Consider the following 115,343-nt stretch of genomic DNA (forward strand, 5'->3'; position numbering starts at 1 on the left):
CCAGTCTATACCCTATAATCGCACCCAGTAGCTCTAATTAAATCTCTAAAATTTAAATAATGCTACTCGTAACATTTGCCTTGAGGTGGGAGGCGGTATTCTAGCAAAAAGCATCTCCCCTGCCAAGTAGGATTTAATTAATTTGAATAACTGCTTGATTGTGTGGACTAAATAAATAATGATGAATTTACTGTTAACGTTTTTTAATCAGCGCGCAAATTCGATGAATTATGCTATGATTTTATGAAATATTGACTATAAAACAATTACTGAGAATAAAATAAGCTGTTGATCAAACGTTGTATTTAGGACCTTTCAATGGCAATTACTGGGTGTAAAGGAGGTTAGGTTGTCCAATCAAGAACTTGATTTTGATGATGGGGTGTTCGTTTTTGAGACCGTTATTCGGGTTCGCAGCACTGAGATTGATGTCGGACAGTATATGACGATAGAGGCCATGACCTCAGCAATCTCTGAAGTAAGAGCGCGGTTCTTTTACTCCAAGGGAATCAAAGAGATTAATGCCGACTATCAAGGCTTAGTCGTCGATAATTTTTGCTTGAATATGCTTAGCCGAGTGCGCGCGCGTGAAGAGCTATTATTCGAAGTCGGTATTAGCAGTCTTTCTCAGGATGATGGGGTGATTGCCATAAAGGTGACACGAATGTTTGATGGCTCTCTTGTGGCCAAGGCCGCCTTGAATTTTGTCAACTACGACTACCGCTTGAATCAAGTGATTGCCCTGTCGCCATCGGTCAGAGAGGCTTTGGATCAGACGCCTTTTAGCTTATAAGCACTAAATATACTGATAAATCGTTTTTTAAATATCTGCTATGGTCCAGATAGCTTAAGTCTTGAGTAAGTCATTGCTGTAAACTGGTTAACGACTGACAGTGGTTAGCGACTGGTAGTTAGAGCTTATTAGCTAAGGCCGTTAAAGCTAGTAGCTTAATAGCAATATTACACGGCCAGTCAAAGCTTACCACCGTTGCCTTTGGCTTACATATTTGATTTAGATGTCAGCTCAGAGGCTGGTATACCGATTAAATATTGCGTGATAAGCGTAGTAGCTGAAGCCAGCTGCCCGTCTTACTATTTTGTCTATTATCCAACTGTCTACTTTTTATTTATTGACTGCTTTATTTAAGTCAGCTCCTCTTTTGGTTTGTGCTTTTTTAAGCGTTACTTTTTTGCTCATTACTTTCCCGCCTTTATTTACTCTTGAGTCCTCTTCTATTAATTTGTCTCTTTTCAACCCGTTACTCATAGCAGAGCAGTTTCCTATCAACTGAGATACTAGCAAGCGTTGCCTTATGCGCTGACACGCTTTATCATGACAACACAAACTTTAAAGCAGTTATTTGACTTAAGAGATAAAGGCTAATGTCCTTGAGTGAGGCTGCAAAACGCTAGGTTAATTGGACGTTAATGCTTCAGAGTCTCTTAGCCGCTCTACTATCAACCATTCGGTAACATTTGAAAATATGACAACTCAGACTTGGCTCGATACCATTCAGTTCAATCAAGATGGCCTACTGCCTGCTATCGCTCAGGATCATGATAGTGGCGAGATTCTTATGATGGCATGGATGAATGCCGAAGCGCTATCATTGACCGCACAGACCAAAACCGCGGTATATTTTTCGCGCTCCCGTCAAAAGCTATGGCATAAAGGCGAAACCTCAGGTCACGTCCAGCAAGTACATGATATCTATCTGGACTGTGATGCCGATGCTATTGTGCTGTCTGTCACTCAGATTGGCGATATTGCGTGCCATACAGGGCGTAAGTCCTGCTTTTATCGGCGTTTAAATTTGTCACAATCTGAGCCGACTTGGCAAATAGAAGCCCCGGTAATCAAAGACCCTAAGGCCATCTACGGTCACACACTACCCACCACTGCTGCTAGCACAGCAGCGACCAACGAGACATTGTATGCATCTACACCTAGGCCTGCGGTAGATAAGGCGCAGATCAGCGACGGGGCAAACATCTTGCGGCAACTCGATGCGGTATTGAGAGAGCGCAAGTCAGCCAATCCTGATAGCTCCTATGTCGCCAGCTTATATCATAAAGGCTTGAATAAAATCTTAGAAAAAGTGGGTGAGGAAGCTACCGAAACGATTATCGCGGCCAAGGACTTAGCGAGCGAATCTACTGAAGATAGCAGCGACTCAGCCTCTACGCAGCAGCAATCAGCACAGCACGAGCTAATTTATGAAATTGCTGATGTCTGGTTTCACACTTTAGTCACATTAGCGTGGTTTAATATCGGCTCTGAGCAGATATTGGCTGAACTTGCCAGAAGATTTGGCTTGTCTGGTATCGAAGAAAAGGCTTCGCGATAGTCTAGGCTTGCTCTAGCTGCTAATCAGCATAGCCGTGGGGCTTGCTTTGCTGCTCGATCATTTTACTCAAAATTGTTGCGAGCGATTAGCAGCTGTAGTCAATTCACAATAACATTGGTACAAGGAAGCCGAGCGCAGGCTATACAGTAGTATGGCTAGTGAGGATGACACCGTAACCGTTTTATTGTGCGCTGACTATAAGGTTAGCCTGGTTTAGTACTCTTGGTTATTGTATCTACCTATTGACTGTAGTCATTGGCATGGGATAGATTTGAGCAATCGGCTAATGCTCGTTGATTTAGGCTTGTTGATTAAGCTTAATTGACTGCAGTTAACTGATAGATAGCTTACCGGCATAAAAGGTACACTTAACTCTCACGTACTGTCCGCGTAACATAACGCGGAGCAAATACTCTGGCACACTTCGTAAAATGCTATTATAAAAGCACCAACCACTACGCCTTAAGGATATTATCATGGGCAGTTTCTCTATTACTCATTGGCTTATTTTACTCGTTGTCGTCGTCGTTATATTCGGCACTTCCAAGCTCAAAAATGCGGGCAAGGACTTAGGCGGCGCGGTAAAAGGCTTTAAAGACGCGGTGAAAGATGAAAATACCGAACATGCAAACAAACACCGAGTGCTAGATCATGACGCTCGCAGCCCCTCTGTCGATGACATCCAAGTGAGCAAACCTGTCGTAGATGAGAAGCATAACGTCTAAATTGAATGCTTTGATTGCTAATTTAAGTATGGCATTATTTGCCATCATTGCTACGCCATTGCCTAATGTAGACGACTATGTTTGATATTGGATTTTCTGAGTTATTGCTGTTCGGCGTCATTGCGCTGGTCGTTTTGGGACCAGAAAAACTGCCTCAAGCAGCGCGAACCGCAGGTCACTGGTATGCCAAATTTCGCCGGACTGTATCAACTTTGCAGTCCGAGATCGAAGCTGAGCTTGATCTGGCGGAGACTCGGCAAAAAATGCAGGAAGAGCTGGCTAAAATCAAACAGGCCGAAGCCGAGATGAAGCGTGAGATGGCAGAGCTGCGTGGCAGCATGCAAGAGTTTGAAAACGCGCAAAATCAAAGTCTGACGACGGCCCATACCTCCCAAGCTACCTCTGGCAATCTGGCGAAACCAAGCCCAGTAAAGGGAGCAAATACCGAAGCTCCGTTATCAAGCACTTCACAAAAGCAAGACGTCAATGACAACAATGATACCACTGACGCTACCGCGCAAAGTCCTTCAGCTACACTTCTGACTAAGCCATGGGAGCATATGTGGTTTCGCTTAGGGGAATATGACAAAGTGCGCAGATTGCCTGCCGCTCCAAGACTACCCAACTACCACGCTGACGCCTTGCTTTATCACTCTCAGACAAGTCAATCTAGCGCCAGTCAATCAAACTCCAATCAAGCGTCAGCTGCTGCCACGCTCTTGCCCAATTCAGACTCTGAGATTAAGTTATGACGCTGATTAAGACTAAAAAGCCTGAGCCTACAAAGCATAAAGACGGCGCTACTAGGACTGACATCGAAGACACTACCTCAGTTATTGATAACTTGGCTGACATGCCCATTACTGAGCACCTGATAGAGCTGCGAAGCCATTTAATCAAAATCTGTATCGGCGTTTTGGTAATATTTATAGGGCTGGTCGGCTTTTCGCGTCAACTTTATGACTTTTTATCCCAGCCATTAGTCGCGCAGCTACCACCAAATGCGACTATGATCGCCACTGACATCACGTCAAACTTCATGGCTCCCATTCGCCTGACGTTATTCGTAGCCGCCTTTGTTGCCATGCCCTACATCTTGTATCAAATCTGGTCTTTTGTCGCGCCAGGCCTGTATAAAAAAGAAAAGAGAATCGCTATCCCCGTACTACTGTCCTCAATAGTACTATTTTATGCTGGTGTGGCTTTTGCCTACTTTATTGTCCTTAAAGGGGTTTTGAAGTTTTTTATTACCTTTGCGCCGCAGAATGTGTTACCAATGACCGATATCGCCAGCTATTTAAGCTTTGCGATGAAGCTATTTATGGTATTTGGCTTAACCTTTGAGATCCCTGTCGTCACCTTACTGCTTATTTTAATCGGACTGGTTTCTGTTGAGACCTTAGCAGACAAGCGCCGCTATATTATTGTGGGCTGCTTTGCGATAGCGGCCGTCGTTACTCCGCCCGATGGGGTATCTATGCTAATGCTGGCTATCCCTATGTGGCTACTGTTCGAGCTGGGATTACTTCTTGCTAGAGTGTTAATTAAGCAAAAGGTCCATTAAATATCATTGTATTTCAATAGCATCTCCTTCAGCTTATAGCAGTAGAGGATTAGGAATAAGGCCCAAGATAGGTAAATAATTTGCTATACTGACTGATAAGATGGGTGTCTTTTATGGTATAGATTTTACCCCTACCCACCACTCTATGACGCTTTTATCACTATCTAGCTAGCCATTGACTTAATAAGATTCAGTGGCTTTTTTTAGCCGCGCTATTTACTACAGCTGTGCTCAATCACTTCTTCTCTTCATAAATTTTAGTTATAGAGTAAGAACTTAAGTCGTCAGAGCGTCAAACCAAGTTTGGGCATCGGCCTGAACCTATCTCAGCGGATTTAGCTGGTTTGCTAAGTTGGACAGATAGCGTAGACGCAATAAGTTTTTCTCGACAGGTGCCAAGCTATGTCCATGCCTACATATATGAGTAATCCGACCGAAGAGCAGCTTGCTGCGCTCAATATGGCGATGGATGGTAAGTCATTTAAGGTAGTAGCCTACGCGGGAGCGGGTAAGACCACCACCCTCAAGCTTATCGGTGAGCGCCTTCGCGGTCGCGGCTTGTATCTGGCTTTTAATAAAGGCATAGCCACTGAGGCCAAGCAGAAGTTCCCGCCGCATGTCGACTGTCGCACTTTTCACTCCTTAGCCTATCGTCATGTGCCACGTGATATCACTGCTAAGTTGTCCCTGCCGAGATTTTCACCCAAGCGCTTGGGAGATGATTTGGGCCTACAGACCATCCAAGTTCGGCGGCAGGTCGAGGGCAAGAGTAAATACATTAACCTGACTCCTGCTCGTCAGGCGCGCTTTGTCAGTGATGCAGTAGGTCACTTCTGTAGTACACATGCCAGCTACCCTGCGCCAAGGCACTTGCAGTTTCCAAGTTGGCTTAGTGAATCTGACGCCGAGCAGCTACGTGAAATGCTCTATCCGGCAGTGGAAAAACGTTGGTTACAGTCTATCGATCCACGTCACCCCTCTGGTATTGGTCATGACATCTATCTAAAGCTTTGGGCACTGTCTAAACCGACCATTCCAGCGGACTTTATCTTATTTGATGAGGCGCAAGATGCTGATCCTCTCATGATGGGAATCTTGACTCAGCAGGCGCGGCAAGTCATCTACGTGGGCGACGCGCATCAGCAGATTTATGAGTGGCGCGGCGCGGTCAATGCTATGAAGAAGCTGCCACTACCGCAGACACTATTGACTCAATCCTTTCGCTTTGGCGAACCCATCGCTGAAGTGGCCAACTTACTGCTTAAAGCGCTTCAAGAAGACATTCCACTTAAAGGCAATCCTGAGAAAAAGTCAGGACTGGCTAAGTCGCTGGTACATGGCAAAAAAGATGCCATTCTTTGCCGGACCAATGCTGCTGCGATGACGCAGCTGTTAATGGGACTCAAACTCGGTCATAAAGTCGCGCTACAAGCCGACACCGAACGCATGCTTCGCTTTTGTCAGGCCGCAGAAAACCTGAAAAACGGCAAGCCCGCTTATGGCGTTCCAGAGTTGGCTTATTTTTATAATTGGTCAGATGTGCAGGATTATTCGGAAACCAATGAAGGTAGCGACCTTAAGACTTTGGTCAAGCTGGTAGACGATCATGGTACTGATATCTTGACTAAGGCGGTGAATAGCCTAACCACTGTCAAAGATGCCGACTATGTCATCTCCACCGCCCATAAGGCGAAAGGCCTTGAGTGGTCTCGGGTGCAGCTCGATGATGACTTTTATTATGATGTGACGACCAGTGGTATCAAGATTAGTCCCGAAGAGTTACGACTACTGTATGTCGCCTGTACTCGAGCACAGAGCAACTTGGACATTCACAACATCGTTGACCTAATATCAGGGCTTAAATCTGACAAAAAAGTCATTTATGGGTCGTAATCCATGAGCAGTTTAATGATGCCTACAGCAGACTTAACTATCAAACAACCAGTATCTATGGACAATTGGTTCGCTCATCCCGTACGCCTTTTGGCCCCCATGGAAGGCCTAACCGACCCTCTCATGCGCCAAGTCTTAACGCAGATTGCCTGCGACTTAGGACGCCCTTACGATTGGTCCGTGAGCGAGTTTATTAGGGTTAATGCCCATGTCTTGCCCGACCATGTGTTTTACCGCTTCGTGCCTGAGCTCAAGACCGGCAATAAGACAGCAGCAGGCACAGCCATTCACGTGCAACTGCTCGGCTCTGACCCACAGCTGATGGCTGAAAACGCCCTAGCCGTTTGTGAGCTTGGCGGCGCAGCAGTTGATCTCAACTTCGGTTGTCCTGCCAAGACAGTAAATAACCATCGCGGCGGCTCAGTACTACTGGATGAGCCAGTACTGATGCGCGATATTATCTCAGCTGTTCGCAACGCTGTACCCGCTCACATTCCCGTTTCAGCCAAGATTCGCTTGGGTTATTCCGACACCAGTAATATGGATGATATTCGTCAGGCCATTGCCGATAGTGGCGCAAACTGGTTGACCATCCATGCACGCACCAAAACTCAAGGCTATAAGCCGCCCGCTTATTGGGACAAAATTGCCAGCTTTACCCGGCTGCCTATTCCCATTATTGCCAACGGCGAGATTTGGAGTACTGAGCAAGCACACGACTGTATGGAGCAAGCGCAAACGCCACATCTTATGCTAGGTCGCGGCGCGGTGACTCGACCTGACCTTATTGCCAAAGTGGAAAACCCGACTGTCGAAATGACTTGGCAACAGCTCATCCCTTATCAGATTGCTTTTTTGCAAGGCGATGCCAAAAATGACAAGGTGTTAGTAGGCCGCTATAAGCAGTGGATTGGTATGCTCAGCAAAGGCTACGAGGAAGCGAGAGTAATGTGGGATAGTGTTAAGAAGGAAAAGGATAAAGCGGTTATTATTCAAATCTTACGTCAATATGAAGCCGTTAATAAATCGTCAATATCTCAGTCTTAAGACACAAATGAAGATAAAAATTAAGCCAAAAGAACTTCTAGATAAAGCCCTTTTGACTCCTATGTAAACGTCGGCCCGCAATAAATCTATTGCCGATTGAAGAGTACAGCTGATAAACCTTTGCTAAAAAAGTAGGATGCTGAGGCCATCCAAAAAGTACAAAAAGCCCCTCAGCTGTACTGTATCAATTTTTAGAGGTGTCACTGTAGCTTTACCGTTTCAGTAGAGTCTTCATGACTAGCCTCTCACGCTTAAAGCACTAAGCTTAAAGGCTCAATCGAATCGCTAAATAAAACAGTAGTAAACAACAGGCGAGTGATAGCATCCACAGTGTCGAGCGAAAAGTTGGAAGATTTACGATATAGGCAATACCGTAAGCAATGCGAATAATGACATACAGACAAGCCAAATTATTGACAATAGACTGCGGCACAAAGAACAGCATGGCGACTAAGACCGCAGCCAAAAATACTGGCAGCGTCTCGTAGCTATTTTGCTGAGCCGCATTGGCACGAGCTGCTGCTCCTGTTGTGTTGCTTAAAAACTCGCGTGGATGCGTGTTATCAGCTAAAGCAAATCCACCTAATAGCTTGGCTAAAGCAGCAAATCCTAGTGGCAACAGACTCGCAATAACCATGGCCCAAATAGCGACACTCGCCGACTTAGGCACCATATCAAATAGCGCATTCATTCCCCCTCTCCCTTTAAGCGGCTACTATCTCGTAGTCGTGGGTGATCGTCACACCGCCAGCCGCCAGCATCTGACTGGCAGAGCAATATTTTTCTGCAGATAACGCTACCGCTTTAGCGACTTGTTTGTCTTTAACATCGTTGCCTGTCACGACAAAGTGCAGGTGAATCTCAGTATAGACGGCAGGTACGCTATCGGCGCGATTGGCAGACAGCTCACAGCGAACGTCGGTAATATCCTGCCGCGATTTTTGCAAGATTGTGACCACATCGTAGCTTGCGCAGCCGCCAAGACCAAGTAATATCAACTCCATTGGGCTGGCCCCTTCCGCCTTATCGGCGTCAATAGCAACTTTATGACCTGAAGGTGCAGTACCGATAAAGTTGACTTTGTCTTGCCAAGCGACCGAAGCTTGAAGGGCGAATTGCTTATCTGTCATTGGTTATATCCTTGTTTATTACCGTATTTATGCTTGATACTAATAACTAGCCTCGACAGCTAAAGCTAAGCACCACCACTGAATTTGAGCAATGATGATTAGGTATCTAGAATGCACTATTTTAACTGCTAGCTCACGTTGTCAGTGTCATTTAGTTTACCATACCTAAGATATTGTCATAACGGGCTTATCGCCTAAATATCTTGCGCTGCTACTATCTCTATTGTCATGACACTGAGCGAGTTTATTCCCCATGAACTCTACGGTGTCATTATTTGTGCTGACAATGAGCCTTATCAGATACCAAACTAAATTTTGCTACAAAAGGTTTCATAGGTAAAAATCACCTCAATAAGTTATTGAAATTATTATAAAAATTTTGTGAAACATTTTTATAGCAAAATAGCGTTACACATTTCCCAGTTTTCTTGGTTTAATAAGGGCAACTGTTTCTTTCTTAGTACTTTAGCCGATATCAGTTGCTTATTAAGCCTTCTAATAATGATGGCAAGTTAAGCTACTGTGCTCAGCTGAATTATTGAGTTAAGAATTTTATAACTACTTTATTCAAATATTACAAGGTTATCGTCATGATTGATGCAGACGGCTTTCGAGCCAACGTCGGTATCATCTTGGCAAATACAAGAGGACAAGTCCTGTGGGCAAAACGTGTTGGTCACGACGCCTGGCAGTTCCCACAAGGGGGCATCGATGCCGGCGAGACTCCGATGGATGCGATGTACCGCGAGCTTTGGGAGGAGGTGGGGTTATACCCACGTCATGTCGAAGTCTTAGCAGTCACCCAAGATTGGCTCAGATATCGCCTCCCCAAACGCTATGTGCGTCATGGGCAGTACCCTTTATGTATTGGGCAAAAACAGAAGTGGTTTTTGCTGCGCCTAGATGAACCAAACACTCAGCATATTCGCTTTGATTCGGTCAAGCCAGAGTTTGACCATTGGGAGTGGGTTAGCTACTGGTACCCTCTCGGTCAGGTCGTCCATTTTAAACGCGGCGTGTATCGAAGGGCGCTACAAGAGCTTGCTCGTGAGCTGCCTTTAAAACAAGAGCTCATTATCCCGCAGCAAGACAACCATCTCATTGCATAGTGCTTTATCGCATAGTTGGCTGTGGCATAGCATCTCAAGCCTTTACTTAGGAGATTAGCGAGCATAGCGAATATCATTAACCGTTAACAATAAGCCCCTGCTTTGGCACTCAAAGCAGGGGCTTTAACTTTATATTTCAACTAACCTTATACTTCAACTAACTTTATACCTCAATGAGAGGCTTTTAGTTCGACACTAACCAGTTAACTATTTTAGCTATCTGGCTGACAGTCGCATCAAAAATAAGCTCAGCGATTAAGGTTTAATGGCGATTTTCAATACACCATCTCGTTGATTCATAAATAGATCATAGGCCTCAATAATATCATCAAGGGCATAAGTATGGGTGACCATCTCCGATAGGTCCACACGCTGCGTTTCGATGACATTCAGTAAGCGGCGCATGCGCTCTTTACCACCAGGGCATAGGGCAGTACGAATGGTATGATCACCAAGACCAGCGGCAAATTGGCTCATGGGGATACTCAAGTCTTCTGAATACACCCCTAGGCTTGATAGCGTACCGCCGGGTTTTAAGATTTTTAGTGCCTGCTCAAAAGTAGCCTGCAATCCTAACGCCTCTATACTGCTATCGACACCGCGGCCGCCGGTGAGCTTTAATATCTCGTCGACCACATCCACTTCTTTGAAGTTTAAAGTGATGTCAGCGCCCATTTTCTTCGCCATAGCCAGACGCTCATTATTACCATCAATCGCGATAATGGTTGACGCCCCTTTGAGCTTAGCACCCGCAGTGGCACAAAGGCCAATAGGACCTTGAGCAAATACGGCAACAATATCGCCGATATTGATATTGGCGTTCTCTGCGCCTTTAAAGCCGGTCGACATAATGTCAGGACACATGAGCACCTGCTCATCGGTTAAGCCATCGGGAACGGGGGCTAAATTGGCCTGAGCATCGGGAACTAGGACATACTCAGCTTGCGTCCCATCAATGATATTACCAAAGCGCCAGCCGCCGGTCGCTTTATAACCATGACAAGCACAAGTGCCATCGGGCTGGATATAACCACCATCTTGTGACGGGAAGCCGTCTTGACAGGCATAGGAGCTAAAACTTGGGCAAATCGCGCCGGCGATGACACGCTGGCCTTCTTCATAGCCCTGAACGGCTGAGCCTAATTTTTCGATAACACCCACTGGCTCATGACCAATAGTCAAACCTGGAGCGACAGGATACTCGCCTTTATAGATATGAATATCTGTACCACAGATAGTGGTGGTAGTGATTTTAATCAGAGCGTCATTTGGCCCAACATCTGGAATCTTTTTTTCAGCGATCTCAATCTTGCCGGGTTCGACGAATATCAAGGATTTCATCATACTCATACGGTTCTCCTTTCTCAATTTATAATATTCTATATATTGCTACTACAGAAGTAGTATCAGGGCTAGCACACTATGTAAGTCAGCAAATTTTAGATTGCACTGCGCTAAAAAAAGCAACTAATGCGTTAACCTCTAACTTTATTGTACGCCTAATCGATGACAAAATTAAGAAAGAAAATCAGACTTTTTTTGGCTAACTTTACCGAGGAAAATTAGTTATTTAGATAAGATGGCGTATAGTTTTCCAGAAGTTTGACGAGATTAATCATAGCTTAGAATGGGAAGCTAGCCTTCAATTGTCGAATCATTGACTAGCGAATTATTTATTGTTGAATGAATTGAGGATTCTACGCTTCAATCTTTGTCTCATGATCATAAAGTATAGGCGAATGAAGGCGAGTGTCATGAATAACAGCCACCTTAAAAGTACCTTATCATTGATGATCTGGTGCAAATTCGCGACTGATAAGCTGCGCGATGACTGCCCCATTAGCTAAATCACCTTTAGTCGGCTCATTATCGGTAGCCCGACTCCTTAAGGTCAGCACGCTTTGGCTACGTGTTCCATATCCTGCCAGAGCTGCGCTTTCGATATACACAGAGGACAGAGCCTTTTCAACCTCAGTCGCCATTCCGGTATGCGGCAGTTGATCATCCGGCGCTTTTACCGAGTCTGTCAGCACCTCATAAGCAGCAGCAAGCCAGTAAGCCGACTCGTTGTTTTCAGCAATCAGCGGCAGCACCTCTTGTCGCACTCGAGCGCGCAGCCGCTCGCATTTAAACCACTCACTATCAGGTGGACCGTTCGAGACGATATGCAGTCCAGTATGCAGCGGCGTTGGTGGATAGCCGCGATTATTTACCAAGACCGCTTGCTTAGTGTCCCCTACGATAAGATTAAAACCGGCATAAGCTTGCAAGTCTAGCTGCCGAGCAAAGACCATAGGCGACACCTCCCCCGTCAAGTAGTCAGTGACAAGCTGACCGCGTGAGCACTGATCGGGAGTGGCCTGCACCCCATCACGAAAGTTTAATACTGCCGCCCAACGGCCATTGTGCACGCCTGCTGCTGACTGATGGATACCCAACCAAGTGCCGCCGCTTTTTATATCACGGCCAGCATAGATCGGTTGATCTGACCATTGATGCACCGACTTAGTGGGCCGATCAAGAAACTCATCTCGGTTAGACAATAGTACGAGCGGCATCTCATTAAATAGTTGCCAAGCTATGGCCACAATACACATACATCCTCTCTTTATTCACTGCTTTTAGTGTTCGCTCAGCTCTTTACTCGCCGGGTAGCTGAACTGATAGGTCGATTGCACCACTTTTGATTGATTGGGCTGCAAATCAAACCGCCAAGCAACCACCCCCTTATTATCATGCCAATCCTGTTGAGCCACAGGGGGATTGTGGGTGATGCTTATTTTGATATTGTCATCTAAGCTAAGTGGCTCACTACCGAGTACCTCTAGCTCGACACTTCGATTGTGAGTATTGGTGAACTGATAGGTCTGCTTTCTCGTTAAGGTTTTGTTGCGGTTAAAAATGCCGCTATCTCCTTGCTTGCCATCATCACTAAGCTGCTTCACTAGGATGTTAGGGTCTTCGCCAAAGCCAATACCTTGATCTTTAAGTAATTGGTAACTATAAAGCGCCTGACCAACATAATTATCATCACGATACAGCTGTAGTGAACCATCTACCCAATCTGGGGTCAAAAACGGCGCTGAGGCATACCAATACGCCTTAGTATCGCGAGCTGGCGTGCTACGTAGCCACAGCTCACTTTTTCCTGATTGCTCATCAATGATAGTGCGTACCCGTCTACCATCACTAGGGATACTAACGCGCTGCGATAAATGGTATTCGCTAATGCCATTTTTATGATTACTATCGACGCTAAAGCTGGGCAGCGGTTGTCTAGATTGGCCAGCTACTCTACCTGCTGCGTCCTCATAATAGTCGGTGGTGGGTTCAACGACGACGACAGGCGTGCTGGCCATCATAGGCGGTTCAGCCATCTCAGGCCGATACGATTCCTTATCAAGTAAATGTAGACGGCTGACATAAGGTACGACGCTTCTGGTCTGCTGGTTTGGATTGACGGTACTTAGTACCAGTGGCACGTTTATCCAATTCTCGCCAGTATGCTGCGCAATAACAGCAGAGGCGGTAATGCTTAGCTGCTTGCTAGCGGTATCTAATCGTGCTTGATAAGTCGGTGCCCAGCTTGCACCATGAACTTGATAATGCAGCTTGACCGAGCTAGCGTTCCGGCTGGCCACGCGCACACTGACTTGTGTCACCCGCTGCTGCACAAAGCCTGTACCCCCTGCCATAACATGACTAAGAGCATCTTGTGCGGTAGCTTGCTTGCGTTGCAGCTCAATAATACGCTTATTTACTGCGCCAGCTTGAGCCTCTAGGTCGTTGACATTTTCACTGACGCTACCATTGACATGAATTTGCGCTGCTTTGGTTAAGTTTTGTAGGTAGCTTTTGGCCAGTTTAGCGGCGTCTAATTCTGCTTCAATCTCTGTCAGCGACTCTTGCTGCACTCGAACCTTAGCATCGTTTTGATATTGGCACTGCGAGGCCTGCTCATCTGATAAAGTCTCAATGCTGACCTCACCGATATTAACGCCTCTAGGGGCTTGCACGCTGATACTATCGGCGTCAATATTCGGGGACAAACATGAAAACACTAGGACCTGCTCGCCTACAGCACTACTATTACTCATATTAATAGGCAAACTACGAGTGACACTGGCAAGTCCCTGATAGATTGTCACCTGGTCGATGTTGCTGACAGCAGCTTGAGCAGATACGCAGGCTAATAATGCGCTACTCAGTAATGACCATGCTGTGACGGGCTTGAAAGAGTAGGATAAAGTTAATAAAAATATTTTTGGGAGGAGGGGCGTTGGTGAAGCAGACGTGGATAAGCGATGAGTCATAACAGACACCTTTTAAAGAAGAGACCCACTAAGCAGCAGGTGCAGTAATAGTTATTATTATTGCCTCTTATCTTACCCTTATTTTTAATAAAATAGCAGCCAATCAATCGCCTTGATGTTCATTGACAATTGACAAGCTATTCATGCTCGTTACTGACGCTATTGCTCTAGATACGTCAGCCACTTATTTAAGTGTTAGTTTGCAAGACAGCAGTATTGATTACAAATGCTACGGTACAGTAAAGGGTTATGCTTTTGCTTGTGTCGGTAAAGGGCATTTTTTGCTATTATGAGCAGCATTCTATTGCGGATTTCGATAACCTCATGATGATACACCCTCAGTTTGATCCTGTTGCGCTTAGCGCAGGCCCAGTGCAAGTGCATTGGTATGGCCTTATGTATTTGCTTGCCTTTGCTGCTGCTTATGGTTTGGCCTGGTATCGTAGTACCAAGCGTCCTGGCTGGACGACAGAGATGGTCTCCGACTTAGTATTTTTTGGTGCCTTAGGGGTGATACTAGGGGGGCGAATTGGCTATGTTTTGTTTTATCAGTTTGGCCAATTGCTTGAGAACCCCGCCTATCTGTTTAAAGTATGGGAAGGCGGCATGTCTTTTCACGGCGGCTTCATTGGTGTCGCCTTAGCCATGCTCTACTTCGCCCGTAAGTACAAGAAGAATGCCTTTACGGTATTAGATTTTGTTGTTCCTTGTGTGCCCACAGGATTACTATTTGGCCGTATTGGCAACTATATTAATGGTGAGCTGTGGGGCCGAGTATCAGATGGTGGCTATAATTGGCTGACCTACTTCCCTCAAGCGGCAGGCTTTGATATGCAGCTGCTGAAGTCTAATCCTGCGCTGCAAGAGCTGATGCTAGAAGTTAACGGTCAATATCTACTGCCTCGCCACCCCTCCCAGTTGTATGAAGCCTTTGCCGAAGGGTTGTTGTTGTTTATTGTGGTATGGTGGTTCTCATCCAAGCCGCGACCGCGAATGGCTACCTCAGCTTTGTTTGTATTAGGCTACGGGATAAGCCGCTTTATTATTGAGTTCTTCCGTCAGCCTGATGCGGATCAAGGATTTATCCTATTTGGCTGGATGACCAAAGGGCAGATTCTAACTGCACCCATGATTGTCATTGGCTTACTGGTATTTATTTACGCCTACAAGCGCAGCGTCTATGATTGGGGTCCCAAAGCGACAACATCACTTTAAATACCGAGCAACATTGAAAGGCTTACCACTATGATGACCAGCAAAAACGAAGCCGCTTATCTTGAGCTGCTTCGCTATGTTCTAAACAATGGCACCAAAAAAGGGGACCGAACCGGTACGGGGACCTTCAGTCACTTCGGCGCGCAGATGCGCTTTGATTTAACTGATGGCTTTCCGCTACTTACCACCAAAAAGGTCCATCTCAAATCTATCATCTATGAGCTATTTTGGTTCTTGAAGGGCGATACCCATGTCGCCTACCTACAAGAGCATGGCGTCCGCATTTGGAATGACTGGGCTACCGCTGAGCAGACGGCGCGCTTTGGTCGACCTGAGGGTGAGCTTGGACCGATTTACGGTCATCAATGGCGAAACTATGGGGCCAGTAAAGACGAGTCTGGTCGTTACAATCAAGATGGTGTCGACCAGATTTCTGAGGTCATTGAGCAGATTAAGAACAATCCTAATTCGCGGCGACTCATTGTCTCTGGTTGGAACCCCGCTGAGGCCAATCAAGTGGCTCTGCCCCCGTGCCATACCCTATTTCAGTTCTTTGTGGCGGACGGCAAGCTATCTTGTCAGTTGTATCAGCGCTCAGCAGATTTATTTTTGGGTGTGCCCTTTAACATCGCCAGTTACGCGCTGCTTACCCATATGATCGCTCAGGTCTGCAGCTTAGATGTTGGTGAGTTTATTTGGACTGGAGGCGATTGCCACATTTATCAAAATCATGTTGAACAGGTCAACACGCAGCTGTCTCGCGATCCTTATGAGCCACCTGTTTTGTCACTAAATCCAAGCATTACTGATATCTTTGACTTTACATTTACCGATATTCAAATCGACAATTATCAATCGCATCCTGCTATCAAGGCACCTGTCGCTGTATAGCCTGGCACCTTTTTAAAAAATTATAAGGAAGTTTTATGAGCTACGCCCATACCGAAGTCGCCCAGATTGCTGCTATCAGCAATGATCGCTGTATCGGTAAAGACAACCAATTACCGTGGCATATCTCTGATGACCTTAAACATTTTAAGGCCCTTACCACTGATGAGACTGACGCCTATGTCGACTCTGGGTTTAAAGGCATTGTGATAATGGGTCGTAAGACTTTTGAATCCATGGACAGTAAGCCTTTGCCGCAGCGTGTCAATTTTGTGATTACCACCCAGATGGACTACGCAGAAACTCATGGTCTAAGTGGTAGAGAAGATGTTCATGTGGTACATAACCTAGATGATGCCCTAACTCATGCGACCAATCTCGCTCACGGCCTGAAATTTAAGACTATTTGGGTTATCGGCGGCGAAAAAGTGTTCAAAAACGCGCTGATGTTTACTGATCGTATTGAGTTGACCTTGGTCGATACCAATATTGACAATGGTGATGCGTTTTATCCAAAAATACCGAATGACTTTGAACAAGTGGCCGAATCTGACTCAATGATTGATGCAAAGAGCGGCCTTAGCTACCGCTTTGTGACTTATAAGAAAAAATCAAAATAATAGACTAGGGGCTACTGCCACCTCGCCTATATGTAAATAAAAACTGGCTGCGAATGTTCGTAGCCAGTTTTTTATGGGCGTCTTAAAATAAGTTCTTTGTCTGTGCGCAGCTGCCCTTCTCATTTGTGCACAACCATAGGCATTGCTCCCTCATTTTTCAAAGAAAAGACTGATAGCTCTCTTACTCATGCAGTACTTTATAAATGGTCTTCGCCAGTACCGGTCCGATACCCGGCACGCCGCCAAGCTCCTGCTGTGAGGCACCAAGTAATTGCTGAAGTCCACCGAAGTGATTTAGCAGGTCGCGGCGGCGCTTCTCTCCCAGACCAGGGATAGCCTCAAGCACAGACGATGAGCGGCGTTTATCGCGTTTTTTACGATGCGCGGTAATGGCGAAGCGGTGCGCCTCATCGCGAATGTGCATGATAAGATGAAGGGCCTTACTGTCCATCGGTAGATCTAGCGGCTCATGCTCAATAAAATGCAGCACCTCAAGTCCGGCCTTGCGCCCTTCACCCTTTGCCACGCCAATCAGTAAGGTCTCATCCAAGATACCAAGCTCAGTAAGAACCTCTTTGGCCATATTTAGCTGACCTTTACCACCATCAATAAGTAGCAAATCTGGTAAGGGTTGTTTTTTATAGCGCCTTGTTAACGCTTGCTTCATCGCTGCGTAATCGTCACCGCCTTGAATATCATGAATGGCATATTGACGATAGTCTCGCTTGCGCGCGCCGCCTTGGTCAAACACCACGCAGCTAGCAATCGTCGCCTCCCCCATCGTATGCGAGATATCAAAGCACTCAATACGATCGATGGTCTTGTCCGTCACTGCGGCCAAGGTATCTTTTAACGCTTTAAAGCGGCTCATGAGCTCTAGATAATCACCAAGCTTGGTCTTTAGTGCGTTTTTTGCATTAAGCTTGGCTAGGTCTAGCCATTCTGAGCGATGCTCGCGCACATTGGTCTTTATCAGCACTTTACTAGCAAAATGTGTGCTCAGAGCCTCGCTTACTGCTTGCTGATCCGCCAGCTCATGACTAAGGATAATCTCTGTAGGCAGATCGTCGGTGACCTGAAAATAAAATGACATGATAAACGACGATAAATTCTCTGAGATTGGCTCGCTACTATCAACATCAGGGAAGTAGTTTTTGCCGCCGAGCACACGCCCCCCGCGCACTGTCAGTACATTGACACAAGTCATACCTGCCTGACTGCTAATGGCAATGACATCGGCCTCACCCTTAACAGTATAGACGGCTTGACGCGCCTGAACTTCACGCAGCATCGATAGCTGGTCGCGATAAAAGACGGCTTGCTCAAAGTCGAGATTATCAGCGGCAGACTCCATCTTTTCGATAAGAGCATTATGAATGTCGCCTGAATCGCCCTTCAAAAAGCGAATGGTATTGTTGACGTCTTCGGCGTACTCTTCAGGACTGACCAGACCGACACAAGGCGCGCGGCAACGCTTAATTTGATATTCAAGACAAGGTCGCTTGCGTTGACGAAAAAAGGTATTGGTGCATTGGCGCATTTGAAACATCTTTTGCATCATGACTAAAGTCTCTTTGGCCGCATGTGCCGATGGGAATGGCCCAAAGAACTTGCCCTTTTGATGGTTGCCCTTCCCCCGTCCGTAGGCCAAACGAGGATAAGGTTGATCTGCCGAAATAAAGACGTATAGGTACGACTTATCATCTCGCAGTAGGACGTTATAAGGCGGTCGGTGCTCTTTGATTAGGTTTTGTTCGAGCAGTAGCGCTTCGGTCTCACTGCGGGTGATGATGGTCTCTATATTGTGAATTCGCGCTACCAAAGCTCGCGTCTTTGGATGGTCAATCGTCTTGGCAAAGTAGCTATTAACACGACTTTTCAGCGACTTTGCCTTGCCCACATAGAGGATATCACCATTTTTACCCAGCATCTTGTAGACACCGGGTAGATTGGGCAATCGTTTAATTAAATGATTAAGTCGGGCTTTTTTGTCGTCAGCGGGGACGGGGGCAGAGTCATTGACCATAAAATAAATGTCAGCAAAAATACAGGAATACCCTTATTTATGGGGCAAGACTGGACAAATTACAAGCGTGAAAAAGCCAGCTCGACGCTGGCTTTAATCTTACTTTAAGCAGTTTAGATTGATTATTTATTTGAGTTAAAAGTCTATAGTATCGTTACTTTACCGCCATACTACTATCTCAATATTGACTTAAAGCTTTCACTGATACTCAACAAGCTACAGCCATCATAAATAAAGGCAAAAACTAATGACGGAAGTGAGGTAATAGCGCTGGGATACCAGGCAACATACCCACCATAGCCATTACGCCAGTTAAAACGATAAACATCACACCCGGAATAATCCAGCGGCTCATATTACTTAAGCTAGCACTACGCTCTTTGGAGCCAATCAAGCCTAAATTGTCTAACAATAAGGTGATTGACCAGCCAAAAGCCGGGTTCACTAATGCTGAGGCAAAGACTACAATCGCAGCGGACTGAGTGGTCTTGCCTTCGCGAGTCATCTCCATGCCAGCCTCTAGTAGCGGGATAAATACGCCGACTATCAAAGCCACACACATGACTGGCTGCCAAATCGCTAAGTCCATCGGATAACCCCAAATACCAGCAATGATACAGAATAGTGCCGTTAGAAGAGCACCTGCTGGAATAGGACGCTTAGCAATCGCTGCGGGGACGATGTAAGTACCCCACGATGAGGTAAAGTTGGCGCCGCCTAGTAAGGAACCTGCCACTTGTCGAAATGAGGCACTGACCATGGTATCGTCAATGTCCATCAAGACGCGGTCGGTACGCTTAGGATAGCTAATCTTCTGAAATACTTGATGCCCTAAGAAGTCCGGTGACCACATCGCGACGGCTAAGATAGCAAACGGTAACACGACGATAAAGCTATCAATCGTCGGAAACCCGAGCATCCAGCCGGTATTCTCACCCCACCAATACATAGGGCTTAAATGCGGCATACCAGGGTCCGTCTTAAACGCAAATGGAGCGCCCATTAAAAATGCAGTTCCACCGCCCACTAAGCAGCTTAGTGGGACAGCAAGCCAGCGCTTTTGGAAGTGCTCGAGTAGCGCATACAATATAATGGTCAGCAAAATCACGACAAAGGCAATGTGCGCCATACCTATCCCCTCGGCCCAAGCAAACAGGTTTTTGACTTGTGAGGTGGTACCAATAAAGCCCAAATACAGCAGTAGCCCCCCGCACACGCCCTTACTGGTCAGATTCGCCAGTAAACTGCCTCCTTTACTTATCGCCAATAGTAGACCGAAAGCACCGATTAATAGACCGAACGCCATCGGGTGGCCGCCAGCGGCTACGACGATCGGGATCAAAGGAATAAGTGGACCATGGGTGCCAGCTAGGTTAGCCGTAGGCAATATAAAGCCAGAGAATAGAATAATAAAAATTGATACAATTAATAGCTCGTAACGCACGTTCTCTAAAATAAAGGCATCGCCTAAGCCAAGTGGACCTGCGAAGGTAGCGGCAATTGCGCCAACCATAACGACCTTACCGATAGTGGCGGCCATTGCTGGGATGGTGTCTTCAAACTCAAACCGATAATCACGAAAGGGCAGATTTGGCCGCCAGCGTTTGGGCTGCATAATCTGTAATTCGTGATTTAGATAATCATTACGGTTATCAAAGCTAGAGCTTGGTCTATGTAGCTGCTCATAGCTGCCTGATAGTATGGCGTCTTCACTAGAGGGGATTGGATGCTGCGGATTAGACCCTGAAGCGGGGATCTGGTGGTTACTCATTTCACTTCCTTATGACCTCAAGCGTTAAACAACTGAGTGCTTAACATGTCCTTAAAAGATAGTTTGTCGTATTAATTTTTAATAAAAATAAGGCGATAACTATAAATTGGTAGTTATTGTATGACATTAAAAATAAGAAAGCGAGAGCTAATCCAACATAGCCGCTAATAAGCTAGACAGAAGTCTGTCAGTGTCTGACGCGAATTTTTAGGCCAGCAGGGCGTTTTTTTATCCAATTGATAAATTTTGCCATCTCGCTATGGTCTTTTAAACGCTCGATGCTATGGTAATAACTCGCCAGCTCATGGTTGGCAAATAAGCGGTGGATCTGGCTATGACAAGGACGACATAGCATAGCGATTTCACCCACCATCTGCTCACGGCTAAAATAGCGCCGCGTTCGCGGTTTATTGTGCCTTGAGCGTGGAATGAGATGATGCCGAGTTAGCTTGATCCCCTCTCTACCACACATCTCGCAAGTACCCTCCATACTGGGCATATCGTCTGAATAGTTATCCATAATTGGGCCCATTCAATCCGTTGGCTTTTGATCAATCTATTATTATCACTACATTGGCTTGTAGACTGCTATTCTTAGTAATGTATAGCGCCATAATAGGACGTTAGCATAATTCCAAAAGCAATTTTATCAACCACACAGCCAGCTATTTAATGATTTTCTTTTAGTTTATTTAAATTTGCTCAGACGATTGTTAGGTCAATATCTTCTAGCGTGTTAGATTATAGTGGTCACTATTATTGGCTTACCTCTATGTCATTACTCAATAAAACACTTACAGCGCTACAAGAGCACTTGAAAAATCAAGTCAAGAGTACCCTACTGCCTCCCCTATTACCCAAGCTTATCAAATGGCGAATCAATACTTATGCGCCCTACCTCGGAGCAGGGGTTAAGATGGTCGAGTTCGATTTGGAGCGAGGACGCTGCAGCGTCGCTATGCCACTAACAGCGCTGAATAAAAATGTCGTGGGTACGCAATTTGGTGGCAGCCTTTATTCGATGGTCGACCCCTTTTATATGCTGCTACTGATGCAGATGCTTGGCGATGACTATGTGGTTTGGGACAAAGCCGCGCACATTAATTTCGTCGCTCCAGGCAAGAGCACAGTCACCGCTAGCATGCATCTGTCTAAGCAGGAGCTTGCGACTGTCAAGGAGTTGGCTAAAAATGGCGATGCCGTATTTCGAGATTATGAGATTGATATCGTCGATAGTCAAAGCAAGATAGTGGCGACAGTCACAAAAACGGTATATATTCGGCGGCGGCAGTTTAGCGGCTCTAAAGCTCAGGGCAGTAGAATAAGTAAGCGGTTTAAAGACGTTTAGCTAGGTTGGCTCAAGAAAGGTTGGCTCAAGAAAATGCTGGTTGAATAAAATAAAGACCAGCTTGCAAAAGTACTGATACCTAAAAGCTATTTTAGCTTAATCGACCACCTCGCTCCCTCTGCTTGTAGAGCTATGCGGTAGCAAGCAGCGGTTCAAAGAGCCTCTTTCTAACGCTAAAGTTAGCCTATGATTGTTAACAGCATTAGTTGATAGCTGGCGCGGCTTCACTTGTTTCTACTAAATTCCTTTCCACAAATTTTCTCTCCACCAACAAAAACCCCAGCTTGACAATCTCAAGCTGGGGTTTTGTCTTTTTGGTATACCCAATTAATAATCTATAAAAGGATATTACTGCAAAATCTAGTCAGTCGACTTAGATTCCTGGAGCAGTTTCTACGGCTTCTGGAACGCCTGCATCAGTTTTGCTCTGAACACCTTCACGGCGCGCAGATAACTTTTCACGGATACGAGCAGAACGACCAGAACGCTCACGCAAGTAGTAAAGCTTAGCACGGCGTACATCACCACGACGTTTCACTTCGATGCTATCGATAAGTGGTGAATGCAACTGGAATGCACGCTCGACACCGATACCGCTTGAGATTTTACGGACGGTGAACGCTGAGTTTAGACCACGATTACGCTTAGCGATTACTACACCTTCAAAAGCCTGAAGACGCTCACGGTCACCTTCACGAACTTTTACTTGAACGACGACAGTATCACCAGCGGCGAAGCTTGGGTGCTCACGTAGCTGAGAGTTTTCGACGGCTTGAACCAATGGATGTTTGTTGCTCATGAGAGTTGCTCCTCACATTAGATGAAAGAGGCTTGACGCTTATCACCTGTTTATAATTAAGTAACCGTCACACGTCTTAAGATGTCACGGTAGTCGATTGGGTTGAGGGGCCATTAATACAATGACTAACTCAGTAAAATTAAAAAAACTAATTTATCTAACTTCAGTATTTATAACTATCAACATATCGCTTAACGATTACTGTCTATTCCGGCACTTTGCAGCCATTTTAATTGCTGCTTAGTAGGCGTAAAGGCTTGCCACAAATCAGGCCGACGTACCATGGTTCGCTCAACTTGCTGCACGAATCGCCATTGGGCAATATTGGCATGATGTCCAGATAACAAAACCTCTGGCACTGACATCTCTGCAAATGAATGCGGCTTGGTATAATGTGGGCAGTCAAGCAAGCCATCAACAAATGAATCTTGCTCAGCGGATTGATCATCACCCATAACATTAGGGAGACGCCTTATCACACTGTCCATAAGTACCATCGCTGGTAGCTCACCGCCAGTTAGTACATAGTCACCGATTGATATTTCAATATCGACATACTTGGCTAGCAGACGCTCATCAATGCCTTCGTAACGACCACACAATAAAATCATGCCATCGTAATCTGCTAGTGCCACCACCTTGGCTTCACTCAATGTCTCACCTTGCGGCGATAAGTAAACGACAGGGCAATGAGCTGCATCAATCTGACAACCATGAGCGCTAGCTCGGCTTTTGGCATCTTCAATAGCTTTCGCTAAAGGCTCTGCCATCATTACCATCCCAGGACCACCACCATAAGGCCGCTCATCGACACGTCGATAATTATCCGTAGTGTAGTCCCGAGGGTTAATAAGCTCTAAAGTCGCTTGGGCTTGAGTCAACGCTCGGCCAGTAATACCAAACTCGCGAACCGCCGCAAACATCTCAGGAAAGATACTAATGACGGCAAAATACATTAATGCTACCTATATCACCACTAGCTATCAGTGAGGTACGATTAATAATCGCGGGCCCAGTCTACTAAGACAGTTTTTGTCGTCAAATCCACGGTCAGTACTGTTTGCTTATGCCATGGAATAAGACGCTCTTCATCATCGATACTATCGTCAGTGGCAGCAACACGCATAATATCGTGCGCTCCCGTCTCAAACAGCTCGCTGATGTCACCCAAATAGTCATCTTGCTCATTAACAACCTTTAAACCGAGCAAATCTGACCAGTAGTACTCATCTTCATCGGGTGGCGGCAAGGCATCCTTTGCAGTCCAGATAGGGACGCCATTCATGGTTTCAGCAACGTTACGATCTGGTACTTGCTCAAACTGAGCTACCAGACCCGATCCTTGCTGACGCCAATTAGTGACCGTCAATGGCTTGATACCTGTCGCGGTCTTTATCCACCACGGCTGCATCTCAAAGATAGCATCGCGCTCATCCGTCTCACTAAACACCCAAAGCCAGCCTTTAATACCATAAGGCTTTTTTAGCTGGCCGATTTTTACTAACTCGTCTGGGCTTGGTGTAGAGGACATAATGATAAAGACACTTTAAGACAGTAATAAATAATCAAGTGACACGCGTAGTCATCACTTAGATTAATACAATATGCTAATAAATTGATCTAAGCGCTTGCTTCTTCAGCGGCTTTTGACTTATAAGTCTTAACCAATGAAGCAACGCGATCAGAAGGCTGAGCGCCTTTTTCTATCCAAGCTTGATAAGCTTCTAAATTTAGGCGAACTGCCTCTTCAGAACCTTTAGCTAGTGGGTTAAAAAAGCCGATGTTTTCGATGTAGCGACCATCACGCGAACGGCGTTGATCTGCGACTACAACTTGATAAAATGGGCGTTTCTTGGCACCGCCCCGGGCTAAACGAATAACAACCATATGAACTCTCTCTTTCGCAGGTATACCAAAAAGGGCATAATTATATCATAGTAGATGAACTCTGAAAACCTAAATAATGTTTTTATTACTGGCGTTTCAAGCCTATCTAGTGATAGTCCTTACTCATATTTTAACCACTAGTATTTTTACGCTAAATCATGAGGTTTAGTCCATAACGCCCTGAACAATCTACATCATTGATTTGGGATTTATATAGCTTGCCACCGTGATTAACCACTAAACTTTTGCTATGCTCCTTAACTACTGTAGTTTGAAATATTATTTTTTAGTACTGTCATGTTTTTTGAGAATTATTGACTGTTTGTCCTACGTTTGATCAATCGCTGCGAGTAAATTTACTATGGCCAACTCTTTTGCCCGACTCAGCCGCCTCCGCCTGAAGTCTCGTGCCTACTCTACTACCTGGCAGACGACATTGATGGTCATGTCAATCGTCATCATTAGCGTCGGGCTAACCCTTTGGTTTTTTTGGCGCAGTCTCTATTTGCCAGAGCTAAAAAACCACGCCCGCTATCTAACCAGCGAGCTGCGGCTGATCAAAAGCACGCGGCAAGACTGGCAAAGCCAGCCAGAGTTCCAGCAGTGGATATATAATCACAGTCATGTGATAGTAGTCGATGACCCTAGTGAGTTTCCTGAGGTTGCAGATAAGGCATTTGTGGGCATATTCACCCAAGAGTTAGAACGTGAAATCGCCAAACAGCTGGGGCGACCTGTGGAAGTCTACTTTAAATTTAAGCCCACTCCTCAGCTCTGGGTACAAGATAGCGGCGATACTAGATTTTGGCTACGCGAGCCAGTGATTTATTATTCTCAGTATAGCCCGACACTACTGGTGTTATTCTTACTCGGGCTACCAATCCTAACCTTACTCACTATCGCTTTGCTGGCGCGTCAGCTCAACCGGCCACTGCGTCATCTACAACGCGCCGCGACCAATTATATTCGCTTGGGCCATGCGACTACCCTACCTACGCGAACAGGTCCAACTGAGATTCGCCAAGTTAACACTGCTTTTAATCGGCTATTCACTACCTTAAACCAAGCGCAAAAAGAGCGCACCATCATGCTCGCTGGTATCTCTCACGACTTAAGGACGCCATTAACTCGCATGCGATTGACAGCTGAGATGCTGCCCGATGAGTTTTTTAGAGAAGGCTTGATCTATGATATTGAGGATATGGACGCTATCTTGGAGCAGTTTATCTCATTCATGAAAGATGGCTCAGATGAGCCGGTACGCTTGACCGATCTGGACAGTATCTTTAAAGAAGTGATGGTGCAGTTTGCACCGCTAGAGTTTGTCTACGAGTCACAGCAGCTCCCTGAAATACCGCTACGCCCGCTGTCGATTAAGCGCTTAATTATTAATCTTGTTAATAATGCCACTCGCTACGGAAAGCCACCGATTTACTTGTCAGCGATCGTAGTTCCAACTTTTTCAGAAACCCTAGTACAAGATGAAGACCCCGATATCGTCACTGAGAATGACCTCAATCGCCATGCCTCTGAACAGCTAATTCTTTGTGTTCGTGACTGTGGTGGCGGCGTGGCTGATGACCAATTAGAACGCATTATGCAGCCCTTCGAGCGTGGCGAGACCGCACGAACGACTCAAGGCAGTGGCCTTGGCTTGGCTATCGTGGGCCGAATAGCAGGCCTGCATCATGGTAGCGTCGAAGCCATTAATCATCCAGACGGCGGGCTTCAGGTCTGTGTGCGTATTCCACTACTATCCAAGGTTACTAGTATCGAAAATAACAACGCTAAACCCGACTAGCAAGATGCCATTGTTGCCCGATACTCTTTATAGACACAAATTGGCTTATAAAGATACATTAGAGTGTTTGCGGCTAAATTAGCGAATAAGATGCAACCCCATATCTGCCTAGTAGCAAATCGTGATAGGCTCTCAGTAATAAGTCTTTGGCTATTTATTTTTTGCTGCCAATTAATGGCGGAATGTGCTCAGCAGAATTGCTAAACTCAATGGGCTGGACTAACGTGGCTTTTGCCGCATTTAAACTCTCCGGCTCTTTTTTAGGGGACAAAAATCCATAATATCCCAGCATAAGTGCATTGAGTATCACTAAAACTCCAAACAAATATGGCATGACCTCTCCTTATTTCTGCCCTTGTCCTTGGCTTTTTACTACCAACAACCTATTGATTATATTATTTGCCATCGTAGTAGGCCAATACCCACTTGGACTCACTATTGCCACACTATTCCAGAGTTAAAACAGCAAAATCAATTATTAAAATATTGCTAATACTATCTGTCTGACTTACTGCGGCTTAGTTGACTAGCTAATTTAAATTAACTGGGTTCGATAAGCGTTCGCTGACTCTTTTCTTGGGTGAGCTGATCAGCAGCGATGGTCTGCGCTAATGGTCGAACAGGCCAAGTCATAATAAAGCGTGCACCGCCAAGCTTTGGACTCTCATCTACCTTCATATTGCCATTGAACCAAAAGGCGATCCGCGAGACAATAGACAATCCTAGACCGTAGCCGCCTGAGGCGCGAGTGCGGCTGTCATCCAAGCGCGCAAAGGGGATAAATACCTTTTCTCTATCCTCTTCTGGGATACCATGGCCATCATCTTCAACGCTCACGAAGGCAATGCCTTTTTTTACCCCGGCACTAACGATAATCGTACTTTCGGCATAGCGCAAGGCATTACCAGCTAAGTTTTGTACCACACGGTGTAGATAGCGTCTGTCAGCCACCGCTGTAATCTTCGCATTCGGCGGCTCGCCTATCACTTTAATAGGCTTACCTAAAGCATTGGTCTCACGAACGATCTGCTCAACCAGTTCGCTCAGATTAACAGGTTCAAGATCCAGCTTCGGCGAGCCTTCCTCAAGCTTGGCGTAGGTTAAAATCTCATCAATGAGCGCGTTAAGTGACTCAATATCCTCATCGATATAATCGCGCTGCATATGCCGTGACTCTTCATCTTCGGTATCGGCTAGCATATCTACAGCAAAGCGGATGCGCGCCACTGGCGTACGCAGCTCATGAGAGACAGCACGAGTAAGCTCGCGCTGCGACTCAATCAGACGCTTAATGTGCTCAGTCATCGCATTAAACGTAGCCGATAATCGAGCGATTTCATCTTGACCAATGACCTGAACTCGAGTCTCTAAGTTGCCGTGACTGACCTCATTGACGCCCTTTTGAATCAGTTGCAGCTTTCGCTCTAGCGGAAAGATGAGGGCGTAAACGCCAAGACTAATCAAAAACATACTGATCAGCACCACGCTGATAATCAGATTCAGTGGGAACCAATTAAATAGAGGCACTGGCCCCATTACAATCGCCATATCATTGATTTCAGAAGGAATGATAATCTTGATTGACGAGTTACTTTTATTGCTGGTACTGTCTTGAAATAAGAAAATCACCTCGTCGCGGCGCAGCCTAGCGGTCTGATCACTGTCGAGATTGAGATCATTGACCAGTTGCAGCTCTAAGGGAAAAGAAAAGCGCGTCCCAAGCTCATTTAGACGGGCTTGCTTATCAGCCAAAGAGGGGAACCGCGATAAGTCATCTAAAAGAAATATCGCCATAGCCCTGACTTGCTGCTCGGTGACTTGAGTTACTCGCACGGTAAGCACGGAGTCTTCATTAGGCAGTTGATGATAGATATTGGCATAATGCGCCTTATTAGAGTAGCGCACCACCGTTTGCTGACTCTCTAGGCGATTAAGCTCACTGGCGCTAAACTCTATCTCAGACAAGGGGACAATCTGAAAGGTAGAGCCAAAAAGACTACTAGCATCAGACAACCAATACTCACGCTTCATTGCTGAATCTTGATGGGCAACCCCCTCGCTCACCAAGTAAAAAGACCCAGTAGCCATACTTTCTCGGTAGGCTTGTAACCGCTCTTTATTGACTGTATCCATGAGCAGTTGAGCGAATAATGCCACACAAAGGCAGACTAACAATAGCCCAGCGTAAATGCGAACAAATATACTGTGCTTGAGTGAGGAGATTAGCGACATATCATTAGTACCACGCTTGATTCCTTAATAAAAAACCACGACCACTTATCATTGGTCGACTGTAAACTTGCTACAAGACAATTGGGCATCATTTGTACTGCTTTTAATCTTGTAGGACTCTAATCAACCTGCCCTCTGCCTGTCTTAACGCTCATTGCTCTACCGTAGAGAAAGGCTGTAAAGCAAAAAACCAGCAAATTGCTGGTTCCTTGATTCAAAACACTAATACCTAGCACCGCTACTATGAACCTCACTAGCAATCTACTACAACCTATACTAGTAACGTCTCTTTGCAAAAATAGCAACGCCAGTACTCCAGTAGCCCATTAACAAGGCATTGGTCTAGTAAAGCAGAAGTAGCAAGCAAACTAGCTATTTGTTTAAGGCGTTGTTTAGGATGACTAAGATAGCCTGTCTTATACCAGACTGTAATCCTCGTCATCTAAATATTTATTGAGCGAACTCAATAGCGACGCTAAAGGATTAATTACCTTCTTTTACAAATAGATAGCCCTTGCTACGTACTGTCTTGATGCGTTTTGGATTCTCAGGATCGTCGCCGATTTTTGGACGGATTCTTGAAATACGCACGTCAATCGAGCGATCTTGGCCATCATACTCAATACCACGAAGACGCTCAAAGATATCTTCACGAGACAAGATACGACCCGCATTTGAAGCCAGCAACCAAAGTAGATCATACTCCGCACTGGTAAAATCAACTAACTCATCATTCAAGGTCACTGAACGGCCGCCATTATCAATGATCAGCTCACCAAACTCCAAACGCTGCGGCACATCTTCTGATGGTGCATTCTCTGAACGACGTAACAAAGCTCGGATACGTGCCAACAGAACACGTGGCTGAGCAGGCTTTGCCACGTAATCGTCTGCGCCCATCTCCAGACCAAGCACTTGGTCCATATCTTCGGTACGAGCAGTCAGCATAAGAATAGGCTGCTGATAATGTGGCCGCACTTCACGGCAAACCGTCAAGCCATCACTACCTGGCAGCATCACATCCAGTACCACTAAATCAGGCTGCTCATTAACGATTCGGCGAATAGCGCGGTTACCGTCCGTCTCAATAGCGACTTCCAATCCGTTTTTGACCAGATAGTCTTGCGTTAACATAGCTAGACGCTCGTCATCTTCAACAATCAAGATTCGCGGAGTGTTATCTTCTTCAGTTATTGCCATTTTTATATCCTTAAAATACTCGCATATATCAGTAAGATAATTCTGTCACTAGGTTTTAAAGTAGATTTGATAACCATAGATTTTGGCGACTTAAAACACCGACGATAAAATCCACAATGATAATAGTGACCAGCTCGCGGTTAACAACGTTTTTGTAGCAACCATAAAAGCTTGCAGAAACCAAACTATCTATATCAAACTATATCAAAATTAATCAAATTCAATTGATAAACTGAGTTAAATTTTACTCTAAAACTATTATGAATACTACATGTTACCATGATAGGCGATAAGTAAAATACTATAATTTCGATAAAAGCTTTGCTAGCGATAATCTTCTATTCTTCTCATACCAAAAAGATCCGTTGAGAAAATCTTAATCTATGATTGCTTATGAGTCATCGGCAATTTATCGCCTACCAATAGGCAAGGTTATCAGCATTACTTTCAATCATAGCGACTTTTATTAACAGAGACTTTTATTAATAGCGGCCTACACTCATAGCAGCTTACAAGCTTAGCTTTTTGCATTACTTATCAGTTATTTTTTCAGTTGTTCGCTTGTATCAACCGCAATAGACTAAATACAAAAAAACAGCCTATATAAGGCTGTTTTTTATTTACAACGTCAAAGCAATACCTACTATTAGGCGCGGTTTTTGTACTTTCTAAGGGTCTCTAACTGAGCCACGGTCTCGGCAAGAGAAGCCAGGGCCGCACTAGTCTGTAAGCTATCGCTCTGATTAGCGAGCATTTGCTCTGCTTTCTTACGGGCTTCAACGATTTTGCTCTCGTCTAGATTATGTGCGCGCATTGCTGTGTCTGCTAAGACAGTGACTAGCTTAGGCTGTACTTCTAATACACCACCTGAGACATAAATGACTTCTTCTGCACCGTCCGCTGTTTGCACACGCATTGGACCAGGCTTTAATAGGGTAATAAGAGGCGTATGACCTGGCAATACCCCGATTTCGCCTTCGCTACCCGTCGCAATCAACATCGTAATTGAGCCAGAGTACAGCTCTTCACGAGCACTTACTACCCGACACTCTAAGGTTGAGGTTGCCATGCTTATCTCCTAACTGGACGCTGCTATTACCGAGGGCAGCTGCGGCTAAGCCGGCTACCCCCAGCACCCTAAATTAGGCAGCAGTAGATTTCATTTTTTCAGCTTTCGCAACGACTTCGTCGATGCCGCCGGCCATGTAGAATGCTTGCTCAGGTAGATCGTCGTATTCACCTGCGATAATAGCTTTAAAGCTTGAGATAGTATCGCGCAGTGGGACATATTTACCTGGTGCACCAGTGAAGACTTCTGCTACGTGGAAAGGCTGCGACAAGAAGCGCTGGATCTTACGAGCACGGTAGACGACTAATTTGTCTTCTTCTGACAACTCGTCCATACCCAAGATCGCGATGATGTCTTTGAGCTCTTTATAGCGCTGCAATACTTCCTGAACACCACGAGCAACATTATAGTGCTCTTCTCCAATGACCTGAGGATCAAGCTGACGCGAAGTTGAATCTAGTGGATCTACCGCAGGATAGATACCTTGTGATGCAATATCACGACTCAATACTACAGTCGCATCCAAGTGAGCGAATGTGGTGGCTGGTGAGGGATCGGTTAAGTCATCCGCAGGGACGTAAACGGCCTGAACAGAAGTAATAGAGCCAGCTTGCGTAGAAGTAATACGCTCTTGCAGTTGACCCATCTCTTCTGCTAACGTTGGCTGATAACCAACCGCTGACGGCATACGACCTAAGAGGGCTGATACCTCAGTACCCGCTAGCGTATAACGGTAGATGTTATCGACGAACAATAGTACGTCACGACCTTTACCAGTGGTAGGGTCTTTTTCATCACGGAAGTATTCAGCCATCGTAAGACCAGTTAGGGCCACACGTAGACGGTTACCTGGTGGCTCATTCATCTGACCATAGACCATCGCCACTTTAGACTTACTAAAGTCCTCAGTGTTAACAACGCCCGCTTCTTGCATCTCATGATAGAAATCATTACCTTCACGAGTACGCTCACCAACACCGGCGAATACTGACAGACCAGAATGTTTTAGGGCGATATTGTTAATCAGCTCCATCATGTTGACGGTTTTACCGACACCAGCACCACCGAACAGACCAACTTTACCACCTTTAGCGAATGGGCAAAGTAAGTCGATAACCTTAATACCAGTCTCTAGTAGCTCAGTGCTGTTAGATTGCTCATCATAGCTTGGTGCTTGACGGTGAATAGACCACTTCTCTTCAGTAGGGACTGGACCTTCTTCATCGATTGGACGTCCTAAAACGTCCATGATACGGCCTAATGTTCCAGTACCTACAGGTACAGAAATAGGCGCACCAGTATTGGTCACGGGTAGGTTACGCTTCAAACCTTCGGTTGAACCCATGGCGATCGTTCGCACGATACCATCACCTAACTGTTGCTGAACTTCAAGCGTGGTTTCAGTACCATCGACTTGCAGAGCGTCATAAATTTGGGGCACTTCTTCTCGGCTAAACTCAACGTCAATAACCGCGCCAATGATCTGTACAATACGACCGCTACTCATTGCGTTCTCCTTGAACTTCTTAATATATGTGGTGTCAATTATGAAACAGCAGCAGCACCACCGACGATCTCCGAAATTTCTCGGGTAATCGCAGCTTGACGCAGCTTGTTATAAACCAACTGTAAATCGTTAATTAGGTCGCCCGCATTATCGGTTGCCGCTTTCATAGCGACCATTCGAGCAGACTGCTCAGAGGCAATATTTTCCATCACAGCTTGGTAAACGATGGACTCAACATAGCGTCCTAACAGACCTTCGATTAAAGTCTTGATGTCTGGCTCATAAATATAGTCCCAGCTATGATCCGTCTGCACCGCGCTATTTTCATCAAGCGATCCCTCAGGTAGAGGTACTAGCTGATTGACTGTCGGCTTTTGGGTCATGGCGTTGACAAACTTATTGTACACCAAGTAGATACGATCAATCTTACCTTGGTTATAGTCATCAAGCATGGCCTGAACGGGGGCATTAAGCTGCTCAAAAGTTGGATTATCGCCATAGTCAGTTAAGGCTGAGGTGACTTTGCCGCCAAAGTTTTGGAAAAAGCTGACCCCTTTTGAGCCAATAACCGCAAACTCTGCTTGAACAGATTGTTCTTGATAATCCTTGATATGACGCGTCAGTGCTTTAAATAAGTTAATATTTAAACCGCCTGCTAGGCCACGATCAGAAGAGACTACGATAAAGCCAACGCGGTTGACAGGACGAGCAACCATATAAGGGTGCTTGTAATCTGAAGAAGCATGAACCAAATGAGAGATCACTCGGCGCATACTATCGGCATAAGGGCGCCCCACTTCCATGCGCTCTTGTGCTCGGCGCATCTTACTGGCCGCAACCATCTGCATGGCGCGCGTAATCTTCTGGGTGCTTTTAATACTGGTGACTTTGGCACGAATTTCTTTTAAGCTTGCCATAATGGTTCCAATACGGTGGGAATATAAGTCGTGAGTGAATACCAAACTATCTGCTGAAGGCTATCAAATCATAATACACTAATAGCAATTAACAGCGTTGCTGGATGCTGTCCTCTTATTACAAAAATAAAAAGACAAAACATTGTATTCGGTGCCTACTGCGACAGCTTAAAGGCCAATCGAGTCAGGACTTAGCTTATGCTCAATGACACTGCTAGAAGCACTGTCTTAAGCGGTTGATAGCGACTGCTGAGACACTACCAACCCATTAACTGTAGCTATTTATACGGTAATACTTACTTCTTATAATTGCCAATCAAAAATCATTTATCAGCGAGCTGATATTACTGTAGCAAGCTGACTGCGCTTAGAGCAGCCGAGCCTTACTGGCTATCATAAGTAGCAGTTTACGAATAAATTAATAAGTATGGTTTTGCTTGAACGTTTCGACCGATGCTTTTAGACGCGCTGCGATGTCATCATTATAGTTCGCAGTTTCGTTAATCTCACGCATAAGGTCTGCTTGCTCATCATACATGTAGCGAAGGAACGACTCTTCAAAAGCGCCAATCTTCTCGACAGGAACGTCAGCCAAGTAGCCTTCGTTTGAGGCATAAATAACGGCTGCTTGCTCTGCTACAGACATTGGCTGATACTGCTTCTGTTTCATAAGCTCAGTGACTCGCTCACCATGCTCAAGCTGCTGCTTGGTCGCATCATCAAGATCCGAGGCAAACTGAGCAAATGCGGCAAGTTCACGATACTGCGCTAGAGCTGTACGGATACCGCCAGAGAGTTTCTTGATAATTTTAGTTTGTGCAGAACCACCAACACGAGATACCGAAATACCAGCGTTGACCGCAGGACGAATACCTGAGTTAAATAGGCTAGATTCTAAGAAAATCTGACCATCAGTAATCGAGATAACGTTGGTTGGAACGAATGCAGAAACGTCACCTGCTTGAGTTTCAATGATAGGCAGTGCAGTCAAGGAGCCTGTTTTACCTTTTACTTCACCATTGGTGAACTCTTCTACATACTCTGCGTTGACGCGAGAAGCACGCTCAAGTAGGCGTGAGTGTAAGTAGAATACGTCACCTGGGTAAGCTTCACGACCTGGCGGACGACGAAGTAGTAGAGAGATCTGACGATAAGCTACCGCTTGCTTTGATAAGTCATCAAAGACGATCAGTGCATCTTCACCGCGGTCACGGAAGTACTCACCAATAGTACAGCCTGAATAAGGGGCGATGTACTGAAGCGCTGCAGGCTCAGAGGCAGAGGCAACGACCACTGTAGTGTAGTCAAGTGCGCCAGATTGCTCAAGCTTACGCACGACGTTAGCAATAGTAGAGCGTTTTTGACCGATAGCGACGTACACACACTTAATGCCAGAGTCTTTTTGCGCAATAATGGCATCAATAGCTAGTGCAGTTTTACCTGTCTGACGGTCACCAATGATAAGCTCACGCTGACCACGTCCAATAGGAATCATGGTATCAACGGCTTTATAACCTGTCATTACTGGCTGATCTACTGACTGACGAGCGATAACGCCAGGCGCAATCTTTTCAACTTTGTCAGTTAGCTTGGCATTGATCGGGCCTTTACCATCAATAGGATTACCCAAGGCATCAACAACACGGCCTAATAATTCAGGCCCTACGGGCACTTCTAAGATTCGGCCAGTACAGTAAGCTTTTTGACCTTCTTGCAGGCTCAAATACTCACCTAGTACTACCGCGCCCACTGAGTCACGCTCTAAGTTTAGTGCCATGCCATAGACATCGCCTTCAAACTCAATCATCTCACCGTACATGGCATCTTCAAGACCATGAATCTGCACGATACCGTCAGATACTTTGACAATCGTGCCTTCATTTTTTGCAGTTGCACCCGCATCAAGGTCTTGAATTCGCTGCTTAATCAGATTACTGATTTCCGCTGGATTCAATTGTTGCATTGCCTTGTTTCCTTTAATTTATGATAACCAACTGACTGGCTTAATGACTGCTTTACGTTGCAATATTAAGCAGTGAGCTGCGTTTTTAACTGTTTTAGCTTGCCGCGCATAGAGTCATCGACGACCTTATCACCGATCTTAATCGTGGCGCCCGCTAGGAGACTTGGGTCGACCGATTCATGGATCACCACTGTCGCATTTAAAGAGTCAGTAAGACGCTTCTGGAACAGGGCACGCTGAGACTCAGTCAAGGGATATGCTGACGTCACGTAGGCATCGACTTGCTTTTGCGCTCGGGTTTTATGGCGACGAAAATGCTCATAAACCTCAGGAAGCAACGCTAGGCGCTCTTGCCCAGCCAGCTGACTGACGAAGTTTTTTAGGGCAGCCGACACGCTTGGATAGCTTGTATCCTCTTGCTTATGCGCATTTGTAGAAGCCAATAGCTCCTTAAATGGCGTGTCACCTGCAGTGGCTACTTGCGTGTCATAAAGATCAACCAAAGCAGCCACTTTTTGATCAGCAGCGATGGCCGGATTGTCTAGCATGTCGTGAAAAGACTTGTCATTGACGACAGTACTAGCAATAAACAAAAAGTCCTCCCACGCATCCGCTACGCCATGCTCGAAAGCATAGTCAAAAGCAGCTTTTGCATAAGGTCGTGCTAAGGTTGATAAGTCAGCCATTATATCCTCACAATTACAGCTTCGCTGCTAGTTGATCTAACATGCTAGCATGCTTTTGAACGTCGACTTTTTCTTGCAGAATTTTTTCTGCACCCAGTACAGACAATTCAGCGACCTGACTACGTAATGACTCACGAGCCTGGTTAATCTCTTGATCAATAGAGGCTTGCGCCTGTTGACGAATTCGTTCGCCTTCAGTTTGCGCTTGCACCTTGGCTTCTTCGATAAGCTGGTTGGCGCTTTTATTCGCCTGCTCAATAAGGGCAGCAGCTTTGGCTTTGGCAGCCGTTAGCTCCTGCTCAGCTTCTTGCTCAGCCGAAGCAAGATCAGCTTTTGCTTTTTCAGCGGCATTCAGTCCATCAGCAATCTTACGCTGACGCTCATTGATCGCTGCAATGAGTGGTGGCCAGACGAATTTCATGCAGAATACAACAAAGATGAAAAACGCTATGGCTTGACCGATGATGGTAAAATTGATATTCACGTGATCACCTCATTGGTAATGAAAAATCAGTTGATTGATCAGAGGCTCTGATCAAGTGTGTCAAACTGAAATTTCAGATTAACCGGCTAGAGGGTTGGCGAATAACAATAGCATAGCAATACCAACACCAATCATAGGAACCGCATCAAGCAGACCTGCGACGATGAACATACGAGTTTGCAACTGTGAGCCAAGCTCTGGCTGACGTGCTACACCTTCTAGGAATTTACCGCCCAAGATAGCAAAACCAATGCCGGTGCCTAAAGCGCCAAGACCGATAAGCAGAGCAACTGCGATAACTGTGTAACCACCTAATACTGGATCCATTGATGTATCCTCATTTACCTATTGAATGTCTAACTGATTAATGTTCGGTTTGTGAAGCCAGTGATAGATAAACTATCGTCAGCATCATAAAGACGAACGCTTGAAGTGTGATAACTAAAATGTGGAATATAGCCCACGGTACAGATAACGCCCATTGAATCCAAAATGGCATTAGGGCAATCAATACAAAGATCAGCTCCCCTGCATACATGTTACCAAACAAACGCAGACCAAGAGAGATCGGTTTTGCAATTAAAGTAACAAATTCAAGGATGAAGTTGATAGGGATTAAAATAATTTTTGCGATAGGGTTTTTAGCGCTAAATGGGTGCAAAGTCAGCTCCCCCACAAAGCCGCCAAGCCCTTTTTCTTTAATACTATAAAAGATGATTAGCGCGAATACAGAGAAGGACATGCCCAGCGTTATATTTGGATCAGTACTCGGTACGATTTTCATATAAACGTGATGCGGATCATAGCCCATAGCACCACCGATCATCTGAGCAATTGATGGGATAAAATCGATAGGGATAAGATCCATCAAGTTCATCAAGAAAATCCAAACAAAGATGGTTAACGCTAGCGGCGCTACAAGCTTCGAGGTACCACTATAAGAGTCGCGAACGTTATTATCAACAAACTCAACGATCAGCTCGATGGCAGCTTGCAGCTTGCCAGGAACGCCGGTAGTGGCCTTTTTAGCGACTAGCCAAAATAGCCCACAAAAGATGATGCCAAGCCCAATTGACCAAAGCATGGAGTCCAAATGGATAGCATTAAAGCCCATCGCTGAAGCTTCTTCAGCGGTATGAGCAACCTGCCAACCATGATCAGGCAAATAGCCATAAGTCCAATTCGTCAAATGGTGAGAGATATAATCTGAGGATGTCTGCTGCTCTGCTGCCATAATGTCGCTTCTTTATAATCAACGATTGAATCACCGAGGTACTAACGGCCTACCAATCTAACCTCTATAGCTAATTTACTAGGGTTAGTGGGGGTTAAGCCACCTTGTATGGCTGTCATACTCGGCTCAATGAACGTATTCTTGCTAAACGATGTACTACTTTGATGCACGCCTGACTGCTGCGCTAACTCGCTCTGCTAGTCATTATTTAAGTGGTTAGACAACCGCTAAATACTAGCCAAACTAACAAACATTCAGTTATCAAAAAAGGGCTAAATCATAATAATTAATTGCCCTTTTGATGGTTTGCTAAGACTTCTTGGTCACTTCGCTCTAGTCACTTTAGATAGTTACTTCAACGACCACGTCCTACCCTCAAGGTAAGATGTATTTATAATTTGTCGTCTATATTAATGCAGAGGCAGAAATGTGTAAAGTTAATTATCAGTAAATTACACTTTGTAAGCCTAAAGTGACTTCTGCATCTTTATGTCACTGGTGACTTACTATCCAAATCCAGTTAAAATCTCGCTAAATCAATAATTTAAGGGCTAATTTACCGTCTAGCCTCATCGCGATTAACTTTAGTAGCACACAAAAGTGCCACTTTTTACTGGCCTATATTTTTATAGCGCCTTTTCCACTCAATTGCTTTAATTACCAAAACTACCATGCTTAACAGTCAGGCACATAAATTATTGCCTAGCAAATTAGCAAAGCTGCAAATAAATATAAGTTCAAAATGTGATTGAATGGTGGACTTAGATAACGACTCATTAAGTTAAATAGCTAGCTCAGCTATAATTTTAATATCAATTATAGCCTCTAATTAACGCAGTCGCCAAAGCATCCAACTGTGACTTATTTGCATTAGCATAAAACCGGTGAAAAGCGCTGGCGCTGACAAGGGTCGTATGTTAATGAAAATGACAATAAAACCGCTGAGTGTCACTGCCCATTTGATCATCTGTCCACGGTACATCTGATGGACGATAGTGCGACGGGCGTGATAGCCTGTGCGGTGAAAGACAAACCAAGCAAAGATGGCTTGAGAGACAAAACTTAGTAGTGCACCTACCGCTAAGCTTTTTGCTATAACTTTCTGACTATCTAGCCAGAAAATATCTACCAACAATGCCAGCAATATGAGAATAAATAATACCCAAAGTTGACCTTTAATAGCGCGTAGTACTTGATCTGACTGCGTACGCTTTGCTGGCTGGGACATTATACATTCCTACAGTAGCGCTCGGTATTAGCTCCCGAGTTGCCATAAGTCATTGTATAGCCATAAGCCTGACTAATGACCTTGGCGCTCAATTCTACACAGATAGCTTTTATCCATTAACATGACTTCTATAAAGCTACCGAAGTGAAATTAAAGCGCCCTTATTATAGGGACAGGTGGCCGTTGGTGCAAGTAAAATATGACACTTTTGTTTAACGGCTAATAATCTGTCCAAAGTCTTATTGATTAAAATCATCATCTACTATATATAGTATCTACATATAATTTTTAATTTCTACTAACGATAAGAGCAACTGACTGTTCATGGCCGTACAACCGCGCCCCATTCGGCAGCGCAGCGTGTGAGCTTAGTTGACCAAGCTGGATTTGACATAAGATCACACGCTAATATTTGATTTAGCCACTGATACAGCGATTGATATCTGTTGCTATTTGTTGCCAACCTGATACAAAGTCAGTCGCTTGGCTCATATCCTCAATCTGAGTGGTGACACTAACGGGTGCAAGCTTCTTGCGAATGCCTGAGCTGACCTCTCCTTGAGATACCAAGCACATAGAAGTACTAGGTCTGTGCTGCTGAAGCCAGCGGAACTGACTGGCTTTGGGAGGTAGGTGATGATCCGTAGTCAAAGTACCGGCCAGCTTAATCGCTGCCGCTGACTCCAGATACTGGTACGCATCATGATAAGCCCAGTAAGGTGACGCTTGATTGCTCATAGCACTGTGCTGATCCTTCACAGCTTGAACAGCAGCGTCCATTCGCTGAGCGAAGGCTTGCGTATTCGCTTGATAGAGCTTGGCATGCTGAGGATCAGCGTGAGAATGGATGACCGCTAGCGCCCGGGTGATGGCTTTAGCATTCTCAGGATCGAGCCAGATATGTGGGTCTATTGTGCCTTTGATGGCTTGACCCTCAACATCGCGCATAGGGTGACGAACGAAGGCTTTGAAGTCTAATAATGCTATTGCATTAGGTGCTTGAGTCAATGTCTGAGCAAGATTTCGCTCTAAAGGCTCACCAAACCACACCACATATTTACTGTCTTGGATTGATTTCATGTCGCTAGGACTCAAGCTACCATGATGACCGACATCGCCTGGCTCTAATAGCCGCTTAGCAGAGGGCGCGCCTTTGGTAACTTCATTACTCAATAAATATAGCGGATAGTTGCTCACACTGACAGGTGCAGCGTGCAGCATTATTGGCACTGCCAACATAGTAAATATCATCGACCCACTCGTCAGCCACTTTCGCACCATAGGTAGTAAGGATAGTCGCCTACCGGTAGATGGTCGCGTTTGCTGCGGCGTGGTTCGCTGCTGTAAAAAAGAGCGGGTTGATAGAGATGAATTAATATCTGTCGTGCTTTGCATCGTTTGTTCTCGCCAATGATAAATCTAGGGTAGTTCTAGCATGGATAGTGCTAATACCGGCCTAATGTGGGTAGCCTAACTAAGTCTAAGCGTTATGAAGGGTGAGTCGATCTGACGGTCAAGTTAACTTTGCTCAATTCTTACTTACTAGCTGTCAAAGCAGTGGAGCAAAAATGCAGACCAATTAACCAACCCTGATAATAAATAAAATGTTATACTATAACAATAGTTAATTTTAATCGAGCCTAATTTTGTGATGAGAGATTAGATTATTGTTAATTAGCGACTCTTTTTGTGCAGCACGCTAGCAGCTTACGCTATAATCGGCCCACTTTAAAATCTATTCACCGTGGCCTTATAGCGGTAAGATACTGATTTTATTATACTAAGTTTGTCTACAGTAATCGTAAACTTGTAAGCTTCTGGATTATAAGTTAAACCATTGCTCAAAAGGCACCTTTCACTTACACTGAACACCCTCAGTTTACCAATGTAGTGACTATGATTGACCGACCGTCGAATATTGACCAAGCCGCGAAGAGTGACCAATCGGCGCATGACACCGTGTCAGGCTGCGCCCACTTGCATGATGTGTATGACCTTGAACCCAAGACCATCACCTCACGTATAGAGGCAGCTAAGCTTCAATGCCAGAGCAATGGCGTGCGCTTTACCTCACTGCGCCAGCAAGTTTATAAAATGATCTTGCAAGCACAAAAGCCGATTGGGGCTTACGACTTAATCACTGAGCTACAGCAGGCTCGTACGCAAAATATCGCTCAATCAGGGACACAAAGTAAAAATGTCGCACCCCCTACCGTCTATCGTAGTTTAGACTTTTTATTACAGCAGGGACTGATCCATCAGCTGACTTCTTTAAATGCTTATATCCCCTGCTGTCATCCGCGGTCGCGGCATGCCGCCGCATTTTTTATCTGCGAAAGCTGTCAGCATGTGCAAGAATGTAGCAGCCTGCCGGTTCAAGAAGTCATGAGCTATGCCAAAGAGGACGTCGGCTTTGAGGTATCGCAAAGTGTTATTGAGCTACGTGGTGTCTGCCAGTCTTGCCAGTCAACTCCTGCTGCCACCTCCTAAGCTGATTTTGCAGTACTTTCTTTATTCTCTACACTTTTTAGGTAGCTATGACTAAGCTTACTGCCCCCACTCCTATCGACAATGCTATGTTAGACACACCCACTGCTGGGGTGCTGGCTGCTAACGAAGTCATGCATAATTTTGATAAAGCGGCTCACGGCGCTGATACTGCTGTATCGACGCCTTTATTATCGTTATCCAAGGTCAGCTTTAGCATTGGTCATCAGCAGCTGGTTAAGGATGTCAGCATCGACATTGCTGCTGGTGAGACGATTAGCTTAATTGGACCTAATGGCGCCGGTAAATCCACCCTAGCTAAGCTAATATTAGGACTGCTACCAGTCAGTAGCGGTACGATTACCAAGCATCAGCCTGTGCGTTTAGGTTACGTGCCACAGCGCTTTACCGTCACCCCCATTCTCCCGCTGCGCGTACAAGATTTATTATCACAAGCCGATACCCAGCAGCTTACCAGTGACCAACAAGCCTTTATCTATGAGCAGTTACAGCTTAGGCAGCTACTATCGCGGCAGCTTCGGCATCTCTCCGGTGGTGAGACGCAGCGCGTCCTACTGGCAAGGGCGCTGCTTGAGAAGCCGAACTTATTAATCTTAGATGAACCGATGCAGGGCCTAGATCCTGATACGGAAGCATGGTTATATCAGTTTATAGATGAGCTGCCAGACTTTTTGCACTGTGCCATGCTGGTAGTCTCGCACGATTTGCATTGGGTCATGAAAGGCAGTCGCCGAGTTATTTGTCTTAACAAGCATATCTGCTGTGAGGGACAACCTAGTGAGCTGGCAGTCTCTCGCGAATTTCAAAAACTATTTGGTCATCATTATGAGCTGCCGTATGTTCACAAGCCCCATGAATGCGAGCATCATGCCTCAATTTAGCGGATTGAATAGTAGCAATTAACCTAGATTTTCTGGCTAAAATTGTGCTGACATTGCTAAGTGTTTTTCCAGTGCCACGGCCTTAACTATTGCCCAGATAATATCCTTTTTGCTGCATTGGCAAAACTTTATCTAGCACTAGCTTAAATTTGGCTGTTATGCGCTGCGGTAAGCTGCACGGCTTTTTATTTTTATAGCTTGATTCCTACATTTTACATTATAGAAGTTATTAATTATGCTTTCATGGCTCGCCATCATTGCCCCAGCATGGATTGCAGGAAGTTTACTGGCGCTACTCTCAGCGCCGCTTGGCTGCTTAGTACTATGGCGGCGTATGGCTTTTTTTGCCGACGCTCTAGCGCACGGCACACTACTTGGTGTGGCCTTAGCCGCATGGTGGCAGCTGCCATCCGCTATTGGTATCGCCTTAGTGAGTATTTTGGTGGTGGTCAGTCTGGTATTAATGGAAGATGAGCGATTACCAGCCGATGCGGTGTTGGCAGTCGTTGCCGTCACTTTGCTGTGCTTCGGGCTATTGACCTTAACGCAGCTGACCGACCAGCAAGCCAATGTGTTGGGCTTCTTATTTGGCAATCTACTAGAGCGAGATTGGTCCGATCTGCCCATGCTAGGGGCTGCTGTATTGATAGGATTGGCCGCACTCAGCTACATATGGTCAGCGCAAGTGAAGCTGGCAACCCATGAAGCGCTAGCGAGAATCCAAGGGATTAATCCCGTCACGCAGCGGTTATTTTTTATGGGGGTATTGGCAGGATTCTGTGCGATTGCTCTACAAGCCGTCGGCAGCTTACTCATCAGTGGGCTGCTGATTTTACCCGCGTTATCCGCGCGCTTGCTAGCGGCTTCTCCGAAACATATGGTCGTAGCAGCGCTGATCATTGCGCAGTTTGGAGTGAGTGCTGGCGTTTGGGGCAGTGTTTGGCTGGATATTCAAACGGGACTGTCCATTGTTCTGGTATTGGCGGTGATATTCTTTATCCTGTTAATCACCAGCAAGCTACGCGGATTAGTCAAATAATTTCTAGTTATTCTATAAAAAATATGTTATAAACCTGCTTTAGTTTAGCCAAACTCCCCAATCCTAACAATATAATAGATAAATGTTTACGAATATTTGCACGATTGATGCTTAGATTTCAAAGCCATTAAGACTGAGAACAGCAGATAGGTAGTTGATATTAATCGTTATATACCTGCCACTGCACCTGAATACTCTCTTTTCTTAGACGCGCGATTGTAGTTTGTGCTTAGCCAGTAGGTACGATTAGCCTTATGATAACTGCTGCTTACCAACCACCGACTAAGATAATAACAGCTGATGGTATTACCACCGTACTGCAGCTTACTGACTTACACCTCTTTGAGGATGCTCAGCAATCCTCGCAAGCGGCAAGCTGTGAGCAACACTTCGAGGCGGTATTGGCTCAAGCTTTAGCTGAGGAGGTTCGCTGCGATTTAATTCTGGTGACCGGAGATCTGGTCCATGAAGTCAAGCCTAGTACTTATGAGCGAATCTATCGCCGCCTTGAGCGTACTGGCATCCCTTTTGCATGTATTGCGGGCAATCACGATGTCACGGATGAGCTTATACCCGCTACGGCGCTTGATAGCGAGACAGCATTTGAGCAGCGCACTTTAGTAGCTCGCTCACTAGACAGCCGATTGTTAGAGCAGCATGTTATAGAGACCACGAACTGGCAGCTACTGTTGATGGATTCGTCCTTGCCAGGTCAGGTGGCGGGCAAGATTAGCGCCGATAGTCTTGCTTGGCTACAAGCGCAGTTGTCACGCTGTAGCAAGCCTGCGCTATTGGCACTACACCATCATATATTACCGATGCAATCGGCTTGGATCGATGCCCATATCGCTAAGAATGCAGCAAGTTTGTGGGAGCTACTAGCGTCATTTCCCCAGCTAAAGGTTATCGTCCATGGCCATACCCATCAGCAGCAATTAGAGCGCTACCAAGGGGTAACGATTTATACGACACCTGCTACTAGCTATCAATTTTTGCCAGGCTCAGATGAGTTTGCTTTTGACAATCAGGCACTTCCTGGCTATCGCTGGATTCAGCTTGCGCCAGACAGCCAGTTCAATAGCTGGGTAGTTAGGCTGCAACAACATTAGCTCATGGCAAGATATACTAGTGTTTGGCTTTGGCCTGTGCTTTTATCAGTATAAACCTAAACGGACTGGGTGAATAAAAGCCATAAAAGCTGGTTTATGAACTGATTTCTGAATGAGGCGTAGGGTTTGATCGATCTTAGCGCTGTTTATAATAAGGTGTCATTTTTAATAAAGTGACAGTCACCCGATTTAGTGGTTAAATGAGCGATACTCGCTACTAAGGCGCTACTGACTAGCTGTCGTAACAGCCACATTTTGAGAGTTCATGATAGAACGTTAATATAATTTGATTACTATAAAAATACCCTAGCCGCTGAGCATGGATAAATAAAAGTTTGCCTATCTTATTAAGTGTATAGACGGTTAAACCATAAACAGTTGAATAATAGGCAGCTCAATAAAGCTGATCATTGCGATGTTAACTGCTTACCTACTCAACTGTTTGACTGCTGTCACGAATTGAAGGTATCTGCTATCAATACTGATTATTGGCGTTATAATTGCTCGCTTTTTTTTGCAATCGCGCTTGGTGAACATGGACTTAGTTCGTTTATTTAAGTGTTTCAAGGCAAGTTACCCTTGTTATTATTTTTTGAGAATAGTAGGAACCCTATATGAGTAACCTTTCCCTCACTCCAGCTGATATCAAGTTTACCCCCTATGCTCCTGAAAAAGATGAAGAGTACATGTCTGATGAGCAGCTTGAGCATTTCAAACAGATTCTACTTAACTGGAAGCAACAACTGATCGGCGAGGCAGATCGAACGAAATCCTATATTCAAGATGAATCTAGCGCGATGCCAGATATCAATGACCGAGCGACTCAAGAAGAAGAGTTCGCCCTCGCCTTAAGAACGCGTGACCGCGAGCGCAAACTGATCCGTAAGATTGATAAGTCTATTGCGGAGATTGAGGGTGGCGATTATGGCTTCTGTCATACCTGCGGTGTCGAGATTGGCCTTCGTCGCCTTGAAGCGCGGCCTACCGCCACCCAATGTATCGATTGCAAAACCTTAGCAGAGATGAAAGAGCGACAAAATCTCGGTCACGCGTAACGTCTTCAATGCGCTCATACCCTTATTACGCCAGCTGACTTTCTGCTGAGCTACCGTATCCAGTGTCGTTAGCTGGCAGCGCGTAATCTCGAATGGCCAATGGCAAAAGCAAGTCAGCTATGCTTTTGCCATATATGACAGGGTCATGGTGGCTTGCCCTATCTCTGCCTTTTGACTTTAATTGCCTTGAGCCATTATCGATGGCGCGCGTTTACATTTAATAATCCCAACCCGCTAGATATAGTCTGATACTATAGGCAGCCTACGCGCTTTGCTTATCGTAAGATCATAGCTTATGTCTCAGATTCTCCCTTTATCCCTATCGTCTCATACCTCCACGGCTCAGCCGTCCACGGTAGCTCAGGATGTATCGCGCCCTCCTATCGGCCGATTCGCCCCTTCTCCGACCGGTCAGCTACATTTAGGCTCACTGACCACAGCAGTTGCCAGCTATTGTCACATTAAGTCTTTAGGCGGCCAGTGGCGACTACGTATTGAAGATACCGACACAGCGCGCTGTGATAGACAGTTTAGCGAGCAGATATTACTAGACTTAGAAGCGCTAGGGCTTTACTGGGATGGAGAAGTTATCTTTCAGTCGGAACGCACCGACCTTTATAACGATTATTTAACCACCCTACTAGCGCCTTTAGCCTATGGTTGTCAGTGCTCGCGTAAGTCTCTCCAAGCTTATGCCAGTCACTACCATAGCGACCCTAGCCATTATCCAAGATTGTGCTTAGGGCATAAGCTTGACTGGCAGTCGCATAAAGTAAGGTTGCAGCTTCCTAACACATTAATCGGCTTTATGGATGGTGTCCAAGGAGCACAGTGGGTCAATCCTCAGCAATCAGAAGGTGATGTGGTGGTAAGACGCCAAGATGGCATTATTAATTATATCTTGGCCGCAAGCATTGATGATGGCTTGCAAAACATCACCCATGTCATGCGTGGTCTGGATATCCTACCGATGACCGGTGCGCAAATAAGTATCATGCAGGCTGCGGGGCTGCCTACTATTAATCACTGGTATCATCTGCCCTTGATGCGCAACGCTAAAGGACAGAAGCTGTCTAAACAGAATCTAGCCCGTCCTATAGATGTCTCGCGTCCAAGTGAGCTACTACAACTAGCGCTGATTTTATTGAAGCAGCCAGCTGTAGAGCCAGATAGCCCAGTCCGAATGCTTGAGCAAGCAGTCAGCCAATGGGACCTGCGCGTATTAATGGGCCAGCAAGCCCTAAGCGCTGATTGAAGGGATCTAAAGCCTATAGTCGTTAAACTAGTGGCTATGAGCAGGTTATGCTTAATACTGCATTTGACCAAGCGTATTTCATTGATCATGATTGACTGGCGTTGTTCGATTGGCCGCATCAAAGGTATAGTATGGGGCTAAATTTTCAATACTTCTCATCACTTTTTATCAATTCTTATCAGTAATGTCGACACTGGCTCTTTTCAATCTCCGGGCTCTCTTTATAAATCCTCAGCAGTAACGCCACCATCATTAGACTGATGAGCATAGATGAGCCGCCATAACTAAAGAAAGGCATGGTTAGACCTTTGGTCGGCATCGCCCCCATATTCATCGCCGCATTAATGATGGTCTGAGCAATAAACACCACACCAATACCGAAGGCCGTGTAGCTAAGTCGCATCTGTCTGCGCTGCAGCGCACTGTAACTAATGCGCATCGCACTGGCAATAACCAATGCTTCTAACAGCAATATGGTAGCCACGCCAATAAACCCTAGCTCCTCGCCAGTAATGGCCAACAAAAAGTCCGTATGTGCTTCAGGCAAATGCGACAGCTTTTGCACGCTCTCGCCGTAGCCAACACCAGTGAACTCGCCTCGACCAAAGGCAATAAGGCTGCGGGCCAGCTGATAGTCGGTATCTTGAATATCATCAAAAGGATCGGCGAATGACAGGACGCGCGTAAGACGATATTGCACCGTGACGACCGCAGCGAATGCCAAGCCGCCGACTATAGCGCCCAATAACAAAAACTGCTTATAGGGCGCACCAGCAATATAAAAAATCGTTAATACGCAGCCTACGATTACCACTAGTGAGCCAAAATCTGGCTGCAACAATAAAAATATGGTCAATACAGCGACGACAAAGGAGATGCGTAAGAAGCCATCCCAGCCATTACGTACCTCAAAGGAGCGGCGCACCACGAAGTCAGAGACGAAGATGATCATGACCAGCTTAGCAAACTCCGCCACCTGAAAGTTAAATACTCCCAGCTCTACCCACCGCTTTGAGCCATTAATCGGAGTGCTAAACAGTGTCCAAAGCAATAGGGCCGCCGTTAATAGCAGCAAGCCAAACTGAGTATTGAGATGGTAAAGATGCCTTAATGAGATGCGATACGTCACCAACGCTGCTACTATCCCCACGGCCATGTACATCAGTTGATGCTCAAAAAAGAACAACTCAGACATACCTTTGCTGAGCGCAAAGGGAATCGAGGCTGATGCCACCATCAGTAAGCTGAGAACCATCAGACAGCCGACACTAGCGAGCAAGGTAGCTCTGGCGGTGGGCTTCGTCAGCACCCCATCGCTATCAGCAAATGGACGAGAGGCTCGCTTGGAGCGAGATAAATTAGAAATCGCCATAATAATCAAATCTATAAATTGCGAAAGATAAAAAGCTTAACAAACCAGCGACCATAGCTATGCTACCAGAGCTGCCTTCAGCTCAAGCCAATGCGTCTTCTAGACAAAGACCGTCTACTAACAGCTCTACGACAATAGGGCTAGAGCTACGATTCGGCCTCATTCAGCGACTGAACCAGCTTGATAAACTGCTCACCCCGATCGACATAGCCTGAAAACTGATCAAAGCTAGCACAGGCAGGTGATAGGAGTACGGCGTGAACTTGTGATAAGCTACTTTTGGTTAGCTGCGACAAGGTAGTAACGGCTTCAGCCAAGCTACCACACTGATGAATACCTACCTCTCCACTGATAGGCTGCGGACCAGCTTGTCGTAAGTCTGCCTCAATCCGCTGCGCATCTTCACCGATGAGCAGCACTTGACTGACAAACTGGTTGATCAGTGTGGTCAGCTCACCAAACTCCTGGCCTTTTCCTTGGCCCCCTAAGATGAGCAACAATTTACCACCTTTGGGCGCGTATACGCTGCCTAAGCCATCAATCGCGGCCATAGTCGAGCCGATATTGGTACCTTTGGAGTCATTGAAATAGTCGATGCCATTGATATTGGTCACAAATTGGCAACGATGCGGCAGTCCACCAAATTGCTTTAGCGTCGCAAGCATACTGTCTTGAGGTAAGCCTGCAAGCTCACCAATAGCCAGTGCAGAAAGCGCATTAATCAGGTTATGCTGACCCTTGATGCGTAGACTATCTGCCGCCAGTAGCAGCTCAGTGCCACGAGCGAGGTACACCGTACCGTCCGCTTGGGTAATCAGGCCATACTGACCTCTATCAGGCGCGTGGATTCCGACACTCAATCGCGGCAGATTATCCGCAACCAAAGGCCGAGTTAGTGCATCCTCACGGTTAATAACGACGGATTTTGCCCCTTGAAATATCCGGTGTTTGGCCTGATGGTAGCCCAGCATATCGCCGTGACGGTCTAAATGATCAGGCGACATGTTGAGCACACAAGCGACCTGCGCGCCTAGATTGGTCACCGTCTCTAGCTGGAAGCTAGATAACTCTAACACAGCTAGCGCCATGTCGGGGTTAGCCAGCAGCGTCAAGGCGGGAACACCAATATTACCACCAACTCCTACATTAATACCGGCATCTGCTGCCATTTGCCCGACCAAGGTGGTCACTGTACTTTTAGCATTAGAGCCGGTAATGGCGACAATAGGCACCTGACAAGCTTCACAAAACAGCTGGATATCGCTTACCACGGGCGTTCCCGCTTGCCGGACTGCGGCCACCTCAGGGGTGGTTAGTGCCACACCAGGACTAATGATAATGCGCTTGGCTTGTCGTAATAGTTGGCCATCTATCGCGCCAAACTGGCGAATCGTAATATCGTCTGGTAACTGCGCGGCCAAGGCAGGATTTGGGTTGGTATCGGTCACCGCCACTCTGTAACCTTGCTCGCTTAGGTACTTAGCGGCGGACAGACCCGACTGACCTAAACCGATCACCACTTGTAAGCCACCCTTATGAATCATCATACTGGCTTGAGCAATCGGAGCAGTTGCAGCCTCCTTATCGCCCGACCAATGCTGAACTTGCGTAGCGTTTAGTGGTGAACTAGCCGTGTGAGTACTTGACGTGACTGTAGGTAATGCCTTCTCTGAGGATGCGGAGGCGCTGTTTGGCTTTGCAAAACTGTCATCTGATGGGTCTTGACTCATCATTATTCCTTTTGTGTCTGGTGTGCTATGATGCGCTGTATTTTTTCATTATATTTTTAAGCGCTGCTTAGTAGAGATTACAGTTAGAAATCATATCTATATTCTGACAACATTTTGACAACTTCGCCAATTACAATTTACCAGACTGTCAAAAAACTCTTCTCTAAGCCAACGCTAATTTTGTGAGTTGACGCTATTGATATTCTAGCACGGTTGCTGAAGCAGCAGGGTCATGAGCATGATGATATGCACAACCACTACCATTGCTTTTCAATTGTGCAATTTAAGCTTGATGGTTTTTTATTAGCCTTGATGATTTTCATTAATATGGTTTTCACTAATATTAATGCTTTTTATAGTTAAGACCGTTAAACAGGCTACATTAAGGCGTCATAGCTAGGGGCTTATATACTAGACTGCCAGTCAGCAGCCAAGACAGAATTCCTGCTTAGCCACTCTCGGCAGAGGATTTTATGGTGAATCTAGAAGGCAACTTTAGCGTGAATTAAGCATATGACCACTAATGAACTAAGCGCACAGCATTCAGGCTAGGTTATCAAGCACGTTAATTGCAGTTAACAACTTACCTAGCTTCCTAGACTTTAATTTCTTCTCAGCGACTACATATTCCTATGATGATACCTTCTTTAGATAGCGTGCGTGACGACTGGTTTTCCAATATTCGTGGCGATATATTATCAGGCCTCGTGGTGGCTTTGGCGCTAATTCCTGAAGCCATTGCCTTCTCCATCATCGCAGGCGTCGATCCTAAAGTGGGATTATACGCCTCATTTTGTATTGCTGTCGTCATTAGCTTCGTTGGTGGCAGACCCGCCATGATATCAGCAGCTACTGGGGCGATGGCGCTGGTGATGGTCGACTTGGTCGCTGAGCATGGACTACAGTACCTATTAGCCGCTACGCTGCTGTGCGGCGCTATTCAGATTGTAATGGGCATCTTGAAGCTTGGCAATCTTATGCGCTTTGTTTCACGCTCCGTGGTGATTGGCTTTGTGAATGCCCTAGCGATTTTGATCTTTGCCGCGCAATTGCCTGAACTAAACCCTGCCACAGAGCGAGTGGGACTGACTGTTTATCTGATGACAGCAGCGGGGCTGGGCATTATCTATCTGTTTCCGCTAATTCCTAAAATTGGCAAGATTATTCCTTCACCGCTAGTGTGTATCGTGGGCTTAACCATCGTCACCCTGTATCTAGGACTCGATATCCGCAATGTGGGAGATATGGGCGACCTGCCTGATACCTTACCGATGTTCTTGCTGCCAGATATCCCCCTTAATTTTCAGACGCTATTGATCATAGCACCCTACTCTATTGCCCTAGCCATCGTTGGTCTATTAGAGTCAATGATGACAGCCACGATTGTCGATGAGCTGACTGATACCAGCAGTGATAAAAACCGCGAATGCCGAGGTCAAGGTATTGCCAATGTCGTCTCAGGGTTTTTTGGCGGTATGGCAGGCTGTGCGATGATCGGTCAGTCAGTTATCAATGTAAAATCTGGCGGCCGGACGCGTCTGTCTACCCTTATCGCAGGTGTCGTACTACTCATTATGGTAGTGTTTTTGAGTGATTGGGTTAGCCAGATCCCTATGGCAGCTCTCGTCGCAGTAATGATTATGGTGTCTATCGGCACCTTTAACTGGCAGTCTATCCGCGAGTTTAAGACCCATCCGATGTCCTTTAATGTCGTAATGCTAGCGACCGTTCTCACCACGGTCTTTACCCATAATCTAGCCTATGGTGTCTTGGTCGGTGTGCTATTGTCAGCGTTATTCTTCGCTAACAAGATTGGTCAGTTCTTGAGTGTGTATAGTGAGTACGACGAGGTGAATAACGCGCGCTATTATTATGTGCACGGGCAAGTATTCTTTGCTTCAACCTCGCAGTTCTTAAGCAGCTTCGATACCAAAGAAGCCTTAGATAGCTTGCATATTGACGTGACTCACGCACATTTTTGGGATGTCACCGCTGTGGATACTTTGGACAAGCTGGTCATGCGCTTGCAACGCGAGGGTATTGATGTCAAGGTAGTGGGGCTAAATAGCGCCAGTCGCACTTTGATTGATCGCTTCTCTATTCATGACCGCCGAGATATTGGTCTACTAGATTAGTATCTGTTTAATAATTTTTTAATTAGCGACAACTATATATTAGAAGACAGCTAAAAGTGAGCTTAATTAAAGGGAGTCAATATATTGACTCCTTTGTCCTATTAACCCCTATAGACTATCCATTCGCCTCAAGTTTGGATTAGCTTAAGCTAAATGATGATACTGCGTTATGAGTAACTTAAGACCTGATAGTGTAATTGCTTGTTTAGACTGCCCTGATTATGTTCAAGCGGTACTAGAGGCTAGTATGTGGGCCGCAAATCGGCTACGAGCGCCGATAGGGCTGCTACATTCAATACCGAGCGTGCATCGGCAAACGGCCATCAATTACTCTGGCTGTCTTAATGTCGACGACGAAAGCCATCTATTAGATCAGTTCACCTCTGAGGAGCGTCTGAGTAACAGTCAACTCAATGCTCAGGGTAGGATTTTACTAAGTCAATCCACGACTTTTTGTGAGCAGCGCCAGCCTAAGCTCTCTGTCTACTCTCTGCATCGACATGAAACCTTAGCAGAGAGTATTGATTACGTGGATGAAGTGGCACAATTGCTGGTCATCGGTCGCAATGTCACCTGCAAATCTACCCTGAGCCAACTGATTCGCCCAAGCCACTGCCCCATTCTGGTGATTGATGCACCATTTGTGACCCCAAGCTCAGCATTGTTTGCTTTTGACAACCGAACAACTTGTCATCGGCTGCTTGATTGGCTCTGCCAGAATCCTCTAGTTCGCACTATGTCGTTGCATATCGTCATGGTCGGTAAAGAGACGACAGAAAATCGCGACGCCTTGCGGGAGGCCTATGCACGGCTAAAACAGGCAGGGATTAGTTGTAAAAAATCACTGATTGATAGTCGTGATGTTAGTGCCGCTATCCTTTACTACCAAAAGCAGCATAACATTGGCTTACTGATGACCGGCGCCTTCGGACAGTCGCGCTTACGTGAGCTATTCCAAGGCAGTGATACCGAAAGGCTACTCGGTGGCATGCAAACGCCGTATTTGTTATTCCCCAAAGATTAGCAGCGATTAGGCTTTCTTCCTCTGATTATTTGGAGCTGGCCTAAAGGCGCTAAATTAGTACTCAATGGTGCAAAATGGCTATAACTTAGGGGATGACTGGATTAGTCTTGGCAATTGTCTAGATAGTATAGCTATGCTCTCTACAAAACTTCTGTTCTCAACCACTCTCCCCAAAGCTCCTCTTGTGGATTAACTTAGGTCGTACGATAGTGCACCATTTTACTAGCGTTGCTCCTAAGCATCAGGAAACTTCTAAGCTACTGTAACGGAAAGATTAAATATAAGACTTTGTTCAATTATCAACTAATGTCTTAATTTATGCACTTATTTGGTGCTTATCAGCCATATCAGGCATTTTTTACAAGAGATTGTCAGTTCCCTAATACTGCTACTCGCGCTCAAATAATAAAACCATCCTGACTTGCTGGCCTAAAATCTTGTCTTAGGCTGCATACCAATTTCTAATCAATATTGTTTTAGCCCTAGTGTATAGATTGCTTTTATTTAGCTAAATACAGCACTGACTGCCGTTTATTGACCTGTTATTACTGGGTCATAAGATTAGCACAAGCCATGTATCAGCCATCAGCCCTTTAACCATAGCCATTGGCTTATAACAGCACATTTGATTTGCCTGACTTTTACCTCAGATAAAGCGTTACTGCTTCGTAGCAAATCGTCACAGGATGATGCTCCCAGTCGCGCAATTTTTAGCTATAATTCGTCTGTTAACCTTTTTAATCATTCTACTCAACTCAATGCCAGAGGTTTATTTTTTTGGGCCTTCACTACCGCCGTCACTCTTCTCCCCCTTAGGGTGATTGGCACGGTTTTTGAATGCTTAGAGGTACGTGTCGTTATGGACGATTCCACCAATAATTACTGGCATTACCTTAACTAAGGACTACTTTTATGAAGCTAATCACTGCGATTTTAAAACCGTTTAAGTTAGATGATGTGCGAGAAGCACTATCAGAAATTGGTGTTAAAGGCGTTACTGTTACTGAAGTCAAAGGCTTTGGTCGTCAAAAAGGTCACACAGAGCTATATCGCGGCGCTGAATATGTGGTGGATTTCTTACCGAAGGTTAAGGTCGAGGTTGCGGTAACTGATGAGATGGTAGACCCTGCTATTGAAGCGATTACTCGCATCGCTAGTACCGGCAAAATTGGTGACGGCAAAATCTTCGTTACCCCACTTGAGCAGGTCATCCGTATCCGCACAGGTGAGACTGGTCCAGACGCTATCTAAGCTCTGTCCATAGGGGTTATTAACCCACTCTGTCGTTTTGACAGTATCTGCATTATATATTCAAGGGGGAATTTAAATGCAAAATCAAATTTTCGAGCTGCAGTACGCACTAGACACCTTTTACTTCCTAATCTGCGGCGCGCTAGTCATGTGGATGGCTGCAGGCTTTGCCATGCTAGAGGCGGGCTTGGTCCGTGCCAAAAACACCACTGAGATTCTCACCAAGAACGTCGGTCTTTACGCCATTGCCTGTACTATGTATCTCATCTGTGGCTACAGCTTTATGTATGGTGGCGGCTTCTTCTTAGATGGTATCTCCGGTGGCGAGACTATCGTAGCTGACGCGCTAGCAGCCTCCACTGAGAATGGCTTCACTGGCGATTCTGTCTATTCCTCCGCTTCTGACTTTTTCTTCCAAGTGGTGTTTGTCGCGACGTGTATGTCCATCGTATCCGGCGCGGTCGCCGAACGTATGCGTCTTTGGGCATTTTTCGCCTTTGCTATCGTCATGACCGGCTTTATCTACCCTATGGAAGGCAGCTGGACTTGGGGTGGTAACGATGTGTTTGGCCTATTTAACTTAGGCGATATGGGCTTCTCTGATTTTGCAGGCTCCGGTATCGTCCATTTAGCAGGTGCTGCTGCTGCATTAGCAGGTGTCATACTGCTGGGTGCGCGTAAAGGCAAATATGGTAAAAACGGTGAGATCCGTGCCATCCCTGGTGCTAATCTACCACTCGCCACACTCGGTACTTTCATCCTTTGGATGGGTTGGTTCGGCTTCAATGGTGGCTCTGTTCTCAAGCTTGGCGATATCGCCAGTGCTAATTCGGTGGCGCTGGTATTTCTAAATACCAATGCCGCCGCTGCAGGCGGTGCTATTGGCGCTCTAATTCTGGCTCGCCTAATCTTTGGTCGGGCGGATTTGACCATGCTACTTAACGGTGCATTGGCCGGTCTAGTGGCTATTACCGCTGAGCCTTTAACGCCTACGCCACTTCTTGCAACCATATTCGGCATGATAGCTGGTATTATCGTGGTTATGTCCATTCTCGCGATAGATAAGTTGAAGATCGATGACCCGGTCGGTGCTATCTCAGTACATGGAGTTGTGGGCCTATTCGGACTCCTCATCGTCCCATTGACCAACCCTGAGTCTACCTTCATCGGTCAGATAACGGGTGCAGCAGTTATCTTCTTCTGGGTATTTATCTGTAGCTTAGTCGTATGGAGCATCTTAAAAGCAGTCTTTGGGATTCGCATCACCGAAGAAGAAGAATATGAAGGGGCTGACTTGTCTGAATGTGGTCAAGAGGCTTATCCAGAGTTCGTTAAATAGCTTTCTAACCACTCATTAAGCCTGATAGCAAAAAGCAAAAAAGGAGCCTAGTGCTCCTTTTTTATCTTATCAGTTAAGTGAAAGTACCGTTATTTAGTAAATCAATATCCTAAGCGGCCTATTATTCAGCCTTTATTATCGCCTGAGCCTAATTTTGGTTCTATATTCACTAAAAAACCCACAGAACCAGTAGGTCATGTGGGTTAATTGTCACTGCTACTAGCTCATTAGAAGCGTGTCACACAAAAAATGACTTTAGCAGATTATTGCTTCTTCCAAACTTGGCTACGTGAGAATGGTCCTAGGTAACCTTTAAGCTTCATGGTATTGCCATTGATAGCGGCAGTCATACGATAAGACTTATCTTTTTGTGGGTCAGTGATTTTACCACCGCTATATTTCCCGCCACCGTCAGCTTTTAAGCCTTGAATAATCGTCATGCCGACGTATTTTTTGCCTTCTGGCTTGACTGTACTAACCAGCTTACCGGTAAATACACCATTTGATTCAGTAACTTTGACCACACCTTTGGGGGTTTTGCCATCGTCATCAAAGGTCTGCCAGTTACCAACAATAGGGTCAGCTGCCATCGCCATCGTGGCCATACTAATACCCGCAACTGCTAACGCAGACTTTGTAAATAATTTCATGTTTCGACTCCATTCGTGTCAATCATACGCCATATTAACTCATTAATACCGCGCTTCCTACTCTCTGACTTCTATCATTAATAGTGGCAGTGAATATCGCCAGATAGCTTTTAGCTTTTGCTAAGTCACTCTATTAATAATGGTTTTAAAGAGCATATAGCTATGATTATAAGGAAATAAATAATTATTGATAGTTATTTTTTTATAGCGAATTATTTCTATAATAGTGATTTTTAGCAAGGTATCATAAAAATGGGTTATCAATCTGCTCACTATCAGCATCAGTTTGAGCACTATCTTTACCGGCTATCCCGAGCTTACCTGTAGGCGCTTTGCTTAATTTTGACGCTTGATTGTCGGCTGAGAGCTTATCGACTATTTTGGTCATTAGCTCCTGTAGTTGCCTAGCTTGCGCCAGCCCTTCAGTACTATGGTAGATGTCGATATCGCCATAGATAGTGACTTTATCTTGTTGGTTTTCAATGATCAGCTCCCCAATCTGCATACTCTCACTATCATTGGCAAAAGGCGTTATCATTAGCAGCTCCTAACTGGTGATTAAGGGTAACTTTAGCGTATCGGGATGACCTAGGCTAGCCGTGTCTTAATGCATAGTGCTTTAAATTAAGACTAACTTCAATATGTCTTAGAGGCTTGCGCGATATTAGGCTTCAGTCTAGACGCAAGCTTTGAGTAGTGTTAAGCCCGTCCATAGTCAAGCAACTAGGACAATGCTGTCTAAAGCTAATATGGCGCAAGTCAGTGATATAAGTTTTTTGGCTCACCATCGTGACATAGCTGAGGCTGCATAAACTATTCTGTATGAACTATTATTGATAGCCAGTCTTTACTAAGTTTAATGTTGTTTGCCTATAGCTACCATTGTGACTTCAAGGCCGCTTTACTGACGCAGCTGATCGATGAGCCAATAAATAATCTCCATAATCAGCAGCAGCCACCAAGGCTGCTCCTGCGCAGACTCAGTTTGCTCCATATCCGCGGTCGTCTTCCCCGCTTTCATCGGTAGCTCAAAGGCTTCTGACTTAGCAGTGGCAGCTATCGCTGGCATGACATCGACACCGGTGCGTAAAGCCAGCTCATCCACACTAATGATTTCAATTCGCTCAGACTCATCATTAGGGGCATAATAGACACCAGCTTGACCAATCGCAGGGATATAGACGGCCTTATAGAAGTGACTGGGCACCAGCACACCCGAACCAATCTTTTTTAGTCGCTTACTGGTAAACGCCACACCTGTCACGGTGTATACCTCACCATATTGCTTGGTCAAATAGCGAGTGGCAGACTCAAGATTGCGCCAAACATAGCGGTTATTGCGTGGAGACTGCGGCGCAATATTAGCAAGGCTAAAGCTGTCGTACTGCTGACTGACATTGGCCATATCAGCATTGGGCGCGATATGACCACGATCGTAACCTGAGTTTGAATAGTCTTTCAATTCGGCGCGAACAGATGCAGGCAGCCTACTCTCTTCATGGAAGCTATCTTCCCGAGGAATCGTATCGGCTTGGGTCAGTCTACGCCGCGTCAGATACTCCGCTGACCATAGTGGCGTGCGCGAAACCCCAGAGTACATGGTCGCAAAGCCATCAAAGCACAGTGGGTAGGTATTTTTGGTTATTTTGGTATTGAGATAGTCTGGCGCTGTACCTGCATAGAAAGAGTCTTGGCAAGCATCAAAATCGGCATGACCACTAACAGACAATAATACGAGACCCAGCCCCATACTCCAATTGTAGAGCCAGCGCAGCGCTATCAAGGCTTGCCCATCTCGATGATCACTGGTCCGCCGCGACCCTAGCCTCAATACTAGGCCCAGTGCCAACACTGAATTAAAACTTATTGATCGCAAATTAACAGACAACGGTTACCCTTTTTGATAGTAGGAGAAGAACAAGCTGACATAAATAGATTGCTCTAAGAAGCAACAGACATAAGAGAGATAGAAGCGTCAAGTAGATGACAGTCAAGTAGATGATATAAGCATCAATATGACGAAAAGTCACTATCGTAGCAAGTTCGCTATTGCCGTGCAAAGATTCTTTATGATTACCCAATATTGGTTTTAGTTGCGTATTGAGCTAAGCTCTGAGACCAGTCCTTAACTGAAGTCTTAGTTAAACGCTTAACTAATTAAATAGGTTCGCTGGTTTATTTTATGCCACTTTTAGACAGGGCGGTGGCAAAATCGTGACAATTAAAACTATTTCGTCTATACTATGCAACCTTGCAACAGCGTTAAAAAACAAGCAAGACAAAATGGTGAAGTGGCCGAGTGGCTGAAGGCGCACGCCTGGAAAGTGTGTATACGTTAATCGCGTATCGAGGGTTCGAATCCCTCCTTCACCGCCAATTGCTGACCCTACCTATAACGCCTACCTCTATCTTTATTCTGCTAGACTTAACCTGCCCTACTTGTAGAACTTATCCTTTGCACATTTTTCTACTATTTAGTTATTGGTATTGCTAACTTATTCCCTATTCTTATTGATTGGTGTCTTTATTTGACCATCATTAGTTGCTAGCGTCTTTTTTACCTTAAGCCATCATCTCAAGTTGTCGAACACTGTATCATTTATTCGGCGAAAAAATAGTGCCCCAATCTCATTACTTTTTTCATAGTTAATTCTATTTAAAACTGATAAATAAAAGCGTAGCTGGTATAAATTTATTGGCTAGAAGTCATAAGACGACTGAGGCGGGCGTAAATTTGTTCCAGCGACTTTGTGGCAAATCTAAAGTGGATTGACTATAGTAAAACAAGATTTTATAAAATCTTTTTAGCAAATCATCTGCCTAAAACTCCCCCAAAAAAGTCGCTAAAGACAATCCATGATGTACACCTTGCATTAGATGGATTTTTTTATTAGCGCATATCTTTTATAATGTAGGGTCTGATCACACATTCTAAAGGCTGCAAACCTCTTCTCATTACTCGATGCTTGCTCATCTCCCAAGCTCCTAATCAATAGACAGGTCTTCACTATGAACCCATCTACTCAATCCTCTAGTGCCTCGCAAACTCCATCAACGCCTGAGCTGCTGTGCCCTGCTGGTACGTTTAGAAACATGCAGTATGCTTTTGCTTATGGTGCAGACGCAGTCTATGCAGGTCAGGCACGGTATAGCCTACGCGTCCGCAATAATGACTTTGATGAGGACAATCTACGCCGCGGAATTGAGTACGCGCATAGCTTGGGCAAAAAGTTCTATGTGGTGGTTAATATTCAAGCCCATAATGCCAAGCTTAAGACCTTCATCGAAGACATTCGCCCAGTTATAGAGATGCAACCTGACGCTTTGATTATGTCAGATGCAGGGATGATTATGATGGTACGCGAGCATTTTCCTGACATGGACATCCACCTGTCAGTTCAGGCCAATGCGGTCAACTGGGCGACAGTGAAATTCTGGCAGCAAATGGGGCTGAGCCGAGTCATTATCTCGCGTGAGCTATCATTAAAAGAGATCGGGCAGATCATCAATGAGGTCCCCGATATGGAGATGGAGGTCTTCGTCCACGGCGCACTATGCATGGCTTACTCTGGTCGCTGCTTACTGTCTGGCTATATCAATAAACGCGATGCCAACCAAGGCACTTGTACCAATGCTTGCCGCTGGAATTACAACACTTATCAAGCTACCGAAAATGAAACTGGCGATATCGTGCCTGTTACTCATTCGCCAAGCATCAATACTGGTGCTCAAACAGTCGCTACCTTTGACCCTCAGACTACGGCTGAAGGCCAGACTGATAGCCAGCATATCCAAGCGGTCAACCTCAATGGTGACACGGTCATGAGTGATGACTTTGTGCAAGCACCTAGCGACGACGTGGTGCTCCTAGAGGAGCAAAATCGTCCTGGCGAGCTGATGGCTATGTACGAAGACGAACATGGCACTTATATCATGAACTCTAAGGACTTACGCGCAGTAGAGCTGGTACCTGAGCTGGTCAATATCGGTGTGCATTCACTTAAGATCGAAGGCCGAACCAAGTCGCACTATTATGTGGCACGAACGGCGCAAGTGTACCGCCAAGCTATCGATGATGCCGTCGCTGGTCGACCATTTGACACCTCATTAATCTCAGCATTAGATGGACTAGCCAACCGTGGCTATACCGAAGGCTTCCTACGTCGCCATGTACATAGCGACTATCAAAACTATGATTACGGCGCTTCAAAGACCGATAAGCAGCAGTTTGTGGCCGAGGTTATTGATATCAAAAATGGTAGGCTAGTACTTGAGATCAAAAATAAGATCGAAGTGGGTGATACTATTGAGATTATGACCCCTAAGGGCAACGTTACTTATACGCTAGCGCAGATGTGGGATAAGTATGGCAATCCTATCGAAGCTGCCCTTGGCTCTGGCTGGATCGCCCAAATTGACAATCCGTTTAAAGACCTCGACGAGACGACATTAGGCTTTGCACTGGTCATGCGAAATGTAGAAAAGCCAATATTCAGCTAGTACTTACCGCTGAGGCAGCTAAACAGCTGTTATGTCAATGCTAAATATGGCAGTTAGGAGAGTTTGCAAATGGCACTAAAAATCACCTCAGACTGTATCAACTGCGATATATGTGAGCCTGAATGCCCCAATGATGCCATCAGCTATGATCAAAAAGGCCAAAAGACCTACGTTATCGACCCAAGCCTATGCACTGAGTGTGTGGGCTTCTATGCAGAACCAACCTGCGACAAGGTCTGTCCTATCGATTGTATTATTAAAGATAAAGACCAGCCGGAGAGTGAAGAGGAGCTACTGGCAAAATATCAGCAGATTTGGGGCAAATAGCTGGAGACCTAGGCAAAAAGATAGCTTATAACAGGCGCTGACTGCCAATTCTTAAAAACCAAGCTCTATATCAGCTGGCTACAGCAGCCAAGCCCTTTGCTTAAATAAAACCTAACCCCTCTCTTGGCTATCATGAAGCCTACCCACGCACGTCTCAATCCTTAAGCCGAAACCTAAATCGAAACTCTGAATCGAAACTATTGTCTTAGAGCCTTGAGGCTAGACCATGACATCTACACGACCGAACCCAAGCTGTGTTAGTGAGCTGATAACTCATTGCTCTACGCGGCTGATAGTCACGCCAGTAAAACCAAATAATAATGTCAATAATAGCGAGAGATAACAAAAGAAGGCATAGGGCAGATAGTCGAGTACAGGGACGGCTAAAGCTTGACTAATAAATACTCCGCACACACTCCAAGGTACTAAAGGATTGATCACTGTACCGGCATCTTCAATAGTGCGCGATAGATTCTTTGGATGCAGTTTTAAGCGCTCAAAGGTAGGTCTAAAAGTCGTGCCTGATAATAAGATACTCAGATACTGCTCACCGATCAGCACATTGATACTTAAGGCTGCCATAGCTGCTGCAAATATCGCCCGGCCCGAGCTGGTCAAAGAATCTCTGATACCCGATAGTAGCGCTGGCAAGATACCTAGGGCACTTAGCAGCCCGCCCAAACTCAGTGCCAATATCACTATGGTCTGGGTAAAGAACATACTTTGCATACCGCCGCGTGAGAGCATGGCACCAACTTCGCCCAGCTCTAAAGACTCAGCTGGCTGGTAACCTGCAAAGAGATAGCCGCCCAGCTGCTCAATGCTAGGCGTACTGTGCAAATACGTCACCATTAAGGCAATAATGATGGTACAAATAATCGTATAAATAGCATTCACTCTAGCCAGCGCCAGCCCAAGCAATACAAAAAATGGCAATACCGAATAATTATGCACCAAGCCACTATCGATAAGCTGCGATTGTAATACAGTCACTTGGCTTAAATCTGCACTGACAGTCTGCCCCGAGAAGTACCAAAACAGTCCCACCGTCAGTATCCATGCCGGAACCGTGGTAAACATCATATTGCGGATATGCGCAAAAAGATCAATACCGACCACCGAAGAGGCAATCGTACAAGTATCTGACAATGGTGACATTTTATCACCAAAGAATGCCCCCGAGACCACTGCGCCAGCCGCAATCGCCACATTGGCATCAAAGGCATTGCTCATCCCAATAAAGGCCACTCCTAAGGTCGCTGCCGTGGTCAAGCTACTGCCTAATGCCACACCGATAATCGAGGTAAGCACAAAGGCCGAGATATAATAATACTGCGGTGATATCAGCTCGAAGCCATAGTACATCAAGGTCGGGATAGCGCCAGACATCATCAAAGCGGCGACCATTAGTCCAATAAAAAAGAACAAATATATTGCCCCAATACCGCTCATCACTCCTGTGGCCATTTGTGTTTGCATATCCTTAAAGCTCAAACCTCTATATAGTCCTATAGCTAGCAGGACACAGATGGCAAGAATTAGGGACAGATGTGGCACCCAGCCAAAACCAATCATGGTAATACCCATGAGGGCAATGATAATAGAGGAGATGATAAAGGCGAGCTTCGGCGAAAAGCGGGTGAGTAGCTGTTGGGTTTCTGAGGAGGACGACATGTCACAACCTTATGTGGCTTTAGGGACTGAGAATTATACAATTCTACTGGCGGGTGCAAAGGTTCGCAAGCTATGTGTTTTTAATATCTAGCAACTATGATTATAGAAAATGGAGACGGGGCAAACAAGCGATATATTTTGCGCCAAATATGCAGGACGCGCTTAGCCAAGCTCACTCATTTAAATACTGCTCTGCCATGTCATCTAATTTAGTCTTGACGGCTTTCCACTCGGGCATGACTTGGGTAAGTAGCCGCCAAAACTGCTCGCTGTGGTTGTGGACTTCGATATGACATAACTCATGTAAGATAACGTAATCGATGCAGTCTTTGGGCGCTTTAATCAGATGTCGGTTCAGCACTAGCTTACCCTTGGCCGAGCAGCTGCCCCATTGTTTTTGCATGACCATTACTTTGAAGTCTGGCATACCAGTTACCCATGAGGCTTTGGGCAGCATGGCTTCGATACGTTCTGCAAATATGGTTCTAGCACGAATATGATACCAGTCATCGATTAGCGCTTTAATCTGCGCAGCTCGCAACTCTTTATTTGCTACTTCTTGAGACAGATTGACGTTAAATTTGCCGCGAACAAGCTTAACTGAAGATGGCTGGGAAGGGTCCGTCAACACTTTAAGCACATAACGTCGACCCAGATAGAACTGTGTCTCACCGCTGATATAACACTTGGGCAGCACATCATTCATCTGTTTAGCGAAGCCATGTAATCCTTGCCAAATCCAGCGCACGCGTTTGCGTACTGCCTCATGAATAGCGGCTTCGGTCGCCTCCTCTGGCGCGGTTACAACGACACGGCCATCAGGGTGTACTTTAATGCGTATTTTACGTGCAGCTGGCTTATAAGGTAGAGCATTTGTAGACTGACACTTACCCTTGGCAGGCTTACGAACCACCTCATAAGCGATAATATCATCGCCATAGTAAATTTCAGGGCATCTAATAGTATCTTCCACGAGATTATTTACCTCTCGCCAGACCCAATCGAGTAATTTTTAACACTTCCTCAATCAGCTTATTGGTGTTCTCTACGCCTAAATCTTTAAATAGCAGTGGTAATAATTCCCTTTTAATAGCCTTTTCTATCCCAGCTTGGTTTATCGAATGCTCCGCCACTGCCGTATTGACCACTTTATCAATCTTGAAGGCATAGTCTATTAGCTTATCCTCAGCTAAGGACTGCTTCACCAAATAGTCTGCGCCGAATAAATGTTTAAATAGACCAAAATAGGCTTGCGCATGTTGATTCAACTTACCTGACGTATCGACAAAGGCATTGGGCACATCCGCGACTTTGCGGTCTTTGACATCCTGTTCAAAGTCCACAAACTTAATGTACTTCTTGATAGGCGCATCAAACATTGCTTTGGCGTCTTCGATGGCTTGTTTGAGCAGCTTGGAGAAATACTCCTGAGTATACGGGTCATCTGCCAAATCCTGCTCGATCATTTTGGCAATTCGACCAGTAATTTTATCGGTCTGGTTTCGCGCCTCTTCATCGCTCATGGCCTCAGGCTGGACGTTTTGGTCATCTTGAGCATCTGCGCCTCCCTTATTTTTTTTGCCAAGATTACCCACCAAATATGCACCTTCTGGCGCTTTCACTTCGATACCTGCAATATGTTTGTCTAATAGACTACGAATATCTGCTTCATATTCATCATAGTCGATAGTCTCGCCAGCATCTTCACGCACTTGTTGGCGCAGCTTGATAAAGCTTTTGAGATCGAGCTTGTAGCGCTCGCGCTTACCAGCAAAAGACTTATCTTCAAAGTATGACACTGACTGTAGCGCCACTTTCATACTATTAGAGAATGCCGTCAGTGCCGCGTAGAAGTCATCCCGCTTTTTAAGGTTGCTATCGACCATCTGGCCATTGATTTCAACGATTTTTGGCGAGAGTGCTTGGCGCAGGGCTAGACCGTCTTGTTTATTTTTGACCTCAGCAAATATCTCCCACAGCGTATTGTGCAGGTTTGGTAGCTTTTTATACTCGGTTTCCATCTGGCTATACAGGCCTTTGAGATCGTCGATATCAAAGCCGCCTTGGGTTCGCTCTGCCAAGTCTTGATACTTCTCAATGGTGGTATCTAGCTCTTTTAGGATACCGCGATAGTCGATAAGGTAGCCAAATTGCTTTTTATTATGCAGTCGATTGACCCGAGCAATCGCTTGGATCAAGTTGTGCTCTTTGAGTGGCTTATCGATATATAGTACGGTGTTCTTTGGCTCATCAAAACCTGTCAGTAGCTTGTCCACCACGATCATGATGTCAGGGCCGTCTTCACTAGCGAAGTCTTTAATAATGGCTTTGGTATAGGCCTTCTCATCACTACCATAGATCGGTGCCACATTTTCCTGCCACCAGCGCTGCACGATGTCTTTGCTCTCGTGATCTACGACGTCATGGCCTTCGCGCGTATCGGGCGCTGACATCGCCACGACTGAGGTTACCTTGCCGATCTTGTCCAAAAGCCGCTTATAGCGAATCGCTGAGGCTTTGGAGTCACAAGCCAGCTGACCTCTAAGGCCTTGCTGCTTAAAGCTCTGAAAGTGGTCGGAGATATCATGAGCGATTAGCTCGATTCGGCCCTCAGTCTGATAAATCTGACCTTTTTGGGCAAATTTGCGCTTGAGATCCGCCTTTTGTTCATCGGTTAGCTTTTGGGTGATGCGCTCAAACCACTTATCAATCGCCGCATCGTTGGTATTTAGCTCAGGAATTCGCTCTTCATAGAGCAGCGGCGTCACCGTCTCGTCTTCGACCGCTTGCTGCATGGTGTAGGAGTGAACAATGGGGCCAAATTTGTTTTCGGTCTTGTCGTCTTTGAGCAGTGGCGTGCCGGTAAAAGCAATAAACGCCGCATTGGGCAAGGCTTGCTGCATGCGGATATTGTTTTCACCATTTTGACTGCGATGGCCTTCATCGACCATGACGATGATGTTTGGACTGTCGTTATAGCACTCAGGGTATACAGCCGCCGAGCCAAACTTATTGATAATCGAGAAGATCACCCGCTCATTGCCTTGACCGATCTGCTGCGCCAAGCGGCGTCCGGAGGTCGCCATCGCGCTCGATTTGTCCCTGTCACTTAACACGCCGCCCGAAGCAAAGGTGCGACTGAGCTGGTCTTCTAAATCCACTCGGTCGGTGACGACCACCACCCGGCACTGCGCGAGCGTCTCTAACCACACCAGCGCTTTGGAGAAAAACACCATGGTAAACGACTTACCACTGCCCGTCGTGTGCCAGATTACCCCACCTTCACGACTACCGGCTTTATCGAAGCTACTAATGCGCTCTATCAAGGCTTTGATACCGAAGAATTGCTGGTAGCGAGCGACAATCTTGCCCACTTTTTTATCAAATAAGATAAACAGCTGCGTCATCTCAAGCAGGCGATCAGGACGCAGCAAGCTCACTAGTAGGCGGTCTTGATCGCTGACTGCCAGCTCCCCTGCCGCTATCAAGGACTGATAAGCCGCTCTGGTCTTAGTCGGTTTATGAGCAAATAATCTATGTATCGTCGTATCGTCGAGCTTTTGATTTTTTATACGCACAAATTCAGCCTCAGGAATTAGCTCCTCTTTCCACTTCGCCCAAAACTTCTCTGGCGTCCCACACGTCGCGTATAACCCGTCGTGACCATTAATGGCGAGGAGTAATTGGCTGAAGGCGTAGAGATGCGGAATCTCCTTTTGACCTTGATTGCGGATATGCTGAGACACCGCCTCTAGCGTCGTCGATTTGCCCGCCTTTGACGAGTCTGGGCGCTTGGCCTCAATCACTACCCAAGGCAAGCCATTGACAAAGCAGACGATATCCGGAACTCGATTGCCTGTACCTTCAGCGTTTAGTACCACCAGCTCTTCGCTGCAATGAAAGACGTTATTGTCGATATTGTGCCAGTCGATCAGCTGGATGGTCGGCGAGGCCTTTTTGCCATCGATAAACTCGGTCACCGTCACGCCGTAGATCATCGCGTCATACAGGCGTTCATTCGCCGCTTGCAATCCAAGGTTCATCGCCGGGGTCAGCTCGTGCATCACCTTGTCTATCGCTGCCTCAGATAGCGGATACTCTTGACCGGCGAAGTTAAAGGTCTGGCGCGATAAAAAGTCCCGCATCACTGAGGTTAAGACGACTTGCTGGCTGCTCTTGTCCGCTACTTGCTTACCACGCAAGGCATTGCATTCAGTTGGAGGCAGGTATTGATAGCCAAGATTGCACAGTAGCGCTAAGGCTGGGATTTTGGCGCTGAACTCTTCGGCGAAGTTGATGGTAGGATTGGTCATGTCTGCCCACTTTACTGACAAAAGGTATGGTCGTTTTAATGATTGTAGCCCAAAACTCTATAGAAGATGCCATAAATAGGCAAAGAAAAACCGCCAAGGTTGCGCGATACCCAAAGGGCACTAATCGTGGCGGTTATGTTGGGTATGTATAAGTTGATAATTATTATAATGGCAATGTTCGTTTAAGAAAAAATAAGTCCTATAGTTTTTTCATAACCCATTCTGACTCTCAATAACTTGTATATTATTAGTAGCTATATCAAAAACGGGATCTTTCGTTAAATAGGTATCATTAAAGTCAGGATTTTCAATCAAATATTTCTCGATTTTTTTAGAACTAGTCATCTCGGAAAAAATATTTAGAAATAAGCCAGAACCCCATAACATTACTATTATATAGACAATAATTACAATAGCCGATCCTAGCTCATCTTTAAATAAAATACTAGAAAAATCCATCATAAACAAAAAACTTATAAGGAATATCGTTAATAATGTCGCTATAACAGCTAGTACCAGAAAGAAAATGCCAGAGAATATTCCAAAAAACTTTTCTAATTTATTTATTGATACTTTAAGTCGATTGTCCTCATAAGATAAGTGAATTCTAGCTCTCTTAAAATTGGATAAAGTTATGTCACCCTTTGAATGCTCATGTAACTCCAAAATAGCATGACGTAAATAAAAATCTAACCTCATGCCAGTAGATTGATAAAAATAGTCTTCAGCTATCTGCTTTTGTATGCTTTTCCGTGTCAGTGCGTCTAAGTATGGAGATTCTAAATATTTTTCCTTATCTCTAATATTTCTTCGTCGAGCATATGAGAAAGCATCCATGAACTCTCTAAGCTTCTGGGGGTTTAGCAATATTCTTAGTAATGTAATTGAAATTATTATTACTGGTGCCCATATGCCAAAACTTTCATACAGCTCCTTGAAGCTTTCTACATTCATCATGTCTCTCTTCATCTACTTAGAGTTTAAACAGTGCGTGCAGCGCACCTTACTATATATAAATGTTACTTCAGTCCCTACGAGTCGCTATTTGTACTATTTCAGGAAGTCCAGGCATAGTAGGACTGGAATCACCAGATATCAGCCCTGAATCTACTCGACTGAACAAAGACTGTAATACGATACTTCTAGAATCAGTATCAAGATCTGCGCCTTCATTAATTAATGATAAATATAAATGGGTTAATTGTTCACGTTCCTCAGCATCGCGCTGTAAATGATAAGAGCTGAATGTCATTTTTGAAACGGCTTTTATGGCAAATGCATAGATTGATAACAGTGTAATGAAGAGCACGACACCTTGTAAACTCTCGACACCTAATGCAATAGCGTCTTTTTGAACGTAGATCCAAATAGCAAGTAAGACTACAAGCCCCACTAACCCTGAAATCACTAGCCCTGTTAGCCTCCTAGCCCATAAGTCCCCCGACTCTTTAAAATTCTTGGCTTTCTTTTCCCAATATTCTGCTGGCTTTGCTAGTCTTAATTTTTCTTCGTAAGTACTTTCTAATTTTACTACCTTTTCAGACCATTTTTCATACTCTTTTTCAAACTTATCTACTTGGCGCTGACTAGTATCGTTATATTTTTTCGCTGCGTCTGAAACCCAGTCTTTGAATACTTTTTGAGATTCAGTTGCCTCTTCAAATAAATTATTTTTTATTGATAAAATCTCACTTCTTAACTGATCGATAGAAGCCTCTTCCGCGTCTCTACGAGAAGTTAACTTTTCTTCCCCTTGCATTTCGAATTCGTAGGCAAGAATCGAACCAAATAATGATTCACGGTGATTATCAATATTGACACTATCTATAAAAACTTTGAAAAATGCATTTGCAGTTCTCACATCATATTTTTCTAGAATTTTTAGCCCTCTAATGACAAAGGGACGTGATGAAGATAACCAGTTCGATCTTAGGTCACTAAGTTTTGAGTGCATATATTCAATACTTGTAGAGTCATCACTTGCTAATCTTTCTAACTGACTTTTCAACTCCTTCAAAAGATGCAATGAATATTGCATCAAAATTAAAGGAGAATTATTATTCAAACAACCTAGATCTCCTAGGCCTGTTAGTTCATTTTCATATTTAACCCAAAAATCAAATTCATCATCTATAAATACTTTCAATTCCTTGAAGTTAGGGAAACTAAAATTTAAACCCAATCTATCTTCAAATTTAAAATAATTCTTGTTATCTTCCATCAAGCTACCTCCCCATCCACCAAAACCCGTCTCTTACCCGTCAAAAGCTGCTGCATCAAAGCCCTCTTCTCCTGCTGCAAATCAGCAAGCTGCTGCTGAAGTAGCTCAATCTCGCGGTCAGCGTTGGTTAATACGGTAGCGATTTTTTGTTGTTCTTCTAAACTAGGGAGGTTTAAACGAAACTCTTTAACCATACCTGCATTTAAATTAGCCTGAGTTCCTTGTTGCCCCATTTGAGCAATTCTTTTCTTCAGATTACTTAAATAATAGTATAAATAAAGGTTATTTAACTTTTCAGAAGGCCTTATACCTAAAATTGCTTGAGATGAAGAAACTGGAATATCTGCAATACTACACTCACCGATTGATGCATACATTGCATAAAGTATCGTTCCTTTAGGATAAAGACGAGCGCTACTGCTTAAAAGCCCTTCTTCTGTTAAATATCTTTCTGTAATAGATATCCATTTTCCATATTTCGTCATGTCAGAAATAGATACCCAAGGAATATCACCTCCATAATACGCCTTGACAGTTGATTTTGGCGTTCCCCCACTATTCATGGCTGCGACATCACCTAATTTAACTTTTTCCCACTCACCCGAAAACCGCACCCCAGAATCATCCAACAAACGCTGTTTACCCGTCAAAAGCTGCTGCATCAACGCCTTTTTTTGCTGCTGGCTATTGTCAATCAAGCGCTCGGTGGTGCTAATCGCTTTATCCCAAGTCGCTAGGATTTTGGCTATTTTTTGTTGTTCTGGTAATGGAGGTAAGTTTACTGGATGATGCTTTAGTAAGTTGGTATCTAACCGCCCAGTACCGTGTCCAGCAGTACTGACGAGATTCATAATCTTATGTCTCTCTCCTACTAATAAAAAAGATAAATATAGACCGTCTACATTTTTTGAAGGAATTAGAGCTTTTAGGTCTTGGTTGAATGAAACTTCTCGTGTTGTATAGCCCACAGGAAAATCTTTTAGTAATGTCATGCCCCTAACTAAAATTAATACAGTACCTTTTGGTACTTTTTTAGCTATTGTAAAACCTTCTTTAGTTAATTTATCAATACTGCTATATAAGTAATGAGATTTTAAATCTTTTCCAGAAATCCAAGGCTCAGTTCCATTCCAATATGACTGATTCTGCTTACTAGGTGTCCCACCTGATAGAAAGGTTGCTAAGTTATCAATCTCTGTTGCTTTCCATCCCTTAGGCACCATAACCCAACTCCTTAAGATACCCGTCCATCTCCGCCTCAAGCGCCGCCAATTCCGCCTTTAACGCCAGACGCTCAGTCCGCACCGCCTCTAAATCGATCTCTTCCTCTTCCTCAAAGGTATCGACATAGCGCGGAATGTTGAGGTTAAAGTTATTCTCTTTGATCTCCTCAAGCGTTGCGAGATAGGCATATTTATCGACACTCGCGCGTGCTTGATAGGTCTCGACGATCTTAGCGATATTCTCAGCGGTGAGCTGGTTTTGATTCTTTCCCGATTTATACTCATTACTGGCATCGATGAACAGTACTTTGTCATCCGCTTTATTCTTTTTGAAGATTAAAATTGCCGCAGGGATGCCCGTGCCGAAGAATAGCTTTTCGGGTAGGCCAATGACGGTATCGAGTAAGTTTTCCTCAATCAATTGCTGGCGAATTTTGCCCTCAGAAGAGCCACGAAATAGCACGCCATGCGGCACGACCACCCCCATGCGACCGGTATCAGGCTTCATCGTCTCGATCATATGACTGATAAAAGCATAATCGCCCTTGGTCTTGGGCGGAACACCCCGGTGAAAGCGGTTATAGGGATCGTCTGCGGCGTCATCATAGCCCCACTTCTTCAAGGAAAAAGGCGGGTTGGCGGTCACCACATCGAAGTGCAATAAGCGCTTGCCATCGGTATCTAACAACAGCGGATTACGGATGGTATCGCCCCACTCGATACGGTGGTTGTCCTCACCGTGCAGGAACATATTCATCTTCGCCAGCGCCCACGTCGAGCCGATGGCCTCTTGCCCGAATAGCGCGTATTCCTTAGTGCCAGAATTGCTGCGTATCTTTGCGCCGCACTTCATCAGTAGCGAGCCGGAGCCGCACGCAGGGTCGCAGATACTATCGCCCTTGACGGGTGCTAGCAAGGTGGCGAGCAGATCAGACACCTCAGGCGGCGTATAGAACTCGCCAGCGCTAGCGCCGCCCTCAGCGGCGAAATACTTGATCAGATACTCATAAGCATTACCGATCACATCCAAGCTGCCGACCCGCTCAGCGCTTAGATTAAGGATGTCTTTGCCGAAGTCTTCTAACAGGTGACGCAGCAGCTCGTTTTTTTGTTTTTCTTGACCAAGCTTATCGGTATTAAAGCTGATGTCTTGGAAGACATTGGTCAGCTTGGCGCCATTGGCCTCTTCAATCGCGTGCAAGGCTTGGTCGATGCGCTGACCATTACCCGGCTGATGGCGCTGCTCGTATAAGTCCCAAAAGCTCGCGCCTTCTGGCAATACGAAGCGCTGCGTGCCCATCATCGCGGTGATCAGCTCAGGGTGATCACCATGCTCAGCCACCAGCTGGTTGTACTCGTCACGGTACAGATCAGAGATGTACTTGAGGAACAGCATGGTCAGGATAAAGTCTTTGTAAGTATCGGCACTGATGACGCCGCGAAAGGTGTCGCAGGCATTCCAGACGGCTTTATTAATGTCGTCTTGATTGACTTGGCTTTGATTGACTTGGCTGCTGGGCATGTCTTATTCCTTGCTTAGGGCTTAACTCTGAACAAAATCGTTGGGGATTGATGAGAATTGCTGGGTAGTGGTGGGTAATTATAAGGGCTAATGATAGCAGTGTGCGAGAAGTTATGAAGGGGAATTTACTTGGTGAGTGTTGTAGAATTAAATGGTTGCACCGCTCATGATAACTGCAAGCGTAGCAGCCTTGGGGAGATCTTTAGCCTTGCCATAAGAGCCGTCAAAAACGGCATACCCTTTTAGGCTTGCCAAAAGAGCTTGCGTCAAGAGAAACTCACTGAAAGCCAACCCCCTTCTTTGACTAATAGGCTGATTTATAAAAAATGGGGTAATCTTAGCTAACGTAGCGCTTTTTAGCCTCGATAGCAGCGGTATCCTGCTCGGCTAGGCAGGGCGGGCCTAGTAGCTGATGGCATTCCTGCTCAGCGAGACTACCCTCAGCTAAGTGCCCGCAACCTGCCCAGCCGAGCAGATACAAGCGAATAGCGAGATTGGCTACCATGTATAAAAGCGCCAATAACTCCCCCTCTATAGTTAGTAGCGTTATTTAGCGGCTTGGCTTAAATAAGGATTTTGCTATATATTAAGAGGCAACGGCAATTAAATACTAATAGGACGCTCCCCACGAATGGCCGCAACGACAATCACCGACTTAAGGCTGCTTGATATCACCTTTACCGATATTTTGCTGACCATTCACTTTGTATTATTGCTACTGATTACCTTACGGATTTTATCACGCTATGATTTGACTGCCTCGGCCCGATTGGCTTGGTTTGTGGTGATCTTGTCCCTGCCTTATATCGGTGTCATCGTCTACTGGATGTTTGGTGAGATTCATCTGGGTCGCGCCATCACGCATGAGCACCGCGATGTGATTCAGCAATTGCATGATAAAGATCCTGAGGTACTGGGCGCGCCGCAGACGCTGTATCGCCATATCGCGCCTGAGTATCAAGCGGCATTTGCTTATGGCGCGGCGGTGACAGGCTTTCATACGACGATGGGCAACCGCGCTGAGCTTATGCCGAGTGCCGCGGCGGCGCGCGCGCGAATGATCGAAGATTTTGACGCGGCGACCGATCACATTCATGTCATGTACTACATCTGGCTAACCGATGAGACGGGCATCAATACGGCCAAAGCGCTAATCCGAGCGGCAAAACGTGGGGTGACGTGCCGAGCCATGGTCGATGGCATGGGTTCGCGCAAGATGATCGGCTCAAAGGTCTGGCAAGAGATGGCGGCCGCTGGCGTTCAGCTGGGCGTTGCCCTACCGTTTAACAACCTCATAAAGGTGCTGCTCACCAGCCGCATAGACCTACGCAACCACCGCAAGATTACCATTATCGATGGGCGTATTACCCACTGCGGCAGTCAAAACTGCGCTGACCCTGAGTTTCGGGTCAAGCCTAAGTACGCGCCGTGGGTCGATATCATGACGCGCTTTGAGGGGCCTGTGGTCGCACAGAACCAGATGCTATTCGCTAGCGACTGGATGATGGCCAATCCAGAGACGCCGCTTGAGGTCTTTAAATACCCGACGGCTAACGTGAGCAAAGATAATAAACCGATCGACGGCATAGCGGCGCAAGTGTTTTCTGATGGGCCGACTCAGCGCCAAGGCAGTACGCCGCAGTTTTTGAGTACGCTAATCAGCCAAGCTCAGCATAAGCTGATAATCTCCACGCCTTACTTTGTGCCGGATTATTCGCTGGTCAATGCCATTTGCGCCACAGCCTATCGCGGTGTCGAGGTCATCATGATAGTCCCCAAAAACAACGACTCCTTCGTCGTGGCCGCCACCAGTCGCAGCCATTACTGGCAGCTGTTAGAGGCAGGGGTGAGGATTTACGAGTTTAACGGCGGTCTTTTGCATGCCAAGACCTTGACCATCGACGGCGAGATCGGCTTGATTGGCTCGACCAATTTGGACTTGCGCAGTTTTGATTTGAATTACGAGAATAATATCGTCTTCAATGATTCCGCACTGACGGCGGATATTATCCAGCGGCAATATGACTATATTAGGCACTCGGATGAAGTGACTAAGACGCAGGTAGCGAGCTGGTCGCTGCCTAAGCGGATTTGGAATAATGTGGTGGCGACTATTGGACCGGTTTTATAACGCCAATACTCAGACAATAGTCAGCGTATTATCGTATATTTGCTTAGCGTCCTTAACAAATCCCTCCTCAATCCTCCCTTTAAAAAAGGGAAAAAGCTAAAGCTTTTTATGACTATAAAAAAGCTGAAACTGATAGTGAAATTCTATTGTCTTGTTAATAGCTAACGCTTACGTAGAATATAAACGACAAATCTCGCTTCGGTCGTAAAGTCAGCGTCATTAGTAGAGGCTAACAATGTCTCACGCTTGGCAGGCTGGGCACGGTAAGCGTATGGCGTCATGGTCAGTAGGTCTTCTAATGCCTGACGGTTAAGGCTTAGGGGCTGCTGACAATAATGCACCTCATGCTGAACAAAGTACGGTTCGAGTTGATGGAGAAATTTGTCCGAATCATGCTCACGCACACTATCAAACAGCGCCTCACGGACGGATTCTAGATGACCCACATCAGGCTTGGCGATGACTAGCCAGCCCTCTGACTTAAGAGTGCTGGCGAACACCTCCGGCAAGATAGGGCTGAAAATACTGCTAATCCCATCGACACTTTCAGGCTCAATAGGCAGATTAACGGCGCTCGCCACTAACGGGTAGATGACGCTAGTATGACTGCCGCCCTCTTCTCTAGAATCTGCTCCATCAGTCGCATTTTTCGCCGATGCTTCTTTATTAAACGCCTGACACCATAATTGATCACTGGCTTTTCCGGCCTTTGCTAAGGTCATCACCGCAGGCTTGCTAATATCAACGGCGATCATATTATCTATTGCTGCTTTTTGCGTCATAGCTAGGGTGTAATAGCCTTCCCCGCAGCCAATATCTAACCAGTTTTTAAACTTATTATTGACTTCTTTACCTTTTACAGCTTCTGAACTCTGATTGTCATCTGAGGCCGTAGCCTTGCTCAACTTAACGTCACTTAACTGAGCGACTTGCTCACAGATAAGCGACTGCAAATTGTCATAGTGCCCTGCCGCTAAGAAGCGTTGCCGTGCGTTGATCGAGTCTTCACTATCGCCCGGCACTTTGGACTTTTTTTGCTGTACTGGTAGCAGGTTAACGTACCCTTGCCGCGCCACATCGAAATTGTGCTGCTTTGGCGTCCCATCTGCTGTCAGCTTAGGATTTTGACTGCCGTCGCATTGCCAAGTTTTGGCAGTCAACTGTAGAGGCGACTGACACAACGGACAAATAAAAGGCGGGGCGAGAGGTGCAGGGTTATTAGCTAGCATTAAAGAATTACCTAGAGTTTGACGCAAATAAAGGATGATGAGCGGGGTGCGAATGCTTTTCGTTATAAATACTGATTAAATGAGTACAATTTTGAATGTAATTCGGAATAACCAAAGTTAATTATCACATTAGTGCCAGTATTTAATTAGCTCAGCCACATAGGCCTTATTAAAGTCTACAAACTGCTGGGCCTTGGCTTGCTCTTCTGTCCGATCTACGGCAGCATTTGCCTGTTGACTGTCTTTAGGGTGTGAGAGCTTAAGTAGGGTATCAATTTTGGCTTCTTGAGCGGCGCTATCGACATGACCGCTATTGACATCTAATGTATAAGGCGACTGCTGCTTAAAGTGCCCAATCAGCGTCCTCACTTGGTCCAATAAAGCCTGACGCTGCTCGCTGGTGGTATTATTGTCAAAGAATACTGCTTGCATATCTTTGAGGGTACTCGATTCGAGATTGTCTAAGATTACCTGATGGCTACTGGCTTGCAGCTCATCTGGCTGCTGAGCGATGAGCCAACGCAGTAGTATTTTAAGCTCCATGACCGCATCACGAAACTGGCGCTCTTGATCACTACCCACATCGCTAAAGACCGCCATTTGCTTCTCTAAAATCGTCTCATTGAGGTCTTTGACTTGCTTTAGATTTAGGACAATAAGGGCATCTATGCGTGCTTCGTGTTGGCGAGCAAATAGCGCTCTAACCTCAGCACTGATCTGATTGTCTTTAACAAACCGACTGGCCAACTCATCGAGACGAATGATCGTATTGTCCCTCAAGTCTTTGATCAGCTCTTGTACTCGCGTGGCCAGATATGGGTAGGCTGTCTGCAGGTAGTTTTGATTGTCAATAAGCTCATTGGTAGCCGTTATTAGATGTCTTAACCGCTCGCTCGGGCCATCTGATAGCAGCATACCCAGATGATGGGCGTGACGCTCAAACGTCAGAGTTACGGGGTCACTCGTAGCCGGCTCTATCCTAGTCGCTTCAATTTCACCGAGCATCTGCGGGCTTTTATCAGACAAGGCTGGCACTGAATGAGAATGAGATAGCCGCTGATTATGGTTATAGACCTTCATCGATAGCGCGATAGCAAGGGCCATAAAAGCCACAGGGGTGAGCGGCGTACCCATAATCATCACAAAAAACGACACAAGCATAACTTTCGTCGTCAATGACGAGATTTGCTTACGCTCCCCTTCAAAGTTAAAGGACGGAACGATATGCTTAATACCTGTAAAGGCGAATACTGCCCCAAGCAGACTAAGAAGACCTAGAGACGGGACGTTTAATCCCAAAATTACAATCACTAAGCCAATCACTGACAGTGTCACGCCTGTTTGAAACTGCTGCGGGCGAGCGATGAGACCTTGAGCTTGCTGTGGCCTAGTAGCGATAGGAGATGATGCGTGGCTGCTATTAATCTCGCGCTTGAACCACTGCGCTAGAGCATGATCAATCTGTGTATTCACCACATCAGACTGATGGGTCACTGCCTTTGGGTTGATGATGCTAAACGCTGCAAAGCGCGCGCGCTGCCATTGCTCTATCTGGTTGATAAGCTCTTGTTGAGAGTGACGCTGCAAAAAGCGCTCAAGTGTATCTAGCTCTACCAAAACAGCATAGTAAGGCTCAAAGCGTGCAATATAAAATATCGCATCTATGGCGATAAACTGCGCTAACTCGTGCAGCTGTAAGGCCACTTTCGCACCCTTTCCTTGACCAGTTACATAGCTATCAGGGTCACGCTCCATCTGCAAGGGATAATGAGGGTTGCTCTTGGCCTTTACATGCGCCACAAGCGAAGCGTCAAGGTAGCGCTGAAGGGTAAAGAATATCGCTTGGGTCAAGTCATACAGTTGCCGCCGGCCCGTAGCCGTGGTGGTCGGATCGTTAAATACCACATAGAACTCAGGTAAGACGACGGATTTAAGATCGATTAGCAAGTAGTGCCAATTCATCTGTATCGGGTCTAACGTGACTTGCTGCGGCTCTAATCTTTTAGCAACACGCTTATCGGGACTTAGGGAGCGATCATAACTGTCATTGGTCGTAGCGCTTTTACGTAGCTCATCTTTGATGAGGGTTGCTGGATGCGGCTCAGTTTGCGACTGGGTGTTATTAAGCGGCGACACCAACATCTCAAGCTCATCAATGACGCGAGCCAACTGTGTTAAAAGGGTGTTAAAAGCGTCTTGTTGCGCCGACGTCATGGAGGTTCCTAGCTAATGCTTTATTATAAAAGTACAGTCAACGATAAAACTAACCAACGAATTATCGCCCTGCAAAATGCCGCTATTTATTGTCATAATTTACAGCGGCATGACTTATTACAGTGACACTGATTAGATTTAATGTCAGCGACTTAACATCGCTGATTGTCTTAGTTTTGCATATAGCATTTGCCAAAATTTCAGACGAGCTTATTTCCAGACTATCTTAACTTCAGTGTCATCAATCCCAGCACCACTAAGACAATGGCAATAATCCAAAATCTCGCCACCACTTGAGTCTCTTTCCAACCGATCTCTTCAAAATGATGGTGCAGCGGTGCCATGCGAAACACCCGCTTTTTACGTAGCTTATAAGAACCTACCTGAATCATTACCGATAGAGCTTCCGCTACAAATAAGCCGCCCATAATGGCAAAAGCAATCTCTTGACGCGTCATCACCGCGATTGTACCCAGCATCGCACCTAACGCTAAAGCACCCACATCTCCCATAAACACTTGCGCCGGATGCGCGTTAAACCACAAAAACCCTAGCCCAGCACCAATCATTGAGCCGCAGACGATAGTAACTTCGGAGTTGTAAGCAATATAAGGCACATGCAAGTAATCAGCAAAGCGCGCATCTCCTGAGACGTAGGCAAAGGCGCCAAGACCTGCGGCTACCAAGACAACAGGGAGAATTGCTAACCCGTCTAGGCCATCGGTAAGGTTGACCGCATTGGAGGAGCCATTGATGACAAAATAGGTAAAAATAATAAAGCCGATACCCATGGGCAGCGCTGAAAAAGGAATGACCCAGTTTTTAAAGAGGGGAATCAGAACGTCCTGCATCTCTCTTGTGGTCACCAAGTCGGCTTGCTGAGTGGCGATATAGTATAGCGAGCTACCAACGAATAATGCGCCAACTGACAGCCAAAAGTACTTCTTACCCGCCGATAAGCCTTTGGGGTTTTTATATTTAATCTTTAGCCAATCATCAGCCCAGCCCACCGCACCGAATATCGCCATAACGATGATCAAAATCCAGATATAGGGGTTACTCAGACGTGCCCAGCAAAGGGTCGCTACCGCAATAGCACTGAGTATCAAGATACCGCCCATGGTCGGCGTTCCGGTCTTAGCCAGGTGCGACTGCGGGCCATCATCACGGATGGCTTGACCATACTTTAAGGTCCGCAAACGAGCGATGGCAGGGCCGCCCAATATCATGCTAAATCCCAGCGCAGTAATGACGGCAAGCAAGGCTCGAAGCGTCAATGAGGAGACCGCAGAAAACGGAGAATAATACTGACTAAGCCATTCAAATAACCAAACTAACACTACTTACTCCTCTAACAACGCCGCAATCAGCGTCTCCATTTTGGCAGCGCGCGAGCCTTTAAATAATATGGTGCAGGACCGAGCTTCATGTGCCTGCAAATACTGCTGCAAATACGCAAGCAGTGACGGTTTATCTTCAAAGGCTTGAGCGCTAATACCGCCCACCTCTGAAGCGCCTTCGACACTATAGCGAGCGAAATCGCCCACACACAGTAGCATATCGATACCCGTAGCAGCAATCGCCCTACCTAATGCTTGATGCTCAGCGACCGCAGCGCTACCCAGCTCAGCAATATCTCCCAACACCATGATACGAGTACCATTCTGCGCGGCCAATACTTTAGCGGCGGCGCGAACGGAATGCGGATTGGCATTATAAGTGTCATCGATGAGGCGGTGCTTACCGAGTAGCTGACTATTCAAGCGACCTTTCGCTGGTCGCGCATTCTCAAGACCAACGACGATATCATCAGTATCAATGCCTAGAGCGTGCGCACAAGCCGCTGCCGCCAAGGCATTATTGACATTATGCTCACCAGCTAAGGGCAGCTTAATATCGTGAATATCAGTGCCAATGTGCAGTTTAAACTCGCTACGCTCAGGCTCGACATCTAAGTGACTGGCGCTAACGTCAGTATTGCCAAATCCTAGCACGTGGGCAGTGTGCGACTCAGCAATGCGCCGCAGCTCATTAGTAAAGTCATCATTGTCCGGTACAATGGCAAACTGCTCTGTGCTTAAAGTATGGTAAATCTCAGCTTTGGCTTGGCAAATGCCCTCTCGGCTACCAAACTCGCCCAAATGCGCCGTACCAATATTAAGAATACAAGCCACATCAGGCTGTACAATCTCAGTAGTATAGGCAATCTCACCAATGTGGTTGGCACCAAGCTCGATGACTGCAAACTGATGCTGGTCAGACAGCTCAAGCAGCATCATTGGTGCTCCTAAGTCATTATTCAGGTTGCCACGAGTAATAAGCGTTGGCGCTAGGCGGCTAAAGATACTACCGAGCATCTCTTTACAAGTGGTCTTGCCACTTGAGCCAGTAATAGCGATAACCTTCACGCCTGGATGTTGTCGTCTACGATATGCGGCTAGCTGACCTAATGCTAGCCGGGTATCATTGACGACGAGCTGAGGAATCGTACTGGATACGGGGCGCTCAACGATAGCTGCGACTGCTCCCTTACTGGCAGCAGCATTGATATAATCATGACCGTCGAAGTTGTCTCCAGACAAGGCCAAAAATATATCCCCCGTCTTAATAGTGCGAGTGTCTGTGGCGATACGGTAGCTGGTCACTGCCATATCAGCTGCATCCTGAGCGCTGACCTCACCTTCACTTTGCGCAGGGGCTAGCCAGTGACTCTCTAGCGTCGCTGTGGCTGCTAGCAAGTTATCTGCATGCCAGACATAGAGACCTTGGGAGTGCAGCTCATTACCTTCTATTGCTGAGCTTTGCGCCGATTTTTCTTGTTGAGCGTGCATAAGAGTTTACCTTTATAGTTATATTTCCAAATTATCGAAGTATGTAAGTATCGAAGCCTTAATAACATAAACCTTAGGTGGTGACGGTCTTAACCTATCTGTTAAATCTTGACTTTAAGGTGAGTTAAAACCCTTATGAGCTGATTAACGGGATAACTCAGTATTTAATATCTGTCTAACAAACAGTCGATGCAAGCTTACCTATATATTAAATATAGCGCTAATTAGCGACCTTTCCATACTCTCGCAATGCCTCTTGAACCACGACCGTATCGTCAAAGTCATAACGAACACCTTTGATTTCTTGATAGCTCTCATGTCCCTTGCCAGCGATGACGACGATATCATCGACCCTAGCGTGCTGCACTGCATAACCAATGGCCTGCCTGCGATCTGGCTCAATGTGAGTTCTCTCGCGCTGCGCTGCGCTCATGCCTACTTGCATATCTTTTAAGATAGCTAGGGGGTCTTCTGAGCGCGGATTGTCTGAGGTTAATATCACCTGATCGGCCACAGCCAGTCCTGCCTGAGCCATCAACGGCCTCTTGCCAGCATCGCGGTCACCACCGCAGCCGAACACTGCCCAAAGCTGACCTTGACAGTGAGCTTTTAGACTGCTCATCACTTGTTGTAGCGCATCGGGGGTGTGCGCGTAATCGACGATAAAGCAACCTTCGCTTGCTTCAACGCGCTGCATACGGCCACTAGCCCCTTGCAATGATTTGACCAATTCTGGAATCTGCTTAACGTCCACACCTAAAGCAACAGCAGCGGCAATCGCTGCTAAAAGATTGGCCACATTAAAGCGACCAAGTAGCGGACTCTCTACCCAAATAGGCGCAAAAGATCCAGCAATCTCTATACTGCTACCCTCAAGGCTTGGCTGAATCTGCCGCGCTACAAAGCTCGCCTGTGCATCAGGACGTAAGCTGTAAGTCCATACTTCAAGGCCACTTTTTGCTGCCTGCTCTAACATTAGCGGTGCAAACTCATCATCAATATTGATAATAGCGTGGCTCAGCGTATCAAAATGAGCGCGATCAAATAGCTTGGCTTTGGCCGCTGCATACTGCGCCATGTCGGCATGATAGTCGAGGTGATCACGGCTAAGATTGCTATAAATGGCGATATGAATGGGCACACCTTGCAAGCGCTGCTGATCAAGACCATGCGAGCTAGCTTCAAGCGCTAGCAGGTCTACCGACTCAGCCGCCATCTGCATCAAAAAACGCTGAACCGCTAAAGCATCACCGGTAGTATGACTGGCTTGTGTGAGGTGACCAAGTCGCCCATTACCTGCTGTGCCCATAATAGCGCTACTCATTCCCGCGCCTTGGCACAACTGCGCTAATAATTGACTGATTGTGGTTTTGCCATTGGTTCCTGTAACTGCAGCGACCTTAGGCAGGGCTATCGCTGCTTCATTGCCCAACTCTTTGCTCTTCGCCACAGTCTGATGCTGTAGCGAGGCTTGGATTAAGCTACCTAAAATATGCCGGATGGCTGGTACATAAATTATAGGACACTTGGTCTTGGTAAGATTCAGCGTACTCGGGTCTACCTCAGATAAGATAAAGGCCGCCTGCACCATCGCTTGCTCAGCATAACCTCGACTACGCTGTAGCGAATGCGACTGGCTTTTTAATAAGATAAAAGCATCGCCAGATATCACCTGACGACTATCTAGCTGAAACTGGCGAAAGGGTATATCAAGGATAGGTGATGCCTGTGCCAACTGCTGATAAGCGGTCAGTCGCGGATTGGATACAGCTTGCGCATCGCTAGTAATGGCAGTAGAGTCCATCTGTAGCTGAACTAATAACTGCTGTAAAGTCATGATGTTAGCATTGGCAGGGGTCATACCTAAATCCTGTGCCGAGTGTTGATAAATAGGGCTAATGAGCGATAGTAACGGCTTAGTAACGAACAACGCGGGCGGCGGTGTTGGATACTAAGATAAATCCTAAACTTGTGGCGCACTAATTGGTCTTTAGTGGCTTATCTAACGGCACATTATAAAGGCGTAGCGCCTCTTTCATGACGTTATGGAATACCGGAGCAGCCGTCTGCCCAGCATAGTGTAGTTTTCTTGGATCTTCGATCAAAATGACACTGACTAGCCTTGGGTTAGACGCGGGAGCAATACCGACAAACACATTGCGGTATTGATCAGTATAGTAGCCACCATCTGGATTGACTCGCCTTGAGGTCCCTGTCTTACCAGCCACTCGGTAGCCATCGATGGCCGCTGCCTTGGCCGTACCGCCATTTTGAGTGACCAGCTCTAGCATCTCCACGATAGCTTGCGCTTGGTCCTGCTCTATAATACGCTTACTAGGTGCAGGCTTATCCGTCTTGACGAGGGTGAGCGGATGCATAATACCGCCTGAGGCCAAGGCCGTATATGCTTGAGCAATCTGTGCTAATGTCACCTGAAGACCATAGCCATAACTGACTGTCGCACGGCGCGCTGTCTCATTTTCTTTTGGCGTCACCACTAGACCACTACCCTCTCCTGGGAAATTCAACGCGGTCTTTTTGCCAAAGCCAAACTGACGCTGCATATTAGAAATCGCATCAGGCGGCAATGATAGCGCGATCTTAGTAGAGGCCACGTTACTAGACTTCTGTAACAGCGTGGCAAAGTTAATGACCCCTAAATTATTATGGTCGCGGATGGTATAGCCTTTCACGCGAATCGACCCGGGATTGGTGTCTATCAATGAGTTGCTAGTATATTTGCCAGATTTAAGCGCGGCAGCGACCGTAAATGGCTTCATAACTGAGCCTGGCTCGAACACATCCAGTACTGCGCGGTTACGCTGATTGGCGCCAGTCATCTCATTGAGATTGTTAGAGTTAAATGAAGGCCAAGTCGATAGTGCCAACACTTCTCCTGACTGGACATCGACAATCATGCCGGTACTCCAGCGCGCTTGCTGCAAGCGCCCAGCCTTTTCAAGCTCTTTGTACATCAGGTACTGTAGTCGCGAGTCGATGGTCAAGGTGATGTCTTTTCCGGCCACCTCAGGCTTAATTTGCTTGATTTCTTTTAAGCTGTTCTGCCGAGCGTCCTTTAACACCATGACTTGGCCATTCTCACCCGCTAGGACTTTTTCATACTGGTGTTCAATACCAGCGCGGCCTTCATAGCCGCCATCAGGATCATTGGCGTTTTGTCCCATAAAGCCCAGCAGCTGAGCATTGGGCTGCGGCTGTGGGTAGTAGCGCTGAAAGAAATTTTTATCATAGACCGCAACGAAGTCCAAAGCAGTAACGCTTTGAGCGATCTCAGGGGTTACTTTATTAAGGAGTAAAAAATAGTGCGAACCTGCGCCTGAGGGCAGGGCAGCTTTTACCGCATCCTCATCGGTGACATCAACAGCTTCATTTATGGCCACTGCCGCCTTAAGCTTATCGACAGGAACGTTAGCCGCTGCTGCTAAGCGGTTAAGGTCCATCTGTTCAAGACGCTTGCGCATGCGCGCTTGCAATTTTGGCTTTTCGGGATTCGTAACGATGACTTTCTTGATGCTGTAATACTCGCGCGCATAGTCGTGTGGACTAAAATACACCGTCGCCAGCGGTGCACTCACTGCCAATGGCAAATGATTGCGATCGGTAATCATACCGCGATAAGACGCCTGCGTTCGCACACTGGTAATCAGCTCATTGCCCTTTTCTTGATAGAACTTGGCATTGATAACTTGAATATAATAAGCTCGGCACAGCAGCGCAACCAAGATTAGCAGAGCCACAATCCAAATCAGGCGAAAGCGCGACTTATCCGCCTCTACACCGCCACGAGATGAGGCACCAGTAGCCCGATTAAAAAGAAAGCTTTTGCGGTTTTTTATACTGGTATATGCGCCCTCATCGTCGCTACGCTTCCTAAAAGTAAATAACGGCTTTTTGTCAGTCTCTAACTTGTTGAATCGCTGCTTGGCCGCCTTAGCAGATTTATCTGAGCTGGCAGATCGCGCGGATTTTTTTGAGCGCAGTGGTTGGGTCACCTTGACTGTAGCAGTACCGTCAGTGGCTTTATCCCCACTATTTTTTTTGCTTGTAGGCTTTTTAGCGGTTGATTTGGCCGCACTTTTAGTAACTCGAGGTGACTTACTCATGGCGTCACCTCAGCGTCCATTGACTCTGACCCAGTAGCAATGTCAACAGGCGCAGCAATCGTGGCTGTATTCATAGTGGCGCTGCTGATGGCATTGCTACTACCACTCGGCTGCAAGATAAGCTTGTCATCACTAGTGGGCGTATACATCCCCAGTTCTGCTACGGCGCGACTGGCTATCTGCGGTGTCGCACTGAAGGTCTGCTGCTCAATCAATAGTCGCTGATGCTCGACTTGAAGTTTTCGGTGTTGTTTGCGCATGTCTTGCAAGATTTTGTAGTCCTGATGGTATTGCTGGACTTGTTCGGCGGCTTTGACCCCGGTCCAAATAATAGCGGTTGCCAGCAGCAGCATACAGACGACATAGATACTCACCCCACCAAAGCGTTTGGAGAGGATATCTCCCACATCTGGCTCGGGGCCGCGCGCATTATCATGCCCATTGGCCCGTCGCCTTGAGACGGGTTTGTCGGTTACTGCCATGTCGATCTCAATTATAAGAATAGGTTAACGTTAATATTAATGCTTAAGGGAGCCTAACTAAGACGAGCTTTGAAGCTTATATGTATTGACCTGCAATAGCCTTCAGCGCTATAACATACTCACTTGCTCTTAGCAGCTCGTTTAATCAATAGTTGAAAGCTGGCACTATTGTCATTACCTTAGGGTCGTCCCTCTATTGTGCTTCTGTCTGTCTCATGCTTTTGCCCAATTACTGAGCGGTCATTAGTCTACGTAGCTAATAACACGTAGCCAATAACTAGCCACTAGAGAGTTATTACTAAGTAGCTGCTGGTAAAAATGCCTCTGTACTGCGCTGCGCCACTCTCAACCAAGCACTCCGCGATCGAGGGTTATCTGCAATCTCTGCTTTACTCGGTCCAATACGCTTAGGCTTACTAAAATAGCGCGGCCGATCAGGGGGCATCGGTAGGTTCTGATCTTCAGGGTACTGACCCTTACTATGCCGCTGCAAAAACTGCTTGATACGTCGATCTTCTAGCGAATGAAAGCTAATCACAGCAAGCCAACCCTCTGGCGCGAGTACCTCGATACTTTGTTCTAAGAAAGCATCGACATCCCCCAGCTCATTATTGATAAAGATTCGCATCGCCTGAAAGCTCTGCGTCGCTGGGTGCTTGCCCTTTTGCCAATTGGGGTGCGCGGTCTTGATGACCTCTGCCAGCTCAAGCGTCGACTCGTAGCTGCCCATCGCCTTGATAGCACGCGCAATACGGCGACTGTGACGCTCCTCTCCAAACTCGTACAGAACGTCAGCCAAAGTATCCGCGTCCACCGCCTCAAGCCATGCAGACACTGGCTGGCCGCGAGTAGTATCCATACGCATGTCTACCGCACCATCACGCATAAAGCTAAAGCCGCGACTACCGTCGTCTAACTGCGGTGACGATACTCCAAGGTCCGCCATCAGTCCGCTCACTTTATCAATACCCAGCTCAGCCAATCTGGCTTGCAGCGTCGCAAAGCTATCATGAATGACGGTTACGCGGCTGTCCGTAGCGGCCAGCTTATTCGCCACCTCGATCGCCTCAGGATCTTTGTCAAAGACCAAAAGCTGAGCATCAGGTGCCAAATGATTCAATAATAGGCGACTATGTCCGCCGCGGCCAAAGGTCGCATCGACATAAATACCACTGGCCTTAGCCTGCTGCTTTTCAAGGGATTTTAGTCCCAGTACCGCCGCGACAGTCTCACGAAGCAGTACGGCTTGATGCGCCAATGAAGCCTCTGGTGTTTGAGTGAGGTTATCTTTAGGTTGCGAAATATTATAAGACATTCAATACAAATTTATTATGTAAAAAGGAAGGTTATTATCGAGCCTAGTAGATTGGCGATTTGGCTCAACTGAACATCACGGTCTTGCAGATTATATATCTTGCTTATGGTAATACTGTGCTTGATATTGTAGCTTACTAGCCTCATCAAGAGTATGACTATTACAGGCAAATAACGCGAACGGTATGTGAATAAATCATTATCGCAACCTTGTCAGTCATGTCAAGTCATCGCCGCATAAACGAGAAGTTAATCCGTCAAAATGTAGAGGTTGACACACAAAACACTGCAATCAGCAATATAAGAGCAGGGTTTTGATTCCTGTTATAATAGACAAATCTTTGTAGCTACTGCTGTTGATTTAGCGTTTAATTGAGCTACGCACTTTTTTCTAAGTATTACTTTTATAGCATAATCATCCACCTACCCAATTCTTTGATAGAGAGCATTATGACCCAAGCTAGCACCTCTTCCACTGCTTTACCCCCTCACAACGATCGTCCTGTGCGTACCCGAATTGCTCCCTCCCCCACTGGCTTTCCCCATGTGGGCACTGCTTATATTGCGCTATTTAACTTGGCTTTTGCCAAGGCGCATGGTGGTGAGTTCATCTTACGTATCGAAGACACCGATCAGACGCGCTCAACCGAGCAATCTGAAAAGATGATTTTAGATGCACTGCACTGGGTCGGTCTAGACTGGAGCGAGGGACCAGATATTGGTGGTCCTCATGCGCCCTATCGTCAAAGTGAGCGTAGTGATCTCTACAAAAAGTACGCCGAAGAGCTGCTCGATAAAGGCCATGCTTTCCGCTGCTTCTGTACTCCTGAAGAGTTAGACGCCATGCGAGCTGAGCAAATGGCGAATGGTCAAACGCCGCGCTACGATGGCCGCTATGCTGATCTACCACGCGAAGAGTCTGACAAGCTTGCCGCCGAGGGCAAGCCTTATGTCATCCGCATGCGCGTCCCTACCGAAGGCGTCTGTAAGGTACAAGACATGCTGCGCGGTGAGGTCGAGATTCCTTGGGAGCAGGTCGATATGCAAGTGCTGCTCAAAACTGACGGTATGCCGACCTACCATCTGGCGAACGTCGTCGATGACCACTTAATGGATATCAGCCACGTCATTCGTGGTGAAGAGTGGCTCAACTCAGCACCCAAGCATCAACTGTTGTACGAATACTTCGGCTGGCAGATGCCTACCCTTTGCCACATGCCGCTACTGCGTAACCCTGATAAGTCAAAACTGTCCAAGCGCAAAAACCCAACGTCCATCACCTATTACCGTGATGCCGGTGTCATGCCAGAAGCGCTGCTCAACTACCTTGGGCGTATGGGCTACTCAATGCCCAATGAGGAAGAGAAGTTCACCCTTGATGAGATGATAGCTAGCTTTGATATCCAGCGTGTATCTTTAGGCGGCCCTATCTTCGATATCGAAAAGCTTAGCTGGCTTAATGGCGAATGGCTGCGGGCACTGACTCCTGAACAGCTCAAGCACAAAATCCTCGACTGGGCCAATGACTCTGATAAGCTGACCGCCATTGCTGCGGCGATTCAACCCCGTATCAACTTAATGTCTGACACGGTTAATTGGGCCGGGTTTTATTTCCAAAACCTACCTGAGATTAGCGTTGAAGACTTCGAGCACAAAAACCTCACCCCTGAGCAAATCATCGAAATCCTACAGATCGCTACTTGGAAGTTAGAGGCGCTACCAGAATGGTCTGAGAGCAATATCTATCAGACGCTTAAAGGGCTATCAGCCGCGATGGACATTAAGCTTCGCGACATGATGGCGCCGTTCTTTATCGCTATTGCCGGTAGTAGCTCGTCCACACCGGTCATGAATGCTATGTTCGTCATTGGTCCAGATATGACCCTGACTCGCCTTCGTCATGCGGTGGAAGTGTTGGGCGGCTTGGGTAAGAAAAAGCTTAAAAAGCTTGAGAAGACCGCGGCAGACATGCCGGACTTCTTGGCGGATTCGGCTGAATAATTTCTAGACCCAGCCTTATTTTGATAAATATGCTCAGCTTCGGCTGGGCATTTTTTATGAGGGTAAAAGGTTATATGCCAGCGATGCATAGGGTTTATTCATAGCTGATCCTGCTGACCACCACTATCTTGGTTTGGCAGGTTGCGAGCACTTGACTAAGGGTAGTCTCGCTGAACAGGAATGCCTTCAGCCAATAGTGCCCACCCTGCCGAGATGGCAGATACAAGCGAATAGCAGGATTAGCTGCAAAAACGGTCCTATCTAAGGTCACCTTGAGCCTAGTCTACGTTGTCTTACATTACTTGCAGGTATCTTGAGCTATTATTTCCAATGTCGTTAACTGCTAATGACTTTACCTGAGAACCCAACCCATGCGCCTACCCCAATCAAAGCACGACTTAGCAGCCATCCAAACACTCTATAACAACGATATAAGTAGCGTTGATGCGCAGCTTCCCGAACTATTAACATGGCTACAAGACATCAATTGGCCAGTTGCCGCGCCTTTGGTCGAGTATTTACGCCTACATTTTGCCGCCTTACCTGCCATGGAGTCCACGCTACTTGAAATCTTAAAAAGTGACGACGGGGTTTGGAAGTATTGGCTTATCGTCTCATTAGGGGACTTATTTCAGACGCCTGCCTTACTCAAGGCTTTATCTGACCTTGCCCATCAGCCCAGCGCAGACGACAAGCATGAAGAGGTCGATATCGTTGCTTTAGAGGTGCTAGAAAAGCGCTTGTAATTAATTCATTTATGCTGGCGAAAGCCCTTAGAAACGATGCTTCAAGATAAATAACTACTTTTTTTGAAAATTATGCAAAAAATTCTTGACAACCCATCCAAGCTTCCCTAAAATACGCGTCTCTTAGTGAGGGGCTATAGCTCAGTTGGTAGAGCACTTGCATGGCATGCAAGGGGTCAACGGTTCGACTCCGTTTAGCTCCACCATTATTTTATAGTGAATCATTAAGTATTAACATCAGTTCCTAGGCTAATCTCCACCCTGATGTTAATTGTTATGATCATTGATTTATACCAATGATGCTTAACTTCTCTATTGCGTCCCCATCGTCTAGAGGCCTAGGACACCGCCCTTTCACGGCGGTAACGGGGGTTCGAATCCCCCTGGGGACGCCACTTATTCGGTGGCCAATCGTCACCAGCTAAAAGCCCAGTCAATATTGACTGGGCTTTTTTTATGGTTAGAAGCTAATGTATTTTTGCAGGCTTTATCGATAGTAGTGGGCTTAGTACGTTTAGTAAGTAGTTCGGCTCCATCGGCAAGATGGCGTGATATAGCAAGGGTATAAATTATCTTAAATTGATACTTGTCACTCAAGAAACCAGTATCTGAGAAGATAAAATATCTTCTTAACAATAGAGATTTGCCCCATTATCAACGACACTACTACTTTTGAGATGTTGAAATTACCACTTACAGTTCACTATGCAATATTCATGAAACATTCGATAAACGTTACTGTATGCAATATTTGTTAACACGAATCCTATTCATGGGTACAAATTGCGTGTACAACTTACTAAAATTAACCACAACGGTAGCTTTCTCTCTATATATTAGTGCCCATATCTAACGTAGTTTAGGATGCTAGTCTTATGACATGATCATATAGATGAATATCTACTCAATAGATCAACTCTAAGAATTATACTACTTTAGTTTATAGGTCTAATACTTACATATGTTATTTGATTAACAGAGGATACAACTATGATGCCTTCTTACTCCCCTCAGCGCCGCCCATCTTGGCGCGGTGTGCTTGCAGGACTGCTCATGGGTCTAGTCGTAGTGATGGCCATGATGGCACTTGCTTTGGTGCTAAGCTCATTCTTACCATTTGATCTAAAAGGCTCTAGTATTGCCGCTGGCATCTATGCTGCGATTACCGCTTTAGTCAGTGCTTTCGTAGCCGGTTACTTTGCTGTTAAAGCCTCTGCGCCAGAAGCTTTGTTTGGTGACGGTACCGCTATTGATCCTAAAGATGCTACGCTTACTGGTATGTTGACAGCAGCAGCTATCATCGCGCTTACCTCTTACCTAACGCTAAGCAGCGCTACTAGCATTATGTCTACCGCCACCCGTGCTGTAGGCAGCACAGTAAGCACTGTTGCTAGTACTACTGCTTCTGCAGTGGGCGCTGGTGCTAATATTGCTACTACAGCCGTTCAAGGCTCTGACGGTAGTATCCAACAAGAAGCCAAAGCCATGTATGATCGTATATCTGGTGATATCAGCCGCGATGATATCGAGCAAATGGTCGCTAAAAACACTCAAAACCTAGATCAACAGCAAGTGTCTGCAACTGCTGACGTGGTTGAAGAGATGATGAACGAGACCAAAGGTGAGGTTCAACAAATGGACTTTACTGATCTTAATACTTGGCGCAACATTGATGACTACGCCAAGCAGCGTATGGCTAGCATCGAGCAAATGCTTGCTGGTCCAGAAATCATCAACCGTCTTCAAGCAAAAGGCTTAACTGAGGCTGAAGCACAGCAAGTTCGTAATGAGGTTACTGAGTCATTTAATGAGTACAAAGCAAAAACCAATCAGGCTATTGCTACTGCTCAACAAAAAACTGACCAAGTTCTAAACCAAGCTGAAGATACTGCTCGTAAAGCAGCTCTATATTCAGGTCTATTCTGGTTGATTAGTGCGCTACTTACTTTCGTAGCCAGTATCATGGGTGCTCGTAAAGCGGCAGCCAACTATCGCCTAGAAAAGCCAATCGTAACTTGGGGCGATAACGTTAAATAATGACCATCTTAGGGAATGCTCTAAGATAATTACGACACGTTAATTGCATCAAAAAACGCACCTAGTATTTTCTGGGTGCGTTTTTTTATGGCTGACTGTTTTGTGGCTAATGATTAATGATTAATGATTAATGATTAATGATTAAACGAACTATAACTCTTAAAGTCTTTTTAATGCTTTAACTTTCAAGTAGGATAACTCTCTTTAAGATTAAGCATTAGCAGATAACAATATGTCAAAAGACAGCGCAGCAATTAAGCAAGCAATTACACAAGTCTGCCACTCTCATGAGATAACCTGTCTGCATGCTATCGAAAGCGGCAGCCGCGCTATCCGCTTTGTTGGCTGTAAGAAGTCAATTGTATTCATGAGCCTGCCGCTTTGACTGGGCATTTTGCTCCGCGACTTCAGTTAGGCCTTTCACCCAGCAACACGACTATAAAAAATCTGGGATATAAAAAATTCAGACTAAGGCCGTCCATTAGAAATCAAAACTTAGCCTCTTTTTTAAATACTAAATATGCTGATAGTTGCCTTGGGGTGCGTTTTAGCCGTGACTGCCGCGGTATCCTGACTAGCTGAGCGGTTGCGGGGACTTGGCTGAGAGTAGTCTCGCTGGTCAGGAATGCTATCAGCCAATAGTCCCCGCTGCGCTCAGATAGGCAGATATAAGCAGAAGGCGCGATTGGCTGCCACAACTACTCTATCCCTAGCTCTTTCGTGATCTAATAAAAAACGCCCAGCTTAGGCTGAGCGTTTTTTATTGGTTGTGAATAGAGCAGCTAGCGTTATGCTGTCGCTTCAATATTCTCATTGGCAAGCTCGCGCAGTACATAGTGCAGCACGCCGCCATGGCGCACGTACACTCGCTCTTTTGGCGTTTGCAGCATGACATTGACCTCGAAGGTCTCAGTGCTACCATCAGCTCGGGTTGCGGTGACCGTCGCTGTCGTGCTCTCACCATCGTTCAGACCGGTGATGCTCAGCACTTCTGAGCCGTCAAGGTTGTGCGACTGGATGCTCTCACCGTCCTTAAAGGTAAGCGGAAGTACCCCCATACCGACTAAGTTTGAGCGGTGAATACGCTCAAATGACCCTGCCAATACGGCTTTGACGCCCAGTAGAATCGTACCCTTGGCTGCCCAGTCACGGCTAGATCCAGTGCCGTATTGCTCACCGCCTAAGACCACGAGGGTGCGGCCATCTTCTTTGTATTTCATCGCCGCATCATAGATTGGCATCTCTTCGCCATCACTAAGCGTAGCCTTGTCACCTTTAAAGTAATAGGTGTAGCCGCCTTCTTTACCGTTCATCATCAAGTTTTTGATACGGATATTGGCAAAGGTACCGCGCGTCATAACAGCATCATTACCACGGCGTGAGCCATAACTGTTGAAGTCGGCCTCCATCACCCCGCGATCCTGCAAGTACTGACCTGCAGGCGAGCTTGCATCAATGTTACCCGCTGGCGAGATATGGTCAGTGGTGATTGAATCGCCAAATACGCCTAAGACGCGGGCATTATGGATATCTGGGATACCCTCTGGCTCCATGGTCATACCATCGAAGAACGGTGGGTTTTTGATGTAAGTTGATGCCTCACTCCACTGATAGAGCTGGCTGTCAGGCGAGCTAATAGCGTTCCACTCATCGCTACCCTCAAAGACTTCGCCGTAGTTTTTATGGAACATATCGGCATCGATATTATTGGCGATAAGCTCGTCAATTTGCGCGCTAGTCGGCCAGATGTCTTTGAGATAGACGTCATTGCCGTCTTGGTCTTGACCGAGCGGATGCTTGGTTAGGTCGATATCGACTGTGCCTGCTAGCGCATAGGCGACGACTAAAGGCGGTGATGCTAGGTAGTTGGTCTTGACGTGAGAGTGAATGCGACCTTCAAAGTTTCGGTTGCCAGACAGGACTGAGGCGACGACTAAGTCTTTCTCTTCGATACCTTTCTCGATGACTTCTGGCAATGGTCCTGAGTTACCGATACAGGTGGTGCAGCCATAGCCTACGAGGTAGAAGCCTACTTTTTCTAACTCATCCATTAGCTGAGTCTTTTCAAGATAATCGGTAACGACTTTAGAGCCAGGCGCTAGCGAGGTCTTGACCCAAGGCTTGGCTTTAAGACCTTTGGCAGCGGCGTTTTTTGCGACCAGTCCTGCGCCGATCATAACCGCTGGATTGGAAGTATTGGTACACGAGGTAATCGCCGCGATGACCACCGAGCCATCAAGCAGCTTGTGCTCTTTTTCATCGATACTGACGGTAGAATAGACGCCTTCTTCTTTGGCGACATCATCTTCGGTATCGACTTCGATAGCTGGCTCAGCAGCGAGATCATCGGCCTGAACTTGTTCACCACCTTCTTGATCAAAGCGAACTTTGCCTTTGACTTCGGTGCGGCGATCTTGCGTCATCTCAAATAGCGTATCGGTGAAGCTCTGATGCATATCGGTCAAAGCGATACGCTGATGCGGTAGCTTTGGTCCTGCCAGTGACGGCTCAACCGTCGATAGATCTAAGACTAAATTACTTGAGTACACCGCATGAGGGGTATTGGCATCGTGCCATAGTCCTTGAGCCTTGGCATAGTCTTCAACCAACTGAATTTGAGCGTCGCTGCGACCAGACAAGCGTAGATAGTCAATAGCCACTTGGTCAATCGGGAAGATACCACAGGTCGCACCATACTCAGGTGCCATGTTGGCAATCGTTGCTCGGTCAGCCAGTGGCATATTGTGTAAGCCATCGCCGTAGAACTCTACGAACTTACCAACGACGCCATGCGCTCGCAGCATCTGAACCACACGCAGCACTAAATCTGTCGCGGTAACCCCTTCTGACAACTTACCAGTTAACTCAAAACCGACCACTTGCGGAATCAGCATCGATGATGCTTGGCCGAGCATCGCCGCTTCGGCTTCGATACCACCAACGCCCCAACCTAACACGCCGATACCATTAATCATCGTGGTGTGGCTGTCCGTACCAAATACCGTATCAGGGTAAGCCGTCAGCTCGCCGTTTTGTTCAGCGGCCATGACCACACGAGCAAGATACTCAAGGTTAACCTGATGCACGATACCAGTCGCAGGTGGAACCACTTTGAAGTTATCAAAGGCTTGCTTGCCCCAGTGTAAGAACTCATAACGCTCATTGTTGCGTTTAAATTCGATCTTTTTATTGAGGTCCAGCGCATCATCACGGCCATAGACATCCACTTGTACTGAGTGGTCAACGACTAGCTCGCTTGGGATAAAAGGATTAATCTGCTCGGCATTACCGCCTAATTTGACGATAGCATCGCGCATGGCTGCCAAATCTACTACCGACGGTACACCGGTAAAATCCTGCAAAACCACACGCGCAGGCATAAAGGCAATCTCTTGACTTGGCTCAGCAGTCGCGTCCCAATTGGCAACGGCTTCGATATGATTTTTACCCACGGACAGGCCATCGTCTTCATTGCGCAGTAAATTCTCTAGCACAATCTTCATACAAAATGGCAAATGGTTGATGTTAGAGTAGGTATCAGCAAGTTTAGGTAGGCTATAGTAAGTATGCGCCTTGCCAGCGACGGTCAAGGTATCTTTTACATTAAAAATATCACTCATATTGGCTTCCTTATCTGTTGTTATGTAAGGTGGCTAAGTTTGGTTAGACGGTGATTGAGCTGTTATTAAGTTGCTATTAACTTGAGAAATTAACGCCGGTAAGCTTGAAAACTAAAAAGTACTAATAACTTATGGATAGCTTAGGCTGAAAATAATGGCTATTTAGCAGTAAAGTCGCTGTTAAATAATATGGATCGCTATTTATAGCTATTGATAAAAGAAACTGCACTGGCAAAAAGGTAAAAACGTATTGAAACGTCAAGAGTCACCAAAAAACTCTGTCGTTTAATTTAGAAAATTGTCGTTATCGTCTTTTCTATAACTTTTTATAATGAGGAATAGTGCAAAGCTACCGAACGGCTCTAAATTGGGTCTCGTGACTGACCAATGCCTCTGACTATTAATTTAACCCACATTCATTGATTTAATCTGCATTCATTAAAGCCAGTCGCACGACAGCCTTATTGTTACATCGACTAAAACTTGTTATATCTACTAAAATAGTCTGTTTCAGACTACTAACATAACAAAAGCACACCGAATTGTTAAGGTCGGCGGGTAGTTAATACGTGGGGAAATCGTAACTTTGACCCTTTTAGCGTACCTAATTGAGAAGTGCGATCTACCCTATCGTCAATCCTATTGAGTAAGACAAAAAGCAGCCGGTATAAATTTACTGGCTAGCAGTAAGGCTAATTTTGGCGACGACGTCCTGAGCGAAAGACAAATTTATCTTCATAAAATTCAGGATCTTGATTGTCCGGCCAAAAATGTGGCACACCCAATATCGGTAGTGGCGAGAAGGCTCGCGGCGTCACCGACTCATCTTGTAATAACTCGTCCAATCTTGCCGCTAGCTCAGTATCCAAGTGGGCCATGCGCTCTGCTATTGGTAATTCAAAAAAGTCTGGTTCAACACTTATAATAAGCGTATGCGCGCACAGCGGCTTGCGGGGGCTGATAAGCTGCTCAAGCAAGGCATGACCAAAGATATATACCGCGGCTTGAGCGGACTTATTGGGCTGTAGTGGGTTGTCCCAATAAGCCCGCGCTGATACCAAGCAACCTTGCCAGTTGAACGCTGCTAGCGCCTCACCGATACTGGGCTTAGCCGTCACCAAAATCGCGCCGTTTTCATCAAATACGGTAATGGTATCTCGGACGCGACCACGCATGCCAGAGATACCTTGCTCATCGATAGCCTGAGCTTGATAGCGATTAAGCAGCGCTTTACTCTTGGGAAAGGTCAGCCAAATACTGCCATTAAATAGATCATGGAAGTTATCACGAGTCGGCACACCACCTGATCTTGCAATAAAGGTCTCGTAGGCCATACCCTCGGGTAAATCGTCCTGCGGAACAAACCGTAACGCCTGCCCTCGACCTGTCGCAAAGCGCCGCGTTTTATCGGCTAAGGTGTACTGACTAGCAGCTAATTTATCCCGCCAACTATTTAGATGGTGCGCGATGCTAGGGACCGCACTATCATCTCCCGGCTGATTGCTTGTCTCCTTAACGAGTAACCCTCGGATAGCTAAGTGCTGGAGCCAAGGCGCTTGCCAATCTACTTGAGATAAGGGGGAGTTATCATTGAACTGGCGAGCAAGACTGGTATCAAGATGGGTGTTTGCTTGAGAGTGTGTCATAGATACTGATAGGTGTGGTTATAAAATAGCGAGAAATAAGGAAATAGTTAAGCAAATAGCTAAAACGATTCGTAATGTTAACCCCTTTAGCCAAGACGCAGCCGCTCTGGAAACTTAACTCATGCTATTATAGGGCGTTTTCGAGCGCAGCAAAAACAATATCACAGTCGCTACTGTGCAACGTCGCTGAGCTAAGTAGATAGGGCAATAGATATGGTAAAACGACATGGCAAATTTTAAAACCCATCTGAGCGGGGGCTTTGTCGTCAGTGGTATCTTAGGGATAGTCGGCTATAAAGCTGGACTCTTAGGAGGCCATGAGTTTCTTATTTGTGTGGCGCTCGGTACTATCGGCGGCTTACTGCCCGATATCGACTCGGATAACTCCACCCCGATTAAGCTGGGCTTTGATGTGGCCTCGTTGATGGTCGCTTTTAGTCTAGTGATGCACTGGCGTAGCGAGCTGTCCTTACTGTCGCTAATTGCCTTATGGCTGGCAGGGTATGGCTTCATGCGCTACGGTATCTTTTATCTATTTACCAAGATTACCGTGCACCGCGGCATTATCCATTCCATCCCCTATATGGCGGTACTGGCTTTAGGTCTGGTGAGTTTAAATTATTATTTTATGGATACGCCAGCGACGACCAGCTGGTTTTACGGCCTGTTTCTCTTCATTGGGGCGATGGTGCACTTGGGGCTTGATGAGGCCTATAGCGTGGACTTATTAAACCACCGAATGAAGCGCTCTTCTGGCACGGCCATGAAGCTGTACCGCGACCGTGAGCGCTACTGGTACGTGTTACTTTACGCGCTGATTGCCATGGCTATCTTTATCGCGCCACCGTTTGCGCCATTTTGGAATAAGCTGACCGACCCCATTACTTGGCTCATTCTTAAAGATGGGCTACTGCCTAGCCAGATATTTGCCAGTCTCACTTCAACACTGAATTAACTTGATACCTGAGCCTTTTATGAATTCAACTGCTTGTCCTTGCCGAGTGTCACCGAATACTGACTCTTCAGCAGCGCCAATGACTTATAAAGCGTGCTGCCAACCGTTTCATGAGGGTGAGCGCTGCGCCAATAATGCCGAGACCCTTATGCGCTCTCGTTATTCGGCTTTTGTCTTAACGCCTACTGATATAGAGCTGGCTGATTATATCGTAGCGACGACCTTGCCAGCGCAGCAAAGGCTATTAGATAAGTCAGCGATTGAAGCGTGGGCAAAGGACACAGATTGGGCTGGGCTTGAGGTGGTAAAGCACACGCCAAAGCTAGGCCGTCGCCACGCGCAGGTTGAGTTTAAAGCCTATTTTAATTCAGAGGCAGGCTTAGCGGTGCACCATGAGCTGTCTACCTTTGTTAAAGTACAGGATGCCTCTAAAGACGGCCAAACAAAATGGTATTTTATTGACCCCAATGTCGCTACGACGATGTCGCAAAAGCAGCCATGTCTTTGCGGCTCGGGGGAGAGGTTTAAGCGGTGTTGTGGTCGCTTCTAAACACTAGCCCCAACCTGCCTAGCAATTGCCACGCCTTCTTCAATGGTCAGGTACTTCTTCAGACTCGGTCTATCCTGATGAATAATCGCTCCATCCTTAAAGATGACACACTCATTAACCGCGAGCTGCTGCCAATTTTCATTCTCGGTTAATGGAATAGTAACCAAAATAGTCACGCGGTCATCGTCACTGGTGACATCACTAAAGTTAATCGCCAAATCATTATCAGCAAGCCTAGCCTCACCAAATGGCGCTTGGCGCGTGAGGTAAAACAGCAAACTGCCAGCATAGGCCAATTGCCAATCACCATTGGATAATAAGCAATTAAAAAGGCCATTGGCCGCTAGATAGCGACACTGGGCGGTCAAAAAGGCAAATAACGTCTCATCATCAGGACGACGCTTAAAGGTGGATTTGAGCCGATTAATCAGGTAACAAAACGCCATCTCAGAGTCCGTACTGCCCACTGGCTGACAGTGCTCAGCGTTGCCATTGTCTTGCAGACGCTGACAGCGGCGAACAAAGCTGTCATTCATCTGACCGTTATGGGCAAACACCCACTCCTCACCCCAGACTTCACGCACGAACGGATGGGTATTGGCAAGGCAATTTTGCCCTTGGGTGGCTTTACGGATATGAGCGATGACATTCATCGCTTTGATTGGATAGTTATTGATGAGGTCGGCGACCGGTGATAAATGACTGGGCTTATTATCATGAAACAGCCGTAGACCCGTCACTGCCGTAGTAGCCGCTGCCAAGCAGCCCGTACTAGACGGACTGCTACTAGACGGACAGATACTGCGCTCAAAAAAGGCAATACCAAAGCCGTCTTCATGATGATCCGTCATACCGCCGCGTTGACGAAAGCCTGCAAAGCTAAAACCGATATCCGTAGGGGTATTGGCATTCATGCCGAGTAGTTGACACATTTATTTCTCACTATCTTGTTCGTTATGGCTAGCTGCGCCTTCATTATCCACTTTTATACTGTCTAAAATACGCCGCGCCTGATCCAGCTCATTCTTTTGTACCCACAGCACTGCGCCAGAATTCATACCGGGGATGCCACTGAGCGCTTGCAGCGATACGGTTAGACCATTATTACGCAGTAGCCCAGCGTGCAGCTCTCCTTGGATATTGGTGTCGTAGCGCGCCAGCTTATGCCAGTTGTCTATTTGATTCGTCATGGTAATCTCCTTGGAGGTATAAGGCTTATTCCTTTATTCCTTTGAATACTCATAAGTAAAGAACCCCGCTGACCATTCAATCTTACCCAATTGATAGCGATTAATAATGAAATCGTCTGGATAATCTTTAAAGCCTTCCTGCGTTTTCAGATAGTCGATAGCAGCGTTGGCGTCTTGTTCGGTAGCAAATATGCCGCAATTCTTCACGTTTTCATAATCTTCTTTATCGGTGTCCTTATCACGGAAGTGCTCAAGTAAATAAACATACTGCGTTGAATCTCGCAACTTTTCTACTCGGCTCCAATGATAGGAGGCCAAACGCTTCATTAGATCAGGGTTTTTGACCATAATGTTATCACCAGTACGGCCTTGCTCACGATTGTAATAAATGACGTTGAGACGCAGCAGCCAAAAGGTCACTGCTGCCATCGCTAGCATAACAGGTAAAGCGTGTTGCTCAGCTTCGGTTAACGAGCGCTCGCTGTTGTAGCCATCGAGGAACGCTTGCATTTTCTCAGTATCAAAATTTACCGTCTCCCCATCTTCAGCGTCGCCCCATGTAGTACAGAAATCATTGATGGTAATGGCGATGTCCATAACGTAGTGCTCAGCACTGACTTCAGTGAAGTCGAGCAATCCGCTCAGCTGCTCTTTGCCGTCCGCTAGATCCCACAGCGTATTGTCAGCGAACATATCTAGATGGCATAGGCCTTTGGGCAAGCTGTCTAGAGGTAGCTCCTCATAAGCCTGCCAGATATCGCGCATAAGGCGAGCTTCATCACCCGGCATAAACTGAATTTCGCGGTCACGAACCTTATCCCACGGATAAAGCGGCACACCGTAGTCTTCAGCTGGCGTTAGACCCTGTAAGGTGTTATGTAGTACTGCTAAGGCCTCCCCCATGGTGTGACACATGTGCGGCGTGGTATTGGCCGGATGCGTACCTGATAGGCAGGGTACGAGGGTAATGGCTTTATTGTCGTAATAGACAAGGTAGGCATCTTTGTCATCTTTTTTTGCTGACTTTTTGGCAAGGGGCGCCGCCACGGGCAACTTACCATTAAGCTGATTTAATATAGCAGCCATCTTTGCGATGTCTTCTGGTGGCCGCTCCTCAAATAGTGTAAACACGTACGAGTAGCTGCCCTCCTTATCGTCCGTGGTCTGGATAAACCAGTTGGAGTTTTTAATTCCTTGGGTAATGGGTACGGCTTTGGCGAATGAGACGCCAAACGCGTGACAAAAAGTGGTGAACTGGTCTTCAGTTAAGTGGGTATAGACGGACATAGCGGCTCTCTTGGATAACGGGCTTAAAGTATTAAGACTATATTATGCTGCCATTATACCGAAAAGCGAGTCACTGACACCTAGCGAGTTGGCATGAGGGTATTTTGTTTGGATATTTGGGGTTTTGTGGAGAAAAGAGTTATAAGTAATGAGCGTTTAACTTGGGGATTAAAATGACAAATCTTAATCACGGTAACTCTACATAGGAGCAAGATATTACCGCTAGCCTTGACTGAAGCGGTATCCTGTGCGGCTGAGCGAGCTGTGGTCACTGGCCTAAGGGCAGTCTCGCGGATGCAGGAATGCCATTAGGGCATAGTGACCGCCGCGCTCAGGCGGGCAGATACAAGCAAAAGGCAAGATTGGCTGCTATGACTCACTAAGGGTAAGATGGCTTACTAGGCAAAACAGCAGTAAATAACAATTAAAGAAAATATGGTGGGGGTTTTTTGCTAAAATGCGACGATAAGTGTAAGCAACTACTGATAGATTCGAGTAAAAGGTGATGCGATGTTAGCGAAGCGAATTATTCCATGTTTGGATGTGGACAATGGCCGAGTGGTCAAAGGTGTGCAGTTTGTCGACATTCGCGATGCAGGTGACCCTGTAGAAGTCGCCCAACGCTATAATGAGCAGGGCGCGGACGAGATTACCTTTTTGGACATTACCGCGACCCATCATGGTCGCGAGACTACCTATCATACGGTTGAGCGCATGGCCGATACCGTGTTTGTGCCGTTGACCGTTGGCGGCGGTGTGCGCACTGTGGGGGATATTCGCAATCTGCTCAATGCTGGCGCTGATAAAGTAGCGATTAACTCAGCAGCGGTGTTTACCCCTGAGTTTGTTGGCGAAGCGGCGCAGAAGTTTGGCAGTCAGTGTATTGTAGTAGCGATTGATGCCAAGCAAGTCGAGGATAGCATTGATAGTGATGGCAACAGCCAACCCAGATGGGAGATATTCACCCACGGCGGTCGTAAGCCTACAGGCATTGATGCGGTAGCTTGGGCCTCAAAAATGGCGGCTCTTGGCGCGGGTGAATTGCTCGTCACTTCAATGGACGGCGATGGCACCAAAAAAGGCTATGATATTGCGCTGATGAAGGCGATCACTAGCGCGGTGAATGTACCGGTCATTGCCTCTGGCGGTGTGGGCAATTTGCAGCATTTGGCGGATGGTATATTAGAAGGCGGCGTGGATGCCGTACTGGCAGCGAGTATTTTTCATTTTGGTGAATATACGGTAGCAGAGGCAAAGCGCTTTATGGCAGCGCAAGGTATAGAGATGCGGCTGTAAAAAAATGCTATTATAGCGGCATCTAACCCTTTCTTTATTTATTAACCCCTTACTTTCCCCTCTTTTCTAGATGCCTATTAGGATAGTCTTATGCAAAATTTACAACAACAGCGCAATAACATCACCCATATCGATGGCGGTTTGTTTGAAAACACCGATGCTCGCATCGGCATCGTCGTCGGGCGCTTTAATGGCTTTGTGGTCGAGTCTTTGGTCGACGGAGCGATTGATGCGCTACTGCGTCATGGCGTTCAAGGCAGCAATATTACTGTCGTTCGCGTCCCTGGTGCATTCGAGTTACCGTTGGCCGTTCAACGTGCAGCAGAGTCTGACCGCTTTGACGCCATTGTTGCTTTAGGCGCGGTTATTCGTGGTAGCACGCCGCATTTTGACTTTGTTGCTAGCGAGTCGGCCAAAGGTCTAAGTAGCGTCGCCATTGACTATAATATCCCGGTCATTAACGGCGTATTGACGACCGACAGCATCGAGCAAGCGATTGAACGAGCTGGTACTAAAGCTGGTAATAAAGGCTCTGAGGCGGCCATGGTCGCACTTGAGATGATTGCAGTACTGTCGCAGCTAGATGTTGATGACGACGAAGAGTAAGTCGTAGTAGTCAATCGAGTTAGCCCATACGATAAAGAACAAAATACTGCATAAACTGTGCTGACTACGTTTAGCAGTCGCTTTATTATTTAATAGTCCATAGTAAAGTCAAAGATACCCTCTTTGACGATCCCTTTGACGATAGGTATAAGTATCCATGAGCAATACCAATCCGGCAAAAGATGAAGAAGCTCAATTCGACATCAGCGAATCTGCCTACAAAACCACCCATACTGCCGTAAGAAAGGCACGCCGATTTGCCATGCAGGGCCTGTATGAGTGGCTAATGACTGACCACCGCTTTGAGCAATCAGGTCTTAATGAGTGGAAGGCCAATGCGCCGCATGATATCGCTGCCCGCACCCGAGCGACTAACGCGATGCACACGGTCCATCTCGGCTACTATCATGAAATGATGCGTCATATCCCTGAGCAGATTGGAGAGTTGGATGCACTCATTACTCAGCATTTAGATCGTGATATCACTCTACTCGATCCAATTGAGCACGCTATCTTACTTATCGGTACCTACGAGCTAAAAGACCGCTTGGAGATACCTTATAAAGTGGTGCTGGATGAGGCCATGAAGCTGAATACGCATTTTGGCGCAACCGATGCGCATAAGCTTATCAACGCAGTGCTCGATAAGCTAGCGCCTGAGCTGCGTGCCCTTGAGGTTGCAGCGGACGAAAAGCTGCCTAAGACAGTAAAAGATGTCTCTGTTGTAGACAATGACAGGGAGCTTGGCGTTAAAGACGTCGCAGCGGCTCATGACAATACAGCCAGTACCCATACTGATACCGGTACTAATGATAATACCGAGAACCTTAAGCGTGACGCCAAGCCTCGTATTGGCCGTAAAACAGGGCAACCCATCAAGCGTAAGCGTGTAGCGCCTTCTACCCTAAAAGAACAGGTGGTTGAAGAGGGTCAAAAGGCAGCCAAAGATCAGACGGCGCAAGAACAACCAGCAAGTACAGCTGAAAACACCTCCTTGCAAAGTGCCTTAATCGCCGCTGGTTCACTACAAGTAGATTCGCAACAAGAGAAAGTAGCACATAGCTCTGCTACAAATGAAACGGCTAAAACCAAACCGGCTGTCGATAGCAAGACACCAGATGCCGAATAGCTATGACTGAATTTGAGCTGATTTATCGCTACTTTGACCAGCAAAAAGCCGCTCTTGACCAAGCTAACGCTGTCGATAGCGTGGCTGTGGTCAAGGGCTTGGGGGATGATGCGGCAGTAATTGCTATCAACGCAGGTAGCCAGCTAGTCAGCTGTGTCGATACCTTAGTTCAAGGCCGTCACTTTAGCGAGGACTGGTCACAAGTTGAGGCGCTGGCCTTTGCCATCGGTTTTAAGTCAGTTGCAGTCAATGTATCAGATTTAGCCGCAATGGGGGCGACGCCGCACCATATTTTGTTGGCGCTAGCATTACCTGAGCGATTGGCAACTGAGACTTGGCTTAGTGAGTTTGCTAAGGGTCTGTTCCATGCCTGTAGTCAGTTTGGTGTTCAGCTTATCGGCGGTGATACTACGCGCAACGACAAGTTAGTGATTAGTATTACCGCCCAAGGGTTTATAGCCAATAAAAAGCATAACTCCCAGTCACCAATTTATCGTAACGGCGCGAAGGTTGGTGATAAAGTCTATGTCTCGGGTACAGTAGGCGATGCTTGCTATGCTCTGCATCACCCTGATGATGAAATCGGTCGGCAACTTAGCCATCGACTGCATATGCCAATGCCGCGCGTGAAATTAGGCCAAGCATTAGCACAGCAGGGCGGGGCTACAGCGATGATTGACGTCTCAGATGGCCTAGTACAAGACTTAGGGCATATCTGTCAGCAAAGTGGTGTCCGCATTCGCTTGAACATTGACACACTGCCCACTAGCACGCCGCTACAGCAAGTAGCGTTGACAGAGCGGCTGCATTGCCAGCTTACCGGCGGTGATGATTATGAGCTAGCCTTTACCTTGCCAGCTGGCATATCGCCACCTGACAGTTATGGTAACGCTGATACTGCTAATACTAAGATCACTTGTATTGGTGAAGTTATTGACAGTTGCAGCGCTAAAGACCTCCCAGTAATTGAGCTAACTTATCAAGACAGCGCTGTCACGGATGCTACCCCTTATCCTTTTAGTAAGATGCCTCATCTACAAGGCTTTCAGCATTTTAATTAGGCAATTTTATTTAAGTAACATTTTAGTTAAGCTAAATTTTAACTTTCTATCACTACCAATCATCTGTGCTATTAATTAGTGTTAACCACTCTTCTTTTTCTAAAAGCTACGATAAACCATGAGCGACCATTTGACCAGTCATACTGCTAAGCCCGATATCAGTAAAGCTAACACCTGCCCGCCATTACCGCATAATGCAAGTTTGGCTGATAAAGTGGTGTATTGGTTAGGTATCGGCCTTGGTAGCGGACTGCCCAAACGCGCTCCGGGGACTTGGGGCACAGTAGGCGGCCTGATTGCCGCTATACCCTTAATGATGCTCGGTTTCGTGCCATTTTTAATCATTACTATTATCGCTAGCATCATAGGTATTTGGATTTGTGGTCGTACTTCCGATTTAATGGGCGTTCATGATGACCCACATATCGTCTGGGACGAATGGGCAGGAATGTGGATTACATTGCTACCCTTTTCCTATATTGGTTTTGATCAACTTGCTAGAATTGATGGGCTAAAAGTCGACTGGATTATTATTGTTGTGGCTTTTATCCTATTTAGATTCTTTGACATTCTTAAACCCTTCCCTATTAATTGGGCGGATAAAAGGGTATCGGGAGGCCTTGGTATTATGCTTGACGATATCTTGGCCGGTATTATGTCGGTGATCCTTATGTTATTGCTAAGCTATGGCCTATTGTTACTAAGATTTTGATAATTTTAGTTTGCCTATTCTTGATTTTATTGCACTCTGCATGGCTTTATTGCATAAGATGTTAGCAAGCAAGATGTGGGTTTAATAATTAAATCATATACTTACTTAAAGATATCAATAATTAGCTCTTGAAACCAAACTATTATTTGGTTTTAAAACATTTATAAATATACTATAGTCTAGATTGTAGTGTGATTGTAAGTGCTACCCCTGTTAATTATTGCCTAAAATTAATTATTACCTAAAATAGATCCCATCCTAAAAGATAAGAAATAGTGACAGGTTCACTATTTTGGTAATTTGTTCTATTGACTGTTTACTTTCAAAAAAAACCTCCAATAACTCCACAAGAAATACGCTTATGACTCATTCTCTCTCTGTGATTATTTTGGCAGCAGGTAAAGGCACTCGCATGAAGTCGAGCAAACCTAAAGTCCTACAAACCTTAGCCGCAAAGCCATTATTAACACACGTCCTTGATACTTGCGCCCAGTTAGAGACTGACAAGACTATTGTCGTCTACGGCTTTGGTGGCAATCAGGTTCAAGCAGCCATGACAGATTACGCTTTGACATGGGTTGAGCAAACTGAGCAGTTGGGCACAGGCCATGCGGTCAAAGTTACCTTAGACGAGCTGCCACAAGACGGTGAAAGCTTAATTCTATACGGCGATGTGCCACTTGTTAGCGAAACAACACTTACGCAACTGGTAACTGCCAATACATCTGGCATGTCGATGTTGACACTAACAGTAGACAACCCCTTTGGTCTTGGCCGAATCAAGCGTGATGATGCTAACAATATCGTCGCAATTGTCGAGCAAAAAGATGCCAACGAGGCTGAGCAAGCGATTAATGAGATTAATAGCGGTATCTACTGTGTTGACAATGCCCTACTGCATAAATACCTCCCTAAATTGTCTAATGATAACGCGCAAGGCGAGTATTATCTTACGGATATCGTCAAAATGGCGGTAGCAGATGGTATAAAAATCGCAGCTATTGAACCTGAAGACGAATTTGAGATTGAAGGCGTTAATAACCGCCAACAATTGGCCAATTTGGAGCGGCGCTGGCAAGCCAAGCTGGTAGAAGACTTACAAGTCCAAGGCGTGCAATTTGCCGATCCAGCACGCGTGGATATTCGCGGTCAAGTCGAAGCCGGTCAAGATGTCTTCGTCGATACAAATGTGGTATTCCAAGGTCATTGCCAGATTGGCAATAACGTCACTATTGAATCAGGCTGTATCATTAAAGACAGCGTCATTGGCGATAATACCCACCTCAAGCCTTACTGCGTCCTTGATGAGGCTAAGCTTGGCAATCAAGTCACCGTAGGGCCATTTGCGCATCTACGTCCTAAAACGGAATTGGCTAATAACAGCAAGATAGGTAATTTTGTTGAAACCAAAAAATCGCAAATAGGCGAAGGCAGTAAAGTTAACCATCTGAGTTACATCGGCGACGCGCAAGTCGGAAAACAGGTAAATATTGGCGCGGGTACTATTACTTGTAATTATGATGGGGTCAATAAATCACAAACCACTATTGGCGATGAAGCCTTTATTGGCTCTAATTCCAGCCTAGTAGCACCCGTCACTATCGGTAAGACAGCCACTGTCGGCGCAGGCTCAGTGATTACCAAAGATGTCGACGATCATGCTCTAGGCGTCGCCCGAGGCAAGCAGGTGCAAAAAGACAACTATAAGCGCCCAACTAAAAACAAATAAGCCGCGAGTAACGGCTCGGATTAATAAAATTCGCGATAAATTTAAGGAACTGTCATGTGTGGAATCGTTGGCGCTGTCGCTGAACGTAATATCTCTAACATCCTCCTAGAAGGGTTAAAGCGTCTGGAATATCGAGGCTATGACTCCGCTGGCTTAACGATTATCCAAGACGGTGAGCTGCATCGTGAGCGGCAAGTGGGTAAGGTGCAAGAATTGGTTAACGCTGTTAATAAAAACCCTTCGTTCTTCGATGGTCGTATCGGTATCGCCCATACCCGCTGGGCCACTCATGGCGAGCCGGCACAGTGCAATGCCCATCCGCATGTGTCGGGTAAGGTTGCCGTCGTGCACAATGGTATCGTGGAAAACTATGCGCCATTAAAAGAAGAGATGATCGAAAAGGGTTATAGCTTTTCTTCACAGACGGATACTGAGGTTGTGGCGCATCTAATCGCTGATGCCTATTCGCAAACAAATGACTTGTTAAAAGCAGTCGAACAGGTCACGCCGCGACTGCACGGTGCTTTTGCTCTGGGCATAGTGCATGTCGATAACCCTAACGTCCTTATTACAGTTCGTCTCGGCTCGCCCTTAGTGATTGGCGTGGGTATCGGTGAGAATTTTATTGCTTCTGACCAGTTGGCACTCTTACCCGTGACCAATCGCTTTATGTATCTCGAAGAAGGCGACATTGCCCTCATAACTCGAGACAGTATTAGCGTATTTGCTGATGGTCAACCGGTATCTCGGCCTATCAAAGAGCTAGATGCCAAGCAGCATAATGCAGATAAAGGCGAGTTTAAGCATTATATGCTCAAAGAGATTTATGAGCAGCCTGATGCAGTTGCTCGAACAGTCGAGATGGGCGTTGATCTTAAAGGGTTTAAGCCTGAGTTTTTATCACGCCATGAGGATAGGCTAAATGAAGTTCGCCACGTTCAAATATTAGCCTGTGGCACCAGCTACCACGCGGGCATAGTCGCTAAATATTGGTTCGAGAGTTTAACCCGCCTACCCTGCTCGGTTGAGATAGCCAGTGAGTTTCGCTACCGCGATCCCGTCGTCGTTGACCATACCCTGATGATCTGTATCTCTCAATCAGGCGAAACGGCAGACACGCTATCTGCACTTCGAGATATTCAGCGTCGTAGTGATGCAAAAGACATCAATGGCTTTTTGAGTCTGGCACTTTGTAATGTCCCTACCTCATCCTTGGTGCGTGAGACCGATATCTTTTTACCGACCTTAGCCGGCGTCGAGATTGGCGTGGCCTCTACTAAAGCCTTCACCACTCAGCTTGCAGCGTTAATGCTGCTGGTGCTTAAGATTGGTCGTGTTCAATCAAGAATCAGTGACGATACCTTCAGTAAAATGGTCACTGAGCTCAATAATTTGTCTGGTCAGTTATACAGTTGTCTCAAGTTAGATCAATCTATCGCTGAGATGAGTGATAAATTTGAAGATAAAAAGAGTACTTTGTTTTTAGGTCGTGGCATCCAGTTCCCTATTGCCTTAGAAGGCGCACTGAAACTCAAAGAAATCTCCTACATTCATGCAGAAGGTTATGCTGCCGGCGAGCTAAAACACGGCCCACTAGCCCTCGTTGATAAAGATATGCCGATTGTGGTATTGGCGCCCAAAGACAGTATGCTTGATAAACTCAAGGCCAATATGCAAGAGGTACACGCACGTCATGGTGAGCTATTCGTCTTCGCTGGTGAGACTACGCAGATTGAAAGCGATGAGCGTCAGCACGTCATCCACGTTCCTGATGTTTATGAGCTTCTAGCGCCTATCGTCTACAGCGTACCAGTGCAGCTTCTGTCTTATCATGTGGCGGTGATGCGTGGTACGGATGTGGATCAGCCACGTAACCTCGCAAAATCAGTTACGGTTGAATAATTTTATATATATCAAAATCTTAAAACTTATTTAACAATTATTATCCGTTCTAACTTAAAACCCCACTATGGTACAAACCATAGCGGGGTTTTTATGTGCTCTGAAATATTATCCAAATCTATCATGCCTCTACAGTTACGATAAAAAGGATAGACATCAAAGACAGTAACTCTATAATTGCGTCACCTAAAGTACTTGTATCTAAACTACTCATATCTAAAGAATGGGCACTGAAAACATGGATATCGAAAACGACACCGCGAACCCAATAGAAATCATCTATGAAGATGAGTTTCTGGTGGCTATAAATAAAGAAGCGGGTCTATTGGTGCATCGCAGTTGGCTGGATAAAGGCGAGACGCGCTTTGCGATGCAGCTTACCCGTGATGCGGTAGGTTGCCATGTATTCCCAGTACATCGGTTAGACAAGCCCACGTCAGGCGTGTTGTTATTTGCCAAGAGTCCAAGCGTGGCGCGCAGTCTTAATGAGGCTTTTACAGATCACAAAGTGACCAAGCAATATTTGGCCGTAGTGCGCGGCTATATGTCAGAGCAAGGCAGCGTTGATTATGCGTTGAGCTTTAAGCCCGACGCCATTGCTGATAAGTTAGCTAGCTTGGACAAACCCGCTCAGGAGGCGGTCACCCATTGGCAGAGTTTGGCACAAATTGAGCTGCCATTTGCGGTATCAAAAAAACATGACACTAGCCGCTATAGTCTGGTGCGCTTAACCCCCAAAACTGGTCGCAAGCATCAGCTGCGTAGGCACATGAAGCATTTATTCCATCCCATAGTCGGTGATACCAGCCACGGCGACGGACGACACAATAGATTTTTTCGGTCTCAGTATGGTTGCGCGCGTATGCTACTGCATGCTCAGACTTTGGCGCTTAGCCATCCGGTTACCGGTGAGCCTTTGATGCTAAAAGCAGGGTTAGATGAGCAATGGCTGCGAATCTTGGAAGAGTTTGATTGGGTAGAGAGTGCTGAAGTTTAAGCTGCGTAAAGTTTAGGATTCATCTTAGAAGTTCATATCATAGTAGTTGAAATACTGGCATTTAAGCAGTACACAGGTTTTAAAATAATGCAGACCGATAATAGCGGCGCTACAGTTGAATGTATAAGTCTATAGTGAGGACTTAAAAGCTAATCTGTAGGCCAATAGTATCAACGGTTTCAAATTTTTGAATTGGTCGCAGTGTACTTCATGGTGTACTCAGCATACACATTCTATCTGTGATCAATGCGCTATACAGGCGTCGAACTATAAAAAATATAAAGCATATATAAATTGTCATATTATCTCGGATAAGTGATTCTCAAACTGAGTACATGTATGGTGCTAATTAGTTTTAGAGCTATGAAAAACAGGAGTCAGTATGTATATAGACTTATCGAGTTATCCAATCGAGTTAGAACTAGTCTATGAGTTTTCAAAGGACCTGACGAACGATCCAGATCAGACACGAGACACACATAAACTCACTTTAGATGAAAGTCGACCTTTTATGGGTCTAAGAGGGAATAAAGGATTGTTTGGCACTCAAGAATGGTGGGAAAATATTCATGCTAAAGTAATTCCTAGTGAAATCAAATGTGGTGTAATTACGAGAACATATGTAGCTGGAATGGAAAACTTGGCGCAAGATAATTCTTTTGAATTTGTAGATGACACTGGTAAGTTGCATGATGAAAGTATTTACACACTTAATAAGAGTAAAAGAAGTCTGTTCAACGTCAATCATTTAGTGGTAATTTACTATGCCTATGATGAAATGAAAGCATCAACCCTAGAAGACCCTGACTACTCATGTAGCGTTATTGAAATGGCAATCTCAAAAATGCCAGTAAGATGATAATAGTTTTTTACAGGTATACTCGGTCTTTTAGACGCTAGTAAGACAGATATGGTTTAATTTCTCTCGTCAAGATAGCTCAAGCTAAGACATCAAAAAAAAGGTAGAGGTGGTATGAGCCAAGTTTAGGCTAAAAAATTGGCTTTAAGAGGTAAATATAGAAAAAGAGTTAGTTTAAAACTGACTGTAGTCCACTTTAACAAGTTTAGATTGCTGAACCTTTTTTAGTTTGAATGTCTTGGTCTTTTCATCCTGAATGTTGACATAATAGGTGATAAGTTGTTTACCGGTGGTTTCGTTGACTTTCTCACCTTCACAATTGCGGCTAATGAATAAGCGGCTATCGGGATAGAAAGCCAAACGCTTGTTGTCATCGGGTTCCGCTACGTCTGCAAAGCATTCTGCGCAACTTTCATAAGGGATGATTCCATCCTCAGTTTCACCAAGTGGGATACCGTATACCCCAAAGGAACCAACAAAACCCACCTCTTAACCAATTAATAAACCACTTAAAACAGACTGCCACATACAACAACTAAAATAAACTATCAGAGCGCATCTTATCATTAGTCCCAATAAAAACCCCCGCTACGATCAAACCATAGTGGGGGTCTTTATGTGCTATTTAATATTATCAATTATTCGTTAAAACTGCTTGATGTTCAAGCAAGCCCTTTATAGAGGAAGTAAACGCCCACAACAAATAGTAATACCGAAAAGCATTTTTTTAATAATTGTGGTGACAGCATATGAGCGACTTTTGCACCAAGCTTAGCCGTGAAAAAGCTCATAATACCAATACCTAAAAAGGCATAAATATGCACAAAACCAATGGTATTAGGCACATTGACTTGTGCCTTCATTCCAAAAATCATAAAGCCTAAAGCACCGGCAATAGCAATGGGCAGGCCACACGCTGCTGACGTGCCCACCGCTTTTTGCATGACCACGCCATAACGGCTGAGATAAGGCACGGTTAAGCTACCACCGCCGATACCGAAAATGGCTGAAGCGATACCTATACCAGCTCCTGCCGCTAATTGCTTAGGCGTTGAAGGCAAGGCTTGACTGGTATTACTGGTATTAACAGCTGTCGGCTTTTTGCCACCCCTAAACATTTTAAAGGCGACCCAAAGCAAAAAGATGCCGACGATGATTTGTAGATGAACCCCAGAGAGCCATCCTGCAATTCCAGCGCCTAAAAAGCAGCCAATCGCCATTCCCGGTGCTAAATTTTTGAATACCGGCCACATGACAGCGCCCTTTTTATTGTGGGCCATTAGGGAGCTAATAGAGGTCACCACAATAGTCGCAAGTGACGTACCTAACGCCAGATGCATGATATCGTCAGCACTGTAACCCATCTGGGTAAAAACAAGATATAAAAGCGGCACAATAATTGTTCCACCGCCGACACCAAAAAGCCCTGCAGCAAATCCTGCTAGCGCCCCTATTATTAAAAAAATAATTAATTCCACAGGATATTTTCTTCACAGTTCGATGGTAGTTGAAGGGCTCATTACTATTAACAAGAGCATTGATTTAAGCAAACTCGACTTGGCCGGCTCGACCAATTTGATGGTAGCCGCGTTTAAAATAAACCAAACTCTCCTCATGCTCGCTTTGCTTAATGGCGACAACTCGGCAGATAAATACGCTATGCGTACCAACGCGCTGAATCTGCTCAATCTCACAGTCGAAGCTGACCAAGGCATCCTCTAAAATAGGAGCACCTGTGACCAGCTTAGTCCAGGCCCCCTGTTTAAAGCGCTCTTCTGAGCACAGCTTAGAAGCAAATGTATTGGATATCGGCTCATGCTGCGCGCCTAACACATTGACACTTAAAATTTTATTTTCAATAAAGTGAGCGTGTGAGCGAGACGCCTGATTCATACATACCAGTAGCGTTGGCGGCGTGTCTGTGACACTACACACTGCCGATGCCGTAAACCCATGACAGCCAGAGGGGCCTTGAGTGGTAATAACATTGACTGCTGTCGTTAACGAAGACATGGCATTTCTAAAATCAGTTGCTTCAATCATCGTTTAAATCCTAAATTTGAGATCGATAAGTGTATTGATAAGCAAAGTACGCATAAGCTTAAACAAACGACTGAAGGCTAGGTTTTTGCAGTAGGTTGAAAGTCTCAACTCACTGAACAAAAACCATAGCCCACAAAGACCAAATTTTGTGTTAGCTTAAGCAGTAACGTCTAAGCCGTCAGCTCATTGCGAATGATTGCAGCGCCTGCGCTTAATGCCGCAAGCTTACCGCGAGCAACCTCACGAGACAAAGGGGCCATACCGCAGTTGGTCGAAGGATACAGCTTGTCCGCATCGACAAATTGCAGGGCTTTACGTAGCGTATTGGCTACTTCATCTGCGGTTTCAATATGGTTGGTTGCCACATCAATGGCACCAATCATCACTTTTTTACCGCGAATCAGTTCAATCAAATCCATAGGCACATGAGAGTTCTGACACTCAAGCGAGACAATATCAATCTTCGACTGTTGTAGCTTAGGGAACGCTTGCTCATATTGACGCCACTCTGAACCCAGTGTCTTTTTCCAATCGTTGTTGGCTTTGATGCCATAGCCGTAGCAGATATGCACAGCCGTTTCACACTTTAGCCCTTCGATTGCCCGCTCTAATGTGGCAACACCCCAGTCATTCACGTCATCAAAGAATACATTGAACGCTGGCTCATCAAATTGAATGATGTCCACACCCACCGCTTCTAACTCTTTGGCTTCTTCATTAAGAATTTTGGCAAATTCCCACGCCAGTTTTTCACGGCTTTTATAGTGACCGTCATACAGCGTATCGATCATGGTCATCGGGCCAGGCAGCGCCCATTTAATGGGCTGCTTGGTTTGCTCACGTAAAAACTTCGCATCATCAACAAAGACAGGCTTTTGCCGGCTTACTGCGCCAACGACAGATGGCACGCTGGCCTCATAACGATTGCGAATTTTAACGGTCTTGCGGTTCTCAAAATCTACGCCATCAAGATGCTCAATAAACGTGGTCACAAAATGCTGACGAGTCTGCTCGCCATCACTAACAATATCAATCCCTGCCTGCAGTTGCTCTTGTAATGAGACCCGCAGGGCATCTTGTTTGGCTTCTAGCAGCTGCTCACCTTCTAAGGCCCAAGGAGACCAAATCCTCTCAGGTTCTGCTAACCAAGAAGGCTTTGGCAAGCTTCCCGCTGTTGATGTCGGTAACAAGTTTAATGGTATTGATTTCGCTGATACTGTGGTCATGTTGTCTCATCTTCTATTTTTGAGCTTTTATAATTAGGCTAGATAGCGCTTAATTAAGCGGCATCTATATTACCAGAGTAGCTTGCTGCCCACTCTTGAAGAATGGCTTGATTAGGCTTGATAAACTGCTCTTCAGTAAATTTACCTTGCTTCACTGCCATCTGGCTACGCTCTTCACGGTCATACTCCACTTGCGTCAGTGAGTAATCTTGATACTTCAAGCTAGGCTGATAGACTTGAGCGGCGGCTGAGTTGGCATTGTAAAGCTCAGGTCGGTAGATTTTTTGGAAAGTCTCCATAGTACTAATAGCACTGATCAGCTCAAGATCGGTGTAATCACTTAGCAAGTCACCCGCAAAATAAAACGCTAGCGGTGCAACACTACCGGTAGGCATGAAGTAGCGAACCGTCAAACCCATCTTGTGGAAATACTCGTCGGTTAACGAATACTCATCTTGTCTGTACTCTACGCCTAATACAGGATGACAATTCGTCGTACGGTGATACGTTTTGCTGGTTGAGACACTCAGACAAATTACTGGTTGTTTATCAAACTTGGCTTGATAGGCCTCTGAATTCAATAAATGTTTAAACAACTTACCATGCAGGTCACCGAAATTTTCTGGTGGCGGCGTTTGTGGATTTTTATCAAAATGCTCTAACAATACGACGCTAAAGTCATAATCGCGTACATAAGAAGAAAAACTATTACCGATCATACCGTCAATGCGTTTGTTATCCTTGTGATCCACAATCGTGGTCTTTAGCATCTCGATGACAGGGAAAGTGTCGCCATTGCCCTCAATATCTAAATTCGCAGAAACGATGTCAACTTCGATAGAATAACGATCGGCTGTCGGGTTGTCCCAGTGCGCCAAAGCGTTAAAACGGTTATTCATCATGGTCAATGCTTTGCGTAAGTTCTCTTGACGCTGCTCCCCTCGAGCCAAGTTCGCAAAGTTGGTTGTCAGACGTGTGCTGTCTGCAGGATGATAATCTTCATCAAAACGAATGTTCTTAATTGAATATGTAAACGCTTTACTCATGGTGATTTGCTACCCTAATCTAATCTCATTATTGGAGATAAAACCAAATTTCTATAGTGGTGCATCATACCTAATTCGCTACATGAATAAAAACGATGCTATCTAAATTTAAGATGAATATCATTCATGTTGTTAAATTCATGCGATTGTACAAAGCTAGAAAGCAGAGGCTTTGCCCGTTTTATTTATAGTCGAGTCTAAATAAAATAGCGTTGTTGTCTTATGATGCGGCACCAGTATAAATTTTC

99 protein-coding genes and 3 tRNA genes are annotated in these 115,343 nt (G+C 45.9%); 44 read left to right on the forward strand and 58 right to left on the reverse strand.

Features of this window, described 5'->3' with window-relative positions; genetic code table 11:
- Positions 1-349 precede the first annotated feature (349 nt).
- Complete coding sequence (locus EGV92_RS11025) at positions 350-793, forward strand: acyl-CoA thioesterase family protein (RefSeq protein ID WP_131669342.1); 444 nt, start codon at positions 350-352, stop codon at positions 791-793.
- A gap of 330 nt (positions 794-1,123) precedes the next feature.
- Here EGV92_RS11025 and EGV92_RS13955 read toward each other — a convergent pair whose 3' ends face one another.
- Positions 1,124-1,267 carry a hypothetical protein gene (locus EGV92_RS13955; protein ID WP_165525610.1) on the reverse strand — a complete coding sequence of 48 codons (144 nt, stop codon included), beginning with the start codon at positions 1,265-1,267 and terminating at the stop codon, positions 1,124-1,126.
- Positions 1,268-1,484: 217 nt separating this feature from the next.
- On the opposite strand from EGV92_RS13955, the gene hisIE reads away from it, so the two are divergent.
- From hisIE to EGV92_RS11055, 6 genes are all read left to right on the forward strand, one after another.
- A complete protein-coding gene (hisIE, locus tag EGV92_RS11030; RefSeq protein WP_131669343.1) occupies positions 1,485-2,348 on the forward strand; it encodes a bifunctional phosphoribosyl-AMP cyclohydrolase/phosphoribosyl-ATP diphosphatase HisIE in 864 nt (287 codons plus the stop codon).
- A 476-nt stretch (positions 2,349-2,824) separates the two neighbouring features.
- On the forward strand, positions 2,825-3,073 hold the full coding sequence (gene tatA / locus EGV92_RS11035; RefSeq protein ID WP_131669344.1) for a Sec-independent protein translocase subunit TatA: 249 nt from the start codon (positions 2,825-2,827) through the stop codon (positions 3,071-3,073).
- 77 nt (positions 3,074-3,150) lie between these two features.
- Complete coding sequence (tatB, locus tag EGV92_RS11040) at positions 3,151-3,825, forward strand: Sec-independent protein translocase protein TatB (protein WP_131669345.1); 675 nt, start codon at positions 3,151-3,153, stop codon at positions 3,823-3,825.
- Positions 3,826-3,926: 101 nt separating this feature from the next.
- The gene (gene tatC / locus EGV92_RS11045) at positions 3,927-4,637 is read left to right on the forward strand and encodes a twin-arginine translocase subunit TatC (RefSeq protein WP_242678713.1); all 711 of its coding nucleotides are present in this window, start codon (positions 3,927-3,929) and stop codon (positions 4,635-4,637) included.
- Positions 4,638-5,039: 402 nt separating this feature from the next.
- Complete coding sequence (locus EGV92_RS11050; RefSeq protein ID WP_131669347.1) at positions 5,040-6,530, forward strand: UvrD-helicase domain-containing protein; 1,491 nt, start codon at positions 5,040-5,042, stop codon at positions 6,528-6,530.
- A gap of 57 nt (positions 6,531-6,587) precedes the next feature.
- Entirely contained in the window at positions 6,588-7,577 is a 990-nt protein-coding gene (locus EGV92_RS11055) for a tRNA dihydrouridine synthase (RefSeq protein ID WP_242678714.1), read from the forward strand.
- A 265-nt stretch (positions 7,578-7,842) separates the two neighbouring features.
- On the opposite strand, the gene EGV92_RS11060 is transcribed toward EGV92_RS11055, so the two are convergent.
- A complete protein-coding gene (locus EGV92_RS11060) occupies positions 7,843-8,268 on the reverse strand; it encodes an MAPEG family protein (protein ID WP_131669348.1) in 426 nt (141 codons plus the stop codon).
- Positions 8,269-8,281: 13 nt separating this feature from the next.
- Positions 8,282-8,707, reverse strand: a complete 426-nt coding sequence (locus EGV92_RS11065) for an OsmC family protein (RefSeq protein ID WP_131669349.1) — start codon at positions 8,705-8,707, stop codon at positions 8,282-8,284.
- Positions 8,708-9,297: 590 nt separating this feature from the next.
- Here EGV92_RS11065 and EGV92_RS11070 point away from each other — a divergent pair.
- Positions 9,298-9,816: an RNA pyrophosphohydrolase gene (locus tag EGV92_RS11070; RefSeq protein ID WP_131669350.1), complete on the forward strand. Its 519-nt coding sequence runs from the start codon at positions 9,298-9,300 to the stop codon at positions 9,814-9,816.
- 255 nt (positions 9,817-10,071) lie between these two features.
- Here the strand turns inward: EGV92_RS11070 and EGV92_RS11075 are convergent, their stop codons facing one another.
- From EGV92_RS11075 to EGV92_RS11085, 3 genes are all read right to left on the reverse strand, one after another.
- On the reverse strand, positions 10,072-11,166 hold the full coding sequence (locus tag EGV92_RS11075; RefSeq protein ID WP_131669351.1) for an NAD(P)-dependent alcohol dehydrogenase: 1,095 nt from the start codon (positions 11,164-11,166) through the stop codon (positions 10,072-10,074).
- A 434-nt stretch (positions 11,167-11,600) separates the two neighbouring features.
- Entirely contained in the window at positions 11,601-12,413 is an 813-nt protein-coding gene (locus tag EGV92_RS11080) for an NRDE family protein (RefSeq protein ID WP_131669352.1), read from the reverse strand.
- A 24-nt stretch (positions 12,414-12,437) separates the two neighbouring features.
- Positions 12,438-14,129 (reverse strand): DUF4139 domain-containing protein, encoded by a 1,692-nt coding sequence (locus EGV92_RS11085; protein ID WP_131669353.1) that lies wholly within the window; start codon positions 14,127-14,129, stop codon positions 12,438-12,440.
- 324 nt (positions 14,130-14,453) lie between these two features.
- Between EGV92_RS11085 and lgt the strand changes: the two genes are divergently transcribed.
- Genes lgt through EGV92_RS11100 form a run of 3 tightly spaced genes read left to right on the forward strand, consistent with a single transcriptional unit; the run spans position 14,454 to position 16,852 of the window.
- The gene (lgt, locus tag EGV92_RS11090) at positions 14,454-15,344 is read left to right on the forward strand and encodes a prolipoprotein diacylglyceryl transferase (protein ID WP_131669354.1); all 891 of its coding nucleotides are present in this window, start codon (positions 14,454-14,456) and stop codon (positions 15,342-15,344) included.
- A gap of 30 nt (positions 15,345-15,374) precedes the next feature.
- Positions 15,375-16,235: a thymidylate synthase gene (locus EGV92_RS11095; protein WP_131669355.1), complete on the forward strand. Its 861-nt coding sequence runs from the start codon at positions 15,375-15,377 to the stop codon at positions 16,233-16,235.
- A 35-nt stretch (positions 16,236-16,270) separates the two neighbouring features.
- On the forward strand, positions 16,271-16,852 hold the full coding sequence (locus tag EGV92_RS11100) for a dihydrofolate reductase (RefSeq protein ID WP_131669356.1): 582 nt from the start codon (positions 16,271-16,273) through the stop codon (positions 16,850-16,852).
- A 181-nt stretch (positions 16,853-17,033) separates the two neighbouring features.
- Here the strand turns inward: EGV92_RS11100 and uvrC are convergent, their stop codons facing one another.
- The 3 genes from uvrC to EGV92_RS11115 all read right to left on the reverse strand — a co-directional run bounded on the left by uvrC (position 17,034) and on the right by EGV92_RS11115 (position 21,169).
- Positions 17,034-18,878: an excinuclease ABC subunit UvrC gene (gene uvrC / locus EGV92_RS11105; RefSeq protein ID WP_131669357.1), complete on the reverse strand. Its 1,845-nt coding sequence runs from the start codon at positions 18,876-18,878 to the stop codon at positions 17,034-17,036.
- 244 nt (positions 18,879-19,122) lie between these two features.
- Positions 19,123-20,649 carry a DUF3360 family protein gene (locus tag EGV92_RS11110; RefSeq protein WP_131669358.1) on the reverse strand — a complete coding sequence of 509 codons (1,527 nt, stop codon included), beginning with the start codon at positions 20,647-20,649 and terminating at the stop codon, positions 19,123-19,125.
- A gap of 187 nt (positions 20,650-20,836) precedes the next feature.
- Positions 20,837-21,169 (reverse strand): HNH endonuclease, encoded by a 333-nt coding sequence (locus EGV92_RS11115; protein WP_207401787.1) that lies wholly within the window; start codon positions 21,167-21,169, stop codon positions 20,837-20,839.
- Positions 21,170-21,421: 252 nt separating this feature from the next.
- Between EGV92_RS11115 and EGV92_RS11120 the strand changes: the two genes are divergently transcribed.
- Positions 21,422-21,997: a DUF4442 domain-containing protein gene (locus EGV92_RS11120; protein ID WP_131669359.1), complete on the forward strand. Its 576-nt coding sequence runs from the start codon at positions 21,422-21,424 to the stop codon at positions 21,995-21,997.
- Positions 21,998-22,370: 373 nt separating this feature from the next.
- Here EGV92_RS11120 and rplS read toward each other — a convergent pair whose 3' ends face one another.
- The 4 genes from rplS to rpsP form a co-directional block, all read right to left on the reverse strand.
- Entirely contained in the window at positions 22,371-22,796 is a 426-nt protein-coding gene (rplS, locus tag EGV92_RS11125; RefSeq protein WP_131669360.1) for a 50S ribosomal protein L19, read from the reverse strand.
- A gap of 191 nt (positions 22,797-22,987) precedes the next feature.
- A complete protein-coding gene (gene trmD / locus EGV92_RS11130) occupies positions 22,988-23,752 on the reverse strand; it encodes a tRNA (guanosine(37)-N1)-methyltransferase TrmD (protein ID WP_131669361.1) in 765 nt (254 codons plus the stop codon).
- A gap of 41 nt (positions 23,753-23,793) precedes the next feature.
- Entirely contained in the window at positions 23,794-24,327 is a 534-nt protein-coding gene (gene rimM / locus EGV92_RS11135) for a ribosome maturation factor RimM (RefSeq protein WP_131669362.1), read from the reverse strand.
- An 89-nt stretch (positions 24,328-24,416) separates the two neighbouring features.
- The gene (gene rpsP / locus EGV92_RS11140) at positions 24,417-24,683 is read right to left on the reverse strand and encodes a 30S ribosomal protein S16 (RefSeq protein ID WP_131669363.1); all 267 of its coding nucleotides are present in this window, start codon (positions 24,681-24,683) and stop codon (positions 24,417-24,419) included.
- Between the two features lie 361 nt (positions 24,684-25,044).
- Here rpsP and EGV92_RS11145 point away from each other — a divergent pair, with 361 nt between their 5' ends.
- Positions 25,045-26,484: an ATP-binding protein gene (locus EGV92_RS11145; protein ID WP_131669364.1), complete on the forward strand. Its 1,440-nt coding sequence runs from the start codon at positions 25,045-25,047 to the stop codon at positions 26,482-26,484.
- Between the two features lie 154 nt (positions 26,485-26,638).
- Here the strand turns inward: EGV92_RS11145 and EGV92_RS11150 are convergent, their stop codons facing one another.
- The 13 genes from EGV92_RS11150 to EGV92_RS11210 form a co-directional block, all read right to left on the reverse strand.
- Positions 26,639-26,818 carry a hypothetical protein gene (locus EGV92_RS11150; RefSeq protein ID WP_131669365.1) on the reverse strand — a complete coding sequence of 60 codons (180 nt, stop codon included), beginning with the start codon at positions 26,816-26,818 and terminating at the stop codon, positions 26,639-26,641.
- Positions 26,819-27,024: 206 nt separating this feature from the next.
- Positions 27,025-28,716, reverse strand: coding sequence for an ATP-binding protein (locus tag EGV92_RS11155; protein WP_131669366.1), 1,692 nt, complete (start codon positions 28,714-28,716; stop codon positions 27,025-27,027).
- A gap of 483 nt (positions 28,717-29,199) precedes the next feature.
- On the reverse strand, positions 29,200-29,916 hold the full coding sequence (locus EGV92_RS11160; RefSeq protein ID WP_423227912.1) for a response regulator: 717 nt from the start codon (positions 29,914-29,916) through the stop codon (positions 29,200-29,202).
- A gap of 646 nt (positions 29,917-30,562) precedes the next feature.
- Positions 30,563-30,985, reverse strand: coding sequence for a F0F1 ATP synthase subunit epsilon (locus EGV92_RS11165; RefSeq protein ID WP_131669367.1), 423 nt, complete (start codon positions 30,983-30,985; stop codon positions 30,563-30,565).
- 73 nt (positions 30,986-31,058) lie between these two features.
- Positions 31,059-32,492 (reverse strand): F0F1 ATP synthase subunit beta, encoded by a 1,434-nt coding sequence (gene atpD / locus EGV92_RS11170; protein WP_131669368.1) that lies wholly within the window; start codon positions 32,490-32,492, stop codon positions 31,059-31,061.
- A gap of 38 nt (positions 32,493-32,530) precedes the next feature.
- Positions 32,531-33,409, reverse strand: coding sequence for a F0F1 ATP synthase subunit gamma (gene atpG / locus EGV92_RS11175; RefSeq protein WP_131669369.1), 879 nt, complete (start codon positions 33,407-33,409; stop codon positions 32,531-32,533).
- Between the two features lie 418 nt (positions 33,410-33,827).
- The gene (gene atpA, locus EGV92_RS11180; RefSeq protein ID WP_131669370.1) at positions 33,828-35,372 is read right to left on the reverse strand and encodes a F0F1 ATP synthase subunit alpha; all 1,545 of its coding nucleotides are present in this window, start codon (positions 35,370-35,372) and stop codon (positions 33,828-33,830) included.
- 65 nt (positions 35,373-35,437) lie between these two features.
- Positions 35,438-36,058, reverse strand: a complete 621-nt coding sequence (locus EGV92_RS11185) for a F0F1 ATP synthase subunit delta (protein ID WP_131669371.1) — start codon at positions 36,056-36,058, stop codon at positions 35,438-35,440.
- A 13-nt stretch (positions 36,059-36,071) separates the two neighbouring features.
- Positions 36,072-36,542, reverse strand: coding sequence for a F0F1 ATP synthase subunit B (locus EGV92_RS11190; RefSeq protein ID WP_131669372.1), 471 nt, complete (start codon positions 36,540-36,542; stop codon positions 36,072-36,074).
- 78 nt (positions 36,543-36,620) lie between these two features.
- A complete protein-coding gene (gene atpE / locus EGV92_RS11195; RefSeq protein WP_025651437.1) occupies positions 36,621-36,869 on the reverse strand; it encodes a F0F1 ATP synthase subunit C in 249 nt (82 codons plus the stop codon).
- Positions 36,870-36,906: 37 nt separating this feature from the next.
- Positions 36,907-37,776 carry a F0F1 ATP synthase subunit A gene (gene atpB, locus EGV92_RS11200; RefSeq protein ID WP_131669373.1) on the reverse strand — a complete coding sequence of 290 codons (870 nt, stop codon included), beginning with the start codon at positions 37,774-37,776 and terminating at the stop codon, positions 36,907-36,909.
- A gap of 829 nt (positions 37,777-38,605) precedes the next feature.
- Positions 38,606-39,004: an ATP synthase subunit I gene (locus EGV92_RS11205; protein ID WP_131669374.1), complete on the reverse strand. Its 399-nt coding sequence runs from the start codon at positions 39,002-39,004 to the stop codon at positions 38,606-38,608.
- Positions 39,005-39,421: 417 nt separating this feature from the next.
- The gene (locus EGV92_RS11210) at positions 39,422-40,399 is read right to left on the reverse strand and encodes a metal ABC transporter substrate-binding protein (protein ID WP_242678708.1); all 978 of its coding nucleotides are present in this window, start codon (positions 40,397-40,399) and stop codon (positions 39,422-39,424) included.
- A gap of 501 nt (positions 40,400-40,900) precedes the next feature.
- Between EGV92_RS11210 and EGV92_RS11215 the strand changes: the two genes are divergently transcribed.
- The 6 genes from EGV92_RS11215 to gluQRS all read left to right on the forward strand — a co-directional run bounded on the left by EGV92_RS11215 (position 40,901) and on the right by gluQRS (position 46,851).
- A complete protein-coding gene (locus EGV92_RS11215) occupies positions 40,901-41,494 on the forward strand; it encodes a transcriptional repressor (RefSeq protein WP_131669375.1) in 594 nt (197 codons plus the stop codon).
- Positions 41,495-41,625: 131 nt separating this feature from the next.
- Complete coding sequence (locus EGV92_RS11220) at positions 41,626-42,393, forward strand: metal ABC transporter ATP-binding protein (protein WP_131669460.1); 768 nt, start codon at positions 41,626-41,628, stop codon at positions 42,391-42,393.
- A 235-nt stretch (positions 42,394-42,628) separates the two neighbouring features.
- Entirely contained in the window at positions 42,629-43,432 is an 804-nt protein-coding gene (locus tag EGV92_RS11225) for a metal ABC transporter permease (protein ID WP_131669376.1), read from the forward strand.
- 254 nt (positions 43,433-43,686) lie between these two features.
- Positions 43,687-44,541: a metallophosphoesterase gene (locus EGV92_RS11230; RefSeq protein WP_131669377.1), complete on the forward strand. Its 855-nt coding sequence runs from the start codon at positions 43,687-43,689 to the stop codon at positions 44,539-44,541.
- A 614-nt stretch (positions 44,542-45,155) separates the two neighbouring features.
- Positions 45,156-45,596 carry an RNA polymerase-binding protein DksA gene (gene dksA, locus EGV92_RS11235; RefSeq protein WP_131669378.1) on the forward strand — a complete coding sequence of 147 codons (441 nt, stop codon included), beginning with the start codon at positions 45,156-45,158 and terminating at the stop codon, positions 45,594-45,596.
- Positions 45,597-45,891: 295 nt separating this feature from the next.
- Entirely contained in the window at positions 45,892-46,851 is a 960-nt protein-coding gene (gene gluQRS, locus EGV92_RS11240; RefSeq protein WP_131669379.1) for a tRNA glutamyl-Q(34) synthetase GluQRS, read from the forward strand.
- Between the two features lie 178 nt (positions 46,852-47,029).
- Here gluQRS and ftsW read toward each other — a convergent pair whose 3' ends face one another.
- Positions 47,030-48,223, reverse strand: a complete 1,194-nt coding sequence (gene ftsW, locus EGV92_RS11245) for a putative lipid II flippase FtsW (protein WP_131669380.1) — start codon at positions 48,221-48,223, stop codon at positions 47,030-47,032.
- A gap of 146 nt (positions 48,224-48,369) precedes the next feature.
- Positions 48,370-49,770, reverse strand: a complete 1,401-nt coding sequence (gene murD / locus EGV92_RS11250; protein WP_131669461.1) for a UDP-N-acetylmuramoyl-L-alanine--D-glutamate ligase — start codon at positions 49,768-49,770, stop codon at positions 48,370-48,372.
- An 815-nt stretch (positions 49,771-50,585) separates the two neighbouring features.
- Here murD and EGV92_RS11255 point away from each other — a divergent pair.
- The 4 genes from EGV92_RS11255 to EGV92_RS11270 all read left to right on the forward strand — a co-directional run bounded on the left by EGV92_RS11255 (position 50,586) and on the right by EGV92_RS11270 (position 55,702).
- Complete coding sequence (locus EGV92_RS11255) at positions 50,586-52,088, forward strand: SulP family inorganic anion transporter (RefSeq protein WP_207401788.1); 1,503 nt, start codon at positions 50,586-50,588, stop codon at positions 52,086-52,088.
- A gap of 169 nt (positions 52,089-52,257) precedes the next feature.
- Positions 52,258-53,112 carry a universal stress protein gene (locus tag EGV92_RS11260; protein ID WP_131669381.1) on the forward strand — a complete coding sequence of 285 codons (855 nt, stop codon included), beginning with the start codon at positions 52,258-52,260 and terminating at the stop codon, positions 53,110-53,112.
- Between the two features lie 912 nt (positions 53,113-54,024).
- A complete protein-coding gene (locus EGV92_RS11265) occupies positions 54,025-54,363 on the forward strand; it encodes a P-II family nitrogen regulator (RefSeq protein WP_131669382.1) in 339 nt (112 codons plus the stop codon).
- Between the two features lie 76 nt (positions 54,364-54,439).
- The gene (locus EGV92_RS11270; protein WP_131669383.1) at positions 54,440-55,702 is read left to right on the forward strand and encodes an ammonium transporter; all 1,263 of its coding nucleotides are present in this window, start codon (positions 54,440-54,442) and stop codon (positions 55,700-55,702) included.
- 263 nt (positions 55,703-55,965) lie between these two features.
- Here the strand turns inward: EGV92_RS11270 and EGV92_RS11275 are convergent, their stop codons facing one another.
- From EGV92_RS11275 to EGV92_RS11285, 3 genes are all read right to left on the reverse strand, one after another.
- Positions 55,966-56,352, reverse strand: a complete 387-nt coding sequence (locus EGV92_RS11275) for a DUF2147 domain-containing protein (protein ID WP_131669384.1) — start codon at positions 56,350-56,352, stop codon at positions 55,966-55,968.
- A gap of 244 nt (positions 56,353-56,596) precedes the next feature.
- Positions 56,597-56,890, reverse strand: a complete 294-nt coding sequence (locus EGV92_RS11280; protein WP_131669385.1) for a hypothetical protein — start codon at positions 56,888-56,890, stop codon at positions 56,597-56,599.
- Positions 56,891-57,253: 363 nt separating this feature from the next.
- Entirely contained in the window at positions 57,254-58,240 is a 987-nt protein-coding gene (locus tag EGV92_RS11285; protein ID WP_423227913.1) for a DNA/RNA non-specific endonuclease, read from the reverse strand.
- A gap of 397 nt (positions 58,241-58,637) precedes the next feature.
- Between EGV92_RS11285 and EGV92_RS11290 the strand changes: the two genes are divergently transcribed.
- The 3 genes from EGV92_RS11290 to EGV92_RS11300 all read left to right on the forward strand — a co-directional run bounded on the left by EGV92_RS11290 (position 58,638) and on the right by EGV92_RS11300 (position 61,179).
- Positions 58,638-58,728: transfer RNA gene (locus tag EGV92_RS11290), tRNA-Ser, on the forward strand.
- Positions 58,729-59,361: 633 nt separating this feature from the next.
- On the forward strand, positions 59,362-60,852 hold the full coding sequence (gene trhP / locus EGV92_RS11295; RefSeq protein WP_131669386.1) for a prephenate-dependent tRNA uridine(34) hydroxylase TrhP: 1,491 nt from the start codon (positions 59,362-59,364) through the stop codon (positions 60,850-60,852).
- A 69-nt stretch (positions 60,853-60,921) separates the two neighbouring features.
- A complete protein-coding gene (locus EGV92_RS11300; protein WP_131669387.1) occupies positions 60,922-61,179 on the forward strand; it encodes a YfhL family 4Fe-4S dicluster ferredoxin in 258 nt (85 codons plus the stop codon).
- Between the two features lie 273 nt (positions 61,180-61,452).
- On the opposite strand, the gene EGV92_RS11305 is transcribed toward EGV92_RS11300, so the two are convergent.
- The 9 genes from EGV92_RS11305 to EGV92_RS13960 all read right to left on the reverse strand — a co-directional run bounded on the left by EGV92_RS11305 (position 61,453) and on the right by EGV92_RS13960 (position 72,637).
- Complete coding sequence (locus EGV92_RS11305; RefSeq protein ID WP_131669388.1) at positions 61,453-62,853, reverse strand: Na+/H+ antiporter NhaC family protein; 1,401 nt, start codon at positions 62,851-62,853, stop codon at positions 61,453-61,455.
- Between the two features lie 172 nt (positions 62,854-63,025).
- Positions 63,026-63,826, reverse strand: a complete 801-nt coding sequence (locus tag EGV92_RS11310; protein ID WP_131669389.1) for a M48 family metallopeptidase — start codon at positions 63,824-63,826, stop codon at positions 63,026-63,028.
- A 4-nt stretch (positions 63,827-63,830) separates the two neighbouring features.
- Positions 63,831-67,166: a type I restriction endonuclease subunit R gene (locus EGV92_RS11315; RefSeq protein ID WP_131669390.1), complete on the reverse strand. Its 3,336-nt coding sequence runs from the start codon at positions 67,164-67,166 to the stop codon at positions 63,831-63,833.
- Positions 67,167-67,376: 210 nt separating this feature from the next.
- Positions 67,377-68,123 (reverse strand): hypothetical protein, encoded by a 747-nt coding sequence (locus tag EGV92_RS11320; protein WP_131669391.1) that lies wholly within the window; start codon positions 68,121-68,123, stop codon positions 67,377-67,379.
- A 67-nt stretch (positions 68,124-68,190) separates the two neighbouring features.
- Positions 68,191-69,387, reverse strand: coding sequence for a DUF6161 domain-containing protein (locus EGV92_RS11325; RefSeq protein WP_131669392.1), 1,197 nt, complete (start codon positions 69,385-69,387; stop codon positions 68,191-68,193).
- Positions 69,387-70,610 carry a restriction endonuclease subunit S gene (locus tag EGV92_RS11330; RefSeq protein WP_131669393.1) on the reverse strand — a complete coding sequence of 408 codons (1,224 nt, stop codon included), beginning with the start codon at positions 70,608-70,610 and terminating at the stop codon, positions 69,387-69,389. Before EGV92_RS11330 ends, EGV92_RS11325 begins: the two co-directional genes overlap by 1 nt.
- Positions 70,600-72,132, reverse strand: a complete 1,533-nt coding sequence (locus EGV92_RS11335) for a type I restriction-modification system subunit M (RefSeq protein ID WP_131669394.1) — start codon at positions 72,130-72,132, stop codon at positions 70,600-70,602. Before EGV92_RS11335 ends, EGV92_RS11330 begins: the two co-directional genes overlap by 11 nt.
- Before the next feature lie 147 nt (positions 72,133-72,279).
- A complete protein-coding gene (locus EGV92_RS14280; protein WP_278248266.1) occupies positions 72,280-72,402 on the reverse strand; it encodes a hypothetical protein in 123 nt (40 codons plus the stop codon).
- Positions 72,403-72,469: 67 nt separating this feature from the next.
- Positions 72,470-72,637, reverse strand: a complete 168-nt coding sequence (locus tag EGV92_RS13960; protein ID WP_165525611.1) for a hypothetical protein — start codon at positions 72,635-72,637, stop codon at positions 72,470-72,472.
- A gap of 126 nt (positions 72,638-72,763) precedes the next feature.
- Here EGV92_RS13960 and cls point away from each other — a divergent pair, with 126 nt between their 5' ends.
- Positions 72,764-74,263: a cardiolipin synthase gene (gene cls, locus EGV92_RS11340; protein WP_131669395.1), complete on the forward strand. Its 1,500-nt coding sequence runs from the start codon at positions 72,764-72,766 to the stop codon at positions 74,261-74,263.
- Positions 74,264-74,424: 161 nt separating this feature from the next.
- Here the strand turns inward: cls and EGV92_RS11345 are convergent, their stop codons facing one another.
- The 8 genes from EGV92_RS11345 to rsmH all read right to left on the reverse strand — a co-directional run bounded on the left by EGV92_RS11345 (position 74,425) and on the right by rsmH (position 86,458).
- Positions 74,425-75,492, reverse strand: a complete 1,068-nt coding sequence (locus tag EGV92_RS11345) for a putative RNA methyltransferase (RefSeq protein WP_131669396.1) — start codon at positions 75,490-75,492, stop codon at positions 74,425-74,427.
- Positions 75,493-75,621: 129 nt separating this feature from the next.
- Positions 75,622-77,706 (reverse strand): hypothetical protein, encoded by a 2,085-nt coding sequence (locus tag EGV92_RS11350; protein WP_131669397.1) that lies wholly within the window; start codon positions 77,704-77,706, stop codon positions 75,622-75,624.
- Between the two features lie 221 nt (positions 77,707-77,927).
- Entirely contained in the window at positions 77,928-79,046 is a 1,119-nt protein-coding gene (mraY, locus tag EGV92_RS11355; RefSeq protein ID WP_131669398.1) for a phospho-N-acetylmuramoyl-pentapeptide-transferase, read from the reverse strand.
- A gap of 3 nt (positions 79,047-79,049) precedes the next feature.
- Positions 79,050-80,537 (reverse strand): UDP-N-acetylmuramoyl-tripeptide--D-alanyl-D-alanine ligase, encoded by a 1,488-nt coding sequence (locus EGV92_RS11360; RefSeq protein ID WP_131669399.1) that lies wholly within the window; start codon positions 80,535-80,537, stop codon positions 79,050-79,052.
- A 220-nt stretch (positions 80,538-80,757) separates the two neighbouring features.
- The gene (locus EGV92_RS11365; protein ID WP_131669400.1) at positions 80,758-82,398 is read right to left on the reverse strand and encodes a UDP-N-acetylmuramoyl-L-alanyl-D-glutamate--2,6-diaminopimelate ligase; all 1,641 of its coding nucleotides are present in this window, start codon (positions 82,396-82,398) and stop codon (positions 80,758-80,760) included.
- A 118-nt stretch (positions 82,399-82,516) separates the two neighbouring features.
- A complete protein-coding gene (locus EGV92_RS11370; RefSeq protein ID WP_131669401.1) occupies positions 82,517-84,661 on the reverse strand; it encodes a peptidoglycan D,D-transpeptidase FtsI family protein in 2,145 nt (714 codons plus the stop codon).
- Positions 84,658-85,143, reverse strand: coding sequence for a cell division protein FtsL (gene ftsL / locus EGV92_RS11375; RefSeq protein WP_131669402.1), 486 nt, complete (start codon positions 85,141-85,143; stop codon positions 84,658-84,660). Before ftsL ends, EGV92_RS11370 begins: the two co-directional genes overlap by 4 nt.
- 298 nt (positions 85,144-85,441) lie before the next feature.
- Positions 85,442-86,458: a 16S rRNA (cytosine(1402)-N(4))-methyltransferase RsmH gene (rsmH, locus tag EGV92_RS11380; protein WP_131669403.1), complete on the reverse strand. Its 1,017-nt coding sequence runs from the start codon at positions 86,456-86,458 to the stop codon at positions 85,442-85,444.
- 449 nt (positions 86,459-86,907) lie between these two features.
- Between rsmH and gltX the strand changes: the two genes are divergently transcribed.
- From gltX to EGV92_RS13965, 6 genes are all read left to right on the forward strand, one after another.
- On the forward strand, positions 86,908-88,458 hold the full coding sequence (gene gltX, locus EGV92_RS11385) for a glutamate--tRNA ligase (protein ID WP_131669404.1): 1,551 nt from the start codon (positions 86,908-86,910) through the stop codon (positions 88,456-88,458).
- A gap of 371 nt (positions 88,459-88,829) precedes the next feature.
- Entirely contained in the window at positions 88,830-89,204 is a 375-nt protein-coding gene (locus tag EGV92_RS11390; protein WP_131669405.1) for a DUF5071 domain-containing protein, read from the forward strand.
- Positions 89,205-89,334: 130 nt separating this feature from the next.
- A tRNA-Ala gene (locus EGV92_RS11395) sits at positions 89,335-89,410 on the forward strand.
- A gap of 113 nt (positions 89,411-89,523) precedes the next feature.
- A tRNA-Glu gene (locus tag EGV92_RS11400) sits at positions 89,524-89,599 on the forward strand.
- A gap of 595 nt (positions 89,600-90,194) precedes the next feature.
- Positions 90,195-91,241 carry an MFS transporter gene (locus tag EGV92_RS11405; RefSeq protein WP_131669406.1) on the forward strand — a complete coding sequence of 349 codons (1,047 nt, stop codon included), beginning with the start codon at positions 90,195-90,197 and terminating at the stop codon, positions 91,239-91,241.
- A gap of 232 nt (positions 91,242-91,473) precedes the next feature.
- Positions 91,474-91,626, forward strand: coding sequence for a hypothetical protein (locus tag EGV92_RS13965; protein WP_165525612.1), 153 nt, complete (start codon positions 91,474-91,476; stop codon positions 91,624-91,626).
- Between the two features lie 403 nt (positions 91,627-92,029).
- Here EGV92_RS13965 and acnA read toward each other — a convergent pair whose 3' ends face one another.
- Complete coding sequence (gene acnA, locus EGV92_RS11410) at positions 92,030-94,861, reverse strand: aconitate hydratase AcnA (RefSeq protein WP_131669407.1); 2,832 nt, start codon at positions 94,859-94,861, stop codon at positions 92,030-92,032.
- A 692-nt stretch (positions 94,862-95,553) separates the two neighbouring features.
- A complete protein-coding gene (locus tag EGV92_RS11415; RefSeq protein WP_131669408.1) occupies positions 95,554-96,507 on the reverse strand; it encodes a DUF3025 domain-containing protein in 954 nt (317 codons plus the stop codon).
- Positions 96,508-96,733: 226 nt separating this feature from the next.
- Between EGV92_RS11415 and EGV92_RS11420 the strand changes: the two genes are divergently transcribed.
- Both EGV92_RS11420 and EGV92_RS11425 read left to right on the forward strand, forming a co-directional pair.
- Positions 96,734-97,462, forward strand: coding sequence for a metal-dependent hydrolase (locus tag EGV92_RS11420; RefSeq protein WP_131669409.1), 729 nt, complete (start codon positions 96,734-96,736; stop codon positions 97,460-97,462).
- A gap of 19 nt (positions 97,463-97,481) precedes the next feature.
- A complete protein-coding gene (locus tag EGV92_RS11425) occupies positions 97,482-98,012 on the forward strand; it encodes a YchJ family protein (protein ID WP_131669410.1) in 531 nt (176 codons plus the stop codon).
- Here the strand turns inward: EGV92_RS11425 and EGV92_RS11430 are convergent.
- Genes EGV92_RS11430 through EGV92_RS11440 form a run of 3 tightly spaced genes read right to left on the reverse strand, consistent with a single transcriptional unit; the run spans position 98,009 to position 100,489 of the window.
- Positions 98,009-98,944, reverse strand: coding sequence for a class II glutamine amidotransferase (locus EGV92_RS11430; protein WP_131669411.1), 936 nt, complete (start codon positions 98,942-98,944; stop codon positions 98,009-98,011). The two genes, EGV92_RS11425 and EGV92_RS11430, sit on opposite strands and share 4 nt — an antisense overlap.
- Positions 98,945-99,202 (reverse strand): hypothetical protein, encoded by a 258-nt coding sequence (locus EGV92_RS11435; protein WP_131669412.1) that lies wholly within the window; start codon positions 99,200-99,202, stop codon positions 98,945-98,947. It abuts the gene before it with no gap.
- A 33-nt stretch (positions 99,203-99,235) separates the two neighbouring features.
- Positions 99,236-100,489, reverse strand: coding sequence for a homoserine kinase (locus tag EGV92_RS11440; RefSeq protein WP_131669413.1), 1,254 nt, complete (start codon positions 100,487-100,489; stop codon positions 99,236-99,238).
- Positions 100,490-100,999: 510 nt separating this feature from the next.
- Here EGV92_RS11440 and hisF point away from each other — a divergent pair.
- The 9 genes from hisF (at position 101,000) to EGV92_RS11485 (ending at position 110,780) form a co-directional block, all read left to right on the forward strand.
- Entirely contained in the window at positions 101,000-101,785 is a 786-nt protein-coding gene (gene hisF, locus EGV92_RS11445) for an imidazole glycerol phosphate synthase subunit HisF (protein WP_131669414.1), read from the forward strand.
- A 90-nt stretch (positions 101,786-101,875) separates the two neighbouring features.
- A complete protein-coding gene (gene ribH / locus EGV92_RS11450; RefSeq protein ID WP_131669415.1) occupies positions 101,876-102,391 on the forward strand; it encodes a 6,7-dimethyl-8-ribityllumazine synthase in 516 nt (171 codons plus the stop codon).
- Between the two features lie 157 nt (positions 102,392-102,548).
- Positions 102,549-103,520, forward strand: coding sequence for a transcription antitermination factor NusB (nusB, locus tag EGV92_RS14220; RefSeq protein ID WP_242678709.1), 972 nt, complete (start codon positions 102,549-102,551; stop codon positions 103,518-103,520).
- A gap of 2 nt (positions 103,521-103,522) precedes the next feature.
- On the forward strand, positions 103,523-104,581 hold the full coding sequence (gene thiL / locus EGV92_RS11460; RefSeq protein WP_131669416.1) for a thiamine-phosphate kinase: 1,059 nt from the start codon (positions 103,523-103,525) through the stop codon (positions 104,579-104,581).
- A 130-nt stretch (positions 104,582-104,711) separates the two neighbouring features.
- Entirely contained in the window at positions 104,712-105,293 is a 582-nt protein-coding gene (locus EGV92_RS11465; protein ID WP_423227914.1) for a phosphatidylglycerophosphatase A family protein, read from the forward strand.
- 361 nt (positions 105,294-105,654) lie between these two features.
- The gene (gene glmU / locus EGV92_RS11470; RefSeq protein ID WP_131669418.1) at positions 105,655-107,022 is read left to right on the forward strand and encodes a bifunctional UDP-N-acetylglucosamine diphosphorylase/glucosamine-1-phosphate N-acetyltransferase GlmU; all 1,368 of its coding nucleotides are present in this window, start codon (positions 105,655-105,657) and stop codon (positions 107,020-107,022) included.
- A gap of 54 nt (positions 107,023-107,076) precedes the next feature.
- On the forward strand, positions 107,077-108,924 hold the full coding sequence (gene glmS, locus EGV92_RS11475; RefSeq protein ID WP_131669419.1) for a glutamine--fructose-6-phosphate transaminase (isomerizing): 1,848 nt from the start codon (positions 107,077-107,079) through the stop codon (positions 108,922-108,924).
- Positions 108,925-109,162: 238 nt separating this feature from the next.
- Positions 109,163-109,921, forward strand: coding sequence for a tRNA pseudouridine(65) synthase TruC (truC, locus tag EGV92_RS11480; protein ID WP_131669420.1), 759 nt, complete (start codon positions 109,163-109,165; stop codon positions 109,919-109,921).
- Between the two features lie 382 nt (positions 109,922-110,303).
- The gene (locus EGV92_RS11485) at positions 110,304-110,780 is read left to right on the forward strand and encodes a hypothetical protein (RefSeq protein WP_131669421.1); all 477 of its coding nucleotides are present in this window, start codon (positions 110,304-110,306) and stop codon (positions 110,778-110,780) included.
- Positions 110,781-110,954: 174 nt separating this feature from the next.
- Here EGV92_RS11485 and EGV92_RS11490 read toward each other — a convergent pair whose 3' ends face one another.
- The 5 genes from EGV92_RS11490 to EGV92_RS11510 all read right to left on the reverse strand — a co-directional run bounded on the left by EGV92_RS11490 (position 110,955) and on the right by EGV92_RS11510 (position 115,095).
- Complete coding sequence (locus EGV92_RS11490) at positions 110,955-111,266, reverse strand: hypothetical protein (protein WP_131669422.1); 312 nt, start codon at positions 111,264-111,266, stop codon at positions 110,955-110,957.
- Positions 111,267-111,442: 176 nt separating this feature from the next.
- Positions 111,443-112,258 (reverse strand): sulfite exporter TauE/SafE family protein, encoded by an 816-nt coding sequence (locus EGV92_RS11495; protein WP_131669423.1) that lies wholly within the window; start codon positions 112,256-112,258, stop codon positions 111,443-111,445.
- Positions 112,259-112,322: 64 nt separating this feature from the next.
- Positions 112,323-112,823, reverse strand: coding sequence for a flavin reductase (locus tag EGV92_RS11500; RefSeq protein WP_131669424.1), 501 nt, complete (start codon positions 112,821-112,823; stop codon positions 112,323-112,325).
- A 170-nt stretch (positions 112,824-112,993) separates the two neighbouring features.
- Positions 112,994-114,049, reverse strand: coding sequence for a methionine synthase (locus EGV92_RS11505; protein ID WP_131669425.1), 1,056 nt, complete (start codon positions 114,047-114,049; stop codon positions 112,994-112,996).
- A 53-nt stretch (positions 114,050-114,102) separates the two neighbouring features.
- Positions 114,103-115,095 (reverse strand): DUF1852 domain-containing protein, encoded by a 993-nt coding sequence (locus EGV92_RS11510; protein ID WP_131669426.1) that lies wholly within the window; start codon positions 115,093-115,095, stop codon positions 114,103-114,105.
- Positions 115,096-115,343: the final 248 nt, after the last annotated feature.

Source organism: Psychrobacter pygoscelis (assembly GCF_004335015.1).
Classification (GTDB): domain Bacteria; phylum Pseudomonadota; class Gammaproteobacteria; order Pseudomonadales; family Moraxellaceae; genus Psychrobacter; species Psychrobacter pygoscelis.

Excerpts from the sequence above, each read along its gene's own strand:
- EGV92_RS13955 (WP_165525610.1), bottom strand. The coding sequence starts at position 1,267 with ATGAGTAACGGGTTGAAAAGAGACAAATTAATAGAAGAGGACTCAAGA.
- hisIE (WP_131669343.1), top strand. The coding sequence starts at position 1,485 with ATGACAACTCAGACTTGGCTCGATACCATTCAGTTCAATCAAGATGGC.
- tatA (WP_131669344.1), top strand. The coding sequence starts at position 2,825 with ATGGGCAGTTTCTCTATTACTCATTGGCTTATTTTACTCGTTGTCGTC.
- tatB (WP_131669345.1), top strand. The coding sequence starts at position 3,151 with ATGTTTGATATTGGATTTTCTGAGTTATTGCTGTTCGGCGTCATTGCG.
- tatC (WP_242678713.1), top strand. The coding sequence starts at position 3,927 with ATGCCCATTACTGAGCACCTGATAGAGCTGCGAAGCCATTTAATCAAA.
- EGV92_RS11050 (WP_131669347.1), top strand. The coding sequence starts at position 5,040 with ATGTCCATGCCTACATATATGAGTAATCCGACCGAAGAGCAGCTTGCT.
- EGV92_RS11055 (WP_242678714.1), top strand. The coding sequence starts at position 6,588 with ATGGACAATTGGTTCGCTCATCCCGTACGCCTTTTGGCCCCCATGGAA.
- EGV92_RS11060 (WP_131669348.1), bottom strand. The coding sequence starts at position 8,268 with ATGAATGCGCTATTTGATATGGTGCCTAAGTCGGCGAGTGTCGCTATT.
- EGV92_RS11065 (WP_131669349.1), bottom strand. The coding sequence starts at position 8,707 with ATGACAGATAAGCAATTCGCCCTTCAAGCTTCGGTCGCTTGGCAAGAC.
- EGV92_RS11070 (WP_131669350.1), top strand. The coding sequence starts at position 9,298 with ATGATTGATGCAGACGGCTTTCGAGCCAACGTCGGTATCATCTTGGCA.
- EGV92_RS11075 (WP_131669351.1), bottom strand. The coding sequence starts at position 11,166 with ATGAGTATGATGAAATCCTTGATATTCGTCGAACCCGGCAAGATTGAG.
- EGV92_RS11080 (WP_131669352.1), bottom strand. The coding sequence starts at position 12,413 with ATGTGTATTGTGGCCATAGCTTGGCAACTATTTAATGAGATGCCGCTC.
- EGV92_RS11085 (WP_131669353.1), bottom strand. The coding sequence starts at position 14,129 with ATGACTCATCGCTTATCCACGTCTGCTTCACCAACGCCCCTCCTCCCA.
- lgt (WP_131669354.1), top strand. The coding sequence starts at position 14,454 with ATGATGATACACCCTCAGTTTGATCCTGTTGCGCTTAGCGCAGGCCCA.
- EGV92_RS11095 (WP_131669355.1), top strand. The coding sequence starts at position 15,375 with ATGATGACCAGCAAAAACGAAGCCGCTTATCTTGAGCTGCTTCGCTAT.
- EGV92_RS11100 (WP_131669356.1), top strand. The coding sequence starts at position 16,271 with ATGAGCTACGCCCATACCGAAGTCGCCCAGATTGCTGCTATCAGCAAT.
- uvrC (WP_131669357.1), bottom strand. The coding sequence starts at position 18,878 with ATGGTCAATGACTCTGCCCCCGTCCCCGCTGACGACAAAAAAGCCCGA.
- EGV92_RS11110 (WP_131669358.1), bottom strand. The coding sequence starts at position 20,649 with ATGAGTAACCACCAGATCCCCGCTTCAGGGTCTAATCCGCAGCATCCA.
- EGV92_RS11115 (WP_207401787.1), bottom strand. The coding sequence starts at position 21,169 with ATGGATAACTATTCAGACGATATGCCCAGTATGGAGGGTACTTGCGAG.
- EGV92_RS11120 (WP_131669359.1), top strand. The coding sequence starts at position 21,422 with ATGTCATTACTCAATAAAACACTTACAGCGCTACAAGAGCACTTGAAA.
- rplS (WP_131669360.1), bottom strand. The coding sequence starts at position 22,796 with ATGAGCAACAAACATCCATTGGTTCAAGCCGTCGAAAACTCTCAGCTA.
- trmD (WP_131669361.1), bottom strand. The coding sequence starts at position 23,752 with ATGTATTTTGCCGTCATTAGTATCTTTCCTGAGATGTTTGCGGCGGTT.
- rimM (WP_131669362.1), bottom strand. The coding sequence starts at position 24,327 with ATGTCCTCTACACCAAGCCCAGACGAGTTAGTAAAAATCGGCCAGCTA.
- rpsP (WP_131669363.1), bottom strand. The coding sequence starts at position 24,683 with ATGGTTGTTATTCGTTTAGCCCGGGGCGGTGCCAAGAAACGCCCATTT.
- EGV92_RS11145 (WP_131669364.1), top strand. The coding sequence starts at position 25,045 with ATGGCCAACTCTTTTGCCCGACTCAGCCGCCTCCGCCTGAAGTCTCGT.
- EGV92_RS11150 (WP_131669365.1), bottom strand. The coding sequence starts at position 26,818 with ATGCCATATTTGTTTGGAGTTTTAGTGATACTCAATGCACTTATGCTG.
- EGV92_RS11155 (WP_131669366.1), bottom strand. The coding sequence starts at position 28,716 with ATGTCGCTAATCTCCTCACTCAAGCACAGTATATTTGTTCGCATTTAC.
- EGV92_RS11160 (WP_423227912.1), bottom strand. The coding sequence starts at position 29,916 with ATGGCAATAACTGAAGAAGATAACACTCCGCGAATCTTGATTGTTGAA.
- EGV92_RS11165 (WP_131669367.1), bottom strand. The coding sequence starts at position 30,985 with ATGGCAACCTCAACCTTAGAGTGTCGGGTAGTAAGTGCTCGTGAAGAG.
- atpD (WP_131669368.1), bottom strand. The coding sequence starts at position 32,492 with ATGAGTAGCGGTCGTATTGTACAGATCATTGGCGCGGTTATTGACGTT.
- atpG (WP_131669369.1), bottom strand. The coding sequence starts at position 33,409 with ATGGCAAGCTTAAAAGAAATTCGTGCCAAAGTCACCAGTATTAAAAGC.
- atpA (WP_131669370.1), bottom strand. The coding sequence starts at position 35,372 with ATGCAACAATTGAATCCAGCGGAAATCAGTAATCTGATTAAGCAGCGA.
- EGV92_RS11185 (WP_131669371.1), bottom strand. The coding sequence starts at position 36,058 with ATGGCTGACTTATCAACCTTAGCACGACCTTATGCAAAAGCTGCTTTT.
- atpE (WP_025651437.1), bottom strand. The coding sequence starts at position 36,869 with ATGGATCCAGTATTAGGTGGTTACACAGTTATCGCAGTTGCTCTGCTT.
- atpB (WP_131669373.1), bottom strand. The coding sequence starts at position 37,776 with ATGGCAGCAGAGCAGCAGACATCCTCAGATTATATCTCTCACCATTTG.
- EGV92_RS11205 (WP_131669374.1), bottom strand. The coding sequence starts at position 39,004 with ATGTCCCAGCCAGCAAAGCGTACGCAGTCAGATCAAGTACTACGCGCT.
- EGV92_RS11210 (WP_242678708.1), bottom strand. The coding sequence starts at position 40,399 with ATGCAAAGCACGACAGATATTAATTCATCTCTATCAACCCGCTCTTTT.
- EGV92_RS11215 (WP_131669375.1), top strand. The coding sequence starts at position 40,901 with ATGATTGACCGACCGTCGAATATTGACCAAGCCGCGAAGAGTGACCAA.
- EGV92_RS11220 (WP_131669460.1), top strand. The coding sequence starts at position 41,626 with ATGCATAATTTTGATAAAGCGGCTCACGGCGCTGATACTGCTGTATCG.
- EGV92_RS11225 (WP_131669376.1), top strand. The coding sequence starts at position 42,629 with ATGCTTTCATGGCTCGCCATCATTGCCCCAGCATGGATTGCAGGAAGT.
- EGV92_RS11230 (WP_131669377.1), top strand. The coding sequence starts at position 43,687 with ATGATAACTGCTGCTTACCAACCACCGACTAAGATAATAACAGCTGAT.
- dksA (WP_131669378.1), top strand. The coding sequence starts at position 45,156 with ATGAGTAACCTTTCCCTCACTCCAGCTGATATCAAGTTTACCCCCTAT.
- gluQRS (WP_131669379.1), top strand. The coding sequence starts at position 45,892 with ATGTCTCAGATTCTCCCTTTATCCCTATCGTCTCATACCTCCACGGCT.
- ftsW (WP_131669380.1), bottom strand. The coding sequence starts at position 48,223 with ATGGCGATTTCTAATTTATCTCGCTCCAAGCGAGCCTCTCGTCCATTT.
- murD (WP_131669461.1), bottom strand. The coding sequence starts at position 49,770 with ATGATGATTCATAAGGGTGGCTTACAAGTGGTGATCGGTTTAGGTCAG.
- EGV92_RS11255 (WP_207401788.1), top strand. The coding sequence starts at position 50,586 with ATGATGATACCTTCTTTAGATAGCGTGCGTGACGACTGGTTTTCCAAT.
- EGV92_RS11260 (WP_131669381.1), top strand. The coding sequence starts at position 52,258 with ATGAGTAACTTAAGACCTGATAGTGTAATTGCTTGTTTAGACTGCCCT.
- EGV92_RS11265 (WP_131669382.1), top strand. The coding sequence starts at position 54,025 with ATGAAGCTAATCACTGCGATTTTAAAACCGTTTAAGTTAGATGATGTG.
- EGV92_RS11270 (WP_131669383.1), top strand. The coding sequence starts at position 54,440 with ATGCAAAATCAAATTTTCGAGCTGCAGTACGCACTAGACACCTTTTAC.
- EGV92_RS11275 (WP_131669384.1), bottom strand. The coding sequence starts at position 56,352 with ATGAAATTATTTACAAAGTCTGCGTTAGCAGTTGCGGGTATTAGTATG.
- EGV92_RS11280 (WP_131669385.1), bottom strand. The coding sequence starts at position 56,890 with ATGATAACGCCTTTTGCCAATGATAGTGAGAGTATGCAGATTGGGGAG.
- trhP (WP_131669386.1), top strand. The coding sequence starts at position 59,362 with ATGAACCCATCTACTCAATCCTCTAGTGCCTCGCAAACTCCATCAACG.
- EGV92_RS11300 (WP_131669387.1), top strand. The coding sequence starts at position 60,922 with ATGGCACTAAAAATCACCTCAGACTGTATCAACTGCGATATATGTGAG.
- EGV92_RS11305 (WP_131669388.1), bottom strand. The coding sequence starts at position 62,853 with ATGTCGTCCTCCTCAGAAACCCAACAGCTACTCACCCGCTTTTCGCCG.
- EGV92_RS11315 (WP_131669390.1), bottom strand. The coding sequence starts at position 67,166 with ATGACCAATCCTACCATCAACTTCGCCGAAGAGTTCAGCGCCAAAATC.
- EGV92_RS11320 (WP_131669391.1), bottom strand. The coding sequence starts at position 68,123 with ATGATGAATGTAGAAAGCTTCAAGGAGCTGTATGAAAGTTTTGGCATA.
- EGV92_RS11325 (WP_131669392.1), bottom strand. The coding sequence starts at position 69,387 with ATGGAAGATAACAAGAATTATTTTAAATTTGAAGATAGATTGGGTTTA.
- EGV92_RS11330 (WP_131669393.1), bottom strand. The coding sequence starts at position 70,610 with ATGGTGCCTAAGGGATGGAAAGCAACAGAGATTGATAACTTAGCAACC.
- EGV92_RS11335 (WP_131669394.1), bottom strand. The coding sequence starts at position 72,132 with ATGCCCAGCAGCCAAGTCAATCAAAGCCAAGTCAATCAAGACGACATT.
- EGV92_RS13960 (WP_165525611.1), bottom strand. The coding sequence starts at position 72,637 with ATGGTAGCCAATCTCGCTATTCGCTTGTATCTGCTCGGCTGGGCAGGT.
- cls (WP_131669395.1), top strand. The coding sequence starts at position 72,764 with ATGGCCGCAACGACAATCACCGACTTAAGGCTGCTTGATATCACCTTT.
- EGV92_RS11345 (WP_131669396.1), bottom strand. The coding sequence starts at position 75,492 with ATGCTAGCTAATAACCCTGCACCTCTCGCCCCGCCTTTTATTTGTCCG.
- EGV92_RS11350 (WP_131669397.1), bottom strand. The coding sequence starts at position 77,706 with ATGACGTCGGCGCAACAAGACGCTTTTAACACCCTTTTAACACAGTTG.
- EGV92_RS11360 (WP_131669399.1), bottom strand. The coding sequence starts at position 80,537 with ATGCACGCTCAACAAGAAAAATCGGCGCAAAGCTCAGCAATAGAAGGT.
- EGV92_RS11365 (WP_131669400.1), bottom strand. The coding sequence starts at position 82,398 with ATGACCCCTGCCAATGCTAACATCATGACTTTACAGCAGTTATTAGTT.
- EGV92_RS11370 (WP_131669401.1), bottom strand. The coding sequence starts at position 84,661 with ATGAGTAAGTCACCTCGAGTTACTAAAAGTGCGGCCAAATCAACCGCT.
- ftsL (WP_131669402.1), bottom strand. The coding sequence starts at position 85,143 with ATGGCAGTAACCGACAAACCCGTCTCAAGGCGACGGGCCAATGGGCAT.
- rsmH (WP_131669403.1), bottom strand. The coding sequence starts at position 86,458 with ATGTCTTATAATATTTCGCAACCTAAAGATAACCTCACTCAAACACCA.
- gltX (WP_131669404.1), top strand. The coding sequence starts at position 86,908 with ATGACCCAAGCTAGCACCTCTTCCACTGCTTTACCCCCTCACAACGAT.
- EGV92_RS11390 (WP_131669405.1), top strand. The coding sequence starts at position 88,830 with ATGCGCCTACCCCAATCAAAGCACGACTTAGCAGCCATCCAAACACTC.
- EGV92_RS11405 (WP_131669406.1), top strand. The coding sequence starts at position 90,195 with ATGATGCCTTCTTACTCCCCTCAGCGCCGCCCATCTTGGCGCGGTGTG.
- EGV92_RS13965 (WP_165525612.1), top strand. The coding sequence starts at position 91,474 with ATGTCAAAAGACAGCGCAGCAATTAAGCAAGCAATTACACAAGTCTGC.
- acnA (WP_131669407.1), bottom strand. The coding sequence starts at position 94,861 with ATGAGTGATATTTTTAATGTAAAAGATACCTTGACCGTCGCTGGCAAG.
- EGV92_RS11415 (WP_131669408.1), bottom strand. The coding sequence starts at position 96,507 with ATGACACACTCTCAAGCAAACACCCATCTTGATACCAGTCTTGCTCGC.
- EGV92_RS11420 (WP_131669409.1), top strand. The coding sequence starts at position 96,734 with ATGGCAAATTTTAAAACCCATCTGAGCGGGGGCTTTGTCGTCAGTGGT.
- EGV92_RS11425 (WP_131669410.1), top strand. The coding sequence starts at position 97,482 with ATGAATTCAACTGCTTGTCCTTGCCGAGTGTCACCGAATACTGACTCT.
- EGV92_RS11430 (WP_131669411.1), bottom strand. The coding sequence starts at position 98,944 with ATGTGTCAACTACTCGGCATGAATGCCAATACCCCTACGGATATCGGT.
- EGV92_RS11435 (WP_131669412.1), bottom strand. The coding sequence starts at position 99,202 with ATGACGAATCAAATAGACAACTGGCATAAGCTGGCGCGCTACGACACC.
- EGV92_RS11440 (WP_131669413.1), bottom strand. The coding sequence starts at position 100,489 with ATGTCCGTCTATACCCACTTAACTGAAGACCAGTTCACCACTTTTTGT.
- hisF (WP_131669414.1), top strand. The coding sequence starts at position 101,000 with ATGTTAGCGAAGCGAATTATTCCATGTTTGGATGTGGACAATGGCCGA.
- ribH (WP_131669415.1), top strand. The coding sequence starts at position 101,876 with ATGCAAAATTTACAACAACAGCGCAATAACATCACCCATATCGATGGC.
- nusB (WP_242678709.1), top strand. The coding sequence starts at position 102,549 with ATGAGCAATACCAATCCGGCAAAAGATGAAGAAGCTCAATTCGACATC.
- thiL (WP_131669416.1), top strand. The coding sequence starts at position 103,523 with ATGACTGAATTTGAGCTGATTTATCGCTACTTTGACCAGCAAAAAGCC.
- glmU (WP_131669418.1), top strand. The coding sequence starts at position 105,655 with ATGACTCATTCTCTCTCTGTGATTATTTTGGCAGCAGGTAAAGGCACT.
- glmS (WP_131669419.1), top strand. The coding sequence starts at position 107,077 with ATGTGTGGAATCGTTGGCGCTGTCGCTGAACGTAATATCTCTAACATC.
- truC (WP_131669420.1), top strand. The coding sequence starts at position 109,163 with ATGGATATCGAAAACGACACCGCGAACCCAATAGAAATCATCTATGAA.
- EGV92_RS11485 (WP_131669421.1), top strand. The coding sequence starts at position 110,304 with ATGTATATAGACTTATCGAGTTATCCAATCGAGTTAGAACTAGTCTAT.
- EGV92_RS11500 (WP_131669424.1), bottom strand. The coding sequence starts at position 112,823 with ATGATTGAAGCAACTGATTTTAGAAATGCCATGTCTTCGTTAACGACA.
- EGV92_RS11505 (WP_131669425.1), bottom strand. The coding sequence starts at position 114,049 with ATGACCACAGTATCAGCGAAATCAATACCATTAAACTTGTTACCGACA.
- EGV92_RS11510 (WP_131669426.1), bottom strand. The coding sequence starts at position 115,095 with ATGAGTAAAGCGTTTACATATTCAATTAAGAACATTCGTTTTGATGAA.